Genomic DNA, 94630 nt, shown 5'->3' on the forward strand with positions numbered 1-94630 from the left:
AGTAGCCGTTCTTGCGTCCCCCGTGCTGGCGCAAGAAGGCTTCCCGGTCGGCGTCCAGGAGAATCTGCAAGACCTCGGTCACCGTCTGCCTCACCGCTTCCCTTAGCATCACCTGCAAGGTATCCTGGTCCACGGGGTACCTCCTTCCTAATCCTGGTACCCCCCTTTTATACACAAACCCCTACACATAATTCCTTACACGACCGGCCGCTATGTCCCGGTAAAGGAAAAATCGCCCTGTACCCAGAAGTGCCTTCCGCGTATTTAGCCTTAGGAGGAGGTATACGCCTTACAAAGCCTGTTCTAGACCTCTTCTTCCCCCAAGGGGAAAACCACATGTCCCCCGAGGAAGCCTTACATGAAGCCCTGCTCCTTTGGGGGGATGAGTGGACAGACCCCCTGGGTGAAGCTGTCCGAACACTTTAGCCAGCAGGCTGACAAGCCCGTAGGCGGCATTGGTCTTCACTGTCGGGGTGGCTCTCCCAGGACCAGGTAGATGCGCAATCCGCTGGGTGCCCTGGGGTCTTCCCTGACATACAGGTACCTGGAGGGGTCGTTCTCAATCTCCCTCGTAAACCTCTCGGGAGGTCTATCCGGCAAGCAGTGCCAGCTTATGTCTATGGGTACCTTCTGGCCCAGAGGAAGGAGTTGAGGCCCTTTCAAGCTGTACCGTGTGATTTCGGGGTAAGGTAAGGGGTCTGGGATGCGCACGGTTTGGCCTGGGGGGAGAAGTGTTACGAACTCCTCATTGCCTCGATCATAACTCCACATCCGCCACTGCTCCCCCATGTGATTCGTCACCATCACCCCCTGACAAACACCCCCGGCTTCGTACATCACGAACAAACTCGGAATACGCTCAGGAACAAACCCCGGGCAAGCGGTAAGCAGGAGGGAGAGGCCCGCAAGAAGCCCAAAAAACCCAACTGTTCTGAGGGACCTCATCTCTTTCACCTCCGGTACATGCCGTATGCTCCGCTGTAGAAAGAGCCCATATCGGTTACATTGACATACCGCCCTTGTGGTATGTCCCCCGCACCTTTTGTTGTCCACAGGAGGACACTGGCGGAAAACCAACCCTCGTGCACAATGTATGCCTGGGACATGGCGTAGTGGCCCTCAAGCCCCAAAGCACGACCAGTAGCATAGAGGGCAATAACAGGTTCGTTGTCCCGTCCAATCTTACCCCGCACAATGTCCCGCACACGCCAGGTGTGTTGGGAGAAGTCAATCAGGGAGATTGGTATACCTACGACAGTGAGTACTGACCCAGCATAAGCCAGGTTCACAAATGCCTTGTGGCTACCCCGCATCTCCCAGTTTTTCCCTTCTGGGCTGGCGTGGTAACTAATCCATGTGTTGGCCCCAGGAATCATATTGGTATCCCGGGTCATACCCTGCCCCATGAAATGCCAGGTGTCCGTGTAGCGGGCAATCCTGGGCTGGTAGTAGTTGATGCCATCCCGTGTCCCGAGGAGCACCGGGTCGAACATGATTTGGGCGAGCTCCCTTTCAGAGCTTGGCGGTCTTCCGTTCACGGTTACGAAATGCACATTGGGGCCGCTTCCAAACCGTTCCCGGTGGAAGGCGTACCAGTTGAAGAGCCGAACTATGGACATGGGGCCGCAACCGACATAGTCCAGGCGCATTAGCCCGCTAGGACCAAAATCCCAAGCACCCCAAGTACCGTCCGGCAGATAACGATATTCTGCTATTGTCTGCTCATTCCCAAACGGGTCTCCCTCTAAAAGACCATTAGCAATGTCGCATTTGTTTTGCGTGGAGCAATCCTGCGGGTCATTGGGGTTGTAAAGGCTGTCGTTGGCAATGTCGCCGTTGTAGCGGTTTCCCCTCACCACACTGGCATAGCCCATGCCAGCACAGAACCAGCCCATACACCAAGCCCGCTCGTTGACATACTGCGGGCTTATACCCCTGGAAGCCATCTGGGTTTCCAGGAGGGTCAAAAACCCCTCTACATCCAGACTGCCGTCAGGCAAGGTAAGCGCCCTTAGGGTCGGTACTCCGGTGCTCTGAGGGCTAAGGCCCTGTCCGCTGGCTTCGGCAAGGACCCTTGCCCAGTCTTCTTTCATCTTGTCCAGGATGCCGTCCTTTTGCCTCTGCTCAATGAGGGTCCGCTGTGCCTTTCTCCACTGCTCTACAACCGCCGGGTCCACCTCGGTCGCCGTGGTGGTATCCCAGATGCGCCCACTGCGGTCTTCCAGGTAGAGAACCCCGGGGGTGGGGCTGAGGAACCGCTTAAAGGAGCCTGCCCGGTCCCGGGTTTCCACTATGCTCTTGAAACTGCTGGCAGGGATGATGAAGGAGAAGAAGCTACGCTTATCCGTGGCCCCAACCGCAAAGAGGGCATGCTCTGGGTCCGGTGCACTCAGGGTTGCCCAGAACTCGCCAGTCCCAGGCCCCAATAGAATCAAGTGGTGTAGCGGCTTGCCAGACATATCGTAGACCATTTCCCTGGCAATCCTGTAGCTCTTCCCTTTTGCCGCCTGTGGACTAAGCCCGCTCGTGGAAACCTTCAGACCCACAGCAAGAGATTCAGCCAGAGCAGGAGGGATGGGGTCCCCATCCGAAGGGGATGCACTGGAGGGTTGAACCCCGCCCAACTGACAGGACGCCACAAGTCCGCTGAACCCTACAACCAGCCACCAGCGACCCAGGAACTTCATGTTTGTACTTACCCCTATTTCACTCTAACCCAACACAAGGTAGTTTGGGAACCCCTTTCTCCCTCAGAAGGGCAGGGGGCCGTACACGGCATCATCCGCTACCCGAGCGGCCTCCTCAGGAGGAAGGTGACGACTCCCCGCTCTAAAGAGCAGGGCTACAAGATACGGGCTACGCCCGTGACCGCGGTTCTCATGGGACGGCGTGGGCCGTCCCTGTCCCCGCAGGCTCCGTGCGAGCCTTTGCCAGGATGTTCCGTGCCGCCGCTATGTCCCGGTGTAGGTGGGTACCGCACCGGGGACAGGTGTACTCCCGCACCCACAACGGCCTCTTTTCCCGATGACCGCACACCGGGCAATCCTGGCTTGTATGTTTGGGGTCTACCCCGATGACCCGCCTACCAGCCACAAGCTTAGCCCTGCCGGGCTGACCCTCCGCTTTGTAGGCGAGGATTTGGAGAAACTGTGCCCAACCGGCATCCAGTACCCCTTTGGCGATGTGAGAACGAGCCAGGCCAAGTATGTTCAGGTCTTCGTGGACGATGGTGCCATATTCCTTCACCAACCCCCTGGCAAGTTTGTGGTGGAAGTCCTTGCGCTGGTTGGCAATCTTGCGGTGCAGCCTGGCCAACCGGGTTTGGATCTGCCTGTACCGATAGCTGCCCATCTTCTTGCGGGAAAGCTCCCTTTGAGCGTTGGCTAGTTTCTCCTGTGACTTCTGGAAGTACCGTGGGGCCTCCACTGTTTTGCCATCCGAGGTGATGAGGAAGTGGGGGTTGGTGCCCAGGTCTATGCCTACGGCCCTTTCGTTTGGGGGAAGAGGCTTGGGCTCCACCTCACAGGTGAAAACGATGTACCGGTGGTCCCCCTCCCGCTTTACGGTAGCGGTCTTTACCTTGCCTTCCAGGGGGCGGTGTAGCTTTATCTTCACCGAGCCGATGCCGTAGATGAGAACTCGTTTTCCATCCTTTTGAAGTTTGACCCCGGTAGCCCCGGCCTGGGGGAAGGTGAAGGAGTCGTAGCGTCCTTTTCCCTTGAAGCGAGGGTATCCGGCTTTCCCTTTCTCCTTCAGTCTGCGGAAGAAGCCCTGGAAGGCTTTATCCACCCGCTCGGTCACGGGCAGAGCCCGTATCTTGATGACGTTCTGCAAGACCTGGGAATGAATGCCTCTGTACTCCGGCAGCTCGGCCCGTATCTCGGGTAGATACCTCTTCTGTTCGTAGAAGCCTACGGTCTTTCCTGCCTTCTTGTAGGCACCCCTGCGTTCTTGCAGGGCGGCGTTGTACAGTTGGCGGCAAAGGTCCAGGGTTTTCTCCAGGTCCCGGGTTTGGGGCTTGGTGGGGTAAAGGCGGTATTTGAAGGCTTTAAGCATGGTCGTCCTGATAGTGGCGTGTGGTGCGTTCTTCGGGCACGTGCGTATGCTAGCACATTCGCCGCCCACTATGGTATGTGCCCCTTCGGAGCACGTGGGGGAGTCCATGTATCTCCGGTTTAAAAACCAGGGGAAACAAGGTAGCCCTTTGGGCTGACATAAGTGCCCTCCCCCAAGATTTTCAACTCCACACCCCCCAGGGCTTTCAGGGCCTGCGCCACCGCCTCCTTAAGCTCCTCCACGCTCCCGTAGTGCCGCCTCGGCATCAAAAACCCCTTCACCCGCCGCCAGACGCTCTCCATGGGGTTCAGATGCGGGCTGTACCGCGGCAGGTAGGCCACCATAAGCCCCCGTTCCCGCCACGCCTCCTTCCTCCCCTCCACCTCCCGGGACCGGTGGAAGGGCGCGTTGTCCATGAACACCTTCAGGGGCTTGGCCAAACCTTCGGCCACCCGGTCCAGATACCCCCGCACCACCCCCCACCGCACCGGCCCCTCCAAAAGGGCAAAGAAAAGCCGCTCCCCCTCCCGTCCCCGCACCAAGTGCCCCACCACGTTCACCCGCCCCCGGGAACCCCAGGCCCGGGGCACCCCCTTGGCCTCCCCCCTCCGACCCCAGGCGTAGGTAGGGGGAAGGGTCAGGGAAAACCCGCTCTCATCCAGGTACCCCACCTCCATCACCCCCTCCTCCGCCCCCTTTTTGCTTCCTCTTCCTCCTCCGCGAAAGCCTTCACCTCTTCCTCCGTGGGCTTTCCCGGAGGCACGTACCGCGTCCGTCGCCACACGTACCCCATGGCCCTCAGGTGCCGGGCCACCACCTTGGGGGCCAGGCGGACCCCGAAGCGCTCGGCTAGGGCTGCCGCAAGCTGCGGGGCGGTCCAGACCCTATCCTCGGCCAGCCTTTCCTCCACGAAGGCGGCCATCTCGGGGGTGAACTTCCTGGGAGCTCCCGGGGGTTTGCGGTAGGCGAGGCCCTGGAGACCCTCCCTCACGAAGCGCCGGAGGACGAGGTAGACCGTGGTGCGGTCCTTGTGGAAGTGCTGGGCAATCTTTGGGGCGGTCCAGCCCTCGGCCGCCAGGCGGACCATCATGGCCCACAGGCGGGTCTTCTTGTGGGTCCTTGGGTCCAGGGAGAGCTCCAGGAGGAGCCGGTCCTCCTCAGGGGTCAGCTGGATCCGAAGTGGGGCCGCCATGTTGAGATGATAAGGGGTTGGCACTTAGCTCCCCCACACCTCCTCTTTTTTGTAAAATGCCCCCATGCCGCGTCTGGTGGCCTTGGTCAAGGGAAGGGTACAGGGGGTAGGATACCGGGCCTTCGCCCAGAAGAAGGCCCTGGAGCTAGGGCTTTCCGGCTATGCGGAGAACCTCCCCGACGGCCGGGTGGAGGTGGTGGCGGAAGGCCCTGAGGAAGACCTCCTCACCTTCCTCCACCATCTCAAGCAGGGCCCCCGCCTGAGCCGGGTGGAGGAGGTGGAGGTCCAGTGGGCCGAGGAAACCGGCCTAAAGGGGTTTTACGTGTACTGAGGAGCCTGGGCCCACGGCTGGGGCCGAACCCCCACCTTAAGGAGGGCCTCCGCCAGGGCCTCCCTGAGCTCTGAAACCCCCGTACCCTTCAAGGCGGAAACCGGCACCCCGCCCAGCTTCTCCCGCAAATAGAAGAGGTCGTAAGGAGCCGCCCGGTCCACCTTGGAGAGGGCCAGGACCCGGGGGGCTTCCACCCCCAGCTCCGCCAGAAGCTCCTCCACCACCCGGTACCGCCCCATGGCCCCTTCCTCCGAGGCATCCAGGACGTGGATGAGAAGATCGGCCTCCCGCACCTCCTCGAGGGTGGCCCGGAAGGCGGTGAGGAGCTCCTTGGGCATCTGGCGGATGAAGCCCACGGTGTCCGTGAAGAGCACCTCCCCCACCCCCGGCAGGAAGCCCCGGCGGGTGAGGGGCCTTAGGGTGGCGAAGAGCTTGTCCTCCCCTGGCTCCCCGCCCCGGGCCAGGGCCTGGAGGAGGGTGGTCTTGCCGGCGTTGGTGTAGCCCACCACGGCGATGAGGGGCACACCCCGGCGCTTCCTCTGCCGCCTCGCCTCCTCCCGGCGCCGGGTGAACTCCTGGAGCTTATGGCTTAGGTGGGCGATCCTCTCCTGAAGCCTTCTCCTGTCCACCTCCAGCTTGGTTTCCCCGGGCCCCCGGGTGCCGATCCCACCTCCCAGACGGCTCAGCTCCTTTCCCTTCCCCACCAGGCGGGGGAGAAGGTACCTCAGCTGGGCCAGCTCCACCTGGGTCTGGGCCTCGGGGGTTTTGGCGTGCAGGGCGAAGATGTCCAGGATGAGCTGGGTCCGGTCCAGGACCTTGAGGCCCGTGGCCTTCTCGATCTCCCGGGCCTGGGCGGGGGTGAGCTCCAGGCCGAAGATGAGGGTGGAGGCGTTTTCGTGGTAGGCCAGGCTCTTGAGCTCCTCCAGCTTGCCCAGCCCCACCAGGTACCGGGGGTCCAGGTGAGGGCGGAAGACCAGTACCTTTTTCACAGGCACCCCGCCAGCGGTGCGGGTGAGCTCGGCGAGCTCCGACAGGTAGGCCTCCGCCTCGGGGCCTTCCCCCCGGTCCACCCCCACCAGGATGGCCCGCTCCCCGCTTCCATCCACCAGCTCCCGCACCCGGGCCTGGCGGGCCAGCTCCTCCTCCAGGGCCTCCACCTCCGCCTTGTGGTCAAAATCCAGGTACTGGAAATAAGGCTTGGGGGGAAGGATGCGCCAGTCCTCCTCCAGGGCCTTGGGCGGGGAGAGGAAGGCCAGGTGCAGGGTGGTGGGCCTCCCGTCCTCCACCTCCAAGGCCGCCAAACTGTCCAGCCGGTTCAGGAAAAGCACCGAGAGGTCGGGGCGGGAAAGCCCTCCTTTGGCCAGGTGGGTGTGGAGGAGCCGGAAGCCCGATAGCCTCCTCTCCCCCCTGGCCCCCTCGGGGATGGGCAGGTCCTTGGCATCCCCCACCCCCACCCGCACCACCCGGCCCTCCCGGTCCAAGAGCAGGCTCACAGGCCTCCCGATCTCCTGGGAGAGCCCGGCCAGGGCCTGGGCCAGCTCGGGGGTCAGGACCCTCTCCGGGGGAATCCGCCTGCGGTACAGGTTGGAAAGCCTCTTTAGCTCGCTCTTCTTGAGCCCCTCGGTCTTGCCGAAGATCTTCTCCAATGCTCCTTCAGTATACCAAAAAACCGCCCCTGGCCCTAGATTGAAAAAGGTGCGCGGGCTTCTCGTGGCCCTCCTCCTGGCCCCAGTCATGGCCCAGCCGGGCTACGGCTGGATCGTGGTCCTGGGGGCGGCCCAGTACGGGGGCAGGCCCTCCCCCGCCCTGGAAAGGCGCCTCGAGGCGGCCTTGGCCCTGTACCAAAGGGGCCTCGCCCCCAGGGTGGCGGTGGCGGGTGGCAGGCTCCCCGGGGACCGTTACAGCGAGGGGGAGGTGGGCTGCCGCTACCTTAGGAGCAAAGGTATACCCCGGGAAGCCCTCCTTTGCGAAACCCAAAGCCAGACCACCTACGAGAACCTCCTCTTCCTCAAGCCCCATCTTTCCGGGCGCATCCTCTTGGTCACCGATGCCCCCCACCTGCCCCGGGCCCTTTTCCTGGCCCGGCTTCTGGGCTTAAAGGCGGAGGGCCACCCGGTGGAGGGACCCTACCCCCTGGGGTACTGGCTGAAGGAAACCCTTTACCGCCTTTGGCTCTACCTGGGCCTGAAACCCCTCCCCGGAGGGCACGGCCTCAGGAACCCCCCTCCAGATGCCTCAAGGAGTCCAGGTACCCCTGCAAAAGGGCCTTGAGTTGCGCCACGAAAAGGGTTTTCTCCTGCTTAACCCGCTCCACCTCCCCCCTCAAGCGCTTAAGCTCCTCCGCCGCCTCCTTGAGCACCTGGTCCTTGGCCGCCAGGGCCTCCTTTTTGATCAGCTCCGCCTCCCGTTCCGCCTGGGCCTTGAGCTCGCGGGCGATGCGCTCCGCCGCCACCACCGCCCGCTTCAGCTCCCCTTCCGCCTCCTTCAGGCGGGCCACCTCCTCCTCCAGCGCCCTGAGCCTCTCCTTGAGCCCCTCGTTCTCCTGGATGAGGCCCTCCATGACCTCGGCCACCCGGGCCAAATAGCTCCTCACCGCCTCCTTCTGGTAGCCGCGAAGCCCCGTGGGGAACTCCTGGTAGCGCACGTCCAAGGGAGTTAGGTCCATGTGCACCTCAGTCTACAAAAAGCGCCCGGCCCACCCGCACCAGGGTGGCCCCCTCCTCGATGGCGATGGGGAAATCGTCGGACATGCCCATGGAGCGCTCGGGAAGGCCATAGCGGTCGGCGAGCTCCGAAAGCCTCCGGAAGATGGGGCGGACCACGGCCTCAGGGCCCATCGGGGGCACGGTCATGAAGCCCAGGACCTCCAGGTGCGCCATCTCCCGCACCCGGGCCACGGCCTCGGGCAGCTCCTCCTCCCAAAACCCGTGCTTCTGGGGCTCCCGGCCCAGGTTCACCTCCACCAGGACCTTAAGCCTTACCCCCTCCTTCTCCCCCACCCGGTCCAGGGCCTCCGCCAGGCGCAGGGAGTCCAGGGAGTGGATGAGGGCAAACCGGGGGGCGAACTTGGCCTTGTTGCGTTGCAAGGGGCCGATGAGGTGCCACTCCGCCTCCAGAAGCTCCATCTTCTTCAAGGCCTCCTGCACCCGGCTTTCCCCCAGGGGGAAGGAGCCGTAGCGGAGGACCTTCTCCCTGATCTCCTCCACGCTCCTCCCCTTGGTCACCGCCACCAGGCGCACCCCCCTGGGATCCCGCCCCGCGCGGCGGCAGGCGGCCTCCATGGCCTCGAGGACCTCGGGAAGCCCCATGGCCTAAAGCTCGGCCAGGATGCCCCGCACGAAGCGGCGGAAGATGGGCCCGGTCCTGGCCGCCACCGCCAGGACCTCCTCCTCCGTGGCGTGGTGCTCCCTTTCCGGCACCGCCATGTCCGTGATGGTGGAAAGGCCCAGGACCCTGGCCCCCAGGTGCCTTAAGGCGATGACCTCGGGAACCGTGGACATCCCGATGGCATCGGCCCCGAGGTCCCTGAGCACCTTCAGCTCGGCCCGGCTGGCGAAGCTGGGCCCCATGAACCAGGCGTAGACCCCCTCAAAGAGGTGCAGGTCCTGCCGCCTGGCCACCTTGCGGGCCAGCTCGATGAGACCCGGGTCATAGGCCTCGAACATCACGGGGAAGCGGGGGCCCAGGCGCTCGTCGTTTTTCCCCCTAAGCGGGTTGGTCCCGGCGAAGTTGATGTAGTCCAGGTGGAGCATGATCCCCCCGGCCTGGAACCTGGGGTTTAACCCTCCCGCCGCCGAGGTGAGGATGAAGGTTCTGGCCCCCAGGAAATACCCCACCCGCACGGGGAAGACCACCTCCTCGGCGCTGTAGCCCTCGTAGTAGTGGACCCGGCCCTGGTAGACCAGAACCCGCTTGCCCTCAAGCTCCCCCAGGATCAACCTCCCCGCATGCCCCGGGGCGGTGGAAAGGGGAAAGTGGGGGATCTCCCCGTAGGGGATCTCCGCCTCCTTGGCCACCTCCTCCGCCAGGGGGCCAAGCCCCGAGCCCAGGACGATCCCCACCTCCGGCACAAACCCGGTCTTGGAGCGGATGTAGGCCACGGCCTCCTGGATCTTGTCGTAGACTTCCATGGCGAACATTCTACTCTCACGCCCCCTTCACCCGCCTCTGGTAAGCTTTCGGCCATGAAGCGGCTTTTTGCCCTGGTGTTCCTGGGCCTTCTGGCCCTGGCGGCCCCCATCCGCGAGGTGGCGGTGGAGGGAGGCGATCCCGTCCTCCAGGCCCTGGCCCGGGCGGCCTTGCCCTTCGGGGTAGGGGATGAGCCAGGGGACCTCGAGGAGGCCCGGAAGGCCATCCTGGCCACCGGCTACTTCCAGCAGGTGGAGGTCCGGCTGGAAGGGGATGTCCTGCGGGTCCGCCTCACCCCCTACCCCCCCATCGGCCAGGTGAGGGTGGAGGGCAAGGCCTTCCCCCAGGAGGCCCTCCTGCGCTTTCTGGAGCAGAACTTCGCCATCGGCCCGGAGGCCACCTATAACCCCATCCGGGCCGGGGAGGCCGCCAAGGCCCTGGCCGAGGCCTACCGGCAGAATGGCTTCCCCTTCTCCCCCAAGGTGGAGGTGGAGGCCAAGGAGCAGGCGGGCAAGATGGCCCTCACCTTCCGGGTGGAGGAAAGCCCGGAGGTGAAGGAGGTCCGCCTAACGGGGGCGAGCCTTCTACCCGAGGCCGAACTCCTAAAGGCCCTGGAGCCCCTCAAGGGCCCCTTTGACTTCGCCAAATACCAGGAGGCCTTAAGGGCCCTCGCCGCCCGCTACGAAAAAGCGGGCTACCGCTTTAGCGGCCCCGATCCCCAGGGAAGCCGCCTCGAGGGGGGCATCCTCACCGTGGCGGTGCGGGAGCTTAAGGTGGTGCGCATCCAAGGAGGTGGCCTGGACCTCACGGGCTTCCCCCTGAAGCCGGGGGACTACCTGCGCTACGACCTCCTTCTGGAAGGGGTACAGGCGCTTTCCAAAAAGCTTTCCCGGGTGGTGAACTTCAACCTCACCCCCGAGGGGGAAGGGGTGGCGCTGGAGCTTCAGCTAGGCCCGGAAGGCGGGGTGATCGAGCGGGTGGAGATCAGCGGCAACACCGCCTTCCCCACGGAAACCCTCCTGGCCCTCCTCCGCCTGAAGCCGGGGGAGGTTTACACCCCCGCCCTGGCCCAGGAGGACGCCCGGCGCCTCGCCAGCCACTACCAGGAAAAGGGCTACGAGGTGGCCGACGTGCGCTTTGGCTTCCAGGAAGGCGTTTTCCGCCTGCAAGTGCTGGAGCTCAAGATCGGGGGCTACCGCCTGGAGTGGCAGGGGGACCACCGCACCCAGGAGGAGGTGATCCTGAGGGAACTTCCCAAGCCAGGGAGTCTCTTCAGCGTCCCCGCCCTGCGCCAGGGCATCGCCCGCCTCATGGCCACGGGGCTTCTGTCCGAGCCCCCCGGGGTGCGCCTGGCCCCCGGGGAGAAGGAGGACCAGGTGGTGGTGGTCCTCTCCCTGAAGGAGGCCCGCACCGGGCTCTTCCAGCCCGCCCTGGGCTGGAGCTCCCTGGAGGGGTGGTCGGGAAGCGTGTCCTTCAAGGAAACCAACCTCTTCGGCCTGGCCCACCAGGTGGGGGTGGACCTGGCCTTTGTGCAAAACGACGCCAAGGACAACCTTTCCCTCTCGATCAGCTACGCCATCCCCTGGCTCTACCTGGACTACTGGGACCTCAAGGAAGTGCGCACCAGCCTTTCCTTCAGCCTCTTTTCCACCCCCATCGGCAACAACAAGCTCCTGGACGGCAGCACGGACACCGGCTGGGAGTACACGGAAAGGCGCACCGGCGCGGGGTTCTCCCTCTCCCGTCCCTTTTCCCAGGAGCTGGAAAACCTGCGCCTCTCCCTGGGGCTTTCCGCCAGGCGGTCGGCGTATGCCCTCGAGGTCTTTGACCCCAACGCTCCCTGCGACCCCGCCGCTGGCTCCAGCGACCCCAAGTACTGCGACAATACCGGGTACAAGAACCCCGCCCTGGCGCAAAGCCTCCTCCCCACCCCGGGCTGGACCCTGCGGCTGGACACTGGCGTCACCTACACGGACGTGGACAACCCCCGCTTCCGCACCCAGGGGTACGAGGCGGGCCTCAGCACCGGGCTCGGTCTTTCCTTCCCCGACACGGGGGGGCGGAGCTTCTTCGTGCCCCTGGTGGCCACGGGCAAGACCTACTACGGCCTGGACCAGGAAAAACGACAGGCCCTGGCCTTCCGCCTCTCCGCCGGCACCCTCTTGGGCTTCCCCCCGGAAAGCGAGCGCTTCTTCCTCTCCGGGGGTGGCTCCGAGGCCTTCCTCCTCAGGGGCTACGAGGACCGCAAGTACGGGGGGCTTTCCTTCGCCACGGCCAGCGTGGAGTACCGCTACAACTTCAACCTCTCCCCCCAAGGGGGCACGAATCTTTACGGGATCCTCTTCACTGACCTGGGGCTTGCCGACAACACCGGCGGGGTGAAGTGGGGGGCGGGCCTGGGCTTCCAGCTGGACCTGGACCTCTTCGGGGCCCTTCTCCCCTCCCTGCGCCTGGACTACGCCTTCAGCCCGGAAAGCCCAACGGGAAGGCTTCACTTCCGCATCGGGCCCATGTTTTAGCCACCTCCCCACCCTGGCGTGGCCAGGGTGGGGACGTCTAGAAAGCCTGGAGCTCTGGCCAAAAAGCCCTTGCCCAGGCGCCCCACCGCTCCGGCGTGCGGCGCCTTTGGGTGTTCAGTTCCTAAGCCACCTGGGGTCTAATGGCTTCCCCACCCGGAAGCAAAAGCGTTTGCAGCTCCCCCTTCCAGAAAAGAGCGTGTACCAAGGGCAGGTTTTCGGGATTGGGCGCCTGGGCCACAGCCAGGGCATAAGCGGCCACCCCGGGTTCGTCCAGGGGCAGGATCACCAAGCGATAGGACTCAGGGAGACGGCCCGCCAACTCTAGGTCCAGGAGAACCCCGTGGACCCTCCCGTAGAGTTCCTGCATGCGAAGCCGTGCCTCTTTCTCTTCCATGGCCGCATCCCCTTCCCTGTGCCCCCTAAGGCCAAGCCTCCTTTCCCTGAGCCTTGGCCAACCTATACGCTTCAATATACTCCTCCGACCTAACCAAAAGCTCGCCTTGCGCCACCTTCAGCGCCCTCCCCGGGTCCTTGGGAAGAGACACGGTTTCATGCCGTGCTAAACGGTTCCGGTCGCGATGAGGTCTTCCCCCGGCCGTGTCATAACGAGCCACCCAAACCCAGCGACCCTCCTCCGCATCAAACCACTCCAACTGGACAGCCCAAGCCACAAGCTCACCCCGCTCCACCCGGAGGGTTAGCCGCAATCGCCGGTCCAAAGCGAAGGGGAACTCCCTCTGCTGGCTTCCCATAGCCTCTCGGAGCTGAATAACCCCTCTTTCGCCAGTCTACCGTAAACTGTCCTTGATGCCTTTAGGCATCCTACCATGAAAGCCTACCTCGGCCTCTACAGCGCCCGGCTGGAAACCCCTGCAAGGAGCCTTAAGGAAAAAAGGGCCCTGATCAAGCCCGCCCTGGAACGGGTCAAGGCTCGCTTTCCCGTTTCCGCCGCCAGGCTTTACGGCCTGGACGCCTGGGGCTTTGAGGTGGTGGGCCTGAGCCTCCTGGGAAACGATCCCGGCTGGGTGGAGGAAACCCTAAGGGAAGCCGCCCGCTTCCTGGCCAGCCAGGGGGGCTTCAACGTGGCCCTCGAGGCCTTTCACCTCGAGGCCATCGACCTAGACGGCCTGGTCTAGATCCCCGGGGCCTTTCTTGCGATCCGGTGCCCCTTGACTGCGCCAGCTTGGAACTTACCCCACCGGGCCCCCGCCCTGGCGAAGCCAGGGTGGGTTGGTGCTAGACCAGCTCCACCGCCACCGCCGTGGACCCTCCCGTCCCATGGCAGATGGCGGCAAGGCCCCTTTCCTGCCCCTTGCTCCGCAAGGCGTTCAGCAGGGTAACCAGGATCCTGGCCCCGCTGGCCCCGATGGGGTGGCCCAGGGCCACGGCTCCCCCGAAGACGTTCAGGCGCTCGTAGGGCACTCCCAAAAGCCGGTGGAAAAGCACGTTGTTGAGGGCAAAGGCCTCATTGTTCTCAAATAGGCCGAAGTCTTCAATCCGCATGCCAAGCCGGTCCAACAGGCGCTTCACCGCCGGGATGGGGGCCTCGGGAAACCGCCAGGCCTCCCCCGCCGCCCAGGCTCCCCCCAGAACCCGGGCCAGGGGCTTGAGGCCATACCGCTTCACCGCCTCCTCCGAGGCCAACAGAAGCGCCGCCGCCCCATCGGAGATCTGGCTGGCGTTCCCGGCAGTCAGGATCCCATCCTTCCGGAAGGCAGGCTTCAGGGCCGAAAGGGACTCGAGGGTGGTTTCCGGACGGATACCCTCATCCTTGTCCACCACCACCGGTCCCTTCTTCCCCGGAAGCTCCATGGGGGCGATCTCCTGGGCGAAAAGCCCCTTTTCTGTGGCCTCCGCCGCCCGCTTGTGGGAAAGGTAAGCGGCCTCGTCCACCTCCTTCCGGCTCACCCCGTAGTCCTGGGCAAGCCTTTCCGCCTGTTCCCCCATGGCCTCGCCCGAAAAGGGATCCGAAAGACCGTCCCTCAGGAGGATGTCCTGGAGGTTCTCCGGAGCCCCCATGAGGAACTTGTACCCCCACCTTGCCCGGTGGGAAAGGTAGAACCCCGCCTGGCTCATGGACTCCATCCCCCCGGCCAAGACCAGGTGGGCTTCCCCCGAGCGCAGGAACTGCACGGCGTTCATCACCGCCATCATCCCGGAGGCGCAGACCATGTCCACCTGGTAGCCGTCCACCTCCTTGGGGATCCCTGCCTTAAGGGCCGCCTGGCGGGGAAGTAGCTGCCCATGCCCGGCCCGGAGCACGTTTCCGAACACGTACAGGTCCAGCTCCTTCCCCTCCAACCCCGCCCGGGCCAAGGCTGCCCGCATGGCATGGGCTCCCAGCTCCACCGGGCTTACGTCCTTAAACGCCCCCCCAAACTTCCCGATAGGGGTGCGCACCGCCGAAACGATATAGACCTCGTTCATGGGGTCATCATACTCCTTGGTCAAACGCACCCAGGGAAGAAGAGGACACCGCTAGACTGGTTACAGGTCCATGCGCAGGGAGGCTTTTACGCTTCTTGAGCTTTTGATCGTCCTGGGAATTCTGGGAGTGCTCTTGGGCCTGGGCCTTCCTCTCCTTTCCCCGAACCGCCTGGCCCTGGATACCGCCACCCGCTCCCTGGCCGCCCAGGTAACCCGGGCCAGGCTGGAGGCCATACGCCAGAATACCTTTGCTGGTCTTATGATCTTCACCGAAGGCGCAGGAGGGTACGCCATCTTCACGGACAAAAACGGAAACCGGGCGTACGACCCGGGCGAAGCAATCCAGGTGGTGCGCTTCGGACAAGGCGACTGGGCCCGGGTACGCCTGGACCCCAGTCGCAGCACCCTGGGCAACATGCCCATCCTCTTTGATTCCCGGGGAGTTCCTGCCAAGCCCATCACCGGCACCATCACCCTTACCTCGGGCACTGCCACCCGCAAGGTGATCATCAGCCAGCAAGGCCGGGCCCGAGTGGAGTAGCTACCCCCATTCGGGGGATGTTTTCACCCCTCAAGAGGACTACCCTGGGAAGTGTGAGAGGGCGCCATGGCTTTTCCCTGTTAGAGCTTATCGTTGTGCTGGCTGTTTTAGGGGTGGTGTTATCCCTCAGTGCCGGCGTCCTCAACCCCGACCGGCAGGCAGTGAACCAAGCAGCCCAGTCCCTGGCCGCCCAGGTGACCCGGGCCAGGCTGGAGGCTATACGGCAAAACGCCTTCGCTGGTTTGGTCTTCTCTACCACTGGCAACGGAGGGTACTTGGTTTTTGTAGATAGGAATGGTAACAGAACCTACGATGCCAACGAAGCGATCCAAACCGTCACGTTTGGCCAAGGGGACTGGGGGCGGGTAAAGCTTGCCCGAGTTTCGGGTGGGACTTCTATAGTTTTTGATACCCGGGGTATTCCCACCGACTTCGTCCAGATTGAGGTAACCCTCAGCGACCACCAGGGAACCTATACCAAGACGGTGCAAATCTCACCCCAAGGGAGGGCGGCTATCCAATGAGAAGGCAAGGCTTGACGCTTTTGGAAACCCTAATCGCCCTGGCTGTTTTGGGCATTGCCTTTGGGGCCCTGCTCATGAGCCAGCTATCCAACCTGCGGGTTTCAGCTCAGAGCCGTTATGCCACTGACGCCAAGGCAGCAGCGATACGGGTTCTGGAACAAAAGTCCTCTGAGGTATTAAGAAGTGAGATACTACAGCCTCCGAGTGTTTACATAGACGACCCCAGCACCAACCGCAGCTTTTACTTTGTGGACTACTTTTATGGCTGCCCAAGTCGTGTAAATCCCGCATTCCCCTTAAGAGACGGCAGCCAAAACAACTTACGTCAAGTGCGTTGCTCTGGTCAAGAACAGGAGGGCAACTCTTCTGTAGAGTGGCTAATATTCGGTGAAAGCGGGACCTTAGGCGAAGGGGTAGTAACCATTGTGGTCACTGCTACCCATGATCGCGGCCCAAAAATAACCATGGGCAGGCGGGTGACGTGTTATGACGTTTATCCTTCACCCACCCAGGACAAACCCGCCCCCTGCCCTCCTCCGGGAGGTGGTCGTCCGTGAAAGGAAGAGGCTTCACCCTAATAGAGGTGTTGGTAGCTATCGGCCTCCTGGCGATAATTTTGGGGGTCGCGGTGCGGTATTTCATCAATAGCTCCGAGCTGGCCCGGGAAAACCAGACCAGAAGTGAACTGCAGGATCGGGTCCGTATGGTCATGCAGGTAGTCAGTGGGGACCTACAAATGGCTGGGGCACGATACTGGAATAGCGGAGACCAGAACAAAGGCTTCTCCCTCCCTGCAGGTAAAGTGCTACAGGGTAACAACGATGGCCCCAAGGACACCGTGAGCCTTTACTATGTCACTAGCCTGCGAGGAAAAAGCGAAGCTTGTCGCCGTGTGGACTATGACTTTGTGAATGACACTCTTCGACGGAGTGACGTAAACGCCACTCCAACCACCGGAAACGACTGTACTGAACCTGCCCCTTCCTATCAGCCTTTGGCTGAAGGCATTCTTGCCTTAGACATAGTATACCTTTGTAGCAATGGCGACAGAGTTAACGAACCCGATTGCGGTGCTGACGCCTATCCTCGCTCCGCCATTGTTGAAGTGATTGGCTACTCTTTAAACCCAATGAAAGCAGTGGGGCCCCAAAACTTGACCACCGTGTCCAATGAACCCCTTTCTTGCCCTGTCGGTCGGGGCTGTTATGCCCTCAGGCAAGAGGTTCTAATGCCGAACCTTAAGCCCCTGCCCCAGTAAGGAGGAAGTATGCGTACGAAAGGCATTGCTTTAGTAGCTACCCTTGCCCTCATGCTGATCATAGCCCTCTTGGTCTTCGGCACCTTCTTCCGAAGCCAGATCGAACTTTGGGTTACCCGCAACGATACCACCTCAGTTCAGGCGTTCTACGCCGCAGAAGCAGGTTTACAGAAGTACAAAGCTGTACTTTTCCAGCAGCATGTGTGGCGCGAGCAACAGATTAACCGTGGAGGCGGACCAGGGTGTTACACTTCTCTAGTAACAGGTATAGATCTGTACCGAAACGGAAACCTCCTCACCTTTCAGAATAACCAAGTCGTCCTGGCACAAAATGAGCACGTGGTTGACGCCAATGGGAAACCTGTGGGCCAATACACGGTTACCCTCATCAGAGACGCCCAGGATGGTGAGCTTTTCACCCTTGTGTCGAAAGGTACTTCCAGCGGTGCCAAAGCTACAGTCCAAGCCACCTTCCGACTGAGCAATACTGGCTATCTCGAGCAAGCCATTTTTGCTGGAACAGGTCAAGCCAACAAGTGGCTCAATGGTGGAGCCACCATCCGGGGAGGAGTTTATATCGTAGGCGACCCCTCTAATCCTGATCAGTATGTGATTCAAAGCAACGGCAATTTTACTTTGTTTAACTCCTATAACCTCAATGACTACCCAGGGATAGCTGGCCATGTAGAAAGCGCTTATCAGCAAGTGAACGACCTCTGTGCCAGTATTCGGGTGCAATACGGAAAGATCTCCGTTGGGGGAAGCACCCAAATCGGAGAGCCTAATAATAAGGTCAAGGGAGTCTTCGTAGGAAGAGGCAACCAAGACATTACGGGCCAAAACGTCAACATCTGTCAAAACAACAAGGGAGTCTGTACAGAAACCATGGGTCCTTTTGATCTCTCCAATCCCCCACCCTTTCCCACCTTGGATACCAAGCTAGATTCGGATACCTGCAGCAGTTACCCAACGTGGCGAGCCTGTCTGCGGGACAAAGCCGCATTACGGATCGAGCGTATAGGCAACATTGTAAATGTTGCCCAGCCTCTAAACGTTACCCTCAGTCCCTCCTGCCTTTCTGCCATGACGTCCGGCACCCTTAACCTAAACACCATTGATGTAGACTGCACCTTCACCCGTTTAGATGGAACTCGGGGAGGCTTTAAATACACCTATTCGGGAGGCCAGGGCGTTCTGGAGCTTTATGGTGATGTGACCCTCGAGGGTCTGAACGTGGTCTTCAACCGGCCCACGGCTTACAAAGCCCTGTCCGGAAACCAGAAGAAAGCTACCCTTGTTGTGTTAGCTAAAAACGGCCAAGGCGGCAATGTAGACATAAACGGTACTCTACTCCCCGACCCAGCCCACGGCCCCTTTCCCAGCCATGTCCTAGGAATAGTCGCAGAAAACAACGTTTACCAGAGGGGGCAGTACGTGATGGCACCAGTCTACGCAGGGGGAACCTTCCGGGTGGTTAAGGACAATGTTCTCTTTGGCTCAGTAATCAGCAACCAGTTCTGCACTACCAGCGCAGGTAACCAGACCAGCTGCAACGCCGGGCAGAAGGCGGAGGTGGTGTACATCCGCATCCCCCAGCAAAACCGCCCTGTATTATTACCTAGCCTCAAAGGCGGAAAACCCACCTTCCAGGTGCTCTCCTATGAGCGGCGCTAGTTTTCACACCATTTTCACACCCCTCTACCAAGCTAAAGCTGTACCCCCCCAAAAGGGGGGGTTGACAGCCGGAGCAAGGCCCCAGAGAATACGGGGTGAAAGGAGGTGAGAGGAGCGTTAACGAAGGAAGCAATCGGTTAGGCAGGCAACTCGGCAACAGGCACTCATGGCCGCGCAATAGATAAAGGCGCGGGAATCTCTAAGGGGGTAAGAAGGTATGCGTAACGCGAAAGGTTTTACCCTGATCGAGCTCTTGATCGTCATCGCCATCATCGGCATCCTGGCAGCAGTGCTGGTTCCTAACCTGCTCCAGGCTCGGCGTACAGCCCAGATCCGCGCGGAAGAAGCCTACGCACAAAACGTCTACAAAGTTGCCAATGCTGCTATCGCTGAGGATCCCAACATTGCACAGAGTGACGTCCAAAAGAGCTGTCGAGGCTCCTACACCGTGGGAAACTATAGTGCTGGTACGGCTCCCGCAACTTTAACAACCTGTAATGTTACGTACGATCCAACTACTCAGGTAGTCACTGTGGAATACGGCGGGGCTACCACTCCCAACAAAACTATCGGCCAGTAGTTTTCCTTCAGCTGTACACTGGGTGGGCGAGAAGTTCACCCAGTGTTTCTGTTTGTTCTATTGGGTAGGATCCCCTCCCGGCCTAAGAAGTAGCCCCTAGCTCCACACCCTTGTAGATTTCTCTCAGGGAAAGCCCCACACCAAGGCAGGGGACCTCCACCTCCCCTCCTCCGGCCGGCAGGACCGGTACAGCCAGCCCTCCGCATAAGGCACCCCCTCCACCAGCTCGTGCCGCTCGGGCTGGGCCTCCTCCCAGGCCAGGTATTCCGCGGCGGTGAAAAACTTAAGGGGCTTCGCCGCTTGGGCCATCGGTTCCCATTCTATCCGTAGGGAACATGGTACACTATAGGTCGTGCAGGTTAAAGACGAGCTGCTATCTCTCATAGAGCAACTGCCGGAGGAGCTTCAGGAGAAGGTGGCGGATTTCGCTCGATTTCTCCTGGCTAAGCGGCGCTCTGACGAACAGGCCTGGCAACACTTCTCCATCCAACAAGCGCTGCGGGATCTTCCTGAAGAGGATTACTCCGAGTCAGATCTAAAGGAGCGATGGTAAAACCCGGTAGCGTGGAAGAAAAGCTCTTACTGGGCAAGCTTGGCGAGATTTCCCCTGAACGCTTCAGGAAAATTGTCCATCGCCTCTGCGGCTGGATCACTGCTTCCTTGCCCGGATAGCCCCCCCGATCCACCTTGGGCCGCCTCCACCCAAAGGGGACCAAAGTTCTCCTCCTGCTCAAGCCGGACCCGCCCGAGGCGGAAGGCCTCCAAAAGGGCGGCGAAGCCCATGGCCTTCTCCTCCCAGGTTCTTAAGGGAAGAAGGTGGAAGGGAAGGCGTCCTTTCAAGAAGCCTTGAAGCCGAGCCCAGGCCTCCACAAGGCCAAAGCTCTCCCGGGTTAAGGCCAGGATCGCCCTCCTGAAGGGCCTTGCCGCCTCAGCCAGGACCCTGGGGGGAAGCCGCAGGGCGGGCCTGGGCAAGGGGGGAGGGGGAACGGGAATCAGGCGGGACCGCTTTCTAAGCCGCTCCTCCAGAAAGGCCACGGTATCCGAAAGATCCAAAAGCACCCGCACCAAGGGAGCCTCCTCCCCTTCCTCCGTTGGGGAAAAGGCCCTTTCCGGGGAAAGCTTCAGGACCAGAAGCTCCGCCAGGATGGGAAGGTGCTCGCTTCTTGCCCTCAGGTCCTCAGGGACCTGGGAAAGAGCCTGCTCCACGATGGAAAGCACGGGCAAGGCCCTGGGGGAAATGCGCCCCCGTCTAAGAGCCTCCCTCAGCTCCTGGGGCGTGCCGGAAAACCCGGGGAACTCGAGGCGGATCACCGGTAAACGGGGCGCTTGCTGGGGAGAAGGAGCCCCACCTTCTCCCGCACCTCCTCCATGGTGGCCTGGGCCACGGCCCGGGCCCGTTTAGCTCCTTCCAGGAGAGCGTCCATCACGTAATCAGGGTCCTTTTTGAGCTCCTCGGCCCGCTCCCGGATGGGGCGGAGGACCTTCATCATCTCCTCAAAGAGGATCCTCTTCACCGTGAGGGTACCGATACCCGCCTTCCGGTACTCCTCCTTCAGGGCCTCCACCAGCTCCTTGGGGGCGAAGTAGGAGAGGTAGGTGAAGACGATGGTGCGCCCCGGCTCCCCGGGGTCGGAGAGGCGGATGCGCTGGGGATCGTCGGGAAGGTGGCGGATCTTCTCCCAGATGCTCCCCTCATCCTCCAAAAGGCCGATGGTGTTCCCCAAGGACTTGCTCATCTTGGCCTTGCCGTCTATGCCCGGCACCCTTGGGGCCTCGGGGTTAAGAAGGGCCTCGGGCTCGGGGAAGGTCTCCCCGAAAAGGGCGTTGAAGCGGCGGGCGATCTCCCGGGTAAGCTCAATGTGCTGCACCTGGTCCTCCCCCACGGGGACGGTATCCGCCTTGTAGATGAGAATGTCCGCCGCCTGCAAAACGGGGTACATGAGAAGCCCGCTCCAGACCGCCTCCTGCTTGGCGGCCTTGTCCTTGAACTGGGTCATGCGGGTGAGGTCCCCTAGGGGGGTGATGGTGGTGAAGACCCAGGAAAGCTCCGTGTGCTCAGGCACATGGGATTGCACAAAGAGGGTGACCTTTTCCGGGTCGAGGCCCGCCGCCATGTTCACCAGGGCAGCCTCAAAGGTACGCTGGGCCAAGGTGGAGGGATCGTAGGCCAGGGGGTTGGTGAGGGCGTGGTAGTCCACAATGCAGAAGAAGGCCTCCCGGCCCAACCTCTCCCCCAGCTCCACCCACTGCTTGATGGCCCCCAGGTAGTTGCCGATGTGGATCTCCCCCGAGGGCTGGATGCCGGAAAGAACCCGCGTCATGCCCTTAAGAATAGCAAAAACCCCGCATAAGCGGGGCCTTCTGGTGCCGGGGGCGGGACTTGAACCCGCACGTCCGCGAGGACACACGACCCTGAATCGTGCGCGTCTACCAATTCCGCCACCCCGGCAGACGCAAGGGTCATTGTACGGAAGGGCCCTTTTCCCGTCAAGCCCTACCGCCAAAGGGTGAGGAGGGCCAGGAGCACCGCCAGGGCGCTGAAGTAGAGCATGAGGCGGTTCAGGGCGGTGTTGATGTCCGCCTTTAACTCTTGGCGCAGGGAGGCCATGTCCCCTTTGAGCTCCTGGCGCAGGGAGGCCATCTGCTCCCCAAGCCTCCCCCCCAAAGACCCCATCTCCGCCTTGAACTCCTGGCGCAGGGCCGCCATCTCGCCCTTAAACTCCTGGCGCAGGCCCGCTATGTCGCCCTTGAGCTCTTGGCGGAGGAGGTCCATGCGGTTTTCCAGGGAAGTTATGCGCTCCGGAAGGGTGGCCATCACCCCTTCCACGATGCCTTCCAGCTTGTAAAGCCGCTCCTCGGTGGTCATCTGCCTTCAGGCTAGCATAGCCCTTGACCCTAAGGCAAAGGCAGCGTAGGCTATAGGGCAATGCGGCGGGGCTTCCTGCTAGACCTAGGCCGGGCGGGCCCGGCTTAGGGAAGCCCCGTTGCCTTCCCCCGGGCCCAAAACCCGGGGGATTTTTGTAAGGGAGGGAGCATGGGAAAAACGCTTTACGAGAAAGTCTGGGAGGCGCACGAGGTCAGGAAGCTCCGAAGCGGGCAAAGCCAGCTTTTCATCGACCTGCACCTCCTGCACGAGGTCACCAGCCCTCAGGCCTTCGGGATGCTGAGGGACCTCGGCCTCAAGGTACGCTACCCCCACCGCACCTTCGCCACCGTGGACCACATCGTCCCCACCCACGACCGCACCGAGCCCTTCCAGGATCCTTTGGCCCAGAGCATGCTGGAGGCTCTCCGCCAGAACACCCGGGAGCACGGCATCACCTTCTTCGACCTGGGAAGCGGGAACCAGGGCATCGTGCACGTGATCGGCCCCCAGCTGGGCCTGACCCAGCCCGGCATGACCATCGCCTGCGGGGATTCCCACACCTCCACCCACGGGGCCTTCGGGGCCGTGGCCTTTGGCATCGGCACCAGTCAGGTGCGGGACATCCTCGCCACCCAGACCCTGGCGGCCCAGAAGCTGAAGGTGCGGCGCATCAACATCGAAGGGAAGCTCTCCCCCGGAGTCTACGCCAAGGACGTGATCCTCCACATCATCCGCCACCTGGGGGTGAAGGGAGGGTTGGGCTACGCCTACGAGTACGGGGGAAGCACCGTGGAGGCCATGGACATGGAAAGCCGCATGACCCTTTGCAACATGTCCATTGAAGGCGGGGCCCGCATCGGCTACGTGAACCCCGACGAGACCACCTTCGCCTACCTCGAGGGCCGCCCCTACAGCCCCAAGGGAGCGGAGTGGGAGGAGGCCAAACGGCGCTGGAAAAGCTTCGCTTCCGACCCCGACGCCCACTATGACGACGTGGTCACCTTCCGGGCTGAGGAGATTCCCCCCACGGTCACCTGGGGCATCAACCCGGGCCAGGCAGTGCCCATAGATGGGCGGATCCCCCTTTTAGAAGAACTCTCCCCCGAGGAGCGCCCCGTGGCCGAGGAAGCCCTGGCCTACATGGGCCTCAAGCCGGGCCAGCCCATAAAGGGAGTGCCCATCCAGGTGGCCTTCATCGGAAGCTGCACCAACGCCCGCCTTTCCGACCTCCGCGAGGTGGCCCGCTACCTCAAGGGCCACAAGGTGAAGAAGGGGGTGCGGGCCCTGGTGGTGCCGGGCTCGGAGTGGGTAGCCAGGAAAGCGGAAGAAGAGGGCATCGCTGAGATTTTCCGGGAGGCGGGGTTTGAGTGGCGGAACCCGGGGTGCTCCATGTGCCTGGCCATGAACCCCGACCGCCTGGAGGGGGACGAACTGGCCGCCAGCTCCTCCAACCGCAACTACAAGGGCAGGATGGGAAGCCCCAGGGGACGCACGGTGCTCATGAGCCCCCTCATGGTGGCGGCGGCGGCGGTGGCGGGCGAGATCGCTGACGCCCGGGAAGTGTTTGGGATCGGGAGGTAAGCCATGCTGGAAAAGTTCACCACCATCCGCGGTAGGGCGGTGCCCTTAAGGGGCGAGGACATCGACACGGACCGCATCATCCCCGCCCGCTTCATGAAGGTGCTCACCTTTGAGGGCCTGGGGAAGTACCTCTTCTACGACGAGCGGTTTGACGAGAAGGGCGAGCCCAAGCCCCATCCCTTGAACGACCCCAGGTACCAAGGGGCCAGCATCCTCCTGGTGGAGGCGGGCTTTGGCTCCGGTAGCAGCCGGGAACACGCCCCCCAGGCCATCAAGCGAGCAGGGTTTAGGGCCATCATCGGGGAGAGCTTCGCCGAGATCTTCTTCGGGAACGCCACCGCCATTGGCCTTCCCTGCGTGACCCTGGCCCCTGAGGACCTGGCGGTGCTCTTCCAGGCGGTGGAGGAGAACCCGGACCTCGAGGTGGAGGTGGACCTGGTGAACAAGGAGGTGCGCTTCGGTGGCCGCACCGCTCCCCTCTTCATCCCCGAGGAGGCCCGGGAAGCCCTGGTGGAAGGGCTTTGGGATCCCATCGGGGAGCTACTGCAGGCGGGAGAGCTTCTGGACGAGTTCGACCGTCGCCTTCCCTACCCCAGGAGGTCGGAATGAGGATTGCGGTCCTGCCGGGGGATGGGATCGGCCCCGAGGTGACCGAGGCTGCCTTGAAGGTCCTCAAGGCCCTGGACGAGGCCCACGGGCTTGGGCTCAGCTACGAAACCTACCCCTTTGGCGGCGCAGCCATAGACCAGTTCGGGGAACCCTTCCCCGAGGTAACCCGCCAGGGGGTGGAAAGGGCCCAGGCGGTGCTCCTGGGAAGCGTGGGGGGGCCCAAGTGGGATAACCTTCCCCGCAAGATCCGCCCGGAAACCGGGCTCCTGGCCCTAAGGAAAAGCCAGGACCTCTTCGCCAACCTGCGCCCTGCCAAGGTCTTCCCCGGACTGGAACGGCTTTCCCCCCTCAAGGAGGAGATCGCCCGGGGGGTGGATGTCCTCATCGTGCGGGAACTCACCGGGGGAATCTACTTCGGGGAGCCGAGGGGGATGTCGGAGGCGGAGGCCTGGAACACGGAGCGCTACAGCAAGCCCGAGGTGGAGCGGGTGGCCCAGGTGGCCTTTGAGGCGGCCAGGAAGCGCAGGAAGCACGTCACTAGCGTGGACAAGGCCAACGTGCTGGAGGTGGGGGAGTTCTGGCGCAAGACGGTGGAGGAGGCGCACCAGAACTTCCCCGACGTTTCCCTGGAGCACCAGTATGTGGACGCCATGGCCATGCACCTGGTGAAAAACCCCGCCCGCTTCGACGTGGTGGTGACGGGAAACATCTTCGGGGACATCCTTTCCGACCTGGCCTCGGTGCTTCCCGGCTCCTTGGGGCTACTCCCCTCCGCCTCCCTGGGCCGGGGTACCCCGGTCTTCGAACCCGTGCACGGCTCCGCCCCCGACATCGCCGGCAAGGGCATCGCCAACCCCACCGCCGCCATCCTCTCCGCCGCCATGATGCTGGAGCATGCCTTCAGTCTGGTGGAGCTGGCAAGAAGGGTGGAGGATGCCGTGGCCAAGGCCCTCCTCGAGGCGCCCCCACCGGACCTGGGGGGCCAGGCAGGGACGGAAACCTTCACCCAGGAGGTGCTCCGCCATCTAAAATAGGGAAAATGCTCCGCTACCGCTTCACCGCCGAGGAGTTCCACCGCATGGCCGAGGCAGGCATCCTCCCCGAGGACGCCCGGGTGGAGCTCGTGGAGGGGGAGATCGTCACCATGAGCCCGATCGGTAAGAAGCACGCCTATGTGCTGAACACCCTGGTAGACCTTCTTTCCCCCCTCAGGGGGCAAGCGGTCCTCTCCATCCAAAACCCTCTGGTCCTGGGCCCTGTCACGGAGGTCTACCCTGACCTGGCTCTCCTCAAACCCCCCAGGACCCGTTATCGGGATCGCCTGCCCGAAGGGGAGGATGTTCTCTTGCTGGTGGAGGTGGCGGACACCTCCTTGGACTACGACCTCACCGTGAAACTCCCCCTCTACGCCAGGGCGGGGATCCCCGAGGTCTGGGTGGTGGACCTGGTGCGCGACCGGGTGCACGTCTTCCGCAAGCCCAGCGGCGAAGGCTACGGCGAGCGGCAAACCCTCGAGGAAGGCGAGCTGGAGGTTTTGGAGCTCAAGGTCCCGGTGAAGGAGGTCCTGCCATGACCCGCCACCGGATCTCCCTGGAAGAGTTCCACCGCATGGTGGAGGCCGGGGTTTTTCCCGAGGACCTAAGGCTGGAACTGGTAGAAGGAGAACTTCTGGAAATGAGCCCCATTGGAAAACGCCACGCCGCCAAGGTGGCCAGGCTCACCGCCCTCTTCAGCCCCCTCGTGCCCCACAAGGCCATCCTCTTCGTGCAAAACCCCCTGGTGGTGGGGGACTCGGAGCTCTACCCCGATCTCGCCCTCCTGCAACCCCGGTCCGACTTCTACGAGGAGGGGTTACCCACGGCAGAAGACGCATTATTGGTGGTGGAAGTAGCGGAAACCTCCTTCCGCTACGACCTGGAGGTGAAGGTCCCCCTTTACGCCCAAGGGGGCGTGCCCGAGGTCTGGGTGGTGGACCTAGAGGGCAGGCGGGTTCTGGTGCACAGGGAGCCCGGGAAGGGAGGCTATAAGGAGGTCAGAATCCTGGAACCCAGGGACACCCTGGCCTTTATGGGGGTGGAGATCCCCGTGGAGGAACTCCTATGAGGAAAACTCTGATCCTCACCGGGGCAAGCCGCGGGATCGGCCGGGCCCTGGCCCTGGAGCTGGCCCAGGCGGGTTACGACCTGGTACTGAACGCCCGCTCGGAAGGGCCCTTAAAGGAGGTGGCCGAGGAGGTTCGCGCCCTAGGGGCCAGGGTGGAAGCGGTGGCGGGAAGCGCTGGACAAGCCCCAGTGGCCGAGAAGCTGGTGAAAAAGGCCGAGGGCCTAGGAGGGTTTTACGGCTACATCCATAACGCCGGGGTCCTTCACCCGGGGCCCTTCCTCTATGAGATCGCCGAGGGGCTCTTCCTGGAGGTCCTCGAGGCCAACCTCATCGCCGGGTATCAGCTCGCCCGCTTCGCCTATCCCCTCCTCCGGCAAAAGGGGGAAGGGGTGGTGGTCTACGTGGGCTCCGGGGCGGCTGAGTCCAACCTTCCCGGCATCGGGGCCTATGCGGTGGCCAAGGCCGCGGAGGAGCACCTGGCCAGGCAGCTGGCCGCGGAGGTGCCGGAGGTCCCCTGCTTCATCTACCGGCCCGGGGTGGTGGAAACCGAGATGCAACGCCAGGCCCGCGAGGCCCAGGGGAGCGCCGCCCCCGTGTTGCACCAGGTTTTCCGCGGGTACAAGGAGGAAGGCCGCCTCCTAAGCCCCAAGGAGGCAGCCAAAGCCCTGGTGCGCCTCCTGCCGAGGGCGCGCCAGTTTCATGGAAAGATCGCATCCTGGAGGGACGCATGAGATCCGACCGCATCAAAAAGGGACTGCAGCAGGCCCCCGCCCGCTCCATGCTCCGGGCGGTGGGCGTGGGGGACGAGGACTTCGCTAGGCCCTTCGTGGGGGTGGTGAACACCTTTACCGACGGCATGCCCTGCAACTACCACCTCCGCCAGCTGGCCCTGGACGTGAAGGCCGGGCTTAGGGAGGCCGGGGTCTTCCCCTTTGAGTTCGGGGCCCCTGCCATCTCCGATGGCATCAGCATGGGCACCCCCGGGATGCGGGCGAGCCTCGTAAGCCGGGAGGTGATCGCCGACAGCGTGGAACTGGTGGCCCAGGGCTACCTGTACGACGGGATGGTGGTCCTCTCCGCCTGCGACAAGACCATCCCGGGCGGGGCCATGGGGGTGATCCGGAGTGGGGTTCCAGGCATGGTTCTTTACGGGGGCACCATCGCCCCCGGGGAGTGGCAGGGGAGGAAGCTCACCATCGTTTCCGTGTTCGAGGCCGTGGGACAGAGGGCCGCCGGGAGGATCACCGACGAGGAGCTTGCCGCCATCGAACGGCACGCCATCCCCGGCCCCGGGGCCTGCGGCGGCCAGTACACGGCCAACACCATGGCCATGGCCCTCGAGGCCCTCGGCCTCTCCCCCATCGGCTACAACGCCATCCCCGCCGTGCACCCGGAAAAGCCCAAGGCCACCCGGGAGGCGGGCCGTATCCTGGCCCGGGCCATAGAGCGAAACTGGAAACCCCAGGACTTCCTCACCCGCAGAAGCTTCCTCAACGCCATCGCCGCCGTGGCCGCCACCGGGGGGAGCACCAACGCCGTGCTGCACCTCCTGGCCATCGCCCGGGAGGTGGGGGTGGAGCTGAGCCTGGACGACTTTGACCAGGTTTCCCGGAAAACCCCGGTGATCGCCGACCTCCTCCCCTGGGGCACCTACACCGCCTGGGAGCTTTATGAGGCCGGGGGCACCGCCCTGGTATTTAAAAAACTCCTGGAGGCGGGGCTTCTTTACGGGGACGAGAAAACCCTCACCGGCCACACCTTGGCGGAGGAGGTGGAACGGGCCTACCGGGAAGCGGAGGGGCAGAAGGTGGTCTTCCCCGTGGAACGGGCCCTGAAGCCCCAAGGGGGCCTGGTGGTCCTTAAGGGCAACCTGGCCCCGAGGGGAGCGGTCCTGAAGCTGGCCGGCACCGAGCGCACCTACTTCGAGGGCCCGGCCCGGGTCTTTGACTCCGAGGAAGCCGCCATGGAAAAGGTCCTGGCCAAGGAGATCCGCCCCGGGGACGTGGTGGTGATCCGCTACGTGGGCCCCAAGGGTGCTCCCGGGATGCCCGAGATGCTTTCCGTTACCAGCGCCATCGTGGGGGAGGGCCTGGGTCCCGAGGTGGCCCTCCTCACCGACGGCCGCTTCTCCGGGGGTACCCGCGGCCTCATGATCGGCCACATCGCCCCCGAGGCCTTCGTGGGAGGGCCCATCGCCCTTCTGGAGAACGGGGACCGGGTGCGGATCGATGTGGAAAAGCGCCTTTTGGAGGTCCTCCTACCCGAGGAGGAGCTGAGGAGGCGGCAGGAGCGCTGGCAACCCAGGCCCCCCGCCTTCCGCCACGGCCTCTTTGCCCGCTACGCCGCCTTGGTGGAGCAGGCGGACCAGGGAGCGGTGCTGAAGGACCCCGAGGTCTAGGGTTTCTCCGGCCGCTTGACCGCATCGGGGGTGAGGTTCAAGCCTCGCCCCTTGCGTATCTCCTCCGGGGTGAAGGGATCCCCCTTGGCCTGGAGAAGGGCCTTCAGGTGGTTCAACAGGGCGGCAAGCTCCTCGTCCTTGAGCTGGGCGAAGCCGGGCATGAGCCCGGCCTCTCCCTTCTTGCCGTAGAGGACCACCAGGACCAGGTACCGCCGGCCTTCCGGGGTGGCGAAGAAGGGGCCCACCCCCTGGAGGCCAGGGTAGGGCCGCACCCCCTGGGCCTTCTCCCCGTGGCAGACGGCGCAGGTTTTGGTCCAAAGCCCCTCCATCCCCTGGGCCAGGGCCGCCCCCAAGCCCAGAAGGAAGAGGAGGGGCAAGAGCCGCTTCATGAAACCAGTATAGAGGGCCCTAACCCGTAGGGCCTTTAGCGGGCCTTTACCTCGGTCCAGACCCGGTCGTACAGGGCGATGTCCGGCCCCAGGTCCTTGAGGTACTCAAGCTTGGCCCGCACCTCTTCCGGGGGAAAAACCGTGGGATCCTGGCGCATCTCCTCGGGAAGAAGGGGAAGGGCCTTGGCCACGGGGGTGGCGTAGCGGGTGTACTCCGCCAAGGCGGCGGCGTTTTCTGGTTCCAGCAAAAAGTCGATGAAGCGGTAGGCCAGATCCTGGCTGGGCCCCCGCTTCAGGACCACCATGGCGTCGGTCCAAAGGGTGCCGCCTTCCTTGGAAATGACATAGTGAAGCCTCTCATCCTCCTGTCTGGCCTGGAGCACATCCCCGGAGTAGGCCAGGGTGAGGGCAGCATCCCCCGCCAGGATGCGGTTCAAGGCCTCCACTCCCCCGGCGAAGCCCACGGAGCGGCCCTTGGCCTCGAGGAGAAGCTCCTTGGCCTTCTCCAGGGCCTTGGGATCCGTGGTGTTCACCGAGTAGCCCAGGTACTTCAAGGCAGCCCCGATGGTCTCCCGCATCTCGTCCAGAAGGAGGAAGGGCCCCACCTGCCTGGCAGGGTCAAAGAAGACAGCGAAGGAATCCACCGGACCCTTCACCAAATCCTCCCGGTAGGCCAGGCCCGTGGTGCCCCAGAGGTAGGGGACGGAGTACTGGAGCCCAGGGTCATAGGGAGGGTCCAGGAAGAAGGGATCCAGATTGGCCAGATTCCCAAGCCTCTCCTTCTCCAGGGGAGCGAGGAGCCCCTCCCGGGCCATCTGGAGCACGTAGTAGTCGGGGGCCACCACCAGGGAGAACTCCCGGTCCGCCCCCGCCTTCAGCTTGGCCAGCATGGCCTCGGGGGACTCAAAGGTGTCCAGGACCACCTTAGCCCCGGTTTCCGCTTCAAACTTCTTGAGGAGGTCCTCCGGGATGTAATCCGCCCAGTTCAGGAAGTACAGGGTCCCTCCAGCCTGGGAAGCCGGCTTCGGCCGCAAAAGGAGGAACCCCACGACCACCAGGGCCACAACCAAAACCAGAATTCCCCAACGCTTCATACCCTCCTCCGGGTTAAAGCATACCCCAAGGCCAGGAAGAAGGCGCTAAGGCCGATGATCAGGGTGGAAAGGGCGTGCACCTTGGGGCTTACCCCCAGCTTCACACTGGAATAGATGTAAAGGGGCAGGGTGGTGGCCCCGGGGCCGGCGGTGAAGAAGGTGACCACGAAGTCGTCCAGGGAGAGGGTGAGGGCGAGGAGCGCCCCCGCCGCCACCCCCGGCCAGGCCAGCGGCAGGGTCACGTGCCAGAAGGTCTGCCAGCCCCGGGCCCCCAGGTCGCGGGCGGCTTCCTCCAGGGCTGGGTCCAGGAGAAGCAGGCGGGAGCGCACCACCAGGGTCACGAAGGCCACCTGGAAGGTGATGTGTCCCAGGATCACCGTGAAGAGGGAAAGGCGGGGAAACCCCAAAACCTCCCGGGCCAGGGCGAAGAGGAGGAGAAGGGACACCCCCATGACCACGTCGGGCACCACCACGGGGATGTAGAGGAGGTAGGAGAGGAAGCCTTTGCCGGGAAAGCGGTAACGGACAAGGCCCACGGCCAAAAGCGTCCCCAAAACCGTGGCCACCAGGGTGGAGACGAAGGCCACCAGGAGGGTGTTCAGGAAATAATCCAGCACCCTGGGGTCTTGGAAAAGGGCCCGGTACCAGTCCAGGGTGAACCCGGTGAAACGCACCCCCCGGCGGCTTTGGTTGAAGGAGAGGGCCACGATGACCAGGATGGGCAGGTAGAGGAAGAGGTAAACGAGGAGGGCGTGGAGGGTAAGGAGCCTTCTCATACCAGGTCCTTTAGGCCCCTTTCCCCCTGCAAACGGGCATAGAGGTAGAGGGAAAGGAGCACAAACCCCATCAGGAACACGCTGAGAGCAGCCCCAAAGGCCCAGTCCCGGGTGATGCCAAACTGCTGCTGGATGAGGTTCCCGATCAGAACCACCCGCCCCGCCCCCAGGAGGTCCGCCACCACGAAAGTGCCCATGGCGGGGATGAAGACCAAGACGCTTCCCGCAAAAAGCCCGGGGTAGGTCTGGGGCAAGACCGCATGCAAGAAAGCCTTAACGGGCTTGGCCCCCAGGTCGTAGGCCGCCTCCAGTAGCTGCCAGTCCAGGCGCTCCACGCTGGCGTACACCGGCAGGACGAAAAAGGGCAGGAAGGTGTACACCGTGGCCAAGAGGACGGCGAAGAAGGAGGGATATAGGACCAGGGGCCCCAGGCCGAAGGCCCCAAGAAGGGCGTTCACCAGGCCTTCCCGTTGCAACAGCACCAGCCAGGCGTAGACCCGGATGAGGAAGTTGGTGAGAAAGGGAAGGAGGAGAAGGAAAAGGAGGAGGTCCCGCCGGGGATGGCGGGCGATGTAGAAGGCCAGGGGATAACCCAGCAAGGCGGAGATCAAGGTGGCCAGGACCCCCACGAGAAGGCTTTGGGCGAAGGCCTCGAGGTAAACGGGGTGGGGGAGCTTGGCGTAGTTGTGGAAGCCCCAGGGCCCGGTGAGTTCCCCATAGGGCCCCCGGGTGAGGAAGGAGGCCATAAGGACCAGAAGCGTAGGAAGAAGGACGAAGACCAAAAGCCAAAGGCCCCCAGGGCCCACGGTAACCAGGACCCGGAAGGCGCGCTGCCACGGAGTAGCCGCCTCATTCATGGACCACCACCAGGTTCTCTGGGGGAAGGTAACAGAAAACCTCCTCCCCGTAGGCGAACTCCTCGGCCCCAGGCTCCTGCAGGTCCTGGTTCAGGGTATAGGCCAAAAGCCGCACCTCCCCCGCCCGCAGGTAGTACTGGTTCTCCGCTCCCGTGTAGACGATCTCCTCCACCCTGGCCCGCACCAGGTTTTCCCGGGCGGGAGCCCCGTTGCCCACCGGGTAAAGGCGGATCTTCTCCGGCCGGATCACCAGGTGGGCTTCCCGCGAAAGGGGCTCCTTCAAGCGCAAAACCCCAAGGGGGGTTTCCGCCCCTCCTGGGTGGGGCCTTGCGGGGAGGAAGTTGGAACGGCCCAGGAAATCCGCCACGAAGCGGTTTCTGGGCCGCTCGTATACCTCGTCGGGAAGGCCCACCTGCTCAATCCTCCCCGAGCGCATCACCGCAATCCGGTCGGACATGACCAGGGCCTCCTCCTGGTCGTGGGTGACGAAGATGAAGGTGGTGCCAAGCCTCCGCTGAAGCTGCATGAGCTCCACCCTAAGCTCCTGGCGGAGCTTCAGGTCCAAGGCGGAAAGGGGCTCGTCCAATAGGAGCACCTCCGGCTCCAGCACCAGGGCCCGGGCCAAGGCCACCCGCTGCTTCTGCCCGCCGGAAAGCTCCCGGGGGTAGCGTTTCTCCAGGCCTAGAAGATCCACCAGCTCCAGGGCCCAGGCTACCTTTTTGCGAACCTCTCCTGCGGGAAGCCCCTTCATGCGGAGGCCAAAGGCCACGTTTCCCTCCACGGTCATGTGGGGAAAGAGGGCGTAGTTCTGAAAGACGGTGTTCACGGGGCGGGCATAGGGGGGAACCCCGGTCATGTCCTTCCCGGCGATCTCGATCCGCCCCGCATCCGGGGTGTCAAACCCGGCCAGAAGCCTGAGGAGGGTGGTCTTTCCGCACCCCGAAGGCCCCAAAAGGCTGAAGAACTCTCCCCGCTTGACCTCGAGGTCCACGCCATCCAGGGCCACCACCCCGCCAAAACCCTTCCGCACCCCCATGAGGCGAACCAGCACTTCCCCGGCCACGGGGCCCAGTTTAGGGGGAGTGGCCCCCGGGCTCAAGCCTTTAGGGAGCCGCCCGGTCCCGGTGCACCAAGAGGACCAGGCCCAAGGAGAGCAGGGTGGCCATGAGGCTGGAACCCCCGTAGGAAAAAAGGGGAAGGGTCAGCCCGGTCACCGGCATCACCCCCAACGCCACCCCCAGGTTCACCAGCACCTGGAAGCCCAGCATCCCCCCTACCCCGGCCAGGAACAGGCGGTCGGAAAGGCGCGGGCACTCCAGGGCCATGCCAAGAAGGCGCACCAGAAGGAGGGCATAGAGCCCAAGGAGGGCCACGGAGCCCACAAACCCCCACTCCTCGGCAAAGACGGCGAAGACGAAGTCCGTGTGGCGGAAGGGGACGAAGCCCAGCTGGGTCTGGGTACCCTGGCCATACCCCTTGCCGAAGAGCCCTCCCGAGCCGATGGCGATGGTGGACTGGATCACCTGGAAGCCCTGGCCCAGGGGATCCCGGTAGGGATCCAAAACGATGAGGACCCGCTCCCGCTGGTAGGGCTTGAGGTTGGGCCAGACCACGGTGGGCACCAGGATGGCCAGGGCGAGAAGGCCCACCAAGAGGTGCTTCCAGGGCAGGCCCCGCACGAACAAGACGCTAAAGACGCCGAAGAGCACCACCAGGCTCCCCCCCAGATCCGGCTGGAGGAGGAGGAGGAGGACCACGGGAGCCGTCAGGAGCCCGGGCAGAAAGTAATCCCACACCCGGCGCACCTCCCGGCCCTCGAGGAGCCGGGCAAAGGCCAGGATCAAGCCCAGCTTGGCCAGCTCCAGGGGCTGGAACTGCAAGGGACCCAGCACAAACCAGGCCTTGGCCCCGTTGATCTCCCGGCCGAAGGCCAAGACGGCCACCAAAAGGAGAAGGGAAAGGGCGTAAAGGGGGTAGGCCAGGGCGAAGACGGTGCGGCGGGGGAGGAACTGCACCCCCACCGCCAGGAGGAGGCCCAGGAGGAAGGCCACAAGCTGGCGATTCACGAGGGCTGGGTCGGGAGCGGCGCTTCGGAGGTTAAACAAACCTAAAACGGTTATGGCCAGGGTCAGGAGGATTAAACCCCAGTCGTAGGCCAGAAGGTTCGGACGCCTTAGAACCATGAGGGGCTACCGCAAGGGGATATCGGCGATCAACACCATCTTTTCTCCCCGCTCCTCCAGGGCCACATTGACCTCCTCCTGGGCGGGGAAGTAGCGGCGCAACACCTCCAGAAGGTCCCGCTTCAAGCTCTCCACCAGGCCCGGGGAAAGCTTGGCCCGGTCGTAGGCCAGGACCAGCTTGAGCCTTTCCTTGGCCTTTTCCTTGCTCCGTTTGCGCCACCACATCAGCGACCTCCGAAGAGCCTGCGGATTACCGACAGAAGCCCCTGGGCCTCCTCCATGTTGCGGAAGGGCACCTCCTCACCCTTAATGCGGCGGGCGGTGTCCATGTAGGCGACGGCAGCGGGGCTTGTACCCTTCAGCACCAAAGGCTCGCCCTGGTTGGTGGAGATGAGCACCTGCTCGTCCTCCGGGATGATGCCGATGGGCTTAAGCCCCAGGATCTCCACCACGTCCTCCACGGAGAGCATATCCCCCCGGGCCACCATCTTGGGCCGCAAGCGGTTGATGATGAGGAAGTTCTCCCGGATCTCCCGGGCCTCGAGGAGGCCGATGATGCGGTCGGCGTCGCGCACGCTGGAAACCTCCGGGTTCACCACCACCAAGGCCCCTTCCGCCGGGGTGGCAGCGGTCTGGAAACCCTTCTCGATGCCGGCGGGGGAGTCTATGAGCACCCGGTCAAACCCCTCCTCCGTCAAAAGCTGGTGGACCAGCTCCCGGAACTTTGCGGGGTCCAGGGCCTCCTTGTCCTTGGTCTGGGAAGCGGGGAGGAGAAAGAGGTTTTCTATGCGCTTATCCCGGATCAGGGCCTGGCGCACCTTGGCCCGCCCCTCCAGCACGTCGATCAAGTCGAAGACCACCCGCCCCTCGAGGCCCATGACCACATCCAGGTTCCGGAGGCCCACGTCCACGTCCACCACCGCCACCTTCTCCCCCAGTTTGGCCAAGGCCGCCCCCAGGTTGGCGGTGGTGGTGGTCTTCCCCACCCCACCCTTACCCGATGTCACCAGGATGGCTTTCGCTTTCACCGCTTCCCCTCCTGCACCATATCCAGTATCTCATCCAATTCGTTCAGGAAATCCAAAGCCCGCTTGCCCCGCGGGGTCAAGAGGTATTCTACCCGGGGGGGAACCTCGGGGTAAGCCTGCCGCTGCACGAAGCCCAAGAGGTTAAGCTCCCGAAGCCGCTCCGCCAAGGTGCGGGGGGAAAGGCCCAGGAAGGACTCCAGGTCGGAGAAGCGGGAGGTTCCCCGGCTTAAGGCGAAGAGCACCTCCGGTGCCCCGCGCCGCGCCAGCACCTTGAGCACCTTGCGGGTGTTCTTGGACAGGGCCATGGCCCAATGCTAGCAAAAAACGGCATAGCTATGTACCGGTAAAGCCATGGATGCCGAGGCCAAGGGTAGCCCTGGACCTCGGGAAAGAATATCCTAGGGAAGGATGAAGGACGGCATCCCACCCGACTGGAAGGACTTCCTGGCCCTCGTGCTGGCGGTCTACAGCCTCCTGTTGCCGCCCCTTTTCCTGGTGCTCGGGGTGCTCTTCCTCTTCCTCCTCCTGGTCCGCGTTTTCCTGTAAAACTAAGGCATGGAAGGTCTCTTTGAGTCCCTACCCGAAGGCTACCGGGAAAGGCTGGGCCGCCCCGGGGAGTACCCCTTTACCCGGGGCATCTACCCTCGGATGTACCTGGACAGGCTCTGGACCATGCGGCAGTATGCGGGCTTCTCCACCGCGGAGGAGTCCAACGCCCGCTACCGATACCTCCTGTCCCAGGGCCAGACGGGCCTGAGCGTGGCCTTTGACCTCCCCACCCAGCTGGGCCTGGATCCCGACCACCCCATGAGCGTGGGGGAGGTGGGCCGGGTGGGGGTGTCCATCGCCACCCTCGAGGACATGCGAAAGCTCTTCGACGGCATCCCCCTGGACCGGGTCTCCACCAGCATGACCATCAATGCCCCCGCCATGATGCTCCTGGCCCTCTACCTCCTGGTGGCGGAGGAACAGGGGGTTACCTGGGACAAGGTGTCGGGCACCGTGCAGAACGACATCCTCAAGGAGTACTTCGCCCGCGGCACCTACATCTATCCCCCTGGCCCCTCCATGCGCCTGGTGACCGATATCTTTGAGTTCTGCGCCCGGCGTGTGCCCCGCTTCAACACCATCTCCATCTCCGGCTACCACATCCGCGAGGCGGGCTCCACCGCCGCCCAGGAGATCGCCTTCACCCTGGCGGATGGCAAGGCCTACGTGAAGGCGGCCCTGGAACGGGGCCTTAAGGTGGACGAGTTCGCCCCCAGGCTCTCCTTCTTCTTCGCCGCCCACGGGGACATCTTTGAGGAAGCCGCCAAGTTCCGGGCCGCCAGGAGGCTTTGGGCCCGCATCATGCGGGAGGAGTTCGGGGCCAAGGACCCGAGAAGCTGGATGCTCCGCTTCCACACGCAAACGGGAGGCTCCACCCTCACCGCCCAGGAACCCTTAAACAACGTGGTGCGCACCGCCTACCAGGCCCTGGCGGCGGTGCTGGGCGGCACCCAGAGCCTCCACACCAACGCCTACGACGAAGCCCTGGGCCTTCCCACGGAAAAAAGCGCCCTCCTCGCCCTGCGCACCCAGCAGATCCTGGCCTTTGAAAGCGGGGTCACCCGGGCCATAGACCCCTTGGGGGGAAGCTTTTACGTGGAGCACCTCACGGACCATCTGGAGAAGGAAGCGGAAAGGCTTATCCGGGAGATCGACGCCCTAGGAGGAGCGGTGGCCGCGGTGGAGGCGGGGTACTTCAGCCGGGCCATAGAGGAGTCCGCCTGGCAGTTCCAGAAGGAAGTGGAGGAGGGCAAGCGGGTCATCGTGGGGGTGAACCGCTTCGCCGATCCCCATAGCCCCCTGAACGAGCCCACCCCCGTGCAGCGCATAGACCCCGAGTTGCACGAGAAACGCAAGCGGGAACTGGCCGCCTTCAAAGCCCGACGGGACGGGGAAAGCGTCCGGCTTGGCCTGGAAAACCTCCGACAGGCGGCCCGGGGAAGCGAGAACCTTTTCCCCTACGTGCTGGAGGCCTTCCGCCGCCGGGCCACCCTGGGGGAGGTCTGTGGGGTGCTGAGGGAGGAGTGGGGGGAGTACCAGCCCGGGAGGTGAGGCATGGAAACCGAGGCCCAGCTTTGGGAGTTTTTGGAAAAGCATCTGGCCAGCATCTACCAAGGGGATTGGGCCACGTACGAGGCCACCACCCATCCCGACCTTTCCCTTTACGAGTGGTTTGTGACCCCCCACCGCCTGGACGGCCTGGCCTTCCACCGCTTCATGATCGAGCACAACTGGGCCACCTCGGGAAGGCCTCACCGTTTAGACCTCCTGGAAAAGCGCCTTCAGCGTTACGGGGACGTGGCCATCTTCACCTACACCCTGCTCCTCACCGTGGAGGAAGAAGGGGAGCTAAAGCACCGGGCGGTGAACGAAAGCCGGGTGGCGGTGCGCTTTCCCGAGGGCTGGAAGGTAGTGCATGTCCACAAGAGCCCAGCCGGGTAGCCTAGCCCAAACCCACACCTTCCCCGCAACGCCGCACCCTGCGGAAATCCAAGGCAATCGCCTGGGCCAGGGATCTGCCGGGGACCCCACGCTGGCGAGAGCCAGGGTAGGGTGGCATAACAAGGGGCCGGGGAAACCCGGCCCCTCCCCTTTTCCCAGGGTTAGGCCCCTTGCCTGAGGCGCTCCACCACCGAGCGGTCCTCGAGGGTGGAGGTATCCCCCTTGATCTCCTGCTCCCCGGCGGCGATCTGCCTCAGGAGGCGGCGCATGATCTTGCCGGAGCGGGTCTTGGGCAGGGCGTCCGTGAAACGCACCTCGTCCGGGCGGGCAATGGGCCCGATCACCTTGGCCACATGGGCCTTGAGCTCGTCCCGCAAGGTATCAGAAGGAGCATGCCCTTCCTTCAGGGTCACGAAGGCCACGATGGCCTCTCCCTTCAAGGGGTCGGGCCGGCCCACCACCGCCGCCTCGGCCACCGCGGGGTGCGCCACCAAAGCGGATTCGATCTCCATGGTGCCGAGCCGGTGCCCAGCCACGTTCAGAACGTCGTCCACCCGGCCCAGGATCAGGTAGTAGCCATCCTTATCCCGACGGGCCCCATCCCCGGTGAAGTAGTTGCCGGGGTGCTGGCTGAAGTACTGCTGCAGGAAGCGGTTGGGATCCCCCCAGACGGTGCGGAGCATGCTGGGCCAGGGACGGGTGATGCAAAGGTGCCCGCCCTCGTCGGGATTCTCCACCGGCTTGTGCTCGGAGTCCAGGATCTCCGGCTTCACCCCGAAGAAGGGCTTCCCCGCATGCCCAGGCTTCATGGGATGCGCCCCGGGCAGGGTGGTGATCATGATGCCCCCGGTTTCCGTCTGCCACCAGGTGTCCACGATGGGACAACGGCCCTTCCCGATCACCTGGTAGTACCAGAGCCAGGCCTCGGGGTTGATGGGCTCCCCCACAGTGCCCAAAAGGCGCAAGGAATCCAGCCGGTGCTTCAAGGGCCAACCCTCGCCCCACTTCATGAAGGCCCGGATGGCGGTGGGAGCGGTGTAAAGGATGTTCACCCCGTACTTGTCCACGATCTGCCAGAAGCGGTCGGGCTCGGGCCAGTTGGGAGCTCCCTCGTACATCACCGTGGTGGCCCCGTTCAGAAGGGGCCCATAGACCACGTAGGAGTGGCCAGTGATCCAGCCCACGTCGGCGGTGCACCAGTAGACATCCTCGTCCTTAAGGTCAAAGACCAGCTTGGTGGTGAGGTAGACGTAGGTCATGTAGCCGCCCAGGGTGTGCAGGACTCCCTTGGGCTTCCCGGTGGAACCCGAGGTGTAGAGGATGAAAAGGGGCTCCTCCGCCTCCATGGGCTCCGCCTCCGCCCGGTCGGAAACCGCCTCCATGAGCTCGTGCCACCAGTGGTCCCGGCCCGGGGTCCAGGGCACCTCCTCCCCGGTGCGCCGCACCACCACCACGTGCTCCACGGTGGAAACCTCCTTAAGGGCCTCGTCGGCGTTCTGCTTCAGGGGTACCACCTGGCCCCGGCGGTAGCCCCCGTCGGCGGTGATGAGCACCTTGGCCTCGGCATCCCGGATGCGCTCGGCCAAGGCCCCACTGGAGAAACCACCGAAGACCACGGAGTGGATGGCCCCGATGCGGGTGCAGGCCAGCATGGCGATGGCAGCCTCGGGGATCATGGGCAGGTAGATGGTGACCCGGTCCCCCTTCTTGACGCCCAGGCGCTTCAGGACGTTGGCGAACTTCTGCACCTCCCGCCAGAGGTCGTGGTAGGTCAAGACCCTTTCCTCCCCTGGCTCCCCCTCCCAGATGAGGGCCGCCTTGTTGCGCCGCCAGGTTTGGACATGGCGGTCCAGGGCGTTGTAGGACAGGTTGGTCTTGCCCCCCACGAACCACTTGGCGTGGGGCAGGTCACCCTCCAGCACCTTCTGCCAGGGTTCGAACCAGTGGAGCTCGGAGGCCACCCGTCCCCAGAAGCCCTCGGGGTCCTTCAGGCTTTCCTCGTACAGGCGCTGGTACTCCTCCTCGCTCTTGATGTGGGCCTTGCTCCGGAACTCCTCGCTGGGGTAGAAGACCCGCTCCTCCTTGAGAACGCCTTCGATCCGGTCCATATACCCTCCCTTGGCCTCTAAGGATAGGCTGGCCCCCGGGCGGGGTCAAGAAAAAGGGGGTTTTTCACCATTTGCCAAACCTCCCTTTTCTTGACAGGTGGGGCCTAGCCTACGGAATATGGACGCAAATGGCCAGGAAGAGGAGCCTCTCCACGGTCCAGGCAGCCCTGCGCATCCTGGCCTACCTGGCCGAGCACCCGGAAGGGGTGGAGGTGAAGGAGGTGGCCCGCCTCCTGGGGAAGAGCCTCTCCACCGCCTATGCGCTTTTGAACAGCCTGGCGGAGGAGGGCTTTGCGGTGAAGACGGAGCGGGGGTATCGCCTGGGCCAGGCCAAGCCCCTCCGGCTGGAAACCACACCCCTCGAGGAGGCCCTGGAGGAACTCTACCTCCGCACCCGGGAGCGGTGCTACCTGGCCCTTCTGACCCCGGAAGGGATCCGGCTCAAAACCCGGGGGCGCCAGGGCCAGCCCCATCCCCTGGGGGACACCCTGCCGGAGGAGGTCCACGCCCTGGCCCTGGGCAAGGTCCTCCTGGCCTACGGAGCCCTGCCCCTACCCCCCCTCGTCCCCAGAACCCCCTACACCCTGACAGATCCCTTGGCCCTCGAGGCGGAACTCACCCGGGTCCGGGAATCGGGCCTGGCGGCGGAGATGGAGGAGTACGCCCTGGGCCTTTCGGCCCTAGCGGCTCCCCTTTTCGGCCCGGGAGGGGAGCTTCTGGGGGCTTTGGGGGTGGTGGTGCCCACCCGGCGCTTCCCCTTCGCCTTCGGCCGCCTGGCCCGGGCCCTTTCCGAGGTGGCCCAGGTGTCCGCCCACCTGCGCCCCCCCGAGCCCCCCAGCCTGGCTCCTCCCCTGGAGCCAAGCCTGCAGGTGGAGGTGGTGGAACCCCCTTGCGCCCTTAAGGAAAGGGCCAACCTGCGGGACTACCCCGGGGCCTACCAGGCAAGCCTCGAGGATCCCGAAAGCTTTTTCGGCAGCTTCGCCCGGGAGTTCCACTGGGAAACCCCCTGGGGAAGGGTCTATGACTCTGCCACCCACACTTGGTTCAGCGGAGGGCGCACCAACGCCGCCTTAAACGCCTTAGACCGCCACCTGCCCGAAAAGGCCCAGCAGGTGGCCCTCATCACCCTGGATGGGGATGGGCACCTGGAAAAGTGGACCTACCGGGAACTTTTGGACCTCTCCAGCCGCCTTGCCGGGGTCTTCCAGAACCTGGGGGTGAAGCGGGGAGACCGGGTGGCCCTCTACCTGCCCACGGGGCTGGAGGCTGCCTTGAGCCTCCTGGCCCTGGCGCGGATTGGGGCGGTGCACGTGGCCCTGCCCGTGGGCCTGGGCCCGGAAGCCTTGAGGGAGCGGCTTCTCCAAAGCCAGGCCCGCCTTCTGGTGGCCGCCGACGGCTACTTCCGCCGGGGCCAGCTCGTCCCCTTAAGGCCGGTGGTGGAGGCAGCCCTTTCGGGCCTGGATCTTCCCGTGCTCTGGCACACCCGGGGCACCACGGAGTTTCTGGAAAGGGCCTCGGAGGGAAAGCCCGCGGACGCCGTCCCCGTTCCCGCCCAGCATCCCCTCTTCATCCTCCACACCTCGGGCTCCACGGGCAGGCCCAAGGGAGTGGTCCACGGCCACGGCGGGTACATGGTGGGGGTAAGCTGGGCCCTCCGCTACCTCTTTGACCTGAAACCGGGAGAGGTCTTCCACACCACCGCCGACCTCTTCTGGGTGGTGGGGCATTCCTTCGGCCTGTACGCCCCGCTCTTCCTGGGGGGCACCAGCCTCCTGGTGGAGGACCGGCCGGACCACCCCAACCCCGCCGCCTTCTACGAAAGGCTTAAGCGGTTCGGAGTGGACGTGCTCCTCACCTCCCCCACGGTGCTCCGCACCCTTCGTCGCCACGGGGAGGCCCGGCCCACCTCCTTGCGCCTGGTGGGGAGCGTGGGGGAGGCCCTGGCCCCCGAGGTGTGGCGCTGGACCCGGGAGAACCTGGCCTGGCCCCTGGACAACTGGTGGCAGACCGAGCTGGGAGCCCCTGCCCTGGCCACACCCCTCACCCTGCCGGCCAAACCCGGCTTCGTGGGGGTGCCTTTGCCCGGGGTGGAAGCCCGGGTGGTGGACGCTGAAGGCCGCATCCTACCTCCTGGAGCCAAGGGCCACCTGGTCCTCCTTAGGGCAGGGCCCTCCCATATGGTGGACCTGCTCGGGGGGGAAAGCCCCTGGAAAGGGGGTCTCTACTGGACCGGTGACCTTGCCACCTGGGACGAGGAAGGCTACTTCCGCATCCTGGGCCGCTCCGAGGAGGTCATCAAGGTGGGGGAGGCCCGGCTCGGCACCGCCGAGGTGGAGGCGGCCGCCCTCACCCACCCCCAGGTGGCGGAGGCAGCCGCCATCGGGATCCCCGGGGAGGAAGGCGAGGAAATCGTGGTCTTTGCGGTCCCCAAGAAGGAGGTACCCGAGGAGCTCAAGGCCCTCCTGGCCGAGAAGATCAAGGCCCACCTCCTGCGGCATCTGGGGCCGGTTCCCCCGCCCCGGATCGTCTTCGTGGAACGCCTGCCCCGTACCCGAAGCGGCAAGATCCTTAGGCGGCTTCTAAAGGCAGAACTCCTGGGCGTAGACCCTGGGGATGTCTCGGCATTGGAGGAGGAGTATGGCGGTGCAAAAGCTTCTTAAGGCGGAAGAGCGGCTTTGGGCCCCGGAGGAGGTGCGCCTTAGGGCGAATCTCCAGAATTTCCCTGAAGAGTACCGGCGAAGCCTCGAGGACCTCGAGGGCTTCTGGGGCGAATGGGCCCGGAGGTTCTACTGGGAGAAGCCCTTTGAAAAGGTGCTGGAGTGGAACCTTCCCGAGCACCGCTGGTTCTTGGGAGGCACCACCAACGCCGTCTACAACGCCCTGGAACGCAATGTGGAAAGGGGTCTCAGGAACAAGGTGGCCCTCCTCTACCTCTCCGAGGACGGCCGGGAGGAAAAGCTCACCTACGGGGAGCTCTCGGACCGGGTGCGCCGCCTGGCCACGGGGCTTAGGCGCCTTGGGGTAGAGAAGGGGGACCGAGTGGTCATCTATATGCCCTTAACCCTCGAGGGCATCCTGGCCATGCTGGCCACCGCCTACCTGGGGGCCATCCACAGCGTGGTCTACGCTGGGCTTGGGGTGAGCGCCCTGCGGGAACGCATCCTGGACGCCGGGGCCAAGCTCCTCATCGCCGGGGATGTGAGCTACCGGAGGGGAAAGGGAGTAGACCTCCGCTCCATCGTAGAGGAGGCCATCAAGGACCTGCCCCTCCAGGTGGTCTGGTTCCAGCGGGCCTTCCAGGCGGAGCTTCCCGAGGGGCATTACGACTTCCAGGAAATCCTCTGGGGAAGCCCACCGGAGGCGCGGGCAGAGATGGTGGACGCCGAGCACCCCCTCTTCATCCTCTACACCTCCGGCTCCACGGGAAAGCCCAAAGGCGTGGTCCACGTCCACGGGGGGTACGTGGTGGGCACCACCTACCACCTGCGCACCTTCTTTGACGTGAAGGACGACGACGTCTTCTGGACCACCAGCGACATCGGCTGGATCGTGGGCCACTCCTACATCGTCTACGCCCCCCTCCTGGAGGGAGTCACCAGCCTCCTCCGGGAAGGAGCCCCCGACTACCCCGACCCCGGGGCCTTCTGGCAGGTGGTGGAGCGCTACCGGGTAAACGTGATGTTCACCGCCCCCACCGCGGTGCGCCTTTTCATGAAGTTCGGCCCCGAGTGGCCTGCCCGATACGACCTTTCCTCCCTGCGCCTCATCGCCGTGGCCGGGGAACCCTTAAACCCCGAGGCCCTGCGCTGGGCTTACCAGCACCTGGTGGATGGGGGTCGGCGGGGGTTTGTGGCCGACAACTGGTGGCAGACGGAGCTGGGCGGGCCCACCCTGGGCACCCCCCTGGTCCTCCCGGCCAAACCCGGCTTCGCCGGGGTGGCCCTGCCGGGGGTGGAGGCGGAGGTGGTGGACGAGGAGGGCAGGCCGGTCCCCCCGGGGCAAGGAGGGCTTCTCGTCCTGAAGCGCCCCTTCCCCCACATGATGCGCACCGTCTGGGGCAACCACGACCGCTACCTCCAGTACTGGCGGGAGGTGCCGGGGAACGTCTACGTGGCCGGCGATGTGGCCAGCAAGGACGAGGAGGGTTACTTCAGCGTTCTGGGCCGGGCGGACGACGTCCTGAACGTGGCGGGCCACCGCATCGGCACCGCCGATGTGGAAAGCGCCTTGGTTTCCCATCCTGCGGTGGCCGAGGCGGCGGTGATCGGGGTGCCCGACCCCTTGAAGGGGGAGGCCATCAAGGCCTTCGTGGTGCTCCGGCTAGGCCAGACTCCCTCGGAGGAGCTTAAGGAAAGCCTCATCGCCCACGTGCGCCGGGAGCTGGGTCCCATCGCCACCCCTTCCGAGATCGTCTTCCTGGACAAGCTTCCCAAGACCCGCTCGGGCAAGATCCTGCGCCGCCTCCTCAAGGCCCAGGAGCTGGGCAAGGACCCCGGGGATCTCTCCACCCTCGAGGAGTAGCCCCACCTTACCTTCGGGGCTGGGAACACCCCAGCCCCTTTTTCTCACCGAGAAAACCCCCCCTTTTGCGCATACCCGCAAAGTTAACGTTTCTTGACACCCCCTTCATCCTTCCCTAAGATTGCCCCTAACCGCGAGGGAGGCAAAAAAGGAGCGCACAGGGCGCTTCCCTAGCGGGGGAGGGAGTTATGAGCAAGCTGGAAGGGTACTGGAAGGCCAACGTATCCCTCATACGAAACCTGCTCATCGTGTGGGCTTTGGTTTCGTACGTCTTCGGCATCCTCCTGGTGGAGCCCTTAAACGGCATCCGCCTAGGGGGACTTCCCTTGGGGTTCTGGTTCGCCCAGCAGGGAAGCATCTACGTCTTCGTCATCCTGATCTTCTACTACGCCTGGAAGATGGACCAGCTGGACCGCCAGTACGACGTGCACGAGTAGGAGGAAGAGCATGAGCGTTGAAGTCTGGACCTATCTCCTTGTGGGCCTCACCTTTGCCCTTTACATCTACATCGGCTACGCCAGCCGGGTTCGGGAAACCGCAGGCTTCTACGTGGCCGGCCGCGGCGTGCCCGCCATCGCCAACGGAGCCGCCACCGCCGCCGACTGGATGTCCGCCGCCAGCTTCATCTCCATGGCGGGCCTCATCTCCTTCATGGGGTATGACGGCGCCGTCTACCTCATGGGCTGGACGGGGGGCTATGTGCTCCTGGCCCTGCTTCTGGCTCCCTACTTGCGCAAGTACGGGAAGTACACGGTGCCCGACTTCATCGGCGACCGCTACTACTCCCACACCGCCCGCGCCGTGGCCGCCATCGCCACCATCTTCATCTCCCTCACCTACGTGGCCGGGCAGATGCGGGGTGTGGGCATCGTGTTCAGCCGCTTCCTGCAGGTGGACATCGCCACCGGGGTCATCATCGGCGTGGCGGTGGTGGCCTTCTTTGCGGTGCTGGGCGGCATGAAGGGAATCACCTGGACCCAGGTGGCCCAGTACACGGTCCTGATCATCGCCTACCTGATCCCGGCCATCGCCATCGCCAACGTCCTCACCGGCAACCCCATTCCCCAGCTGGCCTTCACCTTCAGCGACCTGGTGAGCCGCCTGAACCAGATCCAGGTGGACCTGGGCTTCACCGAGTACACCAAGCCCTTCCAGGGCAAGCCCATGATCGACATCCTGGCCATCACCCTGGCCCTGATGGTGGGTACGGCCGGGCTTCCCCACGTGATCATCCGCTTCTACACCGTGCCCGACGTCCGCTCCGCCCGCTACTCCGCTGGTTGGGCCTTGCTCTTCATCGCCCTCCTCTACACCACGGCCCCGGCGCTTGCCGCCTTCGCCCGCTACAACCTCATCAGCACCCTGCACGGCAAGACCCTGGAGGAAGTGCGCCAGATCGACTGGGTGGCCAAGTGGGAGAAGACCAAGCTGCTGGCCTTCGTGGATAAGGATGGGGACGGGAAGATCACCGTAGCCCCGGGCCGGGCCTTCGCCTTAAAGGGCGGTAAGCCGGACTTCAACACCCCCGACGAGAAGAGCAAGAACGAGGTTCACATCGATAACGACATCATCGTGCTCTCCACGCCGGAGGTGGCCAAGCTGGCCCCGTGGGTCATCGCCTTGGTGGCAGCGGGCGGTCTGGCAGCCGCCCTCTCCACGGCTGCGGGCCTGCTTTTGGCCATGTCCAGCGCCATCTCCCACGACATCTACTACCGCATCTTCCGTCCCAACGCCACCGAGGCCCAGCGCCTTCTGGCGGGCCGCATCGTGATCCTCCTGGCGGTGATCCTGGCCGGGTACTTCGGGGTGAACCCGCCGGGCTTCGTGGCCCAGGTGGTGGCCTTCGCCTTCGGTCTGGCGGCGGCGAGCCTCTTCCCCGCCATCCTGCTGGGCATCTTTGACAAGCGGATGAACCGGGAGGGGGCCATCGCCGGCATCCTGGTGGGCCTCATCTTCACCGCGGTCATGATCGGGATGATGCGGGCACCCCAGATCTTCGGGGCCCCGGCCCCGGTGATCCCGAACCTCTTCGGCATCAGCGCCGAAGGGGTGGGCGTCATCGGGATGATCCTGAACTTCGTGGTGGCCTACGTGGTTTCCCGGGCCACGCCCCCACCCCCTGAGCACATCCAGCACCTGGTGGAGGATATCCGCATCCCCAAAGGCGCAGGGCAGGCTGCGGAGCACTAGACCACGAGGGGGGCTTCTGCCCCCCTTAAACTATCCTCATGCTCCATTACCTGCGGTTTTACCTGGGAAGCCTGGTGGTGTTCTTCGGCTTCTACCTCACGGGCCACTACCTCCTGGGCCTTCCCTTCCCCACCCCGGTTACCCTGCTCCAGATCGCCCTGGGAGCCGGTGTCGGGGTGGGGCTTGGGATCCTTTACCACCGCATCTGGCCCTTACCCGAGCCGGGGATAGGCCGGGTGATCCGCCTGGTGGTGCTTCTCCCCCCGGCCTTCATGCTGGGCATTGGCCTTCTGATCCTCCTGCAGGCCCAGGTGGCCCTTCACCTCCTGGTTCCCCTCCTGGCCTGGCTGACCCCGGAGTATGGATCCCAGAACCCTTCCACCCCTAAACGCCCTTCCCGAGGCTGAACGGGAAGCCCTGCTGAAGGAAGCCCGGGCGGAAGAACATCCCCCTGGCACCTTTCTCCTGGACCAGGGGGGCGAGCCCGCGCAGGCCCTGTACCTGCTCCTGGAGGGAACCGTGGCCCTCCTGGATGGGGAAGAAGAGGTAGGGACCCTCGAGGCGGGGGAGTTTTTCGGCTTCCCCTCCCTCCTCTCCGGGGAGCCTCCTTCCCTAAGCGTGGTGGCCAAAACGCCCGTTAAGGTCCTGGCCTTTCCCAAGGAGGCCTTCCAAAGGCTTCTGGCCTATCCAGATGTAGCCCGCTTTTTCGGCCAGGGCCTGGTGGAACGGGTCCGGCTCAGGCTGGCCCCAGCCCCCTCCCTCTTCTCGCCGGTGGGCCAGCTGGTACGCCGCCCGCCCGCCTTTATCCCGCCTTCCGCCACCGTGGAGGAAGCGGCCAGGAGGATGCGCCAGGAAGGCATCTCCAGCCTCCTGGTGGAAGGCGAGCCCCCGGGCATCCTCACCGACCGCGACCTGAGAAACCGGGTCCTGGCCGAGGGCCGCCCCCCTTCCACCCCCGTGGGGGAGGTGATGACCTCTCCCCTCTTCTCCCTCCCCGCGGAAACCCCCATCTACGAGGCCCTGGCCGCCATGGTGGAGCGGGGCATCCACCACCTGCCCCTCACGGAAGGGGAACGGGTGGTGGGGGTGGTCACCCACACCGACCTCCTTCTGAACCAGGCCCAAAGCCCCCTCCTCCTCCTGAGGCGGATCGAGAGGCTGGAGCTGGAGCGGTATAGCCTCGAGGTGGCCTCCTTGGTGGAAGGCCTCTTCCAAAGGGGCTTGGGCGGGGTGGAGATCGGCCGGGTGGTGGCCTCCCTCAACGACGCCCTCATCCGCCGCCTGGTGAGAGAGGTAGAGGCCGCCTTAGGCCCCCCTCCCGTGGCCTACGCCTTTCTGGTCTTAGGCTCGGAGGGGAGGCGGGAGCAAGCCCTTCTGACGGACCAGGACAACGCCTTGGTGCTGGAAAGCGATGGCCATGAGGCCTACTTCCAAGCCCTGGCGGAGCACGTGGTGGGGGGGCTGATCCGGGCCGGGATCCCGGAGTGCAAGGGAGGGTACATGGCCACCCGCTGGCGCAAGACCCTACCGGAATGGCAGGAAACCTTCCGCCGCTGGATGGAGGCCCCCGAGCCCCAGGCCCTCCTGGAAACCCAGATCTTCTTTGACCTGCGCAAGGCGGCGGGGAGCCTTTCCCTAAAGCCCCTAGAGGAAACCATCCTGGAGGGGAGCCGGAAGGGGGTCTTCCTTTACCACCTGGCCCAGGCCAGCCTGGAGTTCCGTCCTCCCTTGGGCCTTTTTGGAAGGGTGCGCACGGAGGAGGGCTTTGTGGATCTCAAGCGCCACGCCCTCGCCCCCATCGTGGCCCTGGCCCGGCTTTATGCCCTCATGGCGGGAAGCCCGGCCAAGGGCACGGTGGAAAGGCTTAAGGCGGCGGCGGAGGGAGGCACCCTAAGCCAAGAGGGAGCGGAACGCCTCGAGGAGGCCTTCCGTTTCTTCTTCGCCCTGCGCCTGAAACACCAGCTACGGGCCCTGGAGCGGGGTGGAGAGGTGAGCAACCGGGTGCTTTGGTCCAGCCTGTCCCCAGGGGAACGGCGGAAGGCCCTCGAGGGCTTCCGGGCCATCGCCGAGATGCAGGAAAGCACCGCAAGCCGCTTCCAGCTGCGATGAAGGAGAGGTCCTTCGCCCTTTTCCTCCTGGCCCTTTTCCTTTTCCTCTTCCCCGTAAGCCTGGTCTTCCCCAGCCCCCTGGGGCCCTGGGGGCTTCCCCCCCTTTACCTCTACCTCTACGGCTCCTGGGGCCTGGTGGTGCTTTTGGCCTACCTCCTGTTCCGCCGACCATGAACCCCTTCCTTCTCCTCCTGAGCCTTTTCCTCTACTTGGGCCTCCTCTTCCTGGTGGCCCTCCTGGGGGAAGGGCGGGGACGCTTTTTGGTCCAAAGCCCCTGGGCGTACACCCTCTCCCTGGCGGTCTACGCCACCGCCTGGACCTTTATGGGAAGCGTGGGCTGGGCGGCCATGGAGGGAGCCAGCTTCCTCCCCATCTACCTGGGGCCCACCCTGGTCCTCCTCCTCTGGCCGTTTCTTCACGAAAAACTGCTCTCCCTGGCCCGCGCCCACCGTCTCACCTCCTGGGCCGACTTCCTCTACCTGCGCTTCGGACACGGCCTCCTTGGCCCCCTGACCGCCGCCTTTCTGGTGGTGGGCCTGCTTCCCTACCTGGCCCTGCAGCTCAAGGCCATCGCCCAAGCCTTTCTCTTCCTTAGCGGCGAGGAGGAGCCCCCCACGGACATCGCCCTCCCCACCGCCCTGCTCCTGGCCCTCTTCGCCATCCTCTTCGGAACTCGCCGCCTGGATCCCTCGGAACGACACCGGGGCCTGGTATTGGCGGTGGCCTTTGAGTCCTTCGTGAAGCTCCTGGCCCTCCTCCTCGTGGGGGGAGTGGTCCTCTGGCAGCTGGGAAACCCGTTTCCCAGGGTCCAGGGCCATCCCGAGCTCCTCCCCCTCCTCCTCCCCCAGGAGGGCCTTACCGGTCACCTGGAGTGGGCGAGCCTGGTGGTCCTTTCTGGCCTCGCCTTTCTCTTCCTGCCCCGGCAGTTCCACGTGAGCGTGGTGGAAAACACCGACCCTCGGCACCTCCGCCTGGCGGCCTGGGCCTTCCCCCTGTACCTTCTTTTCATCAACCTGCCCGTCCTTCCTCTGGCCCTTTGGGGCCGGCTTCTCCTGCCTGAAGGGAATCCGGACCTCTACGTGCTGGCCCTGCCCCTGGAGCTCGGGAGCGCTCCCTTGGCCCTTCTGGCCTTCCTGGGCGGGGTTTCGGCGGCCACGGCCATGGTGGTGGTGGAAAGCCTGGCCCTCTCCATCCTCATCTCCAACCACCTCCTCTCCCCCCTCCTCCTCCGCTTCCGTGCCCTGGGAAGCCTCCTCCTCTGGCGGAGGATCTCCATCCTGGCGGTGATGCTCCTGGCCTACCTCTACTTCCGTCTGGCGGGGGAGGCCTACGCCCTGGTGGCCATGGGCCTCATCTCCTTTGTGGCCGTGGCCCAGCTGGCCCCGGCGGGTCTTCTTGGGCTCTTCTGGAAGGGAGCCACGCCCCAGGGGGCCCTGGCTGGCCTCTTGGGAGGAATCGTCATCTGGGCCTATACCCTCTTTCTACCGGCCCTGGCCCGCTCGGGCTGGCTCCCCTCCTTCTTTCTGGAAGGCCCCCACCCCCTCTTAAGGCCGGAAGGGCTTTTGGGAATCCGGGGGCTGGATCCCGTGACCCATGGGTTTTTGGCGAGCCTTACCCTGAACCTGGCCCTGACCCTCGGGGTTTCCCTCTTCACCCGCCGGAAGGCCTTGCAGGAGGAGCGCACCGGGGAGGTGGAGGAACTCGCCGCCCTCCTCAGGCGGGTCTTGGGGCCGGAGGCGGAGGAAAGCTTCCGCCATCAGGCGCGGGACCTCCCGGGCCGGGAAGCGGCGGGCCTTGCGGAAACCCTGCTGGCGGGGTCCGTGGGGCCCGCCACCGCCAAGCTCCTCCTCCTCTCCGTCACCCGGGAGGCCCCCCCGGAAGCCCTGCGGGAGGAGGTGGAGGAGGCCGCCCGGGAATCCCGGGAGCTTCGGGCCTACGCCCAGGCCCTCGAGGAGGCCAGGAAGGAGCTCGCCGAGGCCTACGAGCGCCTGAAGGCCCTGGACCAGGCCAAGGACGAGCTTCTGGCTGCGGTTTCCCACGAGCTCAAAACCCCTCTCACCGCCGTGCGGGCCCTGGCGGAGATCCTCGAGGCCAACCCCGACCTTTCCGAGGAGGAGCGTGGGCGCTTCGTGTCCCTGCTGGCCAAGGAAACCGCCAGGCTCTCCCGCCTGGTGGAGGAGATCCTGGCCTACACCCGGCTCCAGGCGGGGGTGCCCCTTGCCCGCAGCCCCACGGACTTTCGGGCCCTGGCCGAGGAGGCACTGGCCCTGGTGGAACCCCTGGCCCGGGAAAGGGGCATTACAATGGAGTCCCATCTGGCGGGGGTGCAAGCCCTCACGGACCGGGACCGGGTCCTCCAGGTGCTTTTGAACCTCCTCCACAACGCCCTGCGCCACGCCCGAAGCCGGGTGCGTCTGGAGCTTACCCTCACCAACCGCGAGGCCCTCTTCCGGGTCTTTGACGATGGTCCCGGAGTACCCCCCCAGGCTAGGGCCCTGGTATTCGAACCCTTCCAGAGCTTCTCCGGAGGCACGGGCCTGGGACTTTTCCTGGCGCGGAGGTTGGTGGAAAGCCTGGGGGGGCGGATTTGGTTGGAGGAGGGGGAGGGAGCCACGTTCGCCTTCACCCTTCCCCTGGAGGTGGAGCATGAGGATTCTGGTGGTGGACGATGAGGAAAGCATCCTGGTGCCTTTGGAGTTCCTCCTGAAGAAGGCCGGGCACGAGGTGGTTCTGGCCCGCACGGGGGAGGAGGCCCTCGAGGCCCTATCCCGAGGAGCCTTTGACCTCATGGTGCTGGACCTCATGCTTCCGGGCATGGATGGCTTCGCCGTTTTGGAGCGGGCCAAGGCCCTATCCCAAAGGCCCAAGGTCCTGGTCCTCACCGCCCGGGGGCGGGAGGCGGACCGGGCCAAGGCCCTGGCCCTGGGAGCCGAGGCCTTCATGGCCAAGCCCTTTGGCATCCAGGACCTCCTTTCCCAGGTGGAGGAGCTGGCGGGGGGAAGATGAGGGAAACCTTGCGCTTTTTGGGAGCCCTTCTTCTGGGCCTCCTCCTGGTGGGGGGAACCGTGGGCCTGGGCCTTTTCCTCCTCCTTCAAGGCGAGGAGAGCCTGAAAGAGGAACTTCTCCGCCTGGCTCAGGCGAAGTTACCCGTGCTCCTTTTCGTGGGCTTCCTCTTCACCCTGGTGCTGGCCGCCCTCCTCTACCCGGTCTTCCTGGGCTACCTGGCCGCCACCCGGGCCCTGGGCCAGGAGGCGGAGATCCTCCTGGCCAACCCCGGCCACCGCCTGCGCCTCCGGGGGCCCTTTGAGCTCAGGGCCCTGGCGGACCTCATCAACCGCCTGGCCCAGGAAAAGGAGGCCTTGGAAAAGGAGGTGGCAGCGCGCATCGCCGAGGCCAAATCCCTCCTGGAGGAGGAGAGGAAGAAGCTTGCCGCCCTCATCGGCCACCTTCCCCACGGGGTGGTGCTGGCCAACCCCAAGGGCCAGGTCCTCCTCTACAACCAAGGAGCCCGGGAGCTTTTAGGGGAGGGCCTGGGGGTGGGCAAAAGCCTCTTCGGCCTCCTGGACCGCGGGCTCATGGTCCACGCCCTGGGACTGCCGGAGGAGCGGTTTTTAACCCAGGGGCCCAGAGGGCCGCTTTGGCTCCAGGTGGTGCCCCTGGAGGGGGAGGAAGGGTTTTTGGTCCTCCTGGAGGAGGCCCGGGAAAAGGGCGGGTGGGATGCCGCCCTCCTCCACCGCCTGAAGGACAAGCTGGCGGGGCTCAAGGCCCTGGCGGAAGCCTTGGACCAGGAGGCCAGGGGAACCCCCCTCGAGCCCCTCCTCAAGACCGCCAAGGCCACCGCCGAGGAGCTCGGCCAGCTGGTGGCCTCCTGGGAAGCCCCGGCCCAGGCGGCGGAGGTATTGGCGGAAGACCTTTTAGCCCTCCTGGCCCAGGCCCTGGAGCGGGAAACAGGGGTTTCCCCAGGGTTCTCCCTGGAAGAGGAAGCCAGGAACCTCCTGGTCCAGGCGGACACCTACGCCTTGGCTCGAGGCCTGGCCGCCGCCTTAAGGGACGAGGAGGAAGCCTTCCTGGAGGGAAGGCGGGAGGGGAACCTGCTCCACCTCACCCTCACCCTGCCCAAATCCCCTATGAGCCCAGGGGATGCCCACCCCGACCTTCCCCCCCTGCTTAAGGAGGCGGTCGAGAGGTCCGGCGGGAGCGCCTGGTGGACGGGATCCCGCCTTCACCTCCTCCTCCCCGCCCGGGAAGCCCCCCGGCTTCCCGCCAAGGCAGGCCCTCCCCCCCGGGCCGAGGTCTTCGACCTCTCCCTGCTCCACGCCCCCGAGGAACTGGAGGAGGCTCCCCTGGAAGGCCTCCTGTACACTGCCTTCGACCTGGAAACCACGGGCCTGGATCCGGAAAAGGACGCCATCATCGCCCTAGGGGCGGTCCACATCCTGGGGAAAACCGTGCTCCGCCACGAGGTGTTCGAGGCCCTGGTCAACCCTGGACGCCCCATCCCCAAGGCCTCCACCGAGGTCCACGGCCTCACCTGGGAGATGCTGAAGGAAAAGCCCAAGCTGGAGGAGGTGCTCCCTGGGTTTCGCCTGTTCCTGGAGGACACGGTGCTCCTGGCCCACAACGGGGCCTTTGACATGGCCTTCCTAAGGCGGGTGGGGATCGACCAGCCCCCTTTGGTGGATACCCTCCTCCTTTCCTACCTGCTCTTCCCCGACCTCCAGGACCACCGCCTGGAAACCCTGGCGGAGCGCTTCGGCGTGCCCGTGATCGGCCGGCACACCGCCTTGGGGGATGCCCTCATGACCGCAGAGGTCTTCGCCGGGATGGTCCCCCTCCTCAGGGCCAAGGGCTACCGCACCCTGGGGGAGGTGCTCAGGGCCTGCGCCAGGTTGCCCCTGGCCCGGCTCAAGTACTGACCGCCAAGCCCCCTAGCCCAGGCGGAGGGCCTTGCGGCCTATGTCCTTCCGGTACTGGGCTCCGGGGAAGCCCACGTGGGGAATGAAGCCATAGGCCCGGGAAAGGGCCTCCTCCAGGGTTTTTCCTAGCCCCACCACGTTCAGAACCCGCCCCCCGGCGCTCACCAGGCTGTTCCCCTCCCACCGGGTCCCGGCGTGGAAGACCAGAACCCCTTCCGGCGGCTCCGGGACATGGAGGGGGATCCCCTTCCTCGGGCTTTCCGGGTAACCGGGGGCCGCCAGAACCACACAGGCGGAGGCTCCCTCCCGCCAAGCCAGCTCCGTTCCCCTAAGCCGCCCCTCCGCCACCCTCAGGGCCAAATCCACCAGGTCATTCCGCAAAAGGGGCAAGAGGGCCTGGGCCTCGGGGTCGCCAAAGCGGGCGTTGAACTCCAGCACCTTGGGGCCTTCCCGGGTGAGCATCAAACCGGCATAGACCACCCCCCGGTAGACCACCCCTTCCGCCCTCAGGCCCTGGATCAAGGGTTTCAGGATCTCCTCCTCCACCCGCCTCAGGGTGGCGGCCTCCATGGGGTAAGGAGCCACCGCCCCCATGCCCCCGGTCATGGGCCCCTGGTCCCCATCCAGCAGGCGCTTGTGGTCCTGGGAGGGCAGGAGGGGCAGGACGGTTTCGCCATCGGTCAGAGCCAGCACCGTGGCCTCATCCCCCTCCAGGTACTCCTCCACCACCACCTCCCCCCCCTCGGGGCCGGAGAGAAGGTTGAGGACGGCCTGCTTGGCGGTGTGCAGGTCAAAGGCCACGGTCACCCCCTTGCCCGCCGCCAGGCCGGAGTCCTTGATGACGATGGGCACCCCCACGCTTTCCACGTACTCCAGGGCCAGGAGGGCATCCTGGAACACGCGGTACCGGGCCGTGGGAATGCCGTAGCGCTCCATAAGCCTCTTGGCGAAGGCCTTGGAACCCTCGATCATGGCGGCCTTCTGGGTGGGGCCAAAAATCAGAAGGCCCCGCTTCTGGAAGGCATCGGCGATGCCCTCCACCAAGGGGGCCTCGGGACCCACCAGGGTGAGGTCTATCCCCTCGGCCAAAGCCCAGTCCGCCAGGGCCTCCACGTCCCCATTCCAGGGAACCAGCTCCGCCAAAGCCGCCATCCCGGCATTGCCGGGAGCAGCGTAGAGCCGATCCACCAGGGGGCTTTGCGCCGCCTTCCAAAGGAGGGCGTGCTCCCGCCCTCCGGAACCCACCACCAGCACCTTCATAGGGGAGATTCTACCCGCCTCAAGGCCTCCTCGGCCCTCAGGCGGACCTCTTCAGGAAGCTCGGCAAGCTCCCGGCGTAGGGCGGGATGGTCCTCCGCCAGGAGGTGGGCGGTGAGGAAGGCCCCCCGGCCCCAGTCCCCCCCTTGGCCCATAAAGGCGGCCGGCACCAGGCCCCCCAGGCCCCAGGCGGAAAGCAGGGCCGCGGCCCGGAGATAAAGGGGCTTCTCCCTGGGAGTGAGCCCCTGGAAGCGGGGCCAAGCCTCCCCAAGAAGGGCCTTCAGGCCCTCCCCCGGGGGGAAGGCCAGTCCCGAAAGCACCAGGCGCACCGCCCTGGGGTAAAGGCGGTGCTCCAGGAAAAGCACCCGCCTTTCCAGGGTTTCCGGGGTATCCCCGGGCAGGATGGGCACCCGCCCCTGGAGGACGATGGGCCCGGTGTCCATCCCCTGGTCCACGAAGTGCACCGTGGAGCCCGTTTCCCTTTCCCCCGCCTCCAAGACCCTCCGGTGCACGTGAAGCCCTGGGTAGGCGGGGAGGAGGGAAGGGTGGATGTTCAAAAGGCGCCCGTACCAGGGTTCCACAAAACCCGGGGAGAGGAGGCGCATGAAGCCAGCCAGGAGCACCAGGTCCACATCCCTGGCCCGCAAAAGGTCCAGGGCCTCCCTTTCAAACGCCTTCCTCCCCCGCCAGGGGATGGCCACCGCCTCCACCCCCCGCCTCGAGGCCCGCTCTAAAGCGTAGGCCTCCGGGTTATCCGAGAGGACCAGAACCACCTCCCCCCAGGGGTTTTGGGGGGGAAAGGCCTCCAGGAGGGCCTCCAGGTTGGTGCCCCGGCCCGAGGCCATAACCGCCATCCGCGCGGGACGGCCCAAGGGAAACGGGCTCAGCATAAGCCTATCCCAGGGCCTCCGGGTGGTGCTTCTGCCAGTAACGCACCAGACCTTGCAGGTTCATGTAGGGGGGATCGGCGAGCACGTAGAGGCGCATTCCCTCCTCCTCCACCCCGGCCCGCCCCAAGCCCTCCCGCCAGTAGGCCTCAAAGCGCTCGGTCATCTCCTCCAGGGAAAGCCCCTCCTTAAGCCGGTGCAGGACCCAGCCCGCCCACTCCTCTAAAACCCCCCGCAAGGCCAGGAGGTGGGCTTCCACGTCCCGGTAAGGACCGAAGTGGGTGAGGTAGAGGACCTCGGGCCTGAGGGCCAGGATGCGGTCCAAGGAGGCGTACCAGCTTTCCAGGTGGATGTCGGGGGGTGGGGTAGGGGGCAGAACCGGCCCCGGGGCGATGCGCACCCCGGCGATGTCCCCGGCGAAGAGGAGGCCATCCACCAGGTAGGCATGGTGGTGGGAGGCGTGGCCCAGGGTTTCCAGGGCCTGGACCCTAAGCCCCCCGAGGTCCACCACCTCCCCATCCTCCAGGACCCGCACCCGCTCCTGGGGGATCCCCTTAAGCTCCCCCCAGAGGGGTTTCAGCATCGCCCCGTAGATGCGCTCAGCGGAGGCCAGAAGCCTCGAGGGATCCACCAGGTGCGGAGCCCCCTTGGGATGCACGTACACCGTGGCCCCAAGCTCCGCAAACCGCCAGGCGGCCCCGGCGTGGTCCAGGTGGATGTGGGTCACGAAGACATGGCGGACCTCCTTAGGGTCCACTCCCTCTTGCTTCAAGGCGGCCTCGAGGCGGGCATAGGTGCTCTCCGGCCCCGTTTCGATCAGAACCGGCCCCTCCCGGGACTGGAGGAGGAAGCTGGCGATGACCTTCTCCGCCCCCTGAAACTGGAGGTCCAAGACCTTCACCATGGGCGCTCCTCCTTAGGGCCGATCCGGGTGTGCAGGGTGCCGATGCCCTCAATGGCCACCTCCAGCCTGTCCCCCGGCTCTAAGGCCCCCACGCCCTCCGGGGTGCCGGTAAGGACCACATCCAAGGGCTCCAGGGTCATGAAGCTGGAGATGTAGGAGAGGATCTCGGCCACGCTGAAGATCATGGCGGAGATATGCCCCTCCTGGCGAAGCTGGTCGTTCACGTAGGTGCGCACCCAGGTGTTCTGCGGGTCCAGATCGGTTTCAATCCAGGGGCCTAGGGGGAGAAACTTGTCGGCGCTCTTGGCCCGCACCCACTGGAGGTCCTGTTTCTGGGCATCCCGGGCGGTGATGTCCACGGCGATGGTGTACCCCAGCACGTGGTCCAGGGCTTTTTCCGGGGGCACGTTCCGCATGCGGTCGCCGATAACCACCGCCAGCTCCCCCTCGTAGTGGAGCTCCCGGGTAAAGAAGGGGTAGGGCACCGCATCCCCCGTGTTCCAGGGATCCCGCGGGTTGCCGGGGTGGGCCAGGGTGTTGGGGGCCTTCAGGAACAGGCCCGGCTCCTTGGGCAGGTCCTGGCCGAAATCGTGCCCCATCTCCCGGATGTGCTCCCGGTAGTTTCTCCCCACGCACACGATCTTGCTGGGCGTGGCCGGGACCAGAAGGCGCACCGAGGCCAGGTCGTAGCGCCTTCCCGTGGGGTTTCCCCCGGGGCCATCCGTTTCCAGAACCAGCTCCCCTTCCAGTATCCCCCAGCGGCCTTCGTTAAAACGTAAAAGCTTCATGCCCTAAAGCTACCATCTTCCCGAGAGGATTTGCAGACCCCTCAGGGCCACCACCAGGGCCACCAGCAAGGCCGCAAGCCGCCCCTCGGCGGGGGCCAGGAGCAAAAGCGCCAGGTAGCCGAAGATGGCCCCGAAGGGTATGGGATAAATACCCTTGCGCCGCTTCCTCCAGTAAAGGAGGTGGTAGATCCCCGCCACCCCCAGGCCCAAAAGCGCCGCCCCCAGGGTTTCCCCGGGAAGCCAGGCCAGGAAGTAGCCCAGGGAGGGGGCAATCCCACCCCCGCCCCGGAAGCGGAAGAACAGGGGCCAGTTGTGCCCCGCCACCACCGCCCCCGCGGCCCACACCCGCCACTCGGGGGGAACAAGGAGAAGGGCCAAGGCTCCCTTGCCCAGGTCCCACAGCACCACCCCGAGGGCAGCCCAAGGACCCTTGCGGCGGAAGACCCCCGAGCCCCCCGGAAGATCTTTGGCCCGCACCTCGGGGAAGAAGAGGAGCCCCCCCACCAGGGAACCCAGGAGGTACGCCAGAAGCACATAGGCCATGCCCCCATTCTTGCAAAAACCTTCTCCTTGCCCTATGCTGGTTATGGAAGTTTCCATGAAGCGCTTCCACCAGGAACAGGGAACCAGACTATGAGCAAGAAGAAACCCACCATCCTCGAGGTGGCCGCCCGGGCCGGGGTCGGCCTGGGCACGGTGAGCCGGGTGCTCAACAACCACAAGGCGGTGCGCCCGGAAACCCGGGCCCGGGTGCTGAAGGCCATGGAGGAACTGGGCTACACCCCGAACCCCCACGCCCGGCGCATCGCGGGAGGAAGAAGCTACACGGTCTCCGTCCTCCTTCCCTTCGTGGCCACGGAGTTCTACCGAAGGCTGGTGGAGGGCATCGAGGGCGTCCTCCTGGAAAAGCGCTACGACTTGGCCCTCTTCCCCATCCTCTCCCAGGCCCGGCTCAGGCGGTATTTGGAAAGCTCCACCCTGGCCTTCCTCACCGACGGCCTCATCCTCGCCTCCTACGACCTGAGCGAGCACTTTGAGGGGGGCCGTCTTCCCACCGACCGCCCCGTGGTGTTGGTGGACGCCAAGAACCCCCGGTACGACTCCGTCTTCCTGGACAACTTCCTGGGGGGCCACCTGGCCGGGGAGTACCTGGCGCGCTTTCCCGGCCCCATCTTCGCCGTGAAGGTGGAGGAGGAACCCGACCGGGCCTTCCACCACACGGTCTTCGCCGAGCGCCTGGCCGGCTTCCGGGAAGCCCTCAAGGCGGCAGGCCGCCCCTTTCCCGAGGAGCACCTCTACACCACCCGGCTCTCCCAGGAAGGGGGGAGGCTAGCCCTCCGGTACTTCCTGGAGAAGGCCTCCCCGCCCCTCAACATCTTCGCCGGGGCCGACCAGGTGGCTTTGGGCGTCCTGGAAGAGGCGGAAAGGCTTGGGCTTACCGTGGGCAAGGAGGTGCGGGTTCTGGGCTTTGACGGCCATCCCTTCACCGAGGAGGTGGGGCTTTCCACCATCGCCCAGCCGGTGGAGGCGATGGGCGCCCGGGCGGCGCAACTTCTCCTGGAGAGGATGCAGGGCTATGCGGGCCCTCCCCGGGCCGTGCGGTTTGAACCCCTCCTGATCGAACGGGCCTCCACCCGCACCTCTCCTGCGGTTCCCTACCTGCCTTAGAATCTCCCCATGCGCCCGGAAGCCCTGGTTTACCCATTGCGCTGGCTCATGCTTCTCCCCGTGGTGGGGATGCTCCTCGGGGCCCTCTACTTCGCCTGGCATGCCCTCGAGGAAACCCTCCTTGCGGTGCAAAAACCCTTGGACGAAGCCCTTCCCGTCCTGGTGGGTGCCGTGGACCTGGCCCTTTTAAGCGCCGTTTTCCTCATCTTCAGCCTGGGCCTTTTTGAGCTTTTCATCCGCAAGCTGGAACTTCCCATGGAAAACGTCCTCACGGTGGAAAGCCTGGCGGACCTCAAGGGCAAGCTGGGCCAGGTGATCGTCATGATCCTGGTGGTGAAGTTCTTTGAAAAGGCCTCGGCCTTCAAGCCCCAGACCTCCTTGGACTTCCTCCTCTTCGCCGGCGGGGTGGCCCTCCTGGCCTCCGCCCTTTGGCTGGCCAAGGCCAAAGACTGAGGGACTTGCTGGTCTACCTGGACCAAAACCACGCCAGCCGCATGGCCAAGCACCGCCTGGGCCAGCGGGGGCACGAGGCCTTCGGCGAGCTCTACCTGGCCCTGAAGGGCCGGGTCCTGGCCCCTCCAAGCCCCTTCCACGTCCTGGAAACCCTCTTCCCCATCCGGGGCCCCGAGGAAAAGGCAGGCTACCTGCTACCTGCCTTGCAGGATCTCTTCTCCGAGCTTTCCCAGGGGTACTGGGTGCGCCCCTGGCAGGAGGTGGCCGTGCGCCAGGAGCGGGGGCTTTCCCGCGAGGACTTCCTCTGGCGGGGGGGAAGCTGGGAGGCCCCCGCCGACCTCTCCCCCTTCCAGGGCCTGCCCGAGGCCCTGAGGGGCCTGCCCTACCGGGAAGCCCTCGAGGGTGCCCTTCAGGAGATCAAAGGGCGCACCGGGCTCAAGGAGGTGCCCTTCGTGCGCCTCTTGGCCGAGCTCCTCGCCCGCATGGCCTCGGACCTAAACCGCAAGCCCCGCCCTTCCGACCTTTTGGATGCGGTCATGGCCGCCACCGTCTACCCCTACGTGGACCTCCTCCTCACCGATCGCTACCTGCGGGGCCTTTTGCCGGGGAAAAGCGTGGGGGGGAGGCGAAGGGAAGTCATGGCCCTAGTCCAAAGGTTCCGGGAAGGGGTAGACTCCTCCTCGTGAAGGGCATCCGGGACCCCCAGCTCTGGCCCATCGCCGAAAAGGTGGAGGCGGGCGAACGCCTCACCTTTGCGGAAGGGCTCATTCTCTACCAAACCCGGGACCTGCCAGGCCTCATGCGCCTGGCCAACCGGGTGCGGGAGAAAAAGCACGGGCACAAGACCTACTTCGTCCACTCCATCCGCGTTTCCCAGACCAACATCTGCTACGTGGGCTGCACCTTCTGCGCCTTCCAGAGAAAGTTCGGGGAGGAGGGGGCCTGGGACTGGGATGTGGAGGAGGTGGTGGCCTGGGTGAGGGAGCGGTACCAGCCCGGCCTCACGGAGATCCACATGACGGCGGGCCACCACCCCAAAAGGCCCTTTTCCTACTACCTGGACCTGGTGCGGGCCCTAAAAGCGAGCTTCCCCGGGGTCCAGGTGAAGGCCTGGACGGCAGCGGAGATCCACCACTTCTCCAAGATCGCCCGCCTCCCCTACAGGGAGGTGCTCCAGGCCCTTAAGGAGGCGGGGCTGGACGCCATGCCGGGGGGCGGGGCGGAGATCTTCGCCGAAAGGGTGCGCAAGGAGATCGCCCGGGCCAAGGTTTCCGCCGAGGGTTGGCTTTTGATCCACCGGACCGCCCACGAACTCGGCATCCCCACCAACGCCACCATGCTCTACGGGCACATAGAAACCCTCGAGGAGCGCCTGGACCATATGGACCGGCTCCGCCGGCTCCAGGACGAAACCGGGGGGTTCATGAGCTTCATCCCCTTGGCCTTCCAGCCGGACGGCAACCTGCTGGCCAAGCAACTTGGCAAGCGGGAGTTCACCACCGGCCTGGACGACCTCCGCAACCTGGCCGTGGCCCGGCTTTACCTGGACAACATCCCCCACATCAAGGGGTACTGGGCCACCCTGACCCCGGAGCTGGCCCAGGTCTCCCTGGACTGGGGGGTCACGGACATCGACGGCACCCTGATCGAGGAGCGCATCGTCCACATGGCGGGAAGCCCCGCCCCCAAGGGGCTATCCAAGAGGGAGCTTGCGGAGATCATCCGCAAAGCGGGGCGGATCCCTGTGGAGCGGGACGCCCTTTACCGGGAGATCCGGGTCTGGGACAGCGTGGCGGCTCCTCTGGCCGAGGGAGGTACCCAAGGGGCCTGATGATCTACTCCTTAGGGGTTCCCCTCTACGCCAACACCGCCCCCCTTTACCATTTCCTGGAGGCCAACGGCTGGGCCCTCCGCTACGGGGTCCCCTCGGAGCTCAACCGCATGGTCCTCTCGGGGGAGGTGGGGCTTTCCCTGGTTTCCAGCTACTTCTACCTGGAGCACCAGGAGGAGCTGGGGCTCCTTCCCGACTTCTCCGTGGCCGTGCTGGGGCGGGTGTACTCCGTGAACCTGTTCCACAAGGAAAGGCTTGCGGACCTAAGGCGGATCGCCCTCACCACGGAGAGCGCCACCAGCGTGGAGCTCCTGAAGCTCCTCTTAAGGGAACGGGGGGGCTTCCCCCGGTACGATAACCGGGAAGGAGGGCTTGAGCTCCTTGACGAATACGACGGGGTCCTGCTGATCGGCGACCGGGCCATAAGGGCCTACGCCAGCCTTCTAGACCACCTCCCCGAAACCCCCCACGCCCTCCCCACCCGCTTCGGGGAGGTGGAGGTGGTGGACCTCTCCATGCTCTGGTTTGAGCGCACCCACCTTCCCTTCGTCTTCGCCGTCTGGGCCTACCGCAAGGAAACCCCTCCCCCCCTGGAGCTGGTGCGGGCCCTAAGGAGGGCCCGGCGCCAGGGGCTTGCCCGGCTCGGGGAGGTGGCCGCGGCCGAGGCCCGGCGGCTTGGCCTTCACCCCGCTTGGGTGGAGCACTACCTCTGGAACTTCCGCTACCACCTGGAGGAGCCCGACCGCCTGGGCCTACAGGCCTTTGCCCAAGCCCTGGGCCTCACCTTCTCCCCCAGCTACTACCCGGGATGATGCTTGACAGATTATAGCGCTATGGATACTATACCCTTGGGCCTCGAGCCCAAGGAGGTTCAGAAATGCGTTGGAACCTAGACCCAGCCCACACCAGCATCGAGTTCGCCGTGCGCCACATGATGATCGCCACGGTTAAAGGCACCCTGAACCTTAAAGAGGGCTTTGTGGAAACCGACGAGGCGGGGAGGCCCCTCCGGGTGGAGGCGCGCCTGGATGCCAAGAGCATCCACACCGGCGTGCCGGACCGGGACAACCATCTCCGCTCTCCCGACTTCCTGGATGCGGAGAACTTCCCGGAAATCCTCTTTAAAAGTGAGCGGATCACCCCCCTGGGGGAGGGACGGTACCGGGTGGAGGGGGAACTCACCATCCGGGGCGTCACCCAGCCCCTTTCCTTTGAGGTGGAAACCTATGGCCCCGCCAAGGACCCCTGGGGCAACGAACGCGTTGCCGCCCACTTCGAGGGCAAGCTGAACCGCAAGGACTTCGGCCTCACCTGGAACGTGCCCCTGGAGCTGGGCGGGGTCCTGGTGGGCGAGGAGGTGCGGTTCAGCGTGGACACCGAGGCGGTGAAGGCCAAGGAGGCGGTGGCCCAGTAATGGCTTTTCCCAGGCGGCTTTCCTCCCTGAGCCTAAGGGTGCGGGACCTGGAAGCCGCCTTGGCCTTTTACCGGGACCTTCTGGGCCTAAAGGTGGAAGCTGACCCACCCCGCTACCGGCTATTCCCCGAGGGGGAGGGGTTTCATCTGGAGATCCTCCACGATCCCCAGGCCCTCCCAAGGCCCTACCCCTCGGTGGGCCTCTACCACTTCGCCCTCCTCCTCCCCAACCGGAAGGCCCTGGCGCAGGTGGCCCGGAAGCTCCTAAGCGCCCCGGTCCACTTTGAGGGCGCGGCGGACCACGGCGTATCCGAGGCCCTGTACTTCCGCGATCCGGAGGGGAATGGCCTCGAGCTCTACCGGGACCGGCCCGAGGGGGAGTGGCCCAAAGGACCCTTGATGTTCACCGCCCCCTTGAACCTGGAAAGGCTTCTTTCCGAGGCTCCAAGCCCCGGCCCCCTCCACCCCGAAACCCACCTTGGCCACCTGCACCTCCACGTGGAAAGCCTCGAGGAAGCCGAGGCCTTCTTTACGGGGGAACTGGGCATGAAGGTCACCCTGCGCACCTACCCCGGAGCCCTCTTCTTCGCCTGGGATGGCTATCACCACCACGTGGGGGCCAACATCTGGGCGGGAAGGCGGAAAGCCCCCCCAGGGGCCACCGGGCTTCTGGGCTACACCCTCCTGGACCCCTGGGGCCGGGAGATGGCCCTCAGGGATCCCACAGGGGCAGCGGTTCGCCTTTCAGCTCCAGGGACCAAGGCCCCTGCGCCCTCTTGACAGGGGTTTCCACCTTCACTAAGCTTAGGGGCAATATGCGGACCTATGGGCGCTATTTCGGCTTTTATTATCCCGCCGGGGGCGCCCTGCGGTCCGCATAGGGTTTTTCCGCAAGAGGGCGCCCCCAAAAAGGGGGCGCCCAAGGCTTTTAGGAGGCCAAGATGCTGATCGTGATGAAGCGGGGACACACGGAAGCGGAGCTGGATGAGGTCATCCGGGAAATCGAGAAGGTGGGGTACCGGCCCCATGTTTCCCGGGGGGTGGAGACCACCCTGGTGGGGGCCATCGGCCGGGGGCCCACCCCGGAGCTGATGGAGCACTTCCGCGCCCTTCCCGGGGTGGCGGACGTCATCCCCATCTCCAAGCCCTACAAACTGGCGAGCCTCGAGGTCCAGCCCTTCCCCACGGTGCTGGAGTTCCCCACCGGGAAAACGGGTGGCGACCACGTGCTCATCGCCGCCGGGCCCTGCGGGGTGGAGTCCCGGGAGCAGACCCTCAAGGCCGCCCGCTACGTGAAGGCCCATGGGGCCGCCATGCTCCGGGGCGGGGCCTTCAAGCCCAGGACCAGCCCCTACGCCTTCCAGGGCCTGGGGGTGGAGGGCCTAAAAATCCTGGCGGAGGCCCGGCGGGAAACCGGGCTTCCCGTGGTCACCGAGGTGCTATCCCCAGACCAGGTGGAGCTGGTGGCGGAGTACGCCGACGTCCTGCAGATCGGGGCCCGCAACGCCCAGAACTTCCCCCTGCTTCAGGCGGTGGGCGAGGTGGGAAAACCCGTCCTCCTCAAGCGGGGGATGAGCATGACCCTGGAAGAGTTCCTGATGAGCGCGGAGTACATCCTCTCCCGGGGCAACATGCAGGTGATCCTGGTGGAACGGGGCATCCGCACCTTTGAGAAGGCCACCCGCTACACCCTGGACGTGGCGGCGGTTCCCGTGCTCAAGAGCTCCACCCACCTTCCCGTCTGGGTGGATCCCTCCCACCCCGCAGGCCGACGGGAATGGGTCATCCCCCTGGCCCTGGCGGGGTTGGCCGCCGGGGCGGATGGCCTCATCGTGGAAACCCACCCCGAGCCCGAAAAGGCCCTCTCCGATGCGGCCCAGCAGCTTCACGAGCTGGAGTTTGCCGAGCTCATGGCCAAGGCCCGGCGCCTGGTGGAGGCCCTGGGCAAAACCCTCTCCGCACCGGTTCTGGGATGAAGCCCCTTTTCGCCAAGGTGGGCATCTTCGGCGTGGGGCTTCTGGGCGGGAGCGTGGCCCTGGGGCTGAAGGAGCGCTTCCTGGCCCAGGAGATCCACGCCTACGACCAGGATCCCGAGGCCCTGGAAAAGGCCCTTTTCCTGGGGGTGGCGGATCGGGTGCACCCCACCTTGGGACCCTGGGTAGGGGAGCTCCAGCTGGGCGTCCTGGCCGCCCCTGTGGGGGCCCTGGTGGAGCTGGGGAAAGCCCTGGCCCCCTTCGCCAGCCCGGAAAGCCTCTGGACCGATGTGGGGAGCGTCAAGGCCAAGGTGGTGGCGGCCCTGGAGGGCCTTCTCCCCCACTTCCTGGGGGGCCACCCCATGGCGGGAAGCGAGCGGGCCGGGGTGGGGAATGCCCACGCCGGCCTTCTCCAAAACGCCATCTGGGTCCTGACCCCCACACCGCACACCAGCCCCCGGGCCAAGGAGGGGATCCGGAAGCTGGTGGAGGCCCTGGGGGCCTACCCTTTGGAGATGACCCCGGAGCTTCACGACAACCTGGTGGCCCGCATCTCCCACCTGCCCTACCTCCTGGCGGTGGCCCTGAACCGCCTGGTGGCCCAAAGCCCCCACCGGGACCTCCTGATGTTCTTGGCGGCTGGGGGCTTCCGCGACCTCACCCGGGTGGCCTCGGGATCCCCCAGGATGAGCCGGGACATGGTGGTGGAGAACAAGGAAGCCCTCAAGGAAGCCATAGAGGAGCTAAGGGAGGTCCTTTGGGAACTGGAGGGACTTCTGGATGAACCCGAGGCCCTGTTGCAGGCGGCGGAGGAAGCCAAGCGCACCCGGGATAGCCTTCCCATCGTGCGCCGGAGCCTTCTTCCCGAGATGCACGACCTGGTGGTCCAGGTGCCGGACCGCCCGGGCCAGATCGCCCGGATCGCCACCGCCTTGGGGGAGGCCGGGGTCAACATCAAGGACATCGAGGTCCTCACCATCCGGGAGGAAGCCGGAGCCATTCGCCTGGGCTTCGCCAGCCGGGAGGAGCGGGAAAGGGCCCGGGAGGTGCTTGCCCAGGCAGGGTACCGCCTGCCCTAAAGACTCCGCTCCACCCGGTCCTTGCCCCCTTCCTTGGCCAGGTAGAGGGCCCGGTCCGCTTTTTGGAACAGATCCTTCAGGTCCCCCTCGTACACCGCCACCCCAAGGCTTCCCGTGATCCCCAGGCGCTTGAGGCCCTCTCGGATCCTCTCCGCCACCTGCATGGCCTCCTCCCCCCGGGTCCTGGGAAGGAGGAGGGCGAACTCCTCCCCGCCCCAGCGACCCACCAGGTCCCCCTGCCGCACGTGGGCCACCAGGTACTGGGCCACCTCCTTAAGAAGGCGATCCCCTTCCTGGTGGCCGTAGGTGTCGTTCACCTGCTTGAAATCGTCCAGGTCCAATAGGACCAAGGCAAAGGGTGCCTCCCCCCGTTCCACCCGCGCCGCCTCCCGCTCCATGGCCATCTCCAGGGCCCTCCGGTTGGGAAGGCCGGTGAGGGGACAGGTGAGGGCCTGCTCCCGCCAGAAGCGCATCTGACCGTGAAGCTCGCGGAAGCGCACCAGGAGGAAGGTGAGGCCCACGAGAATCATCTGGCTCACGGCAAAGTGGGGCCAGAAGTCCAGGTTGCGGCCCAGCAGGAGCGGGGTCAGGACCAAGACCCCACCCCAGAAAGCGCCCAAGAGGTGCCCCAAGGACCAGGGAGGATAGGCAAGCCCGGCCAAAAGGTACAAAGCGGGGCTGAAAAAGCCAACCAGGGGCCAGCTATCCCCCACCCGCGCCATCTCAAAGAGGAGGTAGGCCCCCACAGGATGGAGGAGCAAGCGGGGGGCCAGCTTGGGACCCCGGCTCAGGGCCCAGAGGGCGGAGAGGACGAAAAGGCAGTAGAGGAGAATCTCCAGGCCCCGGGGTGGAAACATCCGCATTTGCAGCAAAAGGCCCAGGGCCATCCCCACCCAGCTGGCAAGGTAGAAGAACCGGCCCCGGCCATCCATGCTTCCAGAGTAGACCGGTTCCTGTTAAAACCCTGTGAAAGAAACCCGGGCTAGGGCAGAAGCTTCCTCGGGTTCAGGATGCCCTCAGGATCCAGGGTGGCCTTGACCGTGCGGAAGGCCTCGAGGGTAGCCTCGTCCACCGCTTCCCTCATGAACTCCCGCTTCATGAGGCCGATCCCGTGCTCCCCGGAAAGGACGCCGCCATGCCTGAGGGCCACCCGGGCAATCTCGTGGGCCAGCTCCCACACCCGTTCCTCGCTTTCCCTTCTGGGGTCAAAGAGGATGTTGGGGTGCAGGTTTCCATCCCCGATGTGGCCGAACTGGGCCACCACCAGGCCGTAGGCCTCCCCCAAGGCGGAAATCTCCTGCACCACCTGGGGAAGATGGCTTCTCGGCACGGCGATGTCCTCATTGACCCGCTTGGGGCGGATGCGGCCCAGGGCCGGGCTCACGCTCCGCCTGGCCCGCCAAAGGGCCTCTGCCTCCCTTTCGTCCCGGGCCCTTTGCACCCTGGCTCCAAGGCTGGCCGCGGTTTCCTCCACCAGGGAAAGCTCCTCCTGGACCACCTCGAGGTCATCCCCATCGGTTTCCGCCAGGAGGAGGGCGTGCCCCCGGGGAAGGCCCATGCCCAGGTAGTCCTCCACGGCGTTCACGCAGATGGGGTCCAAAAACTCCAGCCTGGCGGGCACCGCCCCCCGGGCGATGGCCTGGGAAACCGCCTGGGCCAGGGCACCCACCTCGGGGAAGGCCGCCATCAGGGTGGCCCGGTACCGGGGCAAGGGAAGGAGGCGCACCCGCACCCCCGTGATGAGGCCCAGGGTTCCTTCCGAACCGATGAGGAGGCCAGGCAGGTCGTAGGCCTGGCGGCCCAGGTGGTGAACCTCGCTCCAGGTATCCACGAACTCCAGCTCCAGCACATAATCCCCCGTGACCCCGTACTTGAAGCAAAGGGGTCCCCCGGCGTTCTCCCCCAGGTTTCCCCCTAGGGTGCTGGTGCGCCACGAGGCGGGATCGGGAGGGTAGAAAAGCCCGTAGGGCCTGGCCTCCTCCGAGATCCTGGCCGTGGTCACCCCGGGCTCGGCCCAGGCGGTGCGGCCCCTGGGGTCCAGCTCCAGGCGGGTCATGCGGGTGAAGGCCACCACGAGGGCTCCCTCCTCGGGCACCGCCCCGCCGCTCAAACCGCTTCCCGCACCCCGGGCCACCAGGGAAAGACCATGCTTGCGGGCCAGGCGCACCAGGGCCTGCACCTCCTCCCGGGATTCGGGCAGGACCACCGCCAGAGGCTCTGGCCCCACCAAAATGGCGTCATAGCGGTAAACCCCTTTTTCCGAACGGGAAAGAAGAACCCTGGGCCCAAAGAGGGTCCTGAGCTCGGAGCGGACTGCCTCGGCCAGGGAGGGTAACTTCCGGACCCCCATGCCCTAAGGCTACCAGGCAGGGTCGCAGGAGGAAGAGGAGTCCGGGCGCACCCGGTTGGCCGCCCGCACGAAGGACCCCGCCAGACCCCCGGTATACCCCTTTAGCCAAAGCCTCCGGTCGGGCAGGGGCTCCACGATGATCCCCTGGGGCCTCAGGGAAAGGCTTCCAGGCGAGGTAAGGGATACCGCCAGCACCTCTCCCTCGGCGGTCACCTCCAACCAACCCTTTACCCGTCCCGCATGGATGGGGTCAAAGAGGGCATACCGCTCCTCGGGGCGGGCCTGGTCCGGGGTCAACCCCTCGGGAATCCAGACAAACTCCACTCTGTCCAGCCTTCCCTCCAGGTCAAAGGCGAAGTCCACCCGGGTGTTGCCGGCGGTGCAGTAGGTTTCTTGCGTCCTCAAGCCCGTGATCCGGTGGCCCGGGTAAACCACCTCCAGGGTCAGGGTACAGGCGGAAAGGAAAAGGGACACCAGCACAAGGCCCCGCATACCCTTATGCTCCCCCAACCCCTCAGAAAGGGGCTTTGTCCCCGCTAAAGGCCCCTTTAGACTTGGAGGCATGGCCTACTGGCTCTTGAAATCCGAACCCGAGGTGTACAGCATCCTGGACCTAGAGCGGGAGGGCAAGGCCATCTGGGACGGGGTGCGCAACTACCAGGCCCGGAACTACCTGATGCAAATGCAGGTAGGGGATCTTTGCTTCTTCTATCACTCCAACGCCAACCCGCCGGGCATCGCCGGGCTCTGCCGGGTGGTGGGCACCCTCCTCCCCGACCCCACCCAGTTCGACCCAGAAAGCCCCTACTTCGACCCTAGGGCCACCCGGGAAAAGCCCCGGTGGTACACGGTGGAGGTGGAGTTCCTCGAGGCCTGGCCCCTCATTCCCCTGGAGGAGCTCAGGGCCTGCTTCCCTGAGGACCACCCCCTGGTGCGAAAGGGGAACCGGCTTTCCGTGATGCCGGTTCCCCCGGAGGTGGCCGAACGGCTTATTGCGCGGAAAGGGTGCCGATGATCTTGAAGAGGGGAAGGAACATCCCCGCCACGATCATGCCCACGATCACGCCCAGGAAGATGATCATGAGGGGCTCGATGGCGGCGGTGAGGCTGGCCACCGCCTCGTCCACCTCCCGCTCGTAGAAGTCGGCGATCTTGGCAAGGAGGGTGTCCAGGGCCCCCGTCTCCTCCCCGATGGCCACCATGGAGCTCACCATGGGGGGGAAGACGAAGGGATGCTGGGCCAGGGTGAGGTTTAAAGGCTCTCCCTGCTGGACCTTGAGCTTGGCCGTGTCCACGATCTCCTCCACCACGCTGTTGCCCGCCGTCCCCTTGGTGATGTCCAGGGACTCCACGATGTTCACCCCGCTGGAAAGGAGGAGGGCCAGGGTGCGGGAGAAGCGGGCCACGGCGGTCTTGCGGTTGAGGTTGCCGAAGACGGGGACGCGGAGCTTGATCCGGTCCACCACCTTCCGCCCCTGGGGGGTGCGGTAGTACCAGCGGTAGACGAAGAAGAGCACCACCGCCAAAAGCACCAGGGGCAAGGTGGCCGCCCGCAGGAAGTTGGAAAGGGCGATGAGGAACCGGGTGAGGAGGGGGAGCTCCGAGCCGAGGTCCGTGAGGATCTGGGCAAACTGGGGCACGATGCCCGTGAGGAGGAAGTAGGCCACACCCACGGCGAAGACGAAGACGATCACGGGATAGGTCATGGCGCTACGGATCTTGCCCCTGAGCTCCAGGTCCTTCTCCAGGAAGGTGGCCAGGCGGTCCAGGATCACGTCCAGCCCGCCCGAGGTTTCCCCGGCCCGCACCAGGTTCACGTAAAGCCGGGAGAAGAGCTTGTGCTTGGCCAGGGCATCGGAAAAGGCCATGCCCCCTTCGATGTCGGTGCGGACCTTCTTGATGATCTCCCGGAACTTCTTGTTCTCGGTCTGCCTTTCCAGGATGGAAAGGGACTGCAAAAGCGTGAGCCCTGCCCCCAGCATGGTGGCCAGCTGCCGGGAGAAGATGGCCAGGTCCTTAAGGCCAGGACCCCTCTCCAGGGCAGGAAGGCGCACCTCAGCCTGCAGGCCCCTCCCCGGCTCCTTGATCTCGGCCACGAAAAGCCCCCGGTCCCTCAGGAGCCTGGCGGCGGTGCGCAGGTCCTCCGCCTCGATGGTGGCCTCCACCAGGCGGCCCTGGCGGTCGCGGGCCTTATACTGGTAGACTGGCATGGTAGAAGTATACCAGAAGGAGCTACAGGAAGCAGCGGAAACCCTTCGGCGTGGGGGCCTGGTGGCCTTTCCCACGGACACCGTCTGGGGGGTGCTGGCCCGGATGGAGGACGAGGCCGCCTGCCGGCGCATCTACGAGCTTAAGGGACGGGAGGAGGAAAAGCCCCTCCAGGTGCTGGTGGCGGACCTGGAAAGCGCCCTTAAGCTTGCGGACCTCGGGAAGCTACGGGATAAGTTCCTGCGCCTGGCGGAGGCCTTCTGGCCCGGGGGCCTCACCGTGGTGGTCCCGGGGCAAAATATCCCCCCCTGGATCAGCCGGGATGGTTCCGTGGGGCTGAGGATGCCGGACCATGCCCTCCTTCGGGAGCTTCTCCACCGGGTAGGCGGGTATGCCGCGGCCACCAGCCTCAACAGGAGCGGCGAGCCCCCGGTGCGCACGGAGGCCGAGGCCCGGGCCTTTGCCGTGAACTACATCTTCCCGGGGGAGGCTATGGGCTTGGCCTCCAGCGTGGTGGACCTGCGCACGGGCCAGGTGCTGCGGGAAGGGGCCATCCCCAAGGAAGCCCTTCTGCCCTACCTCCAGGATGCCTAGCCTGAAGGCGGAGCTTCTTGCGGTGCTCTTCGCCGCCGGCAGGCCCGTGGCCCTGAAGGAGCTCAAGGCCCTGGGCCACCCCGAGGAAACCCTCCTCCGCACCCTCAAGGCCCTCGAGGCGGACCTAAGGGACGGGGAGCTGGGGGTAGCCCTGGAACGGGTGGCGGGAGGATGGCGGCTGGTGGTGCACGAAAGCGCCCTGGAGTCGGTGGAAAGGGTCCTCAAGCCGAGCCCTCCCCGCCTCTCCAAGGCGGCCCTGGAGGTCCTGGCCCTCATCGCCTACCACCAGCCCGTGGCCCGGGCGGAGCTTGAGGCCATGCGGGGGAAGAGCGTGGAGGGCGTGCTGGAAAGCCTACTGGAACGGGGCCTGATCCGGGTGGTGGGGGAAAAGGATGCCCCGGGCCGGCCCAAGCTCTACGGCACCACGGAGCGCTTCCTGGAGGTGTTCGGCCTGGAAAGCCTAGAGGACCTCCCGCCCCTCGAGGACGGCCCACCCCTCCTCCTCCGGGGCTAGGGCCTCCCGGGCGGGGATGGGAAGGGGGCTATAGAGCTCGTTCTGCCGCACGAAGGCCAAAAGAAACCGGCCGAGAAGGCGCATCTGGCTTCGGTGGGCCCGGATGGCCTTTTCCTTTAGCCTAACCTCCTCCTCGGTGAGGGGAAAGCGCCGCCAGGGAAGCCCCCTACCCCGGGGGGGCGGGTACAGGGGAAGCCGAGGATGGAGGCCTTTGGGCAAGGGGTACTGGTACCCTCCGTGGATGAGGTAGTACTCCAGCCTGTCCTCCATGCCCAAGGAGGCCGCCGCCTGCATGCCGAAATAGCCCGTGGCCTGGTGGTCCCGGTGGGCATCCAGGGGGCTTGGCAGGAGGATGCGGGTGGGCTTGAGGGAGGAGAGAAGCTCCACCAGGGTGGCCTCCAAAGCCTTGCCCGTATAGGGAAGCCCCAGGCGGTAAGACCCACGGTAGGCCACCGCCTTAAGCCCCGTGTAGGGGCTTTCGTAGGGCAGGTAGTAATGGGTGGTGAAGAGGGCGAAAAGCCCCTGGTCGGGGAAACCGAGGAAATAGGCGCTATCCCGGGGAAGGCCCAGAGCCTCGAGGCCCCGCCAAGCCTCCACCATGCGCCTTAAGGCCAGGCGGCGCATGGCCTCCTTGGAGGGCAGGGGACTTCCCGCGGCCAGGTCAAAGGCATCCCCCGAGGTAAGGTAGACCACGCTCACCCGCCCCCCTGCCTCCAGGGTGCGGCGCATCAGGCCCGCCGCCGCCAGCACCTCGTCATCGGGATGGGGGGCCAGGACCAAAAGGTGTTCCCCTGGCCCCGGCCCCGGGGCCAAGGGTAGCCTTCGCACCCGCAAGGAAGTGGCGAGGGCGTGGTAGTAGGCGAAGATGAAGCGCCCGTTGACGAAGGCCCACACCCCCAGGGCCGCAAGGACAAGCCCCACCCGCTCCGCCCAGAGGAGGCCGAGCCAAAGCCTAAGGGCCTCCGCCAGAAGCAGGTAGAGGGCCAGAAGGAGGAGAAGCCACTGCCAGGGGGCCAGGCGGCGCACGAGGGGCATTTTACGGGCTAGAGTGGTCCTGTGGTCCTCCGCCCCGCCGAGGAAAAGGACCTCTCCGCCATCACCCGGCTTTCCCACGGCACCCTCCTCCTGGGCCGGGCAGGGCCTTTGGTCTTTCCCAGCCGGGAGCTTTGGGGGGAACTCTTCGTGGCCCCCTACCTGCGGCGGGGGTGCTGCAACAGGGTAGCCGAGGAGGAAGGAGAGATCCTGGGCTACATCCTGGGTGCCTGCTCCGACCTTCCCCTTACCCTCTACCTCCTTCCCCGAGTGCCCTTCCTCCTCCTGAAACTCCTCCTCGGCCGCTATGGCCCGCCCCTACCCCACCTCCGGTACCTCCTCAGGCTCCTCCTGTACCGGGGCCCCAAGGCCCCGAAGAGGCTTTACCCCGCCCACCTGCACATCGCCGTGGACCCCAAAGCCCAGGGCAGGGGAATCGGCAAGGCCCTGCTGACTGAGTTCCTGGAATGCCTCAAAGAAAAAGGGGTAAGGGGCGTGCAGCTATCCACCACCCGGGCCAACGCCGCCGCCAGGAAGCTTTACCAGAGCCTGGGCTTCCGCCTCTACGCCAAGCGGGCCAGCCCCTTCTGGGCTCCCTACCACGGCCACCCCGTGGTCCACGAGGTCTGGGTCAGGGAACTTTAGAAAAGGCCATAATGAAAGGGTGCTGCCCGAGGCCCTAAGGGGATGGGAAAGCTACCGGGACTGGCTGGAGGCCAACCCGGAGTTCCGGGGGCGGATCGTCTTCGCCCGCCTGCTTCCCCGGATCCCCCCCAAGACCGTCCCCTACCAGGGGGTCTTCGCCGGGGTCCTCGAGGCCTTGGGGCTAAAGCCCTTCGCCCACCAAAGGGAGGCCCTGCTTCTGGTGGAGGAAGGGAAGAACGTGGTCATGGCCTACTCCACCGCCGCCGGGAAAAGCCTGGTCTTCCAGGCGCCGGTGCTCAAGACTGCCCTGGAAGGGGAAACGAGCCTTCTCCTCTTCCCCACCAAGGCCCTGGCCCATGACCAGCTGAGGCGGCTCAAGGCCATGGCGGAGGCCCTGGGGGTAAAGGGCATCTACCCCTACGATGGGGACACCCGGGGGGAGGTAAGGCGGAAGGCCAAGCAAGAGGGCCTCATCCTCCTCAGCAATCCCGACATGCTCCACTTTGGCCTTCTACCCTGGCACGGGGAGTTCGCCTCCTTCCTTTCCCGGCTCCGCTACCTGGTCCTGGACGAGCTTCACGCCTACCGGGGGGTCTTCGGGACCCACGTGGCCCTGGTCCTCTTCCGCCTGTTGCGCCTGGCCCGCCACTATGGGGCGAACCCTCAGGTGATCGCCGCCAGCGCCACCATCGGCAACGCCAAGGAGCACGCGGAAGGCCTCACCGGCCTTCCCTTTGTGGAGCTAAGGGAGGAGGTGGCCCGCTCGGAGCGGGAGCTTCTGGTGCTTCTTCCCAAGCCCTTAGACGCCAAGGGGGAAAGGCGGCGAAGCCCCCTCCTGGAGGCCGCCTACCTGGCCCGGACCTGGGCGGAAGGGGGCATAAGGGGGCTCATCTTCACCAACGCCAGGAAAAGCACCGAGCTCATCGCCCGCTACGCCGCCCACCCCGGGGTGCGCCCGTATCGGGCGGGCTACACCGCCAAAGAAAGGCGCCGCCTGGAAGAGGCCCTGAAGTCCGGGGAGGTGCGGGTCCTGATCTCCACCAGCGCCCTGGAGCTGGGGGTGGACATCGGGGAGCTGGACGCCGTGGCCCTGGTGGGCTATCCGGGCTCCGTGTCCGCCTTCTGGCAGCGGGCAGGCCGGGCAGGCCGGGGAAGGCGAAGGGCCCTGGTGGTCTACATCCCCAGGGAGGATCCCTTGGACGAGTACTTCCTCCATCGGCCCGAGCTTCTCCTGAGGACCCCCCCGGAGGCGGCGGTGGCCGACCCCAAGAACCCCGTCCTCTGCCCTTTGCACCTGCATGCCGCCGCCTGGGAAAAACCCCTTTCGCGGGAGGAGGTGTTCTGCCCGGAGGCCCTGGCCGAGCTCAAGGAAAAGGACGGCCGCTACTACACCTCGAAGCGCCGCCCCCACCGGGACCTAAGCCTCCGGGGCCTGGGTGCCACCTTCACCCTGCGGGGACCGGAGGGGGAGGTCCTGGGCTATCTGGACGAGCGCCAGGCCTACTGGGAGGCCCACCCCGGGGCGGTCTACCTGCACGGGGGGGAGAGCTACCTGGTGCGCAACATCGACCACGGAAAGCGCGAGATCTGGCTCCTTCCGGCCCTCGAGGACTACTACACCGAGCCCCGGGTGGAAACCGATCTGGAGGTTCTCTCGGGGGAGGCCATGGGCCACGGGGTCTGGGTGGGCAAGGTGGTGCTGAGGGAAAGGGTGGTGGCCTACGCCAAGAAGCGCTTCTACACCGGCAGCGTCCTGGAGGAAGTCCCCTTAGAGCTTCCCGAGATCTCCTTCCCCACCGAGGCCCTTTGGTTCCATCCTCCCCTGGTGGTCCCTCCCCACCAGATCCCCGGGGGCATCCATGCCCTGGAGCACGCCATGATCGGCCTCCTGCCCCTCTTCGTCCTGGCCGAAAGGCAGGACATCGGGGGCCTTTCCTACCCCTTCTACCCAAGGCCCCTGCCCTCGGGAAGCGGCCCCACCATCTTCATCTACGACGGCTACCCGGGGGGTGTGGGCTACGCCCGGCAGGCGGCCCGTCGCTTCCCCGAGTGGGTCCGGTCCGCCCTGGAACTCCTCAAGGGCTGCCCCTGCGAGGAGGGTTGCCCCCGTTGCGTCCTCTCCCCCAAGTGCGGGAACGGCAACCAGTACCTGGACAAAGGGGCGGCCCTTATCCTGGCGGCGAACCTCACCCTCTCCCTTCCCCAAAGGACCCTGCATTAAACTCTTCCCATGGTCCCCCAGGACCCCCCGACTCCGGTGTCGCATTCCCTGGGCCAGCCGAAAGGCCCCGCCATTGAGGAAAGCCCCGAAAGCTTCTTCGCCCGCTTCCGGACCTATGCCGTGGAGGCCCACCTCTTCCCGGAGCCTTGGGGAAGCCCGGTGCTGGAGGCCATGGTCCAGGGCCAGATCCTTTACGCCTTTGACCGCGGAGCCCCCCCGGCGCCCACAGGGGTGGTACCCGTGTTGCTGCACGGGGTGGTGCGCCGGGCCAAGCCCCTGGAGGGAGCGGCCTTCCTGGAGCGGGAAGGGGCCAGCTACCGCTTAGGAGGCAGAACCACCCCTTTGGGGGAAGGGTTTTACCTGCTCCAGGCCCCCGTGCCCGTGGTGGTCCATGCGGAAGTTCCCTTACCCGAGGAGGCGGAGGTCCTCCTCTGGCCCCCCCTGATGCTCTTCCGGGAGTGAGATGCGCTGCGAGTGCGGGCAGAGAAACCCCCCTGAGGCTCGGTTCTGCATGGCCTGCGGCCGGGCCCTGGGGGCTCTTCTGCCCGAGGAGAAGCGTTACGTGAGCGTCCTCTTCTACGACCTGGTGGACTCCAGCCAGCACTTCCAGGCCGGCCTTCAAGCTGCCTACCACCACCTGCAGGAGGCCCTGGAGGAAGCCGCCCGGGTGGCCCGGGCCAAAGGGGGGTTCGTCCACCGCTTCCTGGGGGATGGGGTCTTGGTCCTCTTCGGAGCCCCCAGGGCTCGAGGAAAGGAACCCTGGCGGGCTTTGGAGGCGGCCTTGGAGATGGTGCGCACCTCCCGCCTACCCGCCCGGGCAGGGGTGGCCAGCGGGGAGGTGCTCTGGGCTCCCCTGGGAAGCGGCCAGGCGGGGGAGCCCACCGCGGTGGGCCCTGCGGTGGTCCTGGCCGAAAGGCTCAGCAAGCTGGCCTCCCCGGGGGAGGTGCTCACCGAACCCCAGACCCTGGCCCTGGCCCCGGGGGTGGAGGCGGAAGGCCTGGGCCTTCGCGAGGCCAAGGGCCTGGGGGCGGTGGAGGTTTCCCGGGTGAAGGCGGTCCGGGTGGAACTGGACCCGGAAGGCGAGGCCCTCCTTCGCCTTCTCCGGGAAACCTTCCATCATCCACCCGCCCGCCTTAACCTGGTGGGGCCACCGGGAAGCGGGAAGAGCCTTCTCCTGGAGAAGTTTCTGGAAAACCCTCCTTACCCTGCGGTGGTCCTGGAGCGCATGGGGCCGGAAACCCCCTTGCGCACCACCCTGCGCCAGGCGGTGGAACGAACCTTCGGCCAGGTGGAGGCTTTTCTGGCCCTGGCGGAGCTTTCCCCAGAACTTTCCCTGGCCCTTCGGTACAGCCTGGGCCTCGAGGCCCGCCCCCCCTGGGACCGGCCTACCCTGGAGAAGGCCATCCTGGAAGCCTGGAAAGAAGTCCTCCACCGCCTGCCCCACCCCCTGCTCCTGGTGGCCAAAAACCTCCACGCCCCCGACCGCACCCTGCGAGAACTCCTGAAGCATTCCTTCCCCCACCTCATGCTCCTGGTGGAAAGCCGAAAGCCCCTCTTCTCCCCCACCCTGGAGGCCAGGGGTTTGAAGGCACCCCCTCTTCTCGCCCTGCAGCCCGCCTTGGACGCCCTCCCCCCGGCGGAACGGCAGGCCCTTCTGATCCTGGGGGTCATGGAGGAAGCCCTGGCCAGCCTCCCCGAGGAGGAACAGCGCGAGGAGCACCTTAGGGAACTCCTGGGGGAGCTGGCGGGGACCTTCTCCGCCAAGCGCCTGGAGGAGGAGGGCCTCACGCAAGGGGGTAGGCCCCTATCCGAGGTGGTCCAGGCGGCCCGAGCCCTGGTGCCTGAGGAGCAGGCCAAGGCTTGGCACCGGGCGGCTGCCCGGTTTTACCAGGAAAAGGGAGCCTTCTGGCCCATGGCCCTTCACCTAAGAGAGGCCATGCAGGAGCGGGAAGCCGCCCAGGCCTTCCGGCTTCTCGCCCAGGAAGCCTGGCGGCACGGCCAGCCGGAACGGGCCGTACCCCTTTACCAAAAGGCCCTCGAGGTTGCCCCCCCACCCTGGCGGGAAGCCCTTGAAAAGGAGCTCCAGGACGCCCAAGCCTCCCTGGGCATGGCCGGGGACGCCCCTGGGGGCCCAAGGTCCCAAGACCCCATCCTGCAAGCCTTCCGAGGGGCTCAAAACCCCCTCGCCCTCCTCCCCCTGCTCCCGGGCCTCAAGCCCTACCCCCTGGAGGAAGCCCAGGCCCGCCTCCAGGTGGCGGGGGCCTTGTGGCGGGCCTTCCAGCCCCGGCAGGCCCTCGAGGTCCTCAGCGAGTTCCATCCCCTGGTGCCCGCCTCCTTGAGGCTCCACGGGCAAAGCCTGAGGGCGGGCCTTCTCATGGACCTGGGCCGCTATCTGGAGGCGGAATCCCTCCTCCCGGGAGAACCCCATCCCCCGCCCGCCTACCGGGAAGCGGACCTGGAGGCCAAGACCCGCTACCACGCCACCCGCCTCCGCCTTCTCCTGGAAACCGGCCGCCTCGGGCAGGCCCTGGAGGAAGGGGAGCGGGCCTACCGGGAAGCCCCACATCCTTGGCTCGCAGCCGCCCTTCTTTCCGCCTGGACCCTCAAGGGGCGCTTCCGGGAGGACCTCTTCCAGGAAGCCCTCAAACACCCCGACGGCAAGGACCTCGGCATCCTGGCCCTGGCCCACCACCGCTGGCAGAGGAACCTGGACCCCACTCCCCTTCTCAAGGAGGCCCTGCGGGAGGCTCGCCGGCTTTCCAACCCCTACGTCTACCATCTGGTCCTTACCTCCTTGGCCCTCTACCTGTGGCCCAAGGCCCCCAGGAAAGCCCAGGCCCTCTCCCAGTACCTTCTCTACCAGACCCACCGCACGGGGTTTGCGGTGCACCTGGAGGTGGCGAGGCTCCTCCGGGCCCAGCTCCTCCTGGAGGAGGGGGAAAGGGTGGACCACCTCCTAAGCTTCACCCCCTCCGTGCCCCTAACCCGGGTCTGGCAGGCCTTTCTGGCGGGGAGCGAGCCGGAAGACCCCCTCCGCGGTTACGGTATCCTGGGAAGGTGGGTCCGCGGGCTTTGGCGTAAGCGGGGGGCAGGATGGATGCGGCACAAGCGGTAGAGGCCATCAAGCGCCGCCTCTCCCTAAAGGAGGTGGTTTCCCGGTACGTGGCCTTAAAGCCTGCAGGCCGCGGCCGCTGGAAGGGCCTCTGCCCCTTCCACCAGGAGAAGACCCCCTCCTTTTACGTGGACGAGGAGAAGGGGCTTTTCCACTGCTTCGGCTGCAAGGCGGGAGGCGACCTTTTCGCCTTCGTGGAAAGGATCGAGGGCCTGGACTTCATGGGGGCCCTGGAGCGCCTGGCGGAGGAGGCGGGGGTGGAGATTCCCCAAGCGGGCGCCCCCGCCAAGCGCCGGGAGCTTTTGGATGTCCTCAAGCTCTCCCAGGAGTACTTCCTGGAGGGGCTCAAGGCTTCCCTCGAGGCCCAGGAGTACCTGCAAAGGCGGGGGCTTTCCCCGGAGAGCATCGCCCGCTTCGGCCTGGGCTACGCCCCGGCCAAGGGGGACGGCCTCCTCACCCACCTGAGCCGGCACGGCATCAGCCCGGAGGAAGGCCTTAAAGCGGGGGTCCTGGCGGAAAAGGACGGGCGCTTCTATGACCGCTTCAGGAACCGCATCACCTTCCCCATCAAGGACCACCTGGGCAGGATCGTGGCCTTCACGGGAAGGGCCCTGGGGGAGGAAACCCCCAAGTACCTGAACTCCCCGGAAACCCCCCTCTTCCGCAAGCGGGAGGTGCTCTTCGCCTACCCTGAGGCCAAGGCCAAGCTTCGCCAGGGACGGGCCATCGTGGTGGAGGGGCTTTTTGACGCCATCGCCCTGCACCAGATGGGCTTCGCCGAGGCGGTGGCGGTCTTGGGCTCGGGGCTTTCCGAGGAGCAAGCCCGCCTTCTCGAGATGCAGGAGGTGCGGGAGGTCTACCTGGCCTTTGACGCCGACGAGGCCGGGCAGAGGGCCACCCTGCAAAGCCTGGACCTCTCCTTGGCCCGGAAGTTCCTCTTCTATGCGGTGCGCCTGCCCAGCAAGGACCCGGGCGACCTCCTCCTTCTGCCCGAGGGCCCGGCCCTATTCCAGAAAGCCTTAGAGGAAGCCCTTCCCGAGGTGGAGTTCCGCTTCCAGGAGGCCACCCGGGACCTGGACCTGACCCGCCCCGAGCACAAACGGAAGGTCCTGGAAGCCCTCACCCCCAGGATGCTCTCCCCTGAGCCCTTCGACCCGGTGGCCGACCGCCTTAAGGCCCTGGTGGTGGAGCGGTTGGGCCTTTCCCTGCGCCAGCTGGAGGATTACCTGGCCAGCCTCAAGCGGGGCCGGCGTCCACCCCCCCAACCCCCCAAGGCCGAGCCCAAAAACCGGGTGCTCCTTCTGGAGCTGGACGTCATGGCCCTCCTCCTCTCCCTGCCGGAGGAACGCTTCGCCGAGTGGGTGCACCACACGGCCCTTCACGTCTGGCCCCCGGAAGGCTCCTTGCTTTCCGAGTTCCTGGAGCTGGCCAGCCGCGAACCCCGCCGGGACTACCTGCGCCAGGTGCTAAGCCGCAAGGAGGCGGGGGGCATCCTTTTGGAAAGGTTGATGCTGGTCCCCTCTGTGGACGAGCCCAGGTTCCCCGAGATCCTGGAGAAAACCCTGGCCCGCCTGCGGGAGGCCTACTACCTGGAGCGCCGGGCCAAACTGAAGGAGGAGCTGAACCGCAACCCCAGCATGGAGATCTTGCGGGAAATCCAGGAACTGGACCAGGCCATAGAGGCGGAACGGCGCATCTACCGGAAGCTTTAAGGTAAAATCCTTTCGGGCTTAGGCCCAAGGAGGTAAAGGATGAAAAGCCCCGTGCGTGTGGCGGTCACCGGCGCTGCCGGCCAGATCGGTTACAGCCTTCTTTTCCGCATCGCCGCAGGCGAGATGCTGGGAAAGGACCAGCCCGTGATCCTCCAGCTCCTGGAGATTCCCCAGGCCCTGAGAGCCCTGGAGGGCGTCATCATGGAGCTCGAGGACTGCGCCTTCCCCCTTCTGGCGGGGATCGTGGCCACGGACGACCCCAGGGTGGCCTTTAAGGACGCCGACTATGCCCTTCTGGTGGGGGCGGCCCCCAGGAAGGCGGGCATGGAGCGCCGCGACCTCCTGGAGATGAACGGCAAGATCTTCACCGAACAGGGCCGGGCCCTGGCCGAGGTGGCCAAGCGGGACGTCAAGGTCCTGGTGGTGGGCAACCCCGCCAACACCAACGCCCTCATCGCCTACAAAAACGCCCATGGCCTGGACCCCAAAAACTTCACCGCCATGACCCGGCTGGACCACAACCGGGCCAAGGCCCAGCTTTCCAAGAAGACGGGGGTTCCCGTGGACCGGATCCGCCGCATTGCCGTGTGGGGCAACCACTCCTCCACCATGTTCCCCGACCTCTTCCATGCGGAGGTGGACGGGAAACCCGCCTTGGAGCTGGTGGACATGGAGTGGTACGAGAAGGAGTTCATCCCCACCGTGGCCCAAAGGGGAGCGGCCATCATCCAGGCCCGGGGAGCCTCCAGCGCCGCCAGCGCCGCCAACGCCGCCATCGAGCACATCCGCGACTGGGCCCTGGGCACCCCCGAGGGGGACTGGGTTTCCATGGCCATTCCTTCGGATGGTTCCTACGGGGTTCCCGAGGGCATCGTCTACTCCTTCCCTGTCACCGCCAGGGGCGGGAAGTACGAGATCGTCCAGGGCCTGGAGATCAACGAGTTCGCCAGGAAGCGGATGGAGATCACCGCAAAGGAGCTTCTGGACGAGATGGAACAGGTGAAGGCCCTAGGGCTTATCTAGGGCCTGGCCGGGCCCCCGCCCTGGCCAAAGGCCAGGGCGGGGTCAGGTTTTTAGCCAGACCTCCGGGGCCCAGGGGTAGACCACCCAGGCCTCCGTGGCCTCGGCGTACACGTCGGGTTCGTCCGGCACCTGGTTCCGGCCGGGCTTGAAGTGCAGGGTGGCCACCAGGGGAAACCCTCCCGCCTGGCGGACCCGGGCCTTCACCGCCAGGGCCGTCCGCCCCGAGTCCCACACGTCATCCACCACCAAAACCCGCTTGCCGAAAAGCAGGGGGTCTGGGGGGAACTGTAAGAAGACGGGCTCGGGAAGGGTTTCCTCCCCCTCGTAGAACATCACCGCCGCCGTGAGGATGTCCCGCGCGCCCAGGGCCTGGGCCAGAAGGGCGGTGGGGATGAGCCCACCCCGGGCGATCCCCAGGATGAGGTCAAACTCCTCCCCCTGAAGCCTGCCGGCCAGGTGGCGCACCAGGCGAAGGAGCTCCTCCCAGGATAGGAAGAGCCTTTCCATCAGGGTTTATCCAGCTCAAAGGCCTGGTGCACCGCCCTTAAGGCGGCCTCTGCGTACTGGGCGGGGATGATGACGGAGATGCGCACCTCGCTGGTGGCGATCATCTCGATGTTGGCCCCGGTGGAGGCCACCGCCTGGAACATCCTGGCGGGGATCTCCGGGGCCGAGGCCAGCCCCACCCCCACGATGGATACCTTGGCGATATCGGGGCGGAGAAGGGCCTCTCCCCCGATCTCGGCCAAAACGGGCTCCAGGGCCTCGAGGGCCTCCTGGGCGAAATCCTTCTTCACGGTGAAGGCCATCTGCTGCCGGGAGGGATCGTGCCCGGGAACCCCCTGGATGATCATGTCCACGGCGATACCCCGCTCGGCCAGGGCTTGGAAGACCTTGGCGGCGATCCCCGGCTGGTCGGGGATCCCGATAAGCCCGATCTGGGCGTGGTCCAGATCCAAGGCCGCACCCGTCACCACCTTGCCCATTTCCATGTTGACCTCCTTCACCAGGGTACCGGGGTTATAGGAAAAGCTGGAGCGCACGTGGAGCACCACCCCGTAACGCTTGGCATAGTACACCGCCCGGGGGTGGAGGACCCTGGCCCCCAGGGCGGCCATCTCCAGCATCTGGTCGTAGCCGATCACCTCAAGCTTCCGGGCCTCGGGAATCAGGTGGGGGTCCGTGGTGTAAACCCCTTCCGTGTCCGTGTAGATCTCGCACTCCTTGGCCCCCAGGGCGGCGGCGATGGCCACGGCGGTGGTGTCGGACCCCCCCCGGCCCAAGGTGGTGATCTCCCCCTCGGGGGTGGTGCCCATGAAGCCGGCGATCACCGCCACATACCCCTGGTCCAGGGCCTCCTGGATGCGGTTTGGGTTCACCTCGAGGATCCGGGCGTCGCCAAAGCGCCCATCCGTGACGATGCCGATCTGGTGCTGCACGAAACCCCTGGCCGGGATGCCCATGGCCCAGAGTTGCATGGAAAGGAGGGCCACGGAAACCTGCTCCCCGGTGGTGGTGAGGAGGTCCAGCTCCCGGAAGGGAGGTCTCGGGTTCACCCGCTTGGCCAGGGCGATGAGCTCGTCGGTGGTGTGGCCCATGGCGGAAACCACCACCGCCAGCCTATGCCCCTTCTCCCGGTAGTGGGCGATGCGCTGGGCCACCTTGTGGATGCGCTCCAGGTCGCCCACGGAGGTGCCGCCATATTTTTGCACGACCAGGGACACGCTTGCCTCCTTTCCGCCCAAGGGGCGGCTTGAAAAGGAATATTATCACATTTGCCCCTTCACCCCAAGCCCCGTATCCTTGGCGTGTGGGCATGACCCTAGCGGAGTACCACCGCCTCACCCCCCTGCCCCGGCCCGGGGGAGTGCTTTACGTGAAGCCGGGGGCCCGGGGGTACCGGGACCCGGTTTACCAGGCCCTACAGGCTGCCGTGGCCCCCTTCGGCCAGAGGGCCCTGGACCTGAACCCCGGGGTGGGTCTGGCCAGCCTGCCCCTGGAGGGCCGGATGGAGGTGGACAGGCTGGAAACCTCGAGGGCCGCCTTCCGTTGCCTCCAGGCCAGCGGCCTGAAGGCCCGCCTGGCCCCTCCTTGGGAAGCGGAGGAAAACGCCTACGACCTGGTGGTCCTGGCCCTGCCCGCAGGCCGGGGCACCGCCTACGTAGGAGCCACCTTGGTGGCCGCCGCCCGGGCCTTGAGGATGGGGGGACGGGTCTACCTGGCCGGGGACAAGAACAAGGGCTTTGAGCGCTACTTCAAGGAAGCCCGGACCCTTCTGGGCTACGGCTTGGTCCTCAAGCGGGAAGGCCCGGTGCGGGTGGCCCTTCTGGAAAAGGAACGGGAAGCCCCACCCCTACCCTCCCTCTGGAACCGGTTCCAGGCAAGGCTTTTGGGGGAGGCCTTCACCTTCTTTCACCTGCCGGGGGTCTTTTCCGCGGGGAAGGTGGACAAGGCCTCGGTGCTTCTCCTGGAAGCCCTGGTGGGGGAGGTAGGCCGGGAAGGTATCCGCGGCAGGCGCATCCTGGACCTGGGGGCAGGCTACGGAGCCCTCACCCTGCCCCTGGCCCGCCTGGGGGGGGAGGTGACGGCCCTCGAGGACGACCTGGTGTCGGTCCTCTCCCTGGAAAGGAGCCTAAAGGAAAACCGCCTGGCCGCCCGGGTGCTTCACTCCGACGTGGACGAAGCCTTGGCCGAAGGCGGAGTAAGTTGGGGATCCAGACCGGCTCAGGTGCAAGCCACCGGCTTGACAGAGGAAGAAGCATTTGACATCATAGTTACGAATCCCCCCTTTCACGTGGGGGGAGCGGTCATCCTGGATGTGGCCCAGGCCTTCGTGGAAGCGGCGGCGGCCCGGCTGAAGCCGGGCGGTGGGTTTTTCCTGGTGGCAAACCCCTTTCTCAAGTACGAGCCCCTACTGGAAGAGCGCTTTGGCGCTTTTAGGACGCTTTTGGTGAGGGAGTACAAGGTGCTTTTCGCTGAGAAGGCCAGACGGGGTAGCAACCCCGAGGAGGGAGGTCCGCGTTGAAGAAGACCAAGAACAAGGTGAAGCAGGTTACTGCCGGGGAAGAGGAAAGGATGGCCCTCCAGACCCAAGAATCCATGACCGCCACGGAAAAAGCCCCCAAGGCGGGCTCCGGGGGAACCACCTCGAAAAACCGGAAGAAGGCCCCACCGGCCCCCCTGGAGGCTAAAGAGGAAATCCCTCACGACGAGGAAATGGCACCCCTGGCCCAGGATGCCCTCCAGGGAAGCTACCTGGAGGCTCCGGAAGAACCCCCCCTCGAGGTGGAGGAGCCCGACCTCGCCCCCGAGATCTTCCTGGACGAGCCCCTGGATCCCATGGCGGACGAGAGCTACCTGGAAGCCGACGACCTCCTCCTTCCCGAGGAAGGCCCCTCCCCGGACTACCTGGGCGAGGAGCTCTTCGAGGAAGAGGAGGAGCTTGCCCTGCCCAAGGTTTCCACCTCCGATCCCGTGCGCCAGTACCTCCACGAGATCGGCCAGGTCCCCCTCCTCACCCTGGAGGAGGAGATCGAGCTGGCCAGGAAGGTGGAGGAGGGGATGGAGGCCATCAAAAAGCTCTCCGAGGCCACGGGGCTGGACCAGGACCTGATCCGGGAGGTGGTGCGGGCCAAGATCCTGGGCACGGCCCGCATCAGCCAGATCCCTGGCCTCAGGGACAAGCTGGATCCCAAGACGGTGGACGAGGTGGACGCCAAGCTGAAGAGCCTCCCCAAGGAGCTTAAGCGCTACCTGCACCTCGCCCGCGAGGGGGAGGCCGCCAGGCAGCACCTCATCGAGGCCAACCTGAGGCTGGTGGTGTCCATCGCCAAGAAGTACACCGGCCGCGGGCTTTCCTTCCTGGATCTGATCCAGGAGGGCAACCAGGGCCTCATCCGGGCCGTGGAGAAGTTTGAGTACAAGCGGCGCTTCAAGTTCTCCACCTACGCCACCTGGTGGATCCGCCAGGCCATCAACCGGGCCATCGCCGACCAGGCCCGCACCATCCGCATCCCCGTCCACATGGTGGAGACCATCAACAAGCTCTCCCGCACCGCCCGCTCCCTCCAGCAGGAACTGGGCCGGGAGCCCACCTACGAGGAGATCGCCGAGGCCATGGGCCCGGGCTGGGACGCCAAGCGGGTGGAGGAAACCCTCAAGATCGCCCAGGAACCGGTTTCCCTGGAAACCCCCATCGGGGACGAAAAGGACAGCTTCTACGGGGACTTCATCCCCGACGAGAACCTTCCCTCCCCCGTGGACGCCGCCGCCCAGAGCCTCCTGGCGGAGGAGCTGGAAAAGGCCCTTTCCAAGCTCTCCGAACGCGAGGCCATGGTGCTGAAACTCCGCAAGGGGCTGATTGACGGGCGGGAGCACACCCTCGAGGAGGTGGGGGCCTACTTCGGGGTTACCCGGGAGCGCATCCGCCAGATTGAGAACAAGGCCCTGAGGAAACTCAAGTACCACGAGTCCCGCACCCGGAAGCTTAGGGACTTCCTGGATTAACGGGGACCCCACTCCACACCGAGGGGAAAACGGGCCACCTCCAGGAGGTGGCCCTCGTCTTCATCCCGCACCAAGGCCACTTCCTTCACCAAGAAGGAGCGCCTTTGGGGAGCGGGAAGCTCCTGCGCCAGCCTCCTTGCCTCCTCCTCGGATAGCCCCAGGGCCAGGGTGATGTGGGGCAGGTAGCTGGGCCCTTCGATCTCCTTCAGGGGCGGGGCCAAGGGTTCCAGGGCGTGGTAGAGGCGCCGGAAGGGAGTGCCCCCGTAGGCCCTCAGGTAGACCACTCCCTGGGGGAAATACCCCCACCCCCCGAGGCGCAGGCGAAAGGGAGTGTGCCCCCGAAGAATGCCCGCAAGGGCGATCCTCAGGGCCTCCTCCTCATAGGGCCAGTCAAAGGGCTGGCGCAGGTTAAGGTGCGGGGGGCCAAAGCCCCTGATCCCGTGAAGGGCCTGAAGTTCCTCCAGGAAACGCCTCAGGTCCTCCGGGGGCCACACCAACACCCCATACACGCCGCCAGTATACCCGCTGGGCCTACCCAACCTTCTTCGGGCTGACTCGAGGAAACCCTCCCTCAACCCCGCTCCCCGGGACATATTACCCTTGACTTAGGTGTTAACAGGGGTGTGAGCTATCCTCGTAAGGAGGTGGCGTTTATGAAAAGAGCCCTACTGGCCCTGCTGGCCCTTGGCTTGATGGTGGCCCTGTCCAACAAGGAGGCCATCCAAAAGGAGTGGGAGCAGAGCGCCCACAACAACGGGGTGATGGGGGCCAAAACCCTGAGCGTGGCCACGGTGGAAGCCCGGGCCGAGGGCGCTGCCCACTGCGCCCGTTGCCACAGCGAGCAGGGCTTCATCGCCTGGCTGGACCAGCTCAAGAAGGGCAACCCCGGGAACCTGGTGGGCCCGGACGGCAAGCCGGCCACCGTGGACTACCTCAAGTCCTTGGGCCTGACCCGGGACCAGGTCAAGCCCGTCACCTGCAAGGCCTGCCACGACGAGGACGGGGATCTGCGCCTGGCCAACGACACCCCCATGCTTCCCTCGGGGTTTAAGGCCACGGCCGTGGGCAACGCCGCTTTGTGCATCACCTGCCACAACACCCGAAACGGCCGCATCACCTGGAACGCCGAGGACCCGGGCCGCTACACCTATCCCCACGCCTCGAGCCAAGGGGACGTGATCCTGGGCAAGAACGCCTTCTTCGTGGACGACACCAGGGAGTGGCCCAACCCCCACGCCTTCTTCACGGGGAACGCCTGCTCCACCTGCCACATGAGCCTGGCGGGGACCGGGGAGTACTCCAGCCACACCCTCAAGACCCCGGAGAACCTCTGCGCCTCCTGCCACGGCAACAAGTACACCAAGGAAATGGTCCAGGAAAACACCGCCCACCTCCTCTCCCTGCTGCGCAGCAAGGTGAACGCCCGGGTGCTGGCGGTAAGGGACCGCATCAAGACCGTGCGGGCCTACAACCCCGATACCGGCCAGTTCACCCCCAACACCCCTGTCAAGGCTCCGGTTTACCGGGTGGACATCACCTCTATCGCCGGGCAGATCGCCTTCAAGATGACGCTCACCGACGGCACCGTGCTCTACAGCCAGCTTGGGGACATCCGGGACGAGAAGGGCCAGCCGGTCTTCGCCACCAAGGACCCCATCGTCCGGGCCAGCTGGAACTACCTGCTCCTGGAAAACGACGGCTCCAAGGGCGTGCATAACCCCACCTACACCCGCACCGTCCTCCTGGCCACCCTGAACGCCCTTCAGTAATCCCCATGCGGTGGCCCCGGGGGGTTTCCCCCGGGGCTTTTGGCTTTAACATGGGGACGTGAGCCGCACCTATCTCTACCGGGGCCGCATCCTGAGCCTGGCCCTGGAAGGCCGTTACGAGATCGTGGAGCACAAGCCCGCGGTGGCCATTGTGGCCGTGCGGGATGGAAGGATGCTCTTCGTGCGCCAGCACCGTCCGGCAGTGGGCCTGGCTCCCCTGGAGATCCCCGCGGGGCTTATAGAACCTGGGGAGGACCCCCTGGAGGCTGCCCGTCGGGAGCTGGCCGAGGAAACCGGGCTTGCGGGGGACCTTGCGCCCCTTTTCAGCTACTACGTGTCCCCGGGCTTCACCGACGAAAAGACCCACGTCTTTCTGGCCAGCAACCTGCGGGAAACCCAGGCCACGCCGGACGAGGACGAGGAGATCGAGGTGGTCTGGCTGGAGCCGGAAAGGGCCTTAGAGATGCACCAAAAGGGCGAGGTGGAGTTTTCCACCACCGGCCTGGTGGGCGTGCTTTACTACCATGCTTTTCTCCGAGGTCGCTGACGTTCCCAAGGGGGCCAAGGTGGTGGCGGTGGGCTCCTTCGACGGGGTACACCTGGGCCACCAACATCTCCTCCACCAGGCCCTGGCCGAGGCCAAGAGCCTCCACCAGCCCCTTCTCGTCTACACCTTTGACCCCCCCACCAAGGTCTTCACCCGGGGAGAGGGATTCCTGATGGACCTCACGGAGAAGGTGGAGGCCCTCAGGGCCCTCGGGGTGGAGCTGATCCTGGCGGTGGCCTTTAACGAAACCTTCGCCCAAAGGGAGGCGGGGGAGTTTTTGGAGGACCTCAGAAGGCTTGGAGCGAGCCGCATCTACGTGGGGGAGGATTTCCGCTTCGGCAAGGGCCGGGGTGGCGGCCCTGAGGACCTGGCCCAGGTGGCCCCAGTGCGCATCGTTCCCCTTTTAACCCTGGGAGGGGAGCCGGTGAAGAGCAGCCGCATCCGCGCCCTTCTGCAAGAGGGCCGGGTGGAGGAGGCCCGTCACCTCCTGGGCCGGCCTTACGGGGCCTACGGGGTGGTGGTGGAAGGGGACAAGCTTGGGAGGAAGCTGGGCTTTCCCACCGCCAACCTGGCTGTTCACCCCCAGAAGATCCTCCCCCCAGGGGTGTTCGCCGTGGAGGCCCAGGGATCCTTTGGCCGCTACAAGGGGGTGGCCAACGTGGGCACGAGGCCCACGGTAAACGGTATGGAAAGAAGGCTCGAGGTGCACCTTCTGGGCTTTGCCGGGGAGCTTTACGGGGAGGAGATGCGCCTGTCCTTCCTCAAGCGCCTACGGGAGGAGAAACGCTTCGACAGCCTCGAGGAGCTCAAGGCCCAGATCGCCAAGGACGTGGCCTCGGCCCGCGCTTACTTTGGCCTCTAGGTAGCCCATAAAACCCGTTTCGGGGACATCCTTCCCGGCGGGGCCCGGATAGGCTGGAGTTGTGGACTGCAGAGGCTTGGCCGAGGCCTTGGTGGGAGCCCGGGGGAGGCAGGAGGTCTTTCGCCGCGCCCTGGCGGCCCTGGAGGAGGCGGGGGTCATCCGCTGCGGCGAGGCCTACTGGGTGGGCGAGGGCCTCTCCCTTTTCCAGATGCAGGCCTGCCGGACCACCTGTCCCCTGGTGGCCCGCTCCCGTCCCCTGGCCGAGGAAGCCCTGAGGCGGGGAGAGGCGGTGAAGGAGGGATCCTTCGTGGCCATTCCGGTGAAGCAGGGGGAAAAGACCCTGGCGGTGGTGGTGCTGAGCCTCCACGAAGGCCGAGAAGCCCCCGAGGCCCTACCTTCCCTCCTCCTCCTGGCCCTGAAGCGCCCGGGGCTGGAGCTGGCGGGGAGGCTCCTGGCCACCCAGGAGGAGGAAAGGCGCCGGGTGGGCCGGGAGCTTCACGACGGGGTAGGAAGCCTCCTCACCGCTGCCCTCCTCACCCTGAAGGTGGCGGAAAAGCACCCCGAGAAGCTCCCCGAGGCCCGCAAGCGGGTGGCGGAGGCCCTCGAGGAGGTCCGGCGGCTTTCCCGGGAACTCCGCATGCCCCTTCTGGACGATCTGGGGCTTAAGGAAGCCCTCTCCCGCTACCTGGAGGAATACCGCCAACACGGCCTTCAGGTGGAGGCTGAGCTGGACCTACCCCGCCTGCCCAAGGAGAAGGAAGTGGCCCTCTTCCGCGTGGTGCAGGAGGCCCTGACCAATGTCCTGCGCCATGCCCAAGCCCGGCGGGTATCCGTGCGCCTCTGGCAAGAGGGGGATCGCCTCTTCGGCGTGGTGAGGGATGACGGCCGGGGGTTTGACCCCGAAATAACCCCCCCCTCCGTGGGGCTTTTGGGCATGCAGGAACGCATCCAAAGCCTGGGGGGAAGCTTTGCCCTGCGCAGCAAGCCTGGCCAGGGCACGGAGGTGGAGTTCGGGGTGCCTCTATGAGGGTGGTTTTGGTGGAGGACCACCACCTGGTGCGCAAGGGCCTTCGCCTTCTCCTGAAGGAAGGTGGCCACCAGGTGGTGGCGGAGTTCGCCCGGGCGGAGGAGGCCCTGGCCGCACCCTGGGAGGCCGAGCTGGTCCTTTTGGACCTGAACCTGCCGGGCATGGGGGGCCTCGAGGCCCTCCCCCACCTGGCCAAAAGGGCCAAGGTCCTGGTGGTTTCCATGCACGACGAGCCCGCCTACGTGGCCCGGGCCTTCGCCCTGGGGGCCAAGGGGTACCTGCCCAAACATGCTTTGGACCAGGATCTTCTGGAGGCTCTGGAGCGCCTGGGAAGGGGCCTCCGCTACCTCCACCCCAGCCTGACCGAGGCGCTTCTGGAGGGGCAGGTGGAACCGGGACCCGAGGTTCTTTCGGACAGGGAGCGGGCGGTGGTGGCCCTTCTGGCCCAGGGCTACACCCTCTCCCAGGTGGCGGAGCGCCTGGGGATTTCCGTGAAGACCGCCTCCACCTACAAGGGGCGGGCCCTGAACAAGCTGGGACTCATGGACACCCCCGAGCTGGTGCGCTGGGCCCGGGAACAGGGCCTGGCCTAGGGCAGCCCCAAGCCCCTGACCCTGTTTGGAACATCCTTCCCAAGGACATTTGCCCTAGGAAATCTTCCGACAGACACGGGTAAAACCCTCTGTCTTGTGAAAGAGAGGGCAAGCCCTATCTTAAGCCCAGGAGGTGAGGCATGGAACTCTTGGGCTGGGTCACGGCGAGCTTCTTCTCCCCGCCGGGAGAGGCCCTTTTCCGGGAGCTCTATGCGGGCACCCTGGAGGAAGCCCTGGAGGAACTTACCGGCCACCCCGTGGCCCTGCCCAAGGTGGCGCCCAGGGAACTCCAGGCCGCCTACACCGCCCTCTTCGTCACCCACCCCGAGGGGCTTCCCGCCCCGCCCTATGCGGGCTATGCCCTGGATGGGGAGCTCTTCGGCCCCTCCTTCCACCGCCTCCAGGAGCTCTACCGGGAAGGAGGCCTCGAGGTGCAGGCCACCTGGCGGGACCTGCCCGACCACATCGCCGCCATCGGGGAGGCCATCGCCCTCTTGGCGGACAAAAACCCCCATCTGGCAAAGAGGCTTGCCCGGGAGTTCCTAAAGCCCTGGCTGGACCGCTTTGGCCCCCAGGTGAAAACCCACGATCCCACGGGGTTTTACGCCACCCTGGTGGACCTTTTGCAGGAGGCCATCCATGCAAAGACGGGAGTTTCTTAAGCTTAGCACCCTGGCCGCAGGTGCCCTGGCCCTTAAGGGAAGTGGCCCCGCCAAGGCCCTCAAGGCCCCTTGGTACCGGCAGGAGGTCAAAAGCGTCTACCAGATCTGCGAGGGATGCTTCTGGCGGTGCGGCATCGTGGCCCATGCGGTGGGGAACCGGGTGTACAAGGTGGAGGGTTACGAGGCCAACCCCAAAAGCCGGGGCCGGCTCTGCCCCCGGGGCCAGGGCATGCCCCAGACCACCTACGACCCCGACCGGCTCAAGCGCCCCCTGATCCGGGTGGAGGGAAGCCAGCGGGGCGAGGGCAAGTACCGGGTGGCCACCTGGGAGGAAGCCCTGGACCACGTGGCCGAGAGGATGATGAAGATCAAAGAGGAATACGGCCCCGAGGCCATCGCCTTCTTCGGCCACGGCACGGGGGATTCCTGGTTCGTGGACTTCCTCCCCGCCGCCTGGGGTAGCCCCAACGCCGCCAAGCCCTCCGTGGCCCTCTGCACCGCCCCCAGGGAAACGGCCGCCCAATGGGTCTTCGGCCGACCCATCGGCGGGCATGAACCCATAGACTGGGAAAACGCCCGCTACATCGTCCTCATCGGCCACCACATCGGGGAGGATACCCACAATACCCAGCTTCAGGACTTCGCCCTGGCCCTGAAGCGGGGAGCCAAGGTGGTGGTGGTGGACCCCCGCTTCTCCACCGCCGCCGCCAAGGCCCACCTGTGGCTTCCCATCAAGCCGGGCACCGACACCGCCTTGCTCCTGGCCTGGATCCACGTCCTCATCTACGAGGATCTCTACGACAAGGAATACGTGGCCAAGTACACCACGGGCTTTGAGGAACTCAAGACCCACGTGAAGGACTTCACCCCCGAGTGGGCGGAGAAGCACACGGAGATCCCCGCCGAAACCATCCGCCAGGTGGCCCGGGAGATGGCGGCCCACAAGCCCCAGGCGGTCCTCCCCCCCACCCGGCACACCGTCTGGTACGGGGACGACACCTACCGGATGATGGCCCTGTACTACGTGAACGTCCTCCTGGGCAACTACGGCCGCAAGGGCGGGTTCTACATCGCCCAAAGCCCCTACCTGGAGAAGTACCCCACCCCGCCCCTACCCCTGGAGCCGGCTGCGGGAGGTTGCTCAGGTCCAGCTGGAGGAAATCACGAACCCGAAGGGTTTAAACCCCGGGCCGACAAGGGCAAGTTCTTCGCCCGCACCACCGCCATCCAGGAGCTCATCGAGCCCATGATCACCGGGGAGCCCTACCCCATCAAGGGGCTCCTCGCCTACGGGATCAACCTCTTCCACTCCATCCCCAACGTGCCCCGCACCAAGGAGGCCCTCAAGAAGCTGGATCTCTACGTGGTCATAGATGTGCTCCCCCAGGAGCACGTGATGTGGGCCGACGTGATCCTGCCCGAGGCCACCTACCTGGAGCGCTACGACGACCTGGTGGCCGTGGCCCACAAAACCCCCTTCATCCAGCTTCGGGTTCCCGCCCACGAACCCCTCTTTGACACCAAGCCCGGCTGGTGGATCGCCCGGGAGCTGGGGATCCGCCTGGGCCTGGGCGAGTTCTTCCCCTGGCAGACCATTGAGGAATACCTGGACACCCGCCTCCAGAGCATCGGCTTTGACCTGGAAACCCTGAAGGGCATGGGCACCCTGGTGCAAAAGGGCAAGCCCTGGCTGGAGGATTGGGAGAAGGAAGGCCGGCTTCCCTTCGGCACCCCCTCGGGGAAGATCGAACTCTACTGCCAGGCTTTCAAGAAGGCGGGCCACCAGCCCCTTCCCGTCTTCACCCCGCCCGAGGAGCCACCCCCTGGCTTCTACCGCCTCCTCTACGGCCGAAGCCCCGTGCACACCTTCGCCCGCACCCAGAACAACTGGGTCCTCATGGAAATGGACCCGGAAAACGAGGTCTGGATCCATCGGGAAGAGGCCAGAAAGCTGGGCCTGAAGGATGGGGATTACGTGATCCTGGAGAACCAGGACGGCGTGAGGGAAGGCCCGGTGCGGGTCAAGACCACGGAAAGGATCCGGAAGGACTGCGTTTACCTGGTCCACGGCTTCGGCCACAAGGCCCCCCTCATGAAGGTGGCCCACGGCCGGGGAGCCTCCGACAACTACCTGCAAACCCGGTACAAGCTGGACCCCATTTCCGGAGGGGCGGGGCTTCGGGTCAACTTCGTCAAGCTGGAGAAGGCGGAAAAGCCCCGGTTGCCCAGCCTCTCCGCCCTGGCCAAGCGCCCCTTTGACGAAAGGAGGATGTGATGCCCCGCTACGCCATGGCCATCGACCTTAGCCTCTGCGTGGGCTGCGCCGCCTGCGCCGTGGCCTGCAAGATGGAGAACGAGGTTCCCCCAGGGGTCTTTAACCTCTGGATCCGGGAGCGGGAGATAGGTACCTATCCCGATTTGGTGGTGGAGTTCCGCCCCGAACAGTGCCTGCACTGTGAAAACCCACCCTGCGTACCCGTGTGCCCCACGGGGGCCAGCTACCAAACCCAAGAGGGCTTGGTCCTGGTGGACCCGAAAAAGTGCATCGCCTGCGGGGCCTGCATCGCCGCCTGCCCCTACGATGCCCGCTACCTGCACCCGGCCGGCTACGTGAGCAAGTGCACCTTCTGTGCCCACCGGATAGAGCAGGGCCGGCTTCCCGCCTGCGTGGAAACCTGCCCCACCTTCTGCCGCACCTTTGGGGACCTGGACGACCCGGAAAGCCCGGTGTCCAGGGCCCTGAAGGAGGCTGGGCGGGTGGATGTGTTGAGGCCCGAGCTGGGCACCAAGCCCAAGCTCTTCTACCTGAACGCCCCTTCCAAGAAGGGGCTCACCCAGGAGAGGGAGGTGCACCATGACTGAGTTCTACGGCCTTCCCAACGCCGGGGAGTTTTGGCACTGGACCAATCTTCTCCACTTCATCCTGGTGGGGCTGGCGGGAGGTATGGCCTTCCTGACAGCCCTGCTGCACCTTAAGGGCTATCCGGAAGCCCGCCGCTATACCCTTTGGGCCCTGGGCCTGATTGCTCTGGATCTCTTCGTGCTTTGGGCGGAATCCCCCGCCCGCTTCCGCTTCACCCACGTCTGGCTTTTCCTCTCCTTCCACCCCACAAGCCCCATCTGGTGGGGGTCCTGGGGCCTGGCTCTCTCCTTCATGTCTGCCGGGCTCCTATACCTCGGGAAAGGACCCAGCAAGCCTTTGGCCTGGGGCCTTTTGGCCTTTAGCCTGGTGGCCCTGGCCTACCCCGGCATGGCCCTGGCGGTGAACCTGAACCGACCCCTCTGGAACGCCTTGCTGGCGGGGCTGTTTCCCCTCACCGCCCTGGTCTTGGGGCTCGGGGTGGGGTCGTGTCAAGATTTATGTGTAAGCGTCTGTGTACGGGGGGCATACCTCTCCAGAAGCATCTTCTCCAGCACTTCCCGCACCTCAGCAAAGCCCTTCAATCGCCGCTCAGACCACCTCCCCTCCTGACGCTCCGCCTCCAAGTAAAGGAGCTTAAACACAGACTCGGGTCGGGGGAACTTATGATCCCGCACCTTCGTCCCACGCCTC

Annotated in this window: 96 protein-coding genes, 1 tRNA gene and 2 pseudogenes; 60 read left to right on the forward strand and 39 right to left on the reverse strand. The window is 65.3% G+C overall.

Features of this window, described 5'->3' with window-relative positions; genetic code table 11:
- Positions 1–950 precede the first annotated feature (950 nt).
- The 3 genes from AC27GT_RS09115 to AC27GT_RS09125 form a co-directional block, all read right to left on the reverse strand.
- The gene (locus AC27GT_RS09115; RefSeq protein WP_464908460.1) at positions 951–2687 is read right to left on the reverse strand and encodes a hypothetical protein; all 1737 of its coding nucleotides are present in this window, start codon (positions 2685–2687) and stop codon (positions 951–953) included.
- Between the two features lie 190 nt (positions 2688–2877).
- Positions 2878–4056, reverse strand: a complete 1179-nt coding sequence (locus tag AC27GT_RS09120; RefSeq protein WP_093008496.1) for an RNA-guided endonuclease InsQ/TnpB family protein — start codon at positions 4054–4056, stop codon at positions 2878–2880.
- Positions 4057–4175: 119 nt separating this feature from the next.
- Positions 4176–5248 (reverse strand): IS630-like element ISTth6 family transposase gene (locus AC27GT_RS09125; RefSeq protein WP_487224004.1). Its coding sequence is split into 2 segments (ribosomal slippage): positions 4176–4759 and positions 4759–5248, totalling 1074 coding nucleotides; the frame shifts between segments, so codons are not numbered across the junction.
- 64 nt (positions 5249–5312) lie between these two features.
- On the opposite strand from AC27GT_RS09125, the gene AC27GT_RS09130 reads away from it, so the two are divergent.
- The gene (locus AC27GT_RS09130) at positions 5313–5579 is read left to right on the forward strand and encodes an acylphosphatase (protein WP_126187117.1); all 267 of its coding nucleotides are present in this window, start codon (positions 5313–5315) and stop codon (positions 5577–5579) included.
- On the opposite strand, the gene hflX is transcribed toward AC27GT_RS09130, so the two are convergent.
- Positions 5567–7225 (reverse strand): GTPase HflX, encoded by a 1659-nt coding sequence (gene hflX, locus AC27GT_RS09135; RefSeq protein ID WP_487224005.1) that lies wholly within the window; start codon positions 7223–7225, stop codon positions 5567–5569. The genes AC27GT_RS09130 and hflX overlap by 13 nt on opposite strands.
- Positions 7226–7313: 88 nt before the next feature.
- On the opposite strand from hflX, the gene AC27GT_RS09140 reads away from it, so the two are divergent.
- A complete protein-coding gene (locus tag AC27GT_RS09140; RefSeq protein WP_487224063.1) occupies positions 7314–7850 on the forward strand; it encodes a YdcF family protein in 537 nt (178 codons plus the stop codon).
- Here the strand turns inward: AC27GT_RS09140 and AC27GT_RS09145 are convergent.
- From AC27GT_RS09145 to AC27GT_RS09155, 3 genes are read right to left on the reverse strand one after another with little or no spacing between them, the layout of a single operon-like run.
- The gene (locus tag AC27GT_RS09145; RefSeq protein WP_487224006.1) at positions 7792–8244 is read right to left on the reverse strand and encodes a DivIVA domain-containing protein; all 453 of its coding nucleotides are present in this window, start codon (positions 8242–8244) and stop codon (positions 7792–7794) included. The two genes, AC27GT_RS09140 and AC27GT_RS09145, sit on opposite strands and share 59 nt — an antisense overlap.
- A gap of 7 nt (positions 8245–8251) precedes the next feature.
- On the reverse strand, positions 8252–8887 hold the full coding sequence (locus tag AC27GT_RS09150) for a YggS family pyridoxal phosphate-dependent enzyme (RefSeq protein WP_487224007.1): 636 nt from the start codon (positions 8885–8887) through the stop codon (positions 8252–8254).
- Positions 8888–8890: 3 nt separating this feature from the next.
- Positions 8891–9718, reverse strand: coding sequence for a purine-nucleoside phosphorylase (locus AC27GT_RS09155; RefSeq protein WP_487224008.1), 828 nt, complete (start codon positions 9716–9718; stop codon positions 8891–8893).
- 45 nt (positions 9719–9763) lie between these two features.
- Here AC27GT_RS09155 and AC27GT_RS09160 point away from each other — a divergent pair, with 45 nt between their 5' ends.
- On the forward strand, positions 9764–12226 hold the full coding sequence (locus AC27GT_RS09160) for a BamA/OMP85 family outer membrane protein (RefSeq protein WP_487224009.1): 2463 nt from the start codon (positions 9764–9766) through the stop codon (positions 12224–12226).
- Positions 12227–12347: 121 nt separating this feature from the next.
- Here the strand turns inward: AC27GT_RS09160 and AC27GT_RS09165 are convergent, their stop codons facing one another.
- Positions 12348–12620 (reverse strand): DUF5647 family protein, encoded by a 273-nt coding sequence (locus AC27GT_RS09165; RefSeq protein ID WP_246584361.1) that lies wholly within the window; start codon positions 12618–12620, stop codon positions 12348–12350.
- Positions 12621–12645: 25 nt separating this feature from the next.
- Positions 12646–12978, reverse strand: a complete 333-nt coding sequence (locus AC27GT_RS09170; protein WP_487224010.1) for a DUF7718 family protein — start codon at positions 12976–12978, stop codon at positions 12646–12648.
- Positions 12979–13053: 75 nt separating this feature from the next.
- Here AC27GT_RS09170 and AC27GT_RS09175 point away from each other — a divergent pair, with 75 nt between their 5' ends.
- The gene (locus tag AC27GT_RS09175; protein WP_126170906.1) at positions 13054–13362 is read left to right on the forward strand and encodes a DUF503 domain-containing protein; all 309 of its coding nucleotides are present in this window, start codon (positions 13054–13056) and stop codon (positions 13360–13362) included.
- A gap of 100 nt (positions 13363–13462) precedes the next feature.
- On the opposite strand, the gene AC27GT_RS09180 is transcribed toward AC27GT_RS09175, so the two are convergent.
- Positions 13463–14653, reverse strand: coding sequence for a thiolase family protein (locus AC27GT_RS09180; protein WP_015716681.1), 1191 nt, complete (start codon positions 14651–14653; stop codon positions 13463–13465).
- A 70-nt stretch (positions 14654–14723) separates the two neighbouring features.
- On the opposite strand from AC27GT_RS09180, the gene AC27GT_RS09185 reads away from it, so the two are divergent.
- From AC27GT_RS09185 to AC27GT_RS09210, 6 genes are all read left to right on the forward strand, one after another.
- A complete protein-coding gene (locus AC27GT_RS09185; RefSeq protein ID WP_015716680.1) occupies positions 14724–15194 on the forward strand; it encodes a GspH/FimT family protein in 471 nt (156 codons plus the stop codon).
- Positions 15195–15211: 17 nt separating this feature from the next.
- The gene (locus AC27GT_RS09190) at positions 15212–15718 is read left to right on the forward strand and encodes a GspH/FimT family protein (protein ID WP_049775615.1); all 507 of its coding nucleotides are present in this window, start codon (positions 15212–15214) and stop codon (positions 15716–15718) included.
- A complete protein-coding gene (locus AC27GT_RS09195; RefSeq protein ID WP_081454907.1) occupies positions 15715–16275 on the forward strand; it encodes a type IV pilus modification PilV family protein in 561 nt (186 codons plus the stop codon). The genes AC27GT_RS09190 and AC27GT_RS09195 overlap by 4 nt, the downstream gene beginning before the upstream one ends.
- Positions 16272–16976: a PilW family protein gene (locus AC27GT_RS09200; RefSeq protein ID WP_081454906.1), complete on the forward strand. Its 705-nt coding sequence runs from the start codon at positions 16272–16274 to the stop codon at positions 16974–16976. The genes AC27GT_RS09195 and AC27GT_RS09200 overlap by 4 nt, the downstream gene beginning before the upstream one ends.
- 9 nt (positions 16977–16985) lie before the next feature.
- Complete coding sequence (locus AC27GT_RS09205) at positions 16986–18650, forward strand: hypothetical protein (protein ID WP_015716678.1); 1665 nt, start codon at positions 16986–16988, stop codon at positions 18648–18650.
- Between the two features lie 217 nt (positions 18651–18867).
- A complete protein-coding gene (locus tag AC27GT_RS09210) occupies positions 18868–19230 on the forward strand; it encodes a type II secretion system protein (protein WP_487224011.1) in 363 nt (120 codons plus the stop codon).
- Positions 19231–19353: 123 nt separating this feature from the next.
- Here the strand turns inward: AC27GT_RS09210 and AC27GT_RS09215 are convergent, their stop codons facing one another.
- On the reverse strand, positions 19354–19539 hold the full coding sequence (locus AC27GT_RS09215) for a hypothetical protein (protein ID WP_487224012.1): 186 nt from the start codon (positions 19537–19539) through the stop codon (positions 19354–19356).
- A gap of 43 nt (positions 19540–19582) precedes the next feature.
- Here AC27GT_RS09215 and AC27GT_RS09220 point away from each other — a divergent pair, with 43 nt between their 5' ends.
- Positions 19583–19783 (forward strand): DUF2281 domain-containing protein, encoded by a 201-nt coding sequence (locus AC27GT_RS09220; protein ID WP_487224013.1) that lies wholly within the window; start codon positions 19583–19585, stop codon positions 19781–19783.
- Between the two features lie 26 nt (positions 19784–19809).
- On the opposite strand, the gene AC27GT_RS09225 is transcribed toward AC27GT_RS09220, so the two are convergent.
- From AC27GT_RS09225 to AC27GT_RS09240, 4 genes are all read right to left on the reverse strand, one after another.
- Positions 19810–20541 carry a chromosome segregation protein ScpA gene (locus AC27GT_RS09225; protein WP_487224014.1) on the reverse strand — a complete coding sequence of 244 codons (732 nt, stop codon included), beginning with the start codon at positions 20539–20541 and terminating at the stop codon, positions 19810–19812.
- Entirely contained in the window at positions 20538–21551 is a 1014-nt protein-coding gene (trpS, locus tag AC27GT_RS09230; RefSeq protein WP_015716675.1) for a tryptophan--tRNA ligase, read from the reverse strand. Before trpS ends, AC27GT_RS09225 begins: the two co-directional genes overlap by 4 nt.
- Positions 21552–21592: 41 nt before the next feature.
- Positions 21593–21679 (reverse strand) — tRNA-Leu (locus tag AC27GT_RS09235).
- Positions 21680–21724: 45 nt separating this feature from the next.
- Positions 21725–22096: a DUF1640 domain-containing protein gene (locus AC27GT_RS09240; RefSeq protein ID WP_487224015.1), complete on the reverse strand. Its 372-nt coding sequence runs from the start codon at positions 22094–22096 to the stop codon at positions 21725–21727.
- A 168-nt stretch (positions 22097–22264) separates the two neighbouring features.
- On the opposite strand from AC27GT_RS09240, the gene leuC reads away from it, so the two are divergent.
- Genes leuC through ilvD form a run of 7 tightly spaced genes read left to right on the forward strand, consistent with a single transcriptional unit; the run spans position 22265 to position 28787 of the window.
- On the forward strand, positions 22265–23677 hold the full coding sequence (gene leuC / locus AC27GT_RS09245) for a 3-isopropylmalate dehydratase large subunit (protein ID WP_487224016.1): 1413 nt from the start codon (positions 22265–22267) through the stop codon (positions 23675–23677).
- A gap of 3 nt (positions 23678–23680) precedes the next feature.
- On the forward strand, positions 23681–24286 hold the full coding sequence (leuD, locus tag AC27GT_RS09250) for a 3-isopropylmalate dehydratase small subunit (protein ID WP_487224017.1): 606 nt from the start codon (positions 23681–23683) through the stop codon (positions 24284–24286).
- Complete coding sequence (leuB, locus tag AC27GT_RS09255) at positions 24283–25320, forward strand: 3-isopropylmalate dehydrogenase (protein WP_487224018.1); 1038 nt, start codon at positions 24283–24285, stop codon at positions 25318–25320. Before leuD ends, leuB begins: the two co-directional genes overlap by 4 nt.
- A 5-nt stretch (positions 25321–25325) precedes the next feature.
- A complete protein-coding gene (locus AC27GT_RS09260; protein WP_487224019.1) occupies positions 25326–25859 on the forward strand; it encodes a Uma2 family endonuclease in 534 nt (177 codons plus the stop codon).
- On the forward strand, positions 25856–26389 hold the full coding sequence (locus tag AC27GT_RS09265; RefSeq protein ID WP_487224020.1) for a Uma2 family endonuclease: 534 nt from the start codon (positions 25856–25858) through the stop codon (positions 26387–26389). The genes AC27GT_RS09260 and AC27GT_RS09265 overlap by 4 nt, the downstream gene beginning before the upstream one ends.
- Positions 26386–27120 (forward strand): SDR family NAD(P)-dependent oxidoreductase, encoded by a 735-nt coding sequence (locus AC27GT_RS09270; RefSeq protein ID WP_487224021.1) that lies wholly within the window; start codon positions 26386–26388, stop codon positions 27118–27120. Before AC27GT_RS09265 ends, AC27GT_RS09270 begins: the two co-directional genes overlap by 4 nt.
- On the forward strand, positions 27117–28787 hold the full coding sequence (ilvD, locus tag AC27GT_RS09275; RefSeq protein WP_487224022.1) for a dihydroxy-acid dehydratase: 1671 nt from the start codon (positions 27117–27119) through the stop codon (positions 28785–28787). The genes AC27GT_RS09270 and ilvD overlap by 4 nt, the downstream gene beginning before the upstream one ends.
- Here ilvD and AC27GT_RS09280 read toward each other — a convergent pair.
- Genes AC27GT_RS09280 through AC27GT_RS09320 form a run of 9 tightly spaced genes read right to left on the reverse strand, consistent with a single transcriptional unit; the run spans position 28784 to position 35419 of the window.
- A complete protein-coding gene (locus AC27GT_RS09280) occupies positions 28784–29176 on the reverse strand; it encodes a c-type cytochrome (RefSeq protein WP_487224023.1) in 393 nt (130 codons plus the stop codon). The genes ilvD and AC27GT_RS09280 overlap by 4 nt on opposite strands.
- A gap of 35 nt (positions 29177–29211) precedes the next feature.
- Positions 29212–30270, reverse strand: coding sequence for a polyamine ABC transporter substrate-binding protein (locus AC27GT_RS09285; RefSeq protein WP_487224024.1), 1059 nt, complete (start codon positions 30268–30270; stop codon positions 29212–29214).
- The gene (locus AC27GT_RS09290) at positions 30267–31046 is read right to left on the reverse strand and encodes an ABC transporter permease (RefSeq protein WP_015716663.1); all 780 of its coding nucleotides are present in this window, start codon (positions 31044–31046) and stop codon (positions 30267–30269) included. The genes AC27GT_RS09285 and AC27GT_RS09290 overlap by 4 nt, the downstream gene beginning before the upstream one ends.
- Complete coding sequence (locus AC27GT_RS09295) at positions 31043–31903, reverse strand: ABC transporter permease (RefSeq protein WP_015716662.1); 861 nt, start codon at positions 31901–31903, stop codon at positions 31043–31045. Before AC27GT_RS09295 ends, AC27GT_RS09290 begins: the two co-directional genes overlap by 4 nt.
- Positions 31896–32966: an ABC transporter ATP-binding protein gene (locus AC27GT_RS09300; RefSeq protein ID WP_487224025.1), complete on the reverse strand. Its 1071-nt coding sequence runs from the start codon at positions 32964–32966 to the stop codon at positions 31896–31898. The genes AC27GT_RS09295 and AC27GT_RS09300 overlap by 8 nt, the downstream gene beginning before the upstream one ends.
- A gap of 40 nt (positions 32967–33006) precedes the next feature.
- Entirely contained in the window at positions 33007–34086 is a 1080-nt protein-coding gene (gene rodA, locus AC27GT_RS09305) for a rod shape-determining protein RodA (protein WP_487224026.1), read from the reverse strand.
- Positions 34087–34092: 6 nt separating this feature from the next.
- Positions 34093–34311: a cell division topological specificity factor MinE gene (gene minE / locus AC27GT_RS09310; RefSeq protein WP_015716659.1), complete on the reverse strand. Its 219-nt coding sequence runs from the start codon at positions 34309–34311 to the stop codon at positions 34093–34095.
- Entirely contained in the window at positions 34311–35114 is an 804-nt protein-coding gene (gene minD / locus AC27GT_RS09315) for a septum site-determining protein MinD (RefSeq protein ID WP_487224027.1), read from the reverse strand. Before minD ends, minE begins: the two co-directional genes overlap by 1 nt.
- Positions 35111–35419 (reverse strand): winged helix-turn-helix transcriptional regulator, encoded by a 309-nt coding sequence (locus AC27GT_RS09320; RefSeq protein ID WP_487224028.1) that lies wholly within the window; start codon positions 35417–35419, stop codon positions 35111–35113. The genes minD and AC27GT_RS09320 overlap by 4 nt, the downstream gene beginning before the upstream one ends.
- Positions 35420–35522: 103 nt before the next feature.
- On the opposite strand from AC27GT_RS09320, the gene AC27GT_RS09325 reads away from it, so the two are divergent.
- The 3 genes from AC27GT_RS09325 to AC27GT_RS09335 are packed head-to-tail and all read left to right on the forward strand — an operon-like array spanning position 35523 to position 37604.
- A complete protein-coding gene (locus AC27GT_RS09325) occupies positions 35523–35660 on the forward strand; it encodes a hypothetical protein (protein WP_167764517.1) in 138 nt (45 codons plus the stop codon).
- 9 nt (positions 35661–35669) lie between these two features.
- The gene (locus AC27GT_RS09330) at positions 35670–37214 is read left to right on the forward strand and encodes an acyl-CoA mutase large subunit family protein (RefSeq protein ID WP_487224029.1); all 1545 of its coding nucleotides are present in this window, start codon (positions 35670–35672) and stop codon (positions 37212–37214) included.
- A 3-nt stretch (positions 37215–37217) separates the two neighbouring features.
- Positions 37218–37604, forward strand: a complete 387-nt coding sequence (locus AC27GT_RS09335) for a nuclear transport factor 2 family protein (RefSeq protein ID WP_487224030.1) — start codon at positions 37218–37220, stop codon at positions 37602–37604.
- Between the two features lie 161 nt (positions 37605–37765).
- On the opposite strand, the gene acs is transcribed toward AC27GT_RS09335, so the two are convergent.
- Entirely contained in the window at positions 37766–39712 is a 1947-nt protein-coding gene (acs, locus tag AC27GT_RS09340) for an acetate--CoA ligase (protein ID WP_487224031.1), read from the reverse strand.
- A 128-nt stretch (positions 39713–39840) separates the two neighbouring features.
- On the opposite strand from acs, the gene AC27GT_RS09345 reads away from it, so the two are divergent.
- The 10 genes from AC27GT_RS09345 to AC27GT_RS09390 all read left to right on the forward strand — a co-directional run bounded on the left by AC27GT_RS09345 (position 39841) and on the right by AC27GT_RS09390 (position 53447).
- The gene (locus AC27GT_RS09345) at positions 39841–42372 is read left to right on the forward strand and encodes an AMP-binding protein (protein ID WP_487224032.1); all 2532 of its coding nucleotides are present in this window, start codon (positions 39841–39843) and stop codon (positions 42370–42372) included.
- On the forward strand, positions 42350–44233 hold the full coding sequence (locus tag AC27GT_RS09350) for an acetate--CoA ligase (protein ID WP_487224033.1): 1884 nt from the start codon (positions 42350–42352) through the stop codon (positions 44231–44233). The genes AC27GT_RS09345 and AC27GT_RS09350 overlap by 23 nt, the downstream gene beginning before the upstream one ends.
- Before the next feature lie 188 nt (positions 44234–44421).
- Positions 44422–44670, forward strand: a complete 249-nt coding sequence (locus tag AC27GT_RS09355; protein WP_015716650.1) for a DUF4212 domain-containing protein — start codon at positions 44422–44424, stop codon at positions 44668–44670.
- Between the two features lie 10 nt (positions 44671–44680).
- A complete protein-coding gene (locus AC27GT_RS09360) occupies positions 44681–46423 on the forward strand; it encodes a sodium:solute symporter family protein (protein ID WP_126218787.1) in 1743 nt (580 codons plus the stop codon).
- Between the two features lie 38 nt (positions 46424–46461).
- Complete coding sequence (locus AC27GT_RS09365) at positions 46462–46830, forward strand: hypothetical protein (RefSeq protein ID WP_019549992.1); 369 nt, start codon at positions 46462–46464, stop codon at positions 46828–46830.
- Positions 46784–48532 carry a putative nucleotidyltransferase substrate binding domain-containing protein gene (locus tag AC27GT_RS09370; RefSeq protein ID WP_487224034.1) on the forward strand — a complete coding sequence of 583 codons (1749 nt, stop codon included), beginning with the start codon at positions 46784–46786 and terminating at the stop codon, positions 48530–48532. Before AC27GT_RS09365 ends, AC27GT_RS09370 begins: the two co-directional genes overlap by 47 nt.
- The gene (locus tag AC27GT_RS09375; protein WP_169378066.1) at positions 48529–48705 is read left to right on the forward strand and encodes a hypothetical protein; all 177 of its coding nucleotides are present in this window, start codon (positions 48529–48531) and stop codon (positions 48703–48705) included. Before AC27GT_RS09370 ends, AC27GT_RS09375 begins: the two co-directional genes overlap by 4 nt.
- Positions 48702–51203, forward strand: coding sequence for an ATP-binding protein (locus tag AC27GT_RS09380; RefSeq protein ID WP_487224035.1), 2502 nt, complete (start codon positions 48702–48704; stop codon positions 51201–51203). Before AC27GT_RS09375 ends, AC27GT_RS09380 begins: the two co-directional genes overlap by 4 nt.
- Positions 51178–51537 (forward strand): response regulator transcription factor, encoded by a 360-nt coding sequence (locus tag AC27GT_RS09385; protein WP_015716643.1) that lies wholly within the window; start codon positions 51178–51180, stop codon positions 51535–51537. The genes AC27GT_RS09380 and AC27GT_RS09385 overlap by 26 nt, the downstream gene beginning before the upstream one ends.
- The gene (locus tag AC27GT_RS09390; RefSeq protein WP_487224036.1) at positions 51534–53447 is read left to right on the forward strand and encodes a 3'-5' exonuclease; all 1914 of its coding nucleotides are present in this window, start codon (positions 51534–51536) and stop codon (positions 53445–53447) included. Before AC27GT_RS09385 ends, AC27GT_RS09390 begins: the two co-directional genes overlap by 4 nt.
- A gap of 12 nt (positions 53448–53459) precedes the next feature.
- On the opposite strand, the gene purD is transcribed toward AC27GT_RS09390, so the two are convergent.
- From purD to AC27GT_RS09415, 5 genes are read right to left on the reverse strand one after another with little or no spacing between them, the layout of a single operon-like run.
- Positions 53460–54707, reverse strand: a complete 1248-nt coding sequence (purD, locus tag AC27GT_RS09395) for a phosphoribosylamine--glycine ligase (protein WP_054391893.1) — start codon at positions 54705–54707, stop codon at positions 53460–53462.
- Positions 54704–55594, reverse strand: a complete 891-nt coding sequence (gene purN / locus AC27GT_RS09400; protein ID WP_248595785.1) for a phosphoribosylglycinamide formyltransferase — start codon at positions 55592–55594, stop codon at positions 54704–54706. The genes purD and purN overlap by 4 nt, the downstream gene beginning before the upstream one ends.
- A 4-nt stretch (positions 55595–55598) precedes the next feature.
- The gene (locus AC27GT_RS09405) at positions 55599–56495 is read right to left on the reverse strand and encodes an MBL fold metallo-hydrolase (RefSeq protein WP_487224037.1); all 897 of its coding nucleotides are present in this window, start codon (positions 56493–56495) and stop codon (positions 55599–55601) included.
- Complete coding sequence (locus AC27GT_RS09410) at positions 56489–57283, reverse strand: fumarylacetoacetate hydrolase family protein (protein WP_487224038.1); 795 nt, start codon at positions 57281–57283, stop codon at positions 56489–56491. The genes AC27GT_RS09405 and AC27GT_RS09410 overlap by 7 nt, the downstream gene beginning before the upstream one ends.
- A gap of 9 nt (positions 57284–57292) precedes the next feature.
- Positions 57293–57826, reverse strand: a complete 534-nt coding sequence (locus AC27GT_RS09415; RefSeq protein WP_038068543.1) for a glycerol-3-phosphate acyltransferase — start codon at positions 57824–57826, stop codon at positions 57293–57295.
- Between the two features lie 90 nt (positions 57827–57916).
- On the opposite strand from AC27GT_RS09415, the gene AC27GT_RS09420 reads away from it, so the two are divergent.
- The 9 genes from AC27GT_RS09420 (at position 57917) to AC27GT_RS09460 (ending at position 65700) form a co-directional block, all read left to right on the forward strand.
- The gene (locus AC27GT_RS09420; protein ID WP_015716636.1) at positions 57917–58951 is read left to right on the forward strand and encodes a substrate-binding domain-containing protein; all 1035 of its coding nucleotides are present in this window, start codon (positions 57917–57919) and stop codon (positions 58949–58951) included.
- A 9-nt stretch (positions 58952–58960) separates the two neighbouring features.
- A complete protein-coding gene (locus tag AC27GT_RS09425; protein ID WP_015716635.1) occupies positions 58961–59404 on the forward strand; it encodes a YqhA family protein in 444 nt (147 codons plus the stop codon).
- Positions 59405–59409: 5 nt separating this feature from the next.
- Positions 59410–60090, forward strand: coding sequence for a hypothetical protein (locus tag AC27GT_RS09430; RefSeq protein WP_015716634.1), 681 nt, complete (start codon positions 59410–59412; stop codon positions 60088–60090).
- Positions 60087–61235 carry an aminofutalosine synthase MqnE gene (gene mqnE, locus AC27GT_RS09435; protein ID WP_487224039.1) on the forward strand — a complete coding sequence of 383 codons (1149 nt, stop codon included), beginning with the start codon at positions 60087–60089 and terminating at the stop codon, positions 61233–61235. Before AC27GT_RS09430 ends, mqnE begins: the two co-directional genes overlap by 4 nt.
- Entirely contained in the window at positions 61235–62047 is an 813-nt protein-coding gene (locus AC27GT_RS09440) for a menaquinone biosynthetic enzyme MqnA/MqnD family protein (protein WP_487224040.1), read from the forward strand. Before mqnE ends, AC27GT_RS09440 begins: the two co-directional genes overlap by 1 nt.
- A 65-nt stretch (positions 62048–62112) precedes the next feature.
- The gene (locus tag AC27GT_RS09445; RefSeq protein WP_487224041.1) at positions 62113–62649 is read left to right on the forward strand and encodes a YceI family protein; all 537 of its coding nucleotides are present in this window, start codon (positions 62113–62115) and stop codon (positions 62647–62649) included.
- Entirely contained in the window at positions 62649–63428 is a 780-nt protein-coding gene (locus AC27GT_RS09450; RefSeq protein WP_487224042.1) for a VOC family protein, read from the forward strand. Before AC27GT_RS09445 ends, AC27GT_RS09450 begins: the two co-directional genes overlap by 1 nt.
- Positions 63429–63589: 161 nt before the next feature.
- Positions 63590–64624 (forward strand): 3-deoxy-7-phosphoheptulonate synthase, encoded by a 1035-nt coding sequence (aroF, locus tag AC27GT_RS09455; protein ID WP_487224043.1) that lies wholly within the window; start codon positions 63590–63592, stop codon positions 64622–64624.
- Positions 64621–65700: a prephenate dehydrogenase/arogenate dehydrogenase family protein gene (locus AC27GT_RS09460; RefSeq protein WP_487224044.1), complete on the forward strand. Its 1080-nt coding sequence runs from the start codon at positions 64621–64623 to the stop codon at positions 65698–65700. The genes aroF and AC27GT_RS09460 overlap by 4 nt, the downstream gene beginning before the upstream one ends.
- Here AC27GT_RS09460 and AC27GT_RS09465 read toward each other — a convergent pair.
- The 3 genes from AC27GT_RS09465 to AC27GT_RS09475 are packed head-to-tail and all read right to left on the reverse strand — an operon-like array spanning position 65697 to position 68542.
- On the reverse strand, positions 65697–66632 hold the full coding sequence (locus tag AC27GT_RS09465) for a GGDEF domain-containing protein (RefSeq protein ID WP_487224045.1): 936 nt from the start codon (positions 66630–66632) through the stop codon (positions 65697–65699). The two genes, AC27GT_RS09460 and AC27GT_RS09465, sit on opposite strands and share 4 nt — an antisense overlap.
- A 50-nt stretch (positions 66633–66682) precedes the next feature.
- Entirely contained in the window at positions 66683–68050 is a 1368-nt protein-coding gene (locus AC27GT_RS09470; RefSeq protein ID WP_487224046.1) for an FAD-binding oxidoreductase, read from the reverse strand.
- A gap of 9 nt (positions 68051–68059) precedes the next feature.
- Positions 68060–68542, reverse strand: a complete 483-nt coding sequence (locus AC27GT_RS09475; protein ID WP_487224047.1) for a hypothetical protein — start codon at positions 68540–68542, stop codon at positions 68060–68062.
- A gap of 70 nt (positions 68543–68612) precedes the next feature.
- Between AC27GT_RS09475 and AC27GT_RS09480 the strand changes: the two genes are divergently transcribed.
- Positions 68613–69065, forward strand: a complete 453-nt coding sequence (locus tag AC27GT_RS09480; RefSeq protein ID WP_487224048.1) for an EVE domain-containing protein — start codon at positions 68613–68615, stop codon at positions 69063–69065.
- On the opposite strand, the gene pilC is transcribed toward AC27GT_RS09480, so the two are convergent.
- Complete coding sequence (gene pilC, locus AC27GT_RS09485; protein WP_487224049.1) at positions 69040–70260, reverse strand: type IV pilus assembly protein PilC; 1221 nt, start codon at positions 70258–70260, stop codon at positions 69040–69042. The two genes, AC27GT_RS09480 and pilC, sit on opposite strands and share 26 nt — an antisense overlap.
- On the opposite strand from pilC, the gene AC27GT_RS09490 reads away from it, so the two are divergent.
- Complete coding sequence (locus tag AC27GT_RS09490) at positions 70259–70852, forward strand: L-threonylcarbamoyladenylate synthase (protein WP_487224050.1); 594 nt, start codon at positions 70259–70261, stop codon at positions 70850–70852. The two genes, pilC and AC27GT_RS09490, sit on opposite strands and share 2 nt — an antisense overlap.
- Positions 70845–71366, forward strand: coding sequence for an SMC-Scp complex subunit ScpB (gene scpB / locus AC27GT_RS09495; protein WP_219759415.1), 522 nt, complete (start codon positions 70845–70847; stop codon positions 71364–71366). The genes AC27GT_RS09490 and scpB overlap by 8 nt, the downstream gene beginning before the upstream one ends.
- Here the strand turns inward: scpB and AC27GT_RS09500 are convergent.
- Entirely contained in the window at positions 71313–72392 is a 1080-nt protein-coding gene (locus tag AC27GT_RS09500; RefSeq protein WP_487224051.1) for a PIG-L deacetylase family protein, read from the reverse strand. The two genes, scpB and AC27GT_RS09500, sit on opposite strands and share 54 nt — an antisense overlap.
- Positions 72393–72422: 30 nt before the next feature.
- Here AC27GT_RS09500 and AC27GT_RS09505 point away from each other — a divergent pair, with 30 nt between their 5' ends.
- Genes AC27GT_RS09505 through AC27GT_RS09530 form a run of 6 tightly spaced genes read left to right on the forward strand, consistent with a single transcriptional unit; the run spans position 72423 to position 81111 of the window.
- Positions 72423–73043: a GNAT family N-acetyltransferase gene (locus tag AC27GT_RS09505; protein WP_038029055.1), complete on the forward strand. Its 621-nt coding sequence runs from the start codon at positions 72423–72425 to the stop codon at positions 73041–73043.
- Positions 73044–73062: 19 nt separating this feature from the next.
- Positions 73063–75264 carry a DEAD/DEAH box helicase gene (locus AC27GT_RS09510; RefSeq protein ID WP_487224052.1) on the forward strand — a complete coding sequence of 734 codons (2202 nt, stop codon included), beginning with the start codon at positions 73063–73065 and terminating at the stop codon, positions 75262–75264.
- A gap of 9 nt (positions 75265–75273) precedes the next feature.
- Positions 75274–75726, forward strand: coding sequence for a hypothetical protein (locus AC27GT_RS09515; protein ID WP_038029051.1), 453 nt, complete (start codon positions 75274–75276; stop codon positions 75724–75726).
- A 1-nt stretch (position 75727) separates the two neighbouring features.
- Positions 75728–78379: an AAA family ATPase gene (locus tag AC27GT_RS09520; RefSeq protein ID WP_487224053.1), complete on the forward strand. Its 2652-nt coding sequence runs from the start codon at positions 75728–75730 to the stop codon at positions 78377–78379.
- Positions 78358–80088, forward strand: coding sequence for a DNA primase (gene dnaG / locus AC27GT_RS09525; RefSeq protein WP_487224054.1), 1731 nt, complete (start codon positions 78358–78360; stop codon positions 80086–80088). Before AC27GT_RS09520 ends, dnaG begins: the two co-directional genes overlap by 22 nt.
- 39 nt (positions 80089–80127) lie before the next feature.
- Positions 80128–81111 (forward strand): malate dehydrogenase, encoded by a 984-nt coding sequence (locus AC27GT_RS09530; RefSeq protein WP_219759409.1) that lies wholly within the window; start codon positions 80128–80130, stop codon positions 81109–81111.
- 42 nt (positions 81112–81153) lie between these two features.
- Here AC27GT_RS09530 and AC27GT_RS09535 read toward each other — a convergent pair whose 3' ends face one another.
- Positions 81154–81618, reverse strand: coding sequence for a phosphoribosyltransferase (locus AC27GT_RS09535; protein ID WP_487224055.1), 465 nt, complete (start codon positions 81616–81618; stop codon positions 81154–81156).
- A complete protein-coding gene (locus AC27GT_RS09540) occupies positions 81618–82835 on the reverse strand; it encodes an aspartate kinase (RefSeq protein ID WP_015716613.1) in 1218 nt (405 codons plus the stop codon). The genes AC27GT_RS09535 and AC27GT_RS09540 overlap by 1 nt, the downstream gene beginning before the upstream one ends.
- Positions 82836–82927: 92 nt before the next feature.
- Here AC27GT_RS09540 and AC27GT_RS09545 point away from each other — a divergent pair, with 92 nt between their 5' ends.
- Both AC27GT_RS09545 and rpoD read left to right on the forward strand, forming a co-directional pair.
- Positions 82928–84136: a class I SAM-dependent methyltransferase gene (locus AC27GT_RS09545; protein ID WP_487224056.1), complete on the forward strand. Its 1209-nt coding sequence runs from the start codon at positions 82928–82930 to the stop codon at positions 84134–84136.
- 191 nt (positions 84137–84327) lie between these two features.
- A complete protein-coding gene (gene rpoD, locus AC27GT_RS09550) occupies positions 84328–85617 on the forward strand; it encodes an RNA polymerase sigma factor RpoD (RefSeq protein WP_049775659.1) in 1290 nt (429 codons plus the stop codon).
- On the opposite strand, the gene AC27GT_RS09555 is transcribed toward rpoD, so the two are convergent.
- Positions 85614–86126, reverse strand: a complete 513-nt coding sequence (locus AC27GT_RS09555; RefSeq protein WP_487224057.1) for a 2'-5' RNA ligase family protein — start codon at positions 86124–86126, stop codon at positions 85614–85616. The genes rpoD and AC27GT_RS09555 overlap by 4 nt on opposite strands.
- Before the next feature lie 144 nt (positions 86127–86270).
- Between AC27GT_RS09555 and AC27GT_RS09560 the strand changes: the two genes are divergently transcribed.
- The 9 genes and pseudogenes from AC27GT_RS09560 to AC27GT_RS09600 form a co-directional block, all read left to right on the forward strand.
- Positions 86271–87386, forward strand: coding sequence for a cytochrome c3 family protein (locus AC27GT_RS09560; protein WP_015716609.1), 1116 nt, complete (start codon positions 86271–86273; stop codon positions 87384–87386).
- Positions 87387–87444: 58 nt separating this feature from the next.
- A complete protein-coding gene (locus AC27GT_RS09565) occupies positions 87445–87933 on the forward strand; it encodes an NUDIX domain-containing protein (RefSeq protein ID WP_487224058.1) in 489 nt (162 codons plus the stop codon).
- Positions 87911–88795: a riboflavin biosynthesis protein RibF gene (ribF, locus tag AC27GT_RS09570; protein ID WP_015716607.1), complete on the forward strand. Its 885-nt coding sequence runs from the start codon at positions 87911–87913 to the stop codon at positions 88793–88795. The genes AC27GT_RS09565 and ribF overlap by 23 nt, the downstream gene beginning before the upstream one ends.
- Positions 88796–88856: 61 nt before the next feature.
- Entirely contained in the window at positions 88857–89822 is a 966-nt protein-coding gene (locus AC27GT_RS09575; RefSeq protein WP_038068483.1) for a sensor histidine kinase, read from the forward strand.
- Positions 89819–90415 (forward strand): response regulator, encoded by a 597-nt coding sequence (locus AC27GT_RS09580; RefSeq protein WP_487224059.1) that lies wholly within the window; start codon positions 89819–89821, stop codon positions 90413–90415. The genes AC27GT_RS09575 and AC27GT_RS09580 overlap by 4 nt, the downstream gene beginning before the upstream one ends.
- Positions 90416–90555: 140 nt before the next feature.
- Positions 90556–91077, forward strand: coding sequence for a TorD/DmsD family molecular chaperone (locus AC27GT_RS09585; RefSeq protein ID WP_487224060.1), 522 nt, complete (start codon positions 90556–90558; stop codon positions 91075–91077).
- Positions 91055–93352, forward strand: a complete 2298-nt coding sequence (locus AC27GT_RS09590) for a molybdopterin-dependent oxidoreductase (RefSeq protein ID WP_487224061.1) — start codon at positions 91055–91057, stop codon at positions 93350–93352. The genes AC27GT_RS09585 and AC27GT_RS09590 overlap by 23 nt, the downstream gene beginning before the upstream one ends.
- Positions 93352–93939 carry a 4Fe-4S dicluster domain-containing protein gene (locus AC27GT_RS09595; RefSeq protein ID WP_487224062.1) on the forward strand — a complete coding sequence of 196 codons (588 nt, stop codon included), beginning with the start codon at positions 93352–93354 and terminating at the stop codon, positions 93937–93939. Before AC27GT_RS09590 ends, AC27GT_RS09595 begins: the two co-directional genes overlap by 1 nt.
- Positions 93932–94360, forward strand: a pseudogene (locus AC27GT_RS09600) (polysulfide reductase NrfD family protein); the annotation flags it as partial. The gene AC27GT_RS09595 and the pseudogene AC27GT_RS09600, both read left to right, overlap by 8 nt.
- A 68-nt stretch (positions 94361–94428) precedes the next feature.
- Here AC27GT_RS09600 and AC27GT_RS09605 read toward each other — a convergent pair.
- A pseudogene (locus AC27GT_RS09605) lies at positions 94429–94630 on the reverse strand (IS256 family transposase); the annotation flags it as partial.

This window comes from Thermus sp. KWY1, from assembly GCF_057547025.1.

Bases quoted from the DNA above. Each gene is read 5' to 3' on its own strand.
- AC27GT_RS09320 (WP_487224028.1), bottom strand. From the start codon at position 35,419: ATGGCCCTGTCCAAGAACACCCGCAAGGTGCTCAAGGTGCTGGCGCGG.
- AC27GT_RS09475 (WP_487224047.1), bottom strand. From the start codon at position 68,542: ATGCGGGGCCTTGTGCTGGTGTCCCTTTTCCTTTCCGCCTGTACCCTG.
- AC27GT_RS09175 (WP_126170906.1), top strand. From the start codon at position 13,054: ATGAAAGCCTACCTCGGCCTCTACAGCGCCCGGCTGGAAACCCCTGCA.
- acs (WP_487224031.1), bottom strand. From the start codon at position 39,712: ATGGACCGGATCGAAGGCGTTCTCAAGGAGGAGCGGGTCTTCTACCCC.
- AC27GT_RS09490 (WP_487224050.1), top strand. From the start codon at position 70,259: ATGGTAGAAGTATACCAGAAGGAGCTACAGGAAGCAGCGGAAACCCTT.
- AC27GT_RS09530 (WP_219759409.1), top strand. From the start codon at position 80,128: ATGAAAAGCCCCGTGCGTGTGGCGGTCACCGGCGCTGCCGGCCAGATC.
- AC27GT_RS09595 (WP_487224062.1), top strand. From the start codon at position 93,352: ATGCCCCGCTACGCCATGGCCATCGACCTTAGCCTCTGCGTGGGCTGC.
- AC27GT_RS09535 (WP_487224055.1), bottom strand. From the start codon at position 81,618: ATGGAAAGGCTCTTCCTATCCTGGGAGGAGCTCCTTCGCCTGGTGCGC.
- AC27GT_RS09285 (WP_487224024.1), bottom strand. From the start codon at position 30,270: ATGAAGCGTTGGGGAATTCTGGTTTTGGTTGTGGCCCTGGTGGTCGTG.
- AC27GT_RS09195 (WP_081454907.1), top strand. From the start codon at position 15,715: ATGAGAAGGCAAGGCTTGACGCTTTTGGAAACCCTAATCGCCCTGGCT.
- AC27GT_RS09350 (WP_487224033.1), top strand. From the start codon at position 42,350: ATGGCGGTGCAAAAGCTTCTTAAGGCGGAAGAGCGGCTTTGGGCCCCG.
- AC27GT_RS09190 (WP_049775615.1), top strand. From the start codon at position 15,212: ATGTTTTCACCCCTCAAGAGGACTACCCTGGGAAGTGTGAGAGGGCGC.
- AC27GT_RS09585 (WP_487224060.1), top strand. From the start codon at position 90,556: ATGGAACTCTTGGGCTGGGTCACGGCGAGCTTCTTCTCCCCGCCGGGA.
- ribF (WP_015716607.1), top strand. From the start codon at position 87,911: ATGCTTTTCTCCGAGGTCGCTGACGTTCCCAAGGGGGCCAAGGTGGTG.
- AC27GT_RS09385 (WP_015716643.1), top strand. From the start codon at position 51,178: ATGAGGATTCTGGTGGTGGACGATGAGGAAAGCATCCTGGTGCCTTTG.
- AC27GT_RS09265 (WP_487224020.1), top strand. From the start codon at position 25,856: ATGACCCGCCACCGGATCTCCCTGGAAGAGTTCCACCGCATGGTGGAG.
- AC27GT_RS09375 (WP_169378066.1), top strand. From the start codon at position 48,529: ATGAAGGAGAGGTCCTTCGCCCTTTTCCTCCTGGCCCTTTTCCTTTTC.
- AC27GT_RS09365 (WP_019549992.1), top strand. From the start codon at position 46,462: ATGCTCCATTACCTGCGGTTTTACCTGGGAAGCCTGGTGGTGTTCTTC.
- purN (WP_248595785.1), bottom strand. From the start codon at position 55,594: ATGCTGAGCCCGTTTCCCTTGGGCCGTCCCGCGCGGATGGCGGTTATG.
- AC27GT_RS09465 (WP_487224045.1), bottom strand. From the start codon at position 66,632: ATGGATGGCCGGGGCCGGTTCTTCTACCTTGCCAGCTGGGTGGGGATG.
- AC27GT_RS09445 (WP_487224041.1), top strand. From the start codon at position 62,113: ATGCGTTGGAACCTAGACCCAGCCCACACCAGCATCGAGTTCGCCGTG.
- leuC (WP_487224016.1), top strand. From the start codon at position 22,265: ATGGGAAAAACGCTTTACGAGAAAGTCTGGGAGGCGCACGAGGTCAGG.
- AC27GT_RS09260 (WP_487224019.1), top strand. From the start codon at position 25,326: ATGCTCCGCTACCGCTTCACCGCCGAGGAGTTCCACCGCATGGCCGAG.
- AC27GT_RS09520 (WP_487224053.1), top strand. From the start codon at position 75,728: ATGCGCTGCGAGTGCGGGCAGAGAAACCCCCCTGAGGCTCGGTTCTGC.
- AC27GT_RS09580 (WP_487224059.1), top strand. From the start codon at position 89,819: ATGAGGGTGGTTTTGGTGGAGGACCACCACCTGGTGCGCAAGGGCCTT.
- AC27GT_RS09150 (WP_487224007.1), bottom strand. From the start codon at position 8,887: ATGGGGCTTCCCGAGGTCCTCGAGGCCATGGAGGCCGCCTGCCGCCGC.
- purD (WP_054391893.1), bottom strand. From the start codon at position 54,707: ATGAAGGTGCTGGTGGTGGGTTCCGGAGGGCGGGAGCACGCCCTCCTT.
- AC27GT_RS09290 (WP_015716663.1), bottom strand. From the start codon at position 31,046: ATGAGAAGGCTCCTTACCCTCCACGCCCTCCTCGTTTACCTCTTCCTC.
- AC27GT_RS09360 (WP_126218787.1), top strand. From the start codon at position 44,681: ATGAGCGTTGAAGTCTGGACCTATCTCCTTGTGGGCCTCACCTTTGCC.
- AC27GT_RS09370 (WP_487224034.1), top strand. From the start codon at position 46,784: ATGGATCCCAGAACCCTTCCACCCCTAAACGCCCTTCCCGAGGCTGAA.
- AC27GT_RS09425 (WP_015716635.1), top strand. From the start codon at position 58,961: ATGCGCCCGGAAGCCCTGGTTTACCCATTGCGCTGGCTCATGCTTCTC.
- AC27GT_RS09140 (WP_487224063.1), top strand. From the start codon at position 7,314: ATGGCCCAGCCGGGCTACGGCTGGATCGTGGTCCTGGGGGCGGCCCAG.
- AC27GT_RS09210 (WP_487224011.1), top strand. From the start codon at position 18,868: ATGCGTAACGCGAAAGGTTTTACCCTGATCGAGCTCTTGATCGTCATC.
- AC27GT_RS09205 (WP_015716678.1), top strand. From the start codon at position 16,986: ATGCGTACGAAAGGCATTGCTTTAGTAGCTACCCTTGCCCTCATGCTG.
- AC27GT_RS09355 (WP_015716650.1), top strand. From the start codon at position 44,422: ATGAGCAAGCTGGAAGGGTACTGGAAGGCCAACGTATCCCTCATACGA.
- AC27GT_RS09450 (WP_487224042.1), top strand. From the start codon at position 62,649: ATGGCTTTTCCCAGGCGGCTTTCCTCCCTGAGCCTAAGGGTGCGGGAC.
- AC27GT_RS09120 (WP_093008496.1), bottom strand. From the start codon at position 4,056: ATGCTTAAAGCCTTCAAATACCGCCTTTACCCCACCAAGCCCCAAACC.
- AC27GT_RS09460 (WP_487224044.1), top strand. From the start codon at position 64,621: ATGAAGCCCCTTTTCGCCAAGGTGGGCATCTTCGGCGTGGGGCTTCTG.
- rpoD (WP_049775659.1), top strand. From the start codon at position 84,328: ATGGCACCCCTGGCCCAGGATGCCCTCCAGGGAAGCTACCTGGAGGCT.
- AC27GT_RS09380 (WP_487224035.1), top strand. From the start codon at position 48,702: ATGAACCCCTTCCTTCTCCTCCTGAGCCTTTTCCTCTACTTGGGCCTC.
- AC27GT_RS09240 (WP_487224015.1), bottom strand. From the start codon at position 22,096: ATGACCACCGAGGAGCGGCTTTACAAGCTGGAAGGCATCGTGGAAGGG.
- AC27GT_RS09185 (WP_015716680.1), top strand. From the start codon at position 14,724: ATGCGCAGGGAGGCTTTTACGCTTCTTGAGCTTTTGATCGTCCTGGGA.
- AC27GT_RS09170 (WP_487224010.1), bottom strand. From the start codon at position 12,978: ATGGGAAGCCAGCAGAGGGAGTTCCCCTTCGCTTTGGACCGGCGATTG.
- AC27GT_RS09405 (WP_487224037.1), bottom strand. From the start codon at position 56,495: ATGGTGAAGGTCTTGGACCTCCAGTTTCAGGGGGCGGAGAAGGTCATC.
- AC27GT_RS09165 (WP_246584361.1), bottom strand. From the start codon at position 12,620: ATGGAAGAGAAAGAGGCACGGCTTCGCATGCAGGAACTCTACGGGAGG.
- trpS (WP_015716675.1), bottom strand. From the start codon at position 21,551: ATGACGCGGGTTCTTTCCGGCATCCAGCCCTCGGGGGAGATCCACATC.
- AC27GT_RS09415 (WP_038068543.1), bottom strand. From the start codon at position 57,826: ATGGCCTATGTGCTTCTGGCGTACCTCCTGGGTTCCCTGGTGGGGGGG.
- AC27GT_RS09130 (WP_126187117.1), top strand. From the start codon at position 5,313: ATGCCGCGTCTGGTGGCCTTGGTCAAGGGAAGGGTACAGGGGGTAGGA.
- ilvD (WP_487224022.1), top strand. From the start codon at position 27,117: ATGAGATCCGACCGCATCAAAAAGGGACTGCAGCAGGCCCCCGCCCGC.
- rodA (WP_487224026.1), bottom strand. From the start codon at position 34,086: ATGGTTCTAAGGCGTCCGAACCTTCTGGCCTACGACTGGGGTTTAATC.
- leuD (WP_487224017.1), top strand. From the start codon at position 23,681: ATGCTGGAAAAGTTCACCACCATCCGCGGTAGGGCGGTGCCCTTAAGG.
- AC27GT_RS09440 (WP_487224040.1), top strand. From the start codon at position 61,235: ATGATCTACTCCTTAGGGGTTCCCCTCTACGCCAACACCGCCCCCCTT.
- leuB (WP_487224018.1), top strand. From the start codon at position 24,283: ATGAGGATTGCGGTCCTGCCGGGGGATGGGATCGGCCCCGAGGTGACC.
- AC27GT_RS09410 (WP_487224038.1), bottom strand. From the start codon at position 57,283: ATGAAGCTTTTACGTTTTAACGAAGGCCGCTGGGGGATACTGGAAGGG.
- AC27GT_RS09420 (WP_015716636.1), top strand. From the start codon at position 57,917: ATGAGCAAGAAGAAACCCACCATCCTCGAGGTGGCCGCCCGGGCCGGG.
- AC27GT_RS09295 (WP_015716662.1), bottom strand. From the start codon at position 31,903: ATGAATGAGGCGGCTACTCCGTGGCAGCGCGCCTTCCGGGTCCTGGTT.
- AC27GT_RS09160 (WP_487224009.1), top strand. From the start codon at position 9,764: ATGAAGCGGCTTTTTGCCCTGGTGTTCCTGGGCCTTCTGGCCCTGGCG.
- AC27GT_RS09345 (WP_487224032.1), top strand. From the start codon at position 39,841: ATGGCCAGGAAGAGGAGCCTCTCCACGGTCCAGGCAGCCCTGCGCATC.
- AC27GT_RS09390 (WP_487224036.1), top strand. From the start codon at position 51,534: ATGAGGGAAACCTTGCGCTTTTTGGGAGCCCTTCTTCTGGGCCTCCTC.
- AC27GT_RS09155 (WP_487224008.1), bottom strand. From the start codon at position 9,718: ATGTTCGCCATGGAAGTCTACGACAAGATCCAGGAGGCCGTGGCCTAC.
- pilC (WP_487224049.1), bottom strand. From the start codon at position 70,260: ATGCCAGTCTACCAGTATAAGGCCCGCGACCGCCAGGGCCGCCTGGTG.
- AC27GT_RS09515 (WP_038029051.1), top strand. From the start codon at position 75,274: ATGGTCCCCCAGGACCCCCCGACTCCGGTGTCGCATTCCCTGGGCCAG.
- scpB (WP_219759415.1), top strand. From the start codon at position 70,845: ATGCCTAGCCTGAAGGCGGAGCTTCTTGCGGTGCTCTTCGCCGCCGGC.
- AC27GT_RS09325 (WP_167764517.1), top strand. From the start codon at position 35,523: ATGAAGGACGGCATCCCACCCGACTGGAAGGACTTCCTGGCCCTCGTG.
- dnaG (WP_487224054.1), top strand. From the start codon at position 78,358: ATGGATGCGGCACAAGCGGTAGAGGCCATCAAGCGCCGCCTCTCCCTA.
- AC27GT_RS09545 (WP_487224056.1), top strand. From the start codon at position 82,928: ATGACCCTAGCGGAGTACCACCGCCTCACCCCCCTGCCCCGGCCCGGG.
- AC27GT_RS09180 (WP_015716681.1), bottom strand. From the start codon at position 14,653: ATGAACGAGGTCTATATCGTTTCGGCGGTGCGCACCCCTATCGGGAAG.
- AC27GT_RS09470 (WP_487224046.1), bottom strand. From the start codon at position 68,050: ATGGGGGTCCGGAAGTTACCCTCCCTGGCCGAGGCAGTCCGCTCCGAG.
- AC27GT_RS09115 (WP_464908460.1), bottom strand. From the start codon at position 2,687: ATGAAGTTCCTGGGTCGCTGGTGGCTGGTTGTAGGGTTCAGCGGACTT.
- AC27GT_RS09280 (WP_487224023.1), bottom strand. From the start codon at position 29,176: ATGAAGCGGCTCTTGCCCCTCCTCTTCCTTCTGGGCTTGGGGGCGGCC.
- AC27GT_RS09590 (WP_487224061.1), top strand. From the start codon at position 91,055: ATGCAAAGACGGGAGTTTCTTAAGCTTAGCACCCTGGCCGCAGGTGCC.
- AC27GT_RS09215 (WP_487224012.1), bottom strand. From the start codon at position 19,539: ATGGCCCAAGCGGCGAAGCCCCTTAAGTTTTTCACCGCCGCGGAATAC.
- AC27GT_RS09335 (WP_487224030.1), top strand. From the start codon at position 37,218: ATGGAAACCGAGGCCCAGCTTTGGGAGTTTTTGGAAAAGCATCTGGCC.
- AC27GT_RS09560 (WP_015716609.1), top strand. From the start codon at position 86,271: ATGAAAAGAGCCCTACTGGCCCTGCTGGCCCTTGGCTTGATGGTGGCC.
- AC27GT_RS09480 (WP_487224048.1), top strand. From the start codon at position 68,613: ATGGCCTACTGGCTCTTGAAATCCGAACCCGAGGTGTACAGCATCCTG.
- AC27GT_RS09270 (WP_487224021.1), top strand. From the start codon at position 26,386: ATGAGGAAAACTCTGATCCTCACCGGGGCAAGCCGCGGGATCGGCCGG.
- AC27GT_RS09330 (WP_487224029.1), top strand. From the start codon at position 35,670: ATGGAAGGTCTCTTTGAGTCCCTACCCGAAGGCTACCGGGAAAGGCTG.
- minE (WP_015716659.1), bottom strand. From the start codon at position 34,311: ATGTGGTGGCGCAAACGGAGCAAGGAAAAGGCCAAGGAAAGGCTCAAG.
- AC27GT_RS09145 (WP_487224006.1), bottom strand. From the start codon at position 8,244: ATGGACCTAACTCCCTTGGACGTGCGCTACCAGGAGTTCCCCACGGGG.
- aroF (WP_487224043.1), top strand. From the start codon at position 63,590: ATGCTGATCGTGATGAAGCGGGGACACACGGAAGCGGAGCTGGATGAG.